Annotated in this window: 99 protein-coding genes and 1 pseudogene; 20 read left to right on the top strand and 80 right to left on the bottom strand. The window is 31.2% G+C overall.

Annotated features, from left to right (window positions below):
- Nucleotides 1–444: 444 nt before the first annotated feature.
- The 12 genes from CCE28_RS06310 to CCE28_RS06255 all read right to left on the bottom strand — a co-directional run bounded on the left by CCE28_RS06310 (nt 445) and on the right by CCE28_RS06255 (nt 12,593).
- Entirely contained in the window at nt 445–999 is a 555-nt protein-coding gene (locus tag CCE28_RS06310) for a rubrerythrin family protein (RefSeq protein ID WP_095132080.1), read from the bottom strand.
- Nucleotides 1,000–1,131: 132 nt separating this feature from the next.
- On the bottom strand, nt 1,132–2,490 hold the full coding sequence (locus CCE28_RS06305) for an aldehyde dehydrogenase family protein (protein ID WP_095132074.1): 1,359 nt from the start codon (nt 2,488–2,490) through the stop codon (nt 1,132–1,134).
- A 62-nt stretch (nt 2,491–2,552) separates the two neighbouring features.
- A complete protein-coding gene (locus CCE28_RS06300) occupies nt 2,553–3,668 on the bottom strand; it encodes a 4-hydroxybutyrate dehydrogenase (RefSeq protein ID WP_095132072.1) in 1,116 nt (371 codons plus the stop codon).
- Nucleotides 3,669–4,177: 509 nt separating this feature from the next.
- Complete coding sequence (gene rbsB, locus CCE28_RS06295) at nt 4,178–5,086, bottom strand: ribose ABC transporter substrate-binding protein RbsB (RefSeq protein ID WP_095132070.1); 909 nt, start codon at nt 5,084–5,086, stop codon at nt 4,178–4,180.
- A 42-nt stretch (nt 5,087–5,128) separates the two neighbouring features.
- Entirely contained in the window at nt 5,129–6,067 is a 939-nt protein-coding gene (rbsC, locus tag CCE28_RS06290) for a ribose ABC transporter permease (RefSeq protein WP_095132068.1), read from the bottom strand.
- Nucleotides 6,067–7,563 carry a ribose ABC transporter ATP-binding protein RbsA gene (rbsA, locus tag CCE28_RS06285; protein ID WP_095132066.1) on the bottom strand — a complete coding sequence of 499 codons (1,497 nt, stop codon included), beginning with the start codon at nt 7,561–7,563 and terminating at the stop codon, nt 6,067–6,069. Before rbsA ends, rbsC begins: the two co-directional genes overlap by 1 nt.
- The gene (gene rbsD / locus CCE28_RS06280; protein ID WP_095132064.1) at nt 7,564–7,974 is read right to left on the bottom strand and encodes a D-ribose pyranase; all 411 of its coding nucleotides are present in this window, start codon (nt 7,972–7,974) and stop codon (nt 7,564–7,566) included. It lies immediately after the preceding gene.
- Nucleotides 7,975–7,979: 5 nt separating this feature from the next.
- Entirely contained in the window at nt 7,980–8,891 is a 912-nt protein-coding gene (gene rbsK / locus CCE28_RS06275) for a ribokinase (protein ID WP_095132061.1), read from the bottom strand.
- Between the two features lie 55 nt (nt 8,892–8,946).
- Nucleotides 8,947–9,945, bottom strand: coding sequence for a LacI family DNA-binding transcriptional regulator (locus CCE28_RS06270; protein WP_095132059.1), 999 nt, complete (start codon nt 9,943–9,945; stop codon nt 8,947–8,949).
- A 397-nt stretch (nt 9,946–10,342) separates the two neighbouring features.
- The gene (locus tag CCE28_RS06265) at nt 10,343–11,080 is read right to left on the bottom strand and encodes an amino acid ABC transporter ATP-binding protein (protein ID WP_095132057.1); all 738 of its coding nucleotides are present in this window, start codon (nt 11,078–11,080) and stop codon (nt 10,343–10,345) included.
- 11 nt (nt 11,081–11,091) lie between these two features.
- On the bottom strand, nt 11,092–11,763 hold the full coding sequence (locus tag CCE28_RS06260) for an amino acid ABC transporter permease (RefSeq protein WP_095132055.1): 672 nt from the start codon (nt 11,761–11,763) through the stop codon (nt 11,092–11,094).
- A 14-nt stretch (nt 11,764–11,777) separates the two neighbouring features.
- On the bottom strand, nt 11,778–12,593 hold the full coding sequence (locus CCE28_RS06255; RefSeq protein WP_095132054.1) for an amino acid ABC transporter substrate-binding protein: 816 nt from the start codon (nt 12,591–12,593) through the stop codon (nt 11,778–11,780).
- Between the two features lie 186 nt (nt 12,594–12,779).
- Between CCE28_RS06255 and CCE28_RS06250 the strand changes: the two genes are divergently transcribed.
- Together CCE28_RS06250 and CCE28_RS06245 are read left to right on the top strand one after the other, a co-directional pair.
- Nucleotides 12,780–13,094 (top strand): LysO family transporter, encoded by a 315-nt coding sequence (locus CCE28_RS06250; RefSeq protein WP_095132052.1) that lies wholly within the window; start codon nt 12,780–12,782, stop codon nt 13,092–13,094.
- 3 nt (nt 13,095–13,097) lie between these two features.
- Nucleotides 13,098–13,691: a lysine exporter LysO family protein gene (locus tag CCE28_RS06245; RefSeq protein WP_095132050.1), complete on the top strand. Its 594-nt coding sequence runs from the start codon at nt 13,098–13,100 to the stop codon at nt 13,689–13,691.
- 831 nt (nt 13,692–14,522) lie between these two features.
- On the opposite strand, the gene CCE28_RS06240 is transcribed toward CCE28_RS06245, so the two are convergent.
- On the bottom strand, nt 14,523–15,365 hold the full coding sequence (locus tag CCE28_RS06240) for a formate/nitrite transporter family protein (protein WP_095132105.1): 843 nt from the start codon (nt 15,363–15,365) through the stop codon (nt 14,523–14,525).
- A 277-nt stretch (nt 15,366–15,642) separates the two neighbouring features.
- On the opposite strand from CCE28_RS06240, the gene CCE28_RS06235 reads away from it, so the two are divergent.
- Complete coding sequence (locus CCE28_RS06235) at nt 15,643–17,220, top strand: glycoside hydrolase family 10 protein (protein WP_095132049.1); 1,578 nt, start codon at nt 15,643–15,645, stop codon at nt 17,218–17,220.
- A 31-nt stretch (nt 17,221–17,251) separates the two neighbouring features.
- On the opposite strand, the gene CCE28_RS22175 is transcribed toward CCE28_RS06235, so the two are convergent.
- Complete coding sequence (locus CCE28_RS22175; protein ID WP_176461694.1) at nt 17,252–17,428, bottom strand: hypothetical protein; 177 nt, start codon at nt 17,426–17,428, stop codon at nt 17,252–17,254.
- A 58-nt stretch (nt 17,429–17,486) separates the two neighbouring features.
- A complete protein-coding gene (locus CCE28_RS06230; protein ID WP_095132048.1) occupies nt 17,487–18,302 on the bottom strand; it encodes a hypothetical protein in 816 nt (271 codons plus the stop codon).
- 207 nt (nt 18,303–18,509) lie between these two features.
- On the opposite strand from CCE28_RS06230, the gene CCE28_RS06225 reads away from it, so the two are divergent.
- Entirely contained in the window at nt 18,510–18,866 is a 357-nt protein-coding gene (locus CCE28_RS06225; protein ID WP_095132047.1) for a carboxymuconolactone decarboxylase family protein, read from the top strand.
- A 41-nt stretch (nt 18,867–18,907) separates the two neighbouring features.
- Here CCE28_RS06225 and CCE28_RS06220 read toward each other — a convergent pair whose 3' ends face one another.
- The 3 genes from CCE28_RS06220 to CCE28_RS06210 form a co-directional block, all read right to left on the bottom strand.
- Nucleotides 18,908–21,964, bottom strand: coding sequence for an efflux RND transporter permease subunit (locus tag CCE28_RS06220; RefSeq protein ID WP_095132046.1), 3,057 nt, complete (start codon nt 21,962–21,964; stop codon nt 18,908–18,910).
- 12 nt (nt 21,965–21,976) lie between these two features.
- The gene (locus CCE28_RS06215; protein WP_176461693.1) at nt 21,977–23,062 is read right to left on the bottom strand and encodes an efflux RND transporter periplasmic adaptor subunit; all 1,086 of its coding nucleotides are present in this window, start codon (nt 23,060–23,062) and stop codon (nt 21,977–21,979) included.
- Nucleotides 23,063–23,161: 99 nt separating this feature from the next.
- The gene (locus CCE28_RS06210) at nt 23,162–23,620 is read right to left on the bottom strand and encodes a MarR family winged helix-turn-helix transcriptional regulator (protein WP_176461692.1); all 459 of its coding nucleotides are present in this window, start codon (nt 23,618–23,620) and stop codon (nt 23,162–23,164) included.
- Nucleotides 23,621–23,920: 300 nt separating this feature from the next.
- On the opposite strand from CCE28_RS06210, the gene CCE28_RS06205 reads away from it, so the two are divergent.
- The gene (locus CCE28_RS06205; RefSeq protein WP_207652859.1) at nt 23,921–24,604 is read left to right on the top strand and encodes a DUF1287 domain-containing protein; all 684 of its coding nucleotides are present in this window, start codon (nt 23,921–23,923) and stop codon (nt 24,602–24,604) included.
- 163 nt (nt 24,605–24,767) lie between these two features.
- Here CCE28_RS06205 and CCE28_RS06200 read toward each other — a convergent pair whose 3' ends face one another.
- The 5 genes from CCE28_RS06200 to CCE28_RS06180 form a co-directional block, all read right to left on the bottom strand.
- Complete coding sequence (locus CCE28_RS06200) at nt 24,768–25,556, bottom strand: aspartate/glutamate racemase family protein (protein ID WP_095132041.1); 789 nt, start codon at nt 25,554–25,556, stop codon at nt 24,768–24,770.
- A 17-nt stretch (nt 25,557–25,573) separates the two neighbouring features.
- A complete protein-coding gene (locus CCE28_RS06195; protein WP_095132039.1) occupies nt 25,574–26,962 on the bottom strand; it encodes a trimethylamine methyltransferase family protein in 1,389 nt (462 codons plus the stop codon).
- Between the two features lie 125 nt (nt 26,963–27,087).
- Nucleotides 27,088–28,680 carry a BCCT family transporter gene (locus CCE28_RS06190; protein ID WP_095132037.1) on the bottom strand — a complete coding sequence of 531 codons (1,593 nt, stop codon included), beginning with the start codon at nt 28,678–28,680 and terminating at the stop codon, nt 27,088–27,090.
- 256 nt (nt 28,681–28,936) lie between these two features.
- On the bottom strand, nt 28,937–29,572 hold the full coding sequence (locus CCE28_RS06185; protein ID WP_095132035.1) for a cobalamin B12-binding domain-containing protein: 636 nt from the start codon (nt 29,570–29,572) through the stop codon (nt 28,937–28,939).
- A 614-nt stretch (nt 29,573–30,186) separates the two neighbouring features.
- Nucleotides 30,187–30,753, bottom strand: a complete 567-nt coding sequence (locus tag CCE28_RS06180; RefSeq protein WP_176461691.1) for a helix-turn-helix domain-containing protein — start codon at nt 30,751–30,753, stop codon at nt 30,187–30,189.
- A gap of 484 nt (nt 30,754–31,237) precedes the next feature.
- Between CCE28_RS06180 and CCE28_RS06175 the strand changes: the two genes are divergently transcribed.
- The 3 genes from CCE28_RS06175 (at nt 31,238) to CCE28_RS06165 (ending at nt 34,770) form a co-directional block, all read left to right on the top strand.
- The gene (locus tag CCE28_RS06175) at nt 31,238–32,860 is read left to right on the top strand and encodes an L-serine ammonia-lyase, iron-sulfur-dependent, subunit alpha (protein WP_095132031.1); all 1,623 of its coding nucleotides are present in this window, start codon (nt 31,238–31,240) and stop codon (nt 32,858–32,860) included.
- A gap of 62 nt (nt 32,861–32,922) precedes the next feature.
- Nucleotides 32,923–33,300 (top strand): Rid family detoxifying hydrolase, encoded by a 378-nt coding sequence (locus tag CCE28_RS06170; RefSeq protein ID WP_095132029.1) that lies wholly within the window; start codon nt 32,923–32,925, stop codon nt 33,298–33,300.
- 432 nt (nt 33,301–33,732) lie between these two features.
- Entirely contained in the window at nt 33,733–34,770 is a 1,038-nt protein-coding gene (locus CCE28_RS06165) for a uroporphyrinogen decarboxylase family protein (RefSeq protein ID WP_095132027.1), read from the top strand.
- A 37-nt stretch (nt 34,771–34,807) separates the two neighbouring features.
- On the opposite strand, the gene CCE28_RS06160 is transcribed toward CCE28_RS06165, so the two are convergent.
- From CCE28_RS06160 to CCE28_RS06135, 6 genes are all read right to left on the bottom strand, one after another.
- The gene (locus CCE28_RS06160) at nt 34,808–36,577 is read right to left on the bottom strand and encodes an ASKHA domain-containing protein (RefSeq protein WP_095132025.1); all 1,770 of its coding nucleotides are present in this window, start codon (nt 36,575–36,577) and stop codon (nt 34,808–34,810) included.
- The gene (locus CCE28_RS06155; protein WP_095132023.1) at nt 36,574–37,194 is read right to left on the bottom strand and encodes a hypothetical protein; all 621 of its coding nucleotides are present in this window, start codon (nt 37,192–37,194) and stop codon (nt 36,574–36,576) included. Before CCE28_RS06155 ends, CCE28_RS06160 begins: the two co-directional genes overlap by 4 nt.
- Before the next feature lie 82 nt (nt 37,195–37,276).
- Nucleotides 37,277–37,600 (bottom strand): carboxymuconolactone decarboxylase family protein, encoded by a 324-nt coding sequence (locus tag CCE28_RS06150; RefSeq protein WP_095132021.1) that lies wholly within the window; start codon nt 37,598–37,600, stop codon nt 37,277–37,279.
- 56 nt (nt 37,601–37,656) lie between these two features.
- Nucleotides 37,657–37,818 (bottom strand): Spo0E family sporulation regulatory protein-aspartic acid phosphatase, encoded by a 162-nt coding sequence (locus CCE28_RS06145; RefSeq protein ID WP_095132019.1) that lies wholly within the window; start codon nt 37,816–37,818, stop codon nt 37,657–37,659.
- Nucleotides 37,819–37,920: 102 nt separating this feature from the next.
- Entirely contained in the window at nt 37,921–38,838 is a 918-nt protein-coding gene (locus tag CCE28_RS06140; RefSeq protein ID WP_095132017.1) for a CobW family GTP-binding protein, read from the bottom strand.
- Between the two features lie 76 nt (nt 38,839–38,914).
- Nucleotides 38,915–40,282: a uroporphyrinogen decarboxylase family protein gene (locus CCE28_RS06135; protein ID WP_095132015.1), complete on the bottom strand. Its 1,368-nt coding sequence runs from the start codon at nt 40,280–40,282 to the stop codon at nt 38,915–38,917.
- A 387-nt stretch (nt 40,283–40,669) separates the two neighbouring features.
- Here CCE28_RS06135 and CCE28_RS06130 point away from each other — a divergent pair, with 387 nt between their 5' ends.
- The gene (locus CCE28_RS06130) at nt 40,670–41,929 is read left to right on the top strand and encodes a PocR ligand-binding domain-containing protein (RefSeq protein ID WP_176461690.1); all 1,260 of its coding nucleotides are present in this window, start codon (nt 40,670–40,672) and stop codon (nt 41,927–41,929) included.
- 145 nt (nt 41,930–42,074) lie between these two features.
- On the opposite strand, the gene CCE28_RS06125 is transcribed toward CCE28_RS06130, so the two are convergent.
- The 3 genes and pseudogenes from CCE28_RS06125 to msrB form a co-directional block, all read right to left on the bottom strand.
- Complete coding sequence (locus CCE28_RS06125; RefSeq protein ID WP_176461689.1) at nt 42,075–43,520, bottom strand: sensor domain-containing diguanylate cyclase; 1,446 nt, start codon at nt 43,518–43,520, stop codon at nt 42,075–42,077.
- Nucleotides 43,521–43,665: 145 nt separating this feature from the next.
- Nucleotides 43,666–44,478: a sugar-phosphatase gene (yidA, locus tag CCE28_RS06120; protein ID WP_095132009.1), complete on the bottom strand. Its 813-nt coding sequence runs from the start codon at nt 44,476–44,478 to the stop codon at nt 43,666–43,668.
- Nucleotides 44,479–44,614: 136 nt separating this feature from the next.
- Nucleotides 44,615–45,046, bottom strand: a pseudogene (msrB, locus tag CCE28_RS06115) (peptide-methionine (R)-S-oxide reductase MsrB); the annotation flags it as partial.
- A gap of 189 nt (nt 45,047–45,235) precedes the next feature.
- On the opposite strand from msrB, the gene CCE28_RS06110 reads away from it, so the two are divergent.
- Nucleotides 45,236–46,474, top strand: a complete 1,239-nt coding sequence (locus CCE28_RS06110) for a M16 family metallopeptidase (protein WP_095132005.1) — start codon at nt 45,236–45,238, stop codon at nt 46,472–46,474.
- A gap of 89 nt (nt 46,475–46,563) precedes the next feature.
- Here the strand turns inward: CCE28_RS06110 and proC are convergent, their stop codons facing one another.
- From proC to CCE28_RS06090, 4 genes are read right to left on the bottom strand one after another with little or no spacing between them, the layout of a single operon-like run.
- On the bottom strand, nt 46,564–47,370 hold the full coding sequence (proC, locus tag CCE28_RS06105; RefSeq protein WP_095132003.1) for a pyrroline-5-carboxylate reductase: 807 nt from the start codon (nt 47,368–47,370) through the stop codon (nt 46,564–46,566).
- A gap of 53 nt (nt 47,371–47,423) precedes the next feature.
- Nucleotides 47,424–48,080 (bottom strand): GntR family transcriptional regulator, encoded by a 657-nt coding sequence (locus CCE28_RS06100; protein ID WP_095132001.1) that lies wholly within the window; start codon nt 48,078–48,080, stop codon nt 47,424–47,426.
- 54 nt (nt 48,081–48,134) lie between these two features.
- Entirely contained in the window at nt 48,135–49,106 is a 972-nt protein-coding gene (locus CCE28_RS06095; protein WP_176461688.1) for a glycyl-radical enzyme activating protein, read from the bottom strand.
- A 4-nt stretch (nt 49,107–49,110) separates the two neighbouring features.
- Nucleotides 49,111–51,501, bottom strand: coding sequence for a glycyl radical protein (locus CCE28_RS06090; RefSeq protein WP_095131997.1), 2,391 nt, complete (start codon nt 51,499–51,501; stop codon nt 49,111–49,113).
- A 241-nt stretch (nt 51,502–51,742) separates the two neighbouring features.
- Between CCE28_RS06090 and CCE28_RS06085 the strand changes: the two genes are divergently transcribed.
- From CCE28_RS06085 to CCE28_RS06075, 3 genes are all read left to right on the top strand, one after another.
- A complete protein-coding gene (locus CCE28_RS06085; protein ID WP_095131995.1) occupies nt 51,743–52,627 on the top strand; it encodes a DMT family transporter in 885 nt (294 codons plus the stop codon).
- Nucleotides 52,628–52,831: 204 nt separating this feature from the next.
- Nucleotides 52,832–53,110: an autorepressor SdpR family transcription factor gene (locus tag CCE28_RS06080; RefSeq protein ID WP_095131993.1), complete on the top strand. Its 279-nt coding sequence runs from the start codon at nt 52,832–52,834 to the stop codon at nt 53,108–53,110.
- On the top strand, nt 53,097–53,726 hold the full coding sequence (locus CCE28_RS06075) for an SdpI family protein (protein ID WP_176461687.1): 630 nt from the start codon (nt 53,097–53,099) through the stop codon (nt 53,724–53,726). The genes CCE28_RS06080 and CCE28_RS06075 overlap by 14 nt, the downstream gene beginning before the upstream one ends.
- A gap of 16 nt (nt 53,727–53,742) precedes the next feature.
- Here CCE28_RS06075 and CCE28_RS06070 read toward each other — a convergent pair whose 3' ends face one another.
- The 5 genes from CCE28_RS06070 to CCE28_RS06050 all read right to left on the bottom strand — a co-directional run bounded on the left by CCE28_RS06070 (nt 53,743) and on the right by CCE28_RS06050 (nt 56,958).
- Complete coding sequence (locus CCE28_RS06070) at nt 53,743–54,216, bottom strand: GNAT family N-acetyltransferase (RefSeq protein WP_095131989.1); 474 nt, start codon at nt 54,214–54,216, stop codon at nt 53,743–53,745.
- 15 nt (nt 54,217–54,231) lie between these two features.
- Nucleotides 54,232–55,116: a CPBP family intramembrane glutamic endopeptidase gene (locus CCE28_RS06065; RefSeq protein ID WP_095131987.1), complete on the bottom strand. Its 885-nt coding sequence runs from the start codon at nt 55,114–55,116 to the stop codon at nt 54,232–54,234.
- Between the two features lie 100 nt (nt 55,117–55,216).
- A complete protein-coding gene (locus CCE28_RS06060; protein WP_095131985.1) occupies nt 55,217–55,747 on the bottom strand; it encodes a flavin reductase family protein in 531 nt (176 codons plus the stop codon).
- A gap of 311 nt (nt 55,748–56,058) precedes the next feature.
- The gene (locus CCE28_RS06055; protein WP_095131983.1) at nt 56,059–56,586 is read right to left on the bottom strand and encodes a stalk domain-containing protein; all 528 of its coding nucleotides are present in this window, start codon (nt 56,584–56,586) and stop codon (nt 56,059–56,061) included.
- A 180-nt stretch (nt 56,587–56,766) separates the two neighbouring features.
- Nucleotides 56,767–56,958, bottom strand: coding sequence for a small, acid-soluble spore protein, H family (locus CCE28_RS06050; protein ID WP_095131981.1), 192 nt, complete (start codon nt 56,956–56,958; stop codon nt 56,767–56,769).
- A 266-nt stretch (nt 56,959–57,224) separates the two neighbouring features.
- On the opposite strand from CCE28_RS06050, the gene CCE28_RS06045 reads away from it, so the two are divergent.
- Nucleotides 57,225–58,028 (top strand): undecaprenyl-diphosphate phosphatase, encoded by an 804-nt coding sequence (locus tag CCE28_RS06045; RefSeq protein ID WP_095131979.1) that lies wholly within the window; start codon nt 57,225–57,227, stop codon nt 58,026–58,028.
- Between the two features lie 41 nt (nt 58,029–58,069).
- Here CCE28_RS06045 and CCE28_RS06040 read toward each other — a convergent pair whose 3' ends face one another.
- The 4 genes from CCE28_RS06040 to CCE28_RS06025 all read right to left on the bottom strand — a co-directional run bounded on the left by CCE28_RS06040 (nt 58,070) and on the right by CCE28_RS06025 (nt 63,427).
- Complete coding sequence (locus CCE28_RS06040; protein ID WP_095131977.1) at nt 58,070–59,515, bottom strand: YjiH family protein; 1,446 nt, start codon at nt 59,513–59,515, stop codon at nt 58,070–58,072.
- Nucleotides 59,516–59,536: 21 nt separating this feature from the next.
- Nucleotides 59,537–60,502, bottom strand: coding sequence for an agmatinase (speB, locus tag CCE28_RS06035; RefSeq protein WP_095131975.1), 966 nt, complete (start codon nt 60,500–60,502; stop codon nt 59,537–59,539).
- Nucleotides 60,503–60,705: 203 nt separating this feature from the next.
- Nucleotides 60,706–62,205 (bottom strand): sigma-54 interaction domain-containing protein, encoded by a 1,500-nt coding sequence (locus CCE28_RS06030; protein ID WP_176461686.1) that lies wholly within the window; start codon nt 62,203–62,205, stop codon nt 60,706–60,708.
- A gap of 142 nt (nt 62,206–62,347) precedes the next feature.
- Nucleotides 62,348–63,427, bottom strand: a complete 1,080-nt coding sequence (locus tag CCE28_RS06025; protein ID WP_095131971.1) for a YibE/F family protein — start codon at nt 63,425–63,427, stop codon at nt 62,348–62,350.
- 118 nt (nt 63,428–63,545) lie between these two features.
- Between CCE28_RS06025 and CCE28_RS06020 the strand changes: the two genes are divergently transcribed.
- Nucleotides 63,546–64,742, top strand: a complete 1,197-nt coding sequence (locus CCE28_RS06020) for a M20 metallopeptidase family protein (RefSeq protein ID WP_095131969.1) — start codon at nt 63,546–63,548, stop codon at nt 64,740–64,742.
- Between the two features lie 112 nt (nt 64,743–64,854).
- Here CCE28_RS06020 and CCE28_RS06015 read toward each other — a convergent pair whose 3' ends face one another.
- The 11 genes from CCE28_RS06015 to CCE28_RS22165 form a co-directional block, all read right to left on the bottom strand.
- Entirely contained in the window at nt 64,855–65,409 is a 555-nt protein-coding gene (locus CCE28_RS06015; protein WP_095131967.1) for a DUF4269 domain-containing protein, read from the bottom strand.
- A gap of 108 nt (nt 65,410–65,517) precedes the next feature.
- Nucleotides 65,518–65,682, bottom strand: a complete 165-nt coding sequence (locus CCE28_RS22170; protein WP_176461685.1) for a hypothetical protein — start codon at nt 65,680–65,682, stop codon at nt 65,518–65,520.
- 78 nt (nt 65,683–65,760) lie between these two features.
- A complete protein-coding gene (gene arsB / locus CCE28_RS06010) occupies nt 65,761–66,837 on the bottom strand; it encodes an ACR3 family arsenite efflux transporter (protein WP_242972918.1) in 1,077 nt (358 codons plus the stop codon).
- An 83-nt stretch (nt 66,838–66,920) separates the two neighbouring features.
- Complete coding sequence (locus CCE28_RS06005) at nt 66,921–67,157, bottom strand: thioredoxin family protein (RefSeq protein ID WP_095131965.1); 237 nt, start codon at nt 67,155–67,157, stop codon at nt 66,921–66,923.
- Between the two features lie 28 nt (nt 67,158–67,185).
- Nucleotides 67,186–68,181: a permease gene (locus CCE28_RS06000; RefSeq protein ID WP_095131964.1), complete on the bottom strand. Its 996-nt coding sequence runs from the start codon at nt 68,179–68,181 to the stop codon at nt 67,186–67,188.
- 397 nt (nt 68,182–68,578) lie between these two features.
- Entirely contained in the window at nt 68,579–69,334 is a 756-nt protein-coding gene (locus CCE28_RS05995; protein ID WP_095131963.1) for a GNAT family N-acetyltransferase, read from the bottom strand.
- On the bottom strand, nt 69,307–69,591 hold the full coding sequence (locus CCE28_RS05990) for a hypothetical protein (protein WP_095131961.1): 285 nt from the start codon (nt 69,589–69,591) through the stop codon (nt 69,307–69,309). The genes CCE28_RS05995 and CCE28_RS05990 overlap by 28 nt, the downstream gene beginning before the upstream one ends.
- A gap of 32 nt (nt 69,592–69,623) precedes the next feature.
- Nucleotides 69,624–70,238, bottom strand: a complete 615-nt coding sequence (locus tag CCE28_RS05985) for a class I SAM-dependent methyltransferase (RefSeq protein ID WP_095131960.1) — start codon at nt 70,236–70,238, stop codon at nt 69,624–69,626.
- Between the two features lie 177 nt (nt 70,239–70,415).
- On the bottom strand, nt 70,416–71,039 hold the full coding sequence (gene safA, locus CCE28_RS05980; protein WP_095131958.1) for a SafA/ExsA family spore coat assembly protein: 624 nt from the start codon (nt 71,037–71,039) through the stop codon (nt 70,416–70,418).
- A gap of 184 nt (nt 71,040–71,223) precedes the next feature.
- Nucleotides 71,224–71,907: a DUF421 domain-containing protein gene (locus CCE28_RS05975; protein ID WP_330396822.1), complete on the bottom strand. Its 684-nt coding sequence runs from the start codon at nt 71,905–71,907 to the stop codon at nt 71,224–71,226.
- 327 nt (nt 71,908–72,234) lie between these two features.
- On the bottom strand, nt 72,235–72,390 hold the full coding sequence (locus tag CCE28_RS22165) for a hypothetical protein (protein WP_176461684.1): 156 nt from the start codon (nt 72,388–72,390) through the stop codon (nt 72,235–72,237).
- 327 nt (nt 72,391–72,717) lie between these two features.
- On the opposite strand from CCE28_RS22165, the gene CCE28_RS05970 reads away from it, so the two are divergent.
- A complete protein-coding gene (locus CCE28_RS05970) occupies nt 72,718–73,839 on the top strand; it encodes a threonine synthase (protein ID WP_095131956.1) in 1,122 nt (373 codons plus the stop codon).
- A gap of 88 nt (nt 73,840–73,927) precedes the next feature.
- Here CCE28_RS05970 and CCE28_RS05965 read toward each other — a convergent pair whose 3' ends face one another.
- Complete coding sequence (locus tag CCE28_RS05965) at nt 73,928–74,494, bottom strand: GNAT family N-acetyltransferase (protein ID WP_095131954.1); 567 nt, start codon at nt 74,492–74,494, stop codon at nt 73,928–73,930.
- A 155-nt stretch (nt 74,495–74,649) separates the two neighbouring features.
- Between CCE28_RS05965 and CCE28_RS05960 the strand changes: the two genes are divergently transcribed.
- The 3 genes from CCE28_RS05960 (at nt 74,650) to CCE28_RS05950 (ending at nt 77,414) form a co-directional block, all read left to right on the top strand.
- Nucleotides 74,650–75,027, top strand: a complete 378-nt coding sequence (locus tag CCE28_RS05960) for a DUF7793 family protein (RefSeq protein WP_095131951.1) — start codon at nt 74,650–74,652, stop codon at nt 75,025–75,027.
- Nucleotides 75,028–75,351: 324 nt separating this feature from the next.
- Nucleotides 75,352–75,894 carry a hypothetical protein gene (locus tag CCE28_RS05955; RefSeq protein WP_095131949.1) on the top strand — a complete coding sequence of 181 codons (543 nt, stop codon included), beginning with the start codon at nt 75,352–75,354 and terminating at the stop codon, nt 75,892–75,894.
- Between the two features lie 11 nt (nt 75,895–75,905).
- Nucleotides 75,906–77,414: a flotillin family protein gene (locus CCE28_RS05950; RefSeq protein WP_095131947.1), complete on the top strand. Its 1,509-nt coding sequence runs from the start codon at nt 75,906–75,908 to the stop codon at nt 77,412–77,414.
- Nucleotides 77,415–77,519: 105 nt separating this feature from the next.
- Here CCE28_RS05950 and CCE28_RS05945 read toward each other — a convergent pair whose 3' ends face one another.
- The 21 genes from CCE28_RS05945 to CCE28_RS05845 form a co-directional block, all read right to left on the bottom strand.
- On the bottom strand, nt 77,520–78,614 hold the full coding sequence (locus CCE28_RS05945; protein WP_095131945.1) for a GerAB/ArcD/ProY family transporter: 1,095 nt from the start codon (nt 78,612–78,614) through the stop codon (nt 77,520–77,522).
- 174 nt (nt 78,615–78,788) lie between these two features.
- Nucleotides 78,789–79,652 carry an acetate and sugar kinases/Hsc70/actin family protein gene (locus CCE28_RS05940; RefSeq protein WP_095131943.1) on the bottom strand — a complete coding sequence of 288 codons (864 nt, stop codon included), beginning with the start codon at nt 79,650–79,652 and terminating at the stop codon, nt 78,789–78,791.
- Nucleotides 79,653–79,797: 145 nt separating this feature from the next.
- On the bottom strand, nt 79,798–80,961 hold the full coding sequence (locus CCE28_RS05935; RefSeq protein WP_095131941.1) for a DUF819 family protein: 1,164 nt from the start codon (nt 80,959–80,961) through the stop codon (nt 79,798–79,800).
- A 232-nt stretch (nt 80,962–81,193) separates the two neighbouring features.
- Nucleotides 81,194–81,619 (bottom strand): GNAT family N-acetyltransferase, encoded by a 426-nt coding sequence (locus CCE28_RS05930; RefSeq protein WP_095131939.1) that lies wholly within the window; start codon nt 81,617–81,619, stop codon nt 81,194–81,196.
- A 56-nt stretch (nt 81,620–81,675) separates the two neighbouring features.
- Nucleotides 81,676–82,218, bottom strand: coding sequence for a GNAT family N-acetyltransferase (locus CCE28_RS05925; protein WP_095131937.1), 543 nt, complete (start codon nt 82,216–82,218; stop codon nt 81,676–81,678).
- 191 nt (nt 82,219–82,409) lie between these two features.
- Nucleotides 82,410–82,673: a hypothetical protein gene (locus tag CCE28_RS05920; RefSeq protein WP_095131935.1), complete on the bottom strand. Its 264-nt coding sequence runs from the start codon at nt 82,671–82,673 to the stop codon at nt 82,410–82,412.
- A 24-nt stretch (nt 82,674–82,697) separates the two neighbouring features.
- Entirely contained in the window at nt 82,698–83,243 is a 546-nt protein-coding gene (locus tag CCE28_RS05915) for a GNAT family N-acetyltransferase (RefSeq protein WP_095131933.1), read from the bottom strand.
- A 121-nt stretch (nt 83,244–83,364) separates the two neighbouring features.
- Complete coding sequence (locus tag CCE28_RS05910; protein WP_095131927.1) at nt 83,365–83,709, bottom strand: DsrE family protein; 345 nt, start codon at nt 83,707–83,709, stop codon at nt 83,365–83,367.
- A 22-nt stretch (nt 83,710–83,731) separates the two neighbouring features.
- Nucleotides 83,732–84,232 carry a GNAT family N-acetyltransferase gene (locus CCE28_RS05905; RefSeq protein WP_095131925.1) on the bottom strand — a complete coding sequence of 167 codons (501 nt, stop codon included), beginning with the start codon at nt 84,230–84,232 and terminating at the stop codon, nt 83,732–83,734.
- A 68-nt stretch (nt 84,233–84,300) separates the two neighbouring features.
- Nucleotides 84,301–84,705 carry a hypothetical protein gene (locus tag CCE28_RS05900; RefSeq protein WP_141228322.1) on the bottom strand — a complete coding sequence of 135 codons (405 nt, stop codon included), beginning with the start codon at nt 84,703–84,705 and terminating at the stop codon, nt 84,301–84,303.
- Nucleotides 84,706–84,794: 89 nt separating this feature from the next.
- On the bottom strand, nt 84,795–85,220 hold the full coding sequence (locus CCE28_RS05895) for a hypothetical protein (protein ID WP_095131921.1): 426 nt from the start codon (nt 85,218–85,220) through the stop codon (nt 84,795–84,797).
- 141 nt (nt 85,221–85,361) lie between these two features.
- Nucleotides 85,362–86,066 carry a DUF1361 domain-containing protein gene (locus tag CCE28_RS05890; RefSeq protein ID WP_095131919.1) on the bottom strand — a complete coding sequence of 235 codons (705 nt, stop codon included), beginning with the start codon at nt 86,064–86,066 and terminating at the stop codon, nt 85,362–85,364.
- A 210-nt stretch (nt 86,067–86,276) separates the two neighbouring features.
- Nucleotides 86,277–86,699, bottom strand: a complete 423-nt coding sequence (fosB, locus tag CCE28_RS05885; RefSeq protein WP_095131917.1) for a metallothiol transferase FosB — start codon at nt 86,697–86,699, stop codon at nt 86,277–86,279.
- Nucleotides 86,700–86,867: 168 nt separating this feature from the next.
- Nucleotides 86,868–88,079: a stalk domain-containing protein gene (locus tag CCE28_RS05880; protein ID WP_176461683.1), complete on the bottom strand. Its 1,212-nt coding sequence runs from the start codon at nt 88,077–88,079 to the stop codon at nt 86,868–86,870.
- 149 nt (nt 88,080–88,228) lie between these two features.
- Nucleotides 88,229–88,696, bottom strand: coding sequence for a DUF134 domain-containing protein (locus CCE28_RS05875; RefSeq protein ID WP_095131913.1), 468 nt, complete (start codon nt 88,694–88,696; stop codon nt 88,229–88,231).
- Nucleotides 88,696–89,139, bottom strand: coding sequence for a Fur family transcriptional regulator (locus CCE28_RS05870; protein ID WP_095131911.1), 444 nt, complete (start codon nt 89,137–89,139; stop codon nt 88,696–88,698). Before CCE28_RS05870 ends, CCE28_RS05875 begins: the two co-directional genes overlap by 1 nt.
- A gap of 45 nt (nt 89,140–89,184) precedes the next feature.
- Nucleotides 89,185–89,541: a NifB/NifX family molybdenum-iron cluster-binding protein gene (locus CCE28_RS05865; RefSeq protein WP_095131909.1), complete on the bottom strand. Its 357-nt coding sequence runs from the start codon at nt 89,539–89,541 to the stop codon at nt 89,185–89,187.
- Entirely contained in the window at nt 89,538–90,398 is an 861-nt protein-coding gene (locus CCE28_RS05860) for an ATP-binding protein (protein WP_095131907.1), read from the bottom strand. The genes CCE28_RS05865 and CCE28_RS05860 overlap by 4 nt, the downstream gene beginning before the upstream one ends.
- Nucleotides 90,383–91,219, bottom strand: coding sequence for an ATP-binding protein (locus CCE28_RS05855; protein ID WP_095131905.1), 837 nt, complete (start codon nt 91,217–91,219; stop codon nt 90,383–90,385). The genes CCE28_RS05860 and CCE28_RS05855 overlap by 16 nt, the downstream gene beginning before the upstream one ends.
- A 3-nt stretch (nt 91,220–91,222) precedes the next feature.
- Nucleotides 91,223–91,603, bottom strand: coding sequence for a NifB/NifX family molybdenum-iron cluster-binding protein (locus CCE28_RS05850; protein WP_095131903.1), 381 nt, complete (start codon nt 91,601–91,603; stop codon nt 91,223–91,225).
- A complete protein-coding gene (locus tag CCE28_RS05845; RefSeq protein ID WP_095131901.1) occupies nt 91,603–92,394 on the bottom strand; it encodes an Mrp/NBP35 family ATP-binding protein in 792 nt (263 codons plus the stop codon). Before CCE28_RS05845 ends, CCE28_RS05850 begins: the two co-directional genes overlap by 1 nt.
- Nucleotides 92,395–92,834: 440 nt before the next feature.
- Here CCE28_RS05845 and CCE28_RS05840 point away from each other — a divergent pair, with 440 nt between their 5' ends.
- Nucleotides 92,835–94,928: a beta-propeller fold lactonase family protein gene (locus CCE28_RS05840; protein ID WP_095131899.1), complete on the top strand. Its 2,094-nt coding sequence runs from the start codon at nt 92,835–92,837 to the stop codon at nt 94,926–94,928.
- Between the two features lie 422 nt (nt 94,929–95,350).
- Here CCE28_RS05840 and CCE28_RS22725 read toward each other — a convergent pair whose 3' ends face one another.
- On the bottom strand, nt 95,351–95,476 hold the full coding sequence (locus CCE28_RS22725; RefSeq protein WP_278277527.1) for a hypothetical protein: 126 nt from the start codon (nt 95,474–95,476) through the stop codon (nt 95,351–95,353).
- A complete protein-coding gene (locus CCE28_RS05835; protein ID WP_176461682.1) occupies nt 95,460–95,810 on the bottom strand; it encodes a winged helix-turn-helix transcriptional regulator in 351 nt (116 codons plus the stop codon). Before CCE28_RS05835 ends, CCE28_RS22725 begins: the two co-directional genes overlap by 17 nt.
- Nucleotides 95,811–96,132 lie beyond the last annotated feature (322 nt).

Raw genomic sequence — 96,132 nt, 5'->3', positions numbered from 1 at the left:
TAACGTTATACCTTTAATAAAGGTTGTTATAAAATTCGTATACCACTATCGTGGTTACTCATATCGTAATTAAATCAATTCCCATTCGGTCATTTATTTAATTACTCAAGCTGGCTTAAATTCTTATACTGTTTAGTTTTCAAAGTTCAATTTGCTTTGTCGCCTCGTTTTGGCGACTCAACCATCTTACCATTTTTATCGGAGACTGTCAAATACTTTTTCGAGAAAATTTATTGACCGTCTTGACGACAAGATATAGAATACCATATTCACTTCTTCATGTCAACACTTTTTTAATATATTTTCTTAATACCATTAGTACTCTACCTATTTCACACCTCTTAACGTCTTTTTCTCTTTATTTTACTTTCCTATATATATAACTCACAATCAACAATTATAAATAACTAATTAGGGTATCACCAAGATTGATACCCTAATTAGTTAAAAACTTTTATATACTTCTTTTTTAGCTCCACAAATAGGACATTTTTCAGGAGCTTCATCTAAAACTGTATGACCACAGATTGGACATACGTGTACAGAATCCATTTTTAAATCTTCACCTTCTTTAGCTGCATCTTGAGCATCTTTAAATAAGGCTGCATGAATTTTTTCAGCTTCAAGGGCAAAGTGAAAGGATCTTTTAGCTTCCTTTTCATCTTGAAACTCTGCCACTTGTAAGTAAGCAGGATACATTTGCTCTACTTCGTGAAGTTCACCATTTATAGCTCCCTGTAGATTCTCTACAGTAGTTCCCCTTCCAAATACAGCTCCTGCTGTTACAGTATAATCATTTTTTTTATCTTCTAGTACTTTAAAATGATTATTTGCATGAACTAATTCTGCATAAGCAATGGCTCTAAATAATCTTCCTATATTAGGCACCTTCTCATCATCAGCCATATCTGCCCATGTAAGATATCTCATATGAGCCATACTTTCTCCACCATAGGATGATCTTAAATAATCTTCAGTCATAACATTTTTAACTGCCATTTTAATTTCACCTTTCCTATTCATAAACTATTTTTTTACCTATTAAATAAGATAACCAAATGGAAATAGTTATAAACTCTTTTTTTACAAAATAAAAAACGGGTCAATATTGACCCGTTTTTACTATATTAATTATGCCCAAATTTGCTCGTCAGTTGGAACTTCTGCATCTTCTTGTAATAAAGCAATTCTTGAAACGTTGATTAAGTGCTTGTAAGTGAAGTTTTCAGAAATTGAGTTGTTACCCCAAGATCCGCATCCTAATGTAGTTGTTGGAGCAAATCCATTAGTGAAACTTCCACCAGCAGTTGTAGCAGATGGAGCGTTAACTACTAATCTAGATACTGATAATCCAGCTCCAGCTTTTTCTATGTTCTCTAAAGTGTTAGAGTGAATAGCAGCACTGTGTCCGCTTCCTTCCATATCTAAGTTAGTCTTAGCAATCATAACAGCTTCGTCAATGTTTTCATACTTAAATGTAGACATTACTGGACACATTTTTTCTTTACATAATAAGTCTTCTTCACCAATTCCATCAGCTTCTAATAAGATAATCTTAGTATCAGCTGGAATTTCTACTCCTGCCATTTCAGCGATTTTAGCAGTTGTTTGACCTACCACGTCTTTGTTCATATGTCCATCATGGAAGATAGTATCTCTGAATTTCTTCTTATCTTCTTCACCTTTTACTAAGTAACATCCTTGATCTTCGAATGCTTTCATAACATTATCATAGTCATCTTTATGAGCGATGATTGTTTGCTCTCCAGAACAGATGATTCCGTTATCGAAAGTTCTTCCTGTAATGATTCTAGAAGCAGCTTCATTAAAGTCTACATCTCTATCTACAATAACTTGAACGTTTCCAGCTCCAACTCCGTATGCTGGCTTTCCACTTGAGTAAGCAGCTTTAACCATTCCCATACCACCAGTTGCAACTACAACGTCAGCTACGTTCATTAATTGGTTAGTCTTTTCAATTGAAGGTTCTTCAATGATTTGAATTAAATTCTCAGGTGCTCCAATGTTTAAGTCTCTAATAGCTTGGTTCATTAACTCAACAGTCTTTGTACTACACTTTTTAGCTCTTGGATGAGGTGCTACAACAATAGCATTTCTTCCTTTTAATGCGAACATTGCATTACACATTGGAGTAACAATTGGGTTAGTAGTTGGAGTAACAGCTCCTACAACTCCCATTGGCTTTGCAACTTCAATAATCTTAGTATTTTCATCTCTGCTGATGATTCCAACAGATCTCTTATCTCTTAAGTCATTCCAGATTACTTTAGACTTACCTTTGTTCTTAGCAACCTTGTGCTCATAAACTCCCATTCCAGTTTCATCTACAGCTAATCTAGCTAAGCTCTCAGCATTGTCATATACAACCTTTGCTATAACCTTTACCATCATATCTACTTGTTCTTGTGAAAAACTCTCGAATTCTTTTTGTGCTTCTCTAGCTTTTTTAATCATAACATCCATACTCATTGGATTTGCCCCCTTAGCATTGTTAGTTTTTTAATTAACACATTTCTACAAACTTATACAAATTAGTATAAGTTTCTGTATACAGACACAATTTCTTCTCTTGAAAGTGGTACATAGTTATTAGCTAATAATCTTTGTTGCTTTTCAAGAACACTATCAGCAAATAATTCTATTTCTTCCTCTTTCATTCCATAAGTCTTAAGTTCATTCTTAGCTAATAATTTTCCTAAAACTTCTTCTACCTTTTCATAAACGTCAGCTTCATCTACTCCTAGTATTCCAGCTAACATAGAGTTTACTTCTTTGATAGATCCTTCTGGATTTTTCTTGTTGTATAACTTAAATACTTCTGTGAAGAATTGGTAGTTTGCTTCTCCATGAGGAACATGGTAAGTACCACCTAATGGATATGATAATGCGTGAACTGCCCCAACACCAGTGTTACCGAAAGCAATACCAGCATAGTTACTTGCAATTAAAATATCCTCTAATCTTTCAAATCTATATTCTTCTCCCTTTTCAATAATATTTAAATAAACATCAAATATCATTTCTATGGCCTTCATACTGTATATCTTAGTATAAGGATTTGATTTAGGAGAAACTTGTGATTCTATAGCATGTATAAGTGCATCTATAGAACTATATACATAGAACTTATATGGAAGTCCCTTTAAAAACTCTGGAACTAATACGGCATGATCTGGTAATATTTCATCTACAGCTAATCCCATCTTAGTCTTTTTAGATTTAATCTCAGCTATACTGATGTTTGTAACCTCAGTACCAGTACCACATGTAGTAGGTATAGCGATTAATTCCTTTTCTTTAACTAAATCAATTTTTCTGTCAAAAGCATCTACTACATCATCTAAGTCCTTTAATACTAAAAGCTTAGCAATATCGATTGCAGTACCTCCACCTACAGCTATAATTCTGTCGAATTCATTTTTCTTAGCATCCTTTAATATGGCATTCATCATTTCGTCAGAAGGCTCACCAACACCATATTCTTCTTGCATTATAAAGTTAGCTTCTAAGTTTAATTCTTTCATGAAAGGCTCATATAAGAATCTATGAGTTAATACTAAGTCTCCCTTGCCTAAATTAAACTCTTTTGCAAATTCAGCAAAAGTATCAAATTTATGCATTTTTGATTTTAATTTAAAAAGCTCCATAATTTGATTCTCCCTTTCTTTATGTATTATCTAGTAAGTATTTGTACTTCGTATATGTATCATCAATTATTGTGTTATTTTTTTGACTAAGTTTCATTAAAAATAAAATGCAATTATCATACCAAATTTTACAAACTAATATTTAAATTTAGCATAAATCCTTGCACATCCTTATTTTAACCTATTCTCCTCATAAATGAAAGAGATTATTTGAATATTTTTATAAGTATACAATTATACTTCGTTGCATTTCAACAACAAGCATATTGATTTTTTTTTAACACTCTTTGTTATTTTTCTTTCTCATCAAGCTATTTCCAACTAATGGAGAAACGTTGCCGTTTCGCATCACTATTTGCATTTTTACAACACCCTTTTAATTATAAAAAAAGAGTAATTAATCCCTTATAATTTTTCAATTAAAGGACTAATTGCTCCTAGAAAATTTTATTTTCAAAACAAAACAAAGCCGGCACATATGTGCCGGCTTCTAATTATTAGATTAAGAATTATTCTGTTATTAATTTTAAGTCTACTGGAACAAATTCTTCTACACTTTCACCTTTTACAACCTTATTAGCCATAACTACACCTAATTCTCCAATTAAGCTTGGTTGTTGTGCAACTGTAGCTAACATTTTACCTTCTTTTACAGATTTAACTGCATCGTCAGTAGCATCAAATCCAACTACTTTAATATCTCTACCAGAAGCTTCAACTGCCTTAAGAGCTCCTAAAGCCATTTCATCATTGTGAGCAAACACTGCATCTATTTCTGGTTGAGCTTGTAATATGTTTTCCATTACATTTAATCCCTTAGTTCTATCAAAATCTGCAACCTGCTTAGCAACTACTTCCACATTAGAACCCTTTAATGCTTCGTTAAATCCAGCTCCTCTATCTCTAGCTGCTGAAGTTCCTGCAATACCTTCTAATTCTACTACTTTAGCTTCTTTACCTAATTTTTCTAATATATAGTTTCCAGCCATCTTTCCACCAGCCACATTATCTGAAGCAATATGAGTTACAACTTCTCCACCATTAGCTCCTCTATCTAGAGTTATTACTGGTACATTCCCATTGTTAGCTGCCTTTACTGCATTTCTAACTGCATCAGAATCTGTTGGGTTAATCATTATAGCAGAAACACCTTGAGTTAGTAAATCTTCTACGTTTCCTAATTCCTTTGCTGGATCATTTTGTGAGTCTAAAACAATTAATTCATATCCTAGTTCATCTGCCTTTGCAACTGCTCCATCTTTTAATGTAACAAAGAATGGATTGTCTAATGTTGATAATACTAATCCGATTTTAACCTTTCCTTCTTCTTTAGGTTGTTCTTCAGGCTTAGCTCCACAACCTACCATAGCTCCCACTACTAAAAGGGCTACTAATAAAATAGAAATAATTTTTTTCATTTTCCTCACTTCTCCCTTTGTTTTTTTTAGTAAAACTTACTTTTACTTTTGTTTTCTATCTAAAAGTACAGCTATTAAAATAACTATACCCTTAGCCATTAATTGATAATAGGAAGTTACATTCATTAAGTTTAGAGCATTGCTTAAAACTCCTATTATTAATGCCCCTATAACAGTTCCAAATACACTTCCCACTCCACCAGCTAGGCTTGTACCACCTAAAACAACAGCAGCTATGGCATCTAATTCATATCCACTTCCAGCAGTAGGTTGAGCTGATGATAGTCTAGAAGTTAGTATTACCCCTGCTAGGGCTGCTAATGCACCACTTATCATGTATATATAGCATTTCATTTTTTCTGTATTTATACCAGATAATTTTGCTGCTTGTTCATTACCACCTAGGGCATATGTGTATCTTCCTAATCTCGTATTAGTAAGAACATAATAAGCTAATATAAATACTGCAATTAATATATATATGGGTACAGGAATTTTAAATAAATATCCTCCACCTATGGCACTAAATAAATCTGCATTTTTTTCATATCCTAAGCTTATAGGTTTTCCATTTGTAAATACAAGAGTTCCTCCCCTTAGCAAAGTCATAGTTGCAAGGGTAACTATAAAGGGTTGTACTTTTCCTTTTGTTATTATTATACCATTGATAAGTCCTATAATAGTACCTATAACAAGAGCTCCTATTACAGCTACCACCACATTGGATCCACTTGCAATAAGGTATGCTCCTACAGCACCGGAAAACGCAACTACAGAACCAACTGAAAGATCTATACCCCCTGTTAATATTACAAAGGTCATCCCTGCTGCTATTACTCCGTTTATTGTAGTTTGTCTTAAAATATTTAATATGTTAGAAGTGGTTAAAAATCTTGCATTTAACATAGATATTATTGCTGAAAATATTACAAGTGCAATTACTGATTTGTATTTTACTAAGAAATCTTTATTTATTTTCATCACCTATCCTCCTCAATTCCCACAGCATAAGTCATAATTCTCTCCTGTGTTGCTTCTTCTCTTTTTAACTCTTTAGTGATTCTGCCTTCATGCATTACTAATATTCGGTCACTTAAACCTAATATTTCAGGGATCTCTGAAGATATCATGATAATGCTTAATCCCTCTTTTTTTAGTTTATTTATTAAGTCATATATTTCTTTTTTAGCCCCCACATCAATTCCACGGGTAGGTTCATCTAGTATAAGAATCTTAGGAGAACACATTAAGTTTTTAGATATACATACCTTTTGCTGATTTCCACCACTTAGATTCTTAATTATTGTATCCGCGTTAGGGGTTTTAATATTCATACTCTTAACATAGTAATTAACTTCTTCACTTTCTTTATTCTTATTTATCTTAGATAACATAGAATAATGATTTTTCAAAGAAGATATACTCATATTTTCTTTAACACTTAAATCAAGTATTAGTCCATCTTTTTTTCTGTCTTCTGATACATAGGCAATTCCATAATTTATGGCTTCTTCAGGAGATTTTATATTTAATTCTTTACCTTCTAAAAGAATTTTACCTGATGAAATCTCATATGCTCCATATATAGTTTTGGCAAGTTCTGTTCTACCAGCTCCCATAAGACCTGATATACCTACAATTTCTCCCTTGTGTAGTTTAAAGTTTATGCCTTTTATATATTTATTGGACACATTTTCTAATTCTAAAGATAATGGTCCCCTATCTACTTTAACTGAAGGGAATTGTTCACTTATTTTTCTCCCCACCATCTTTTCAATCATTTCATTTTGATCTATATGTTCAATCTCTTTTTCATCTATGAACTTTCCGTCACGAAGTATAGTTACCCTATCACAAATTTCAAATATTTCCTCTAGTCTATGGGATATATACACAATACTCTTCCCTTGAGCTTTTAAACTTCTTATTACCTTAAATAATGTTTCTGTTTCCTTATCTGTAAGGGCATCTGTAGGCTCGTCCATTATTATGATCTTAGCGTCTAAAGATAACGCCTTACCTATCTCAATCATCTGTTGTTTACCTATACTCAAGGTAGAAACCAAGTCATCAGGTTTTATATTCACATTCAATGTATCTAATAATTTCTGACTTTCTTCCTTAAGGGTCTTCCAGTCGATTCTCTTAAATTTATTTACGGGCTCTCTTCCTAAAAACATATTCTCAGCAACGCTTAATTCTGGTATAAGATTCAGTTCCTGATGTATTATTCCTATATTAGCTTCTTGAGAGTCCCTAGTGTTACTAAAGTTAACTTCCTTACCTTCTAAAAATATTTGTCCACTAGTTTTTTCATAAACTCCCGTTAATATTTTCATCAAAGTAGATTTTCCTGCTCCATTTTCTCCAAGTAAGGCCATTACCTCTCCTTCATATATGTTGAAGTCCACACCTGATAAGGCCCTAACTCCAGGAAATTCTTTAATTATATTTTTCATAGTAAGTATTTTTTTCATTTAAAATACCACTCCTGATTTTAATATTACATTAGCATATGGTGTGAATTCTCCTGTTCTTACAATAGCTTTAGATTCCCTAGTTTCTTCCTTAAATTCTTCATGGCTAACATAAGTCAGTAAAACCTTTTCCCCAGCCTTACTCTTTATCATATCTATCATTTTATCATGTAAATCTTTACTAATATTGATCATTTCTCCCGCAATTACTACTTCTTCTACCTTTAATTCTTCTAAAACCGTCTCTAATGTATCTAAAAAGCTTGGTATTCCCTCTTTAAGTGCCAAATCAATTCTTTGTACATTATTAGGAACAGGTAAACCACTATCACAAATTGTAATATGATCTGTATGTCCCATCTTAGATATTACATAAGATATTTCAGAGTTGATTAAAAGAGCCTTTTTCATATTAATTACCTCCTAAAATTATTTACTTCCTCCATTGTTGGTAGCGAACTCTGTGCTCCCTTTTTAGTTACTGTAAGAGCTCCTACTTTAGTTGCAAATTCCACTGCTTCGTCTATGCTCAAACCCTTTATTTTTCCCACTGCAATGGCTGCTGTAAAGCTATCCCCTGCTGCAGTAGTATCAACCACATCTACTTTAAATGCATCATAGTATTTCTTTGTATCTTTGCTTATATAAACACATCCCTTAGATCCTAGAGTAACTATAATTTCTTTTACTCCCATATCTAATAAATGCTGTGCTGCCTTATCCACATCTTCTAAAGAATCAATCTTTATTCCAGTTATGGTTTCTAGCTCTGTTTCATTTGGTGTTAATAAATCTATATTTTTAATAATATTTTCTGATAAAACGTTTGCCGGTGCTGGATTTAAAATGGTATATTTATTGCATTTTTTTGCTTCTACCAAAAACTCTTCCACCACATTTAATGGAACTTCCAGTTGAGTAACTGCCACAGAAGATTCTTTTATTATATCCATAGAGTTCTCTATTATGTCCTCATCTATTCCATAATTTGCTCCTGGTACAACTACTATGGAGTTTTCTCCTGAATCATCTACAGTTATCATGGCAACTCCTGTTGATACTCCATCTATTTCAATAACCTTATCCACATTAGCCCCATCTTTTTTTAGGGAATCTTTCAGTATAGTTCCAAATTCGTCTTTACCTACAGCCCCTATCATACTTACTTGTCCTCCAAGTCTAGCCATGGCACATACTTGATTGGCACCTTTTCCTCCAGGAATCTTACTAAAATCCCTTCCCAATAAAGTTTCACCTGGTTTTGGCATATTCTTTACAGTACACACTAAGTCCATATTTAAACTACCTAAAACTACAAGCTTCGACATGTTTTCACCTCTTCATTTATGTTTGGTTAACCGTTTAACCTACTATCAAAAAAAATTATACACTTTCTCTTATTACAATTTCCGTATCAAGGATTATTTCCTTGTATTTTTCATTACGCTCTATACTATCTATGAGTATTTCTGCTGCCTTATACCCCATCATATAATTAGGTTGTTTTATTGTAGTAAGCTTTGGTGAAGTTATTTCTCCTAAATATATGTCGTCAAAACCTAAAATTCCAACATCCTTAGGTATGCCCATTTTATTGTCCTTTAATACATCCATTGCACCTATGGCTATTAAGTCATTTCCACAAAAGACTCCATCAAATTCTATGTTAGAATCAATAATTTTCTTTATGGCTTCTTTCCCCCATTCAAGGGAATATACACCTTCTAACACCACTTTAAAATCAATCTTATGATCTTCTAGTGCTTTCTCATATCCAGCAATTCTTCGACTAGAAGTATTATCTTTCGTAGATGAGCTAATCATTACGATTTTCTTATAGCCCCTATTAATCATATGAGATACACCTTTATAGGCTCCCATAAAATTATCTACTAGTATTCTACCCCTTACATTGTCAATATTCAAGTCCCTATCAACTAAAACTATAGGGAGAGATATTTTTTTGTAAAAATCAGTATTATCCTCTTTATTCTCTGATGCAGTCATGATAATGCCTTCTATCATTTTTTCCTTTAGCATAGATAAATACTCTTCTTCTTTTTTTACAGAATTATCCGTATTGCAAACGATAACATTATATCCAGCTTTATTGGCTTTATCTTCAGCACCCCTAGCAATTTCAGGAAAGAATGGGTTAGATATATCTGGTATAATCAAACCTAAAGTTTTAGTTTTCTTAGTTACCAAACTACTAGCAATCCTATTGGGAATATAATTATGTTTCTCTATGACCTTTAATACTTTGATTCGGGTTTCTTCACTTATTTTGCCAGTCTTTCCATTTACTACATTGGAAACGGTGGCAGTAGAAACTTTAGCGTACTTTGCTATATCTTTAATGGTAACTTTCCTATTATTCATTATTGTACACTCTTTTCTAAAATCTTTTAATTACTAAAATAGTATCACCATTTTTCAAACTTTTCAATAGGATGTTTATTTGGTAATTTATTGAATACTACCTTATTATGGCTTATATACTTCATTAGAACTATAAATAAAATATATTTTTTTCAGAATTTTTCTTCTTTCTTGTAGAAAAATGTCTAATTTCTAAACATATAAAAAAGTCATACTTCGTATGATTCGTTATGGAACCATATGGTTCCCGCAGGCGTATGCTATCACAATCTGAACACCTTCCTTTAAAGAGGCTGGGGATGTTCCCCCACACCCCTTCTTTTTTTTACTTATCCACGGTTTTTAAAATTTATAGTTTCCTAGTAAGTAAAAAAAGAGGGATCCCCCTCTTTTAGAATTATTTTCCTATAACTTTTCTTAAAAATTCCTTTGTTCTTTCATTTGATGGATTAGAAAAGATTTCATTAGGGCTTCCCATTTCTACAATCTTACCATTATCCATAAATATTACTCTATCGGCCACATCCTTAGCAAATTCCATTTCATGGGTTACTATTATGGACGTTATATCTAACTTAGTTAAATCTCTCATTACTTCTAATACTTCTCCTACCAATTCTGGATCTAGAGCAGATGTGGGCTCATCAAATAGTATAACTGACGGCTTTAGTGCCATGGCCCTTGCTATGGCCACCCTTTGCTTTTGTCCCCCTGATAATGAATTAGGATAGGAATCTCTTTTTTCTATTAAGCCAACCTTTTTAAGGAGTTCTTCCCCTATTTTAATAGCCTTTGACTTCTCCATCTTTCGAACTACTACAAGGGCCTCTGTTATATTTTCCATAACAGTTTTATTATTAAATAAGTTATAATTTTGGAAAACCATGGCACTCTCTTTCCTTAAAGAGTATATTTCTTCATTTTTTACATTCTTACTGTCTATTTTAGTGTTGTTCACTCTTATAATGCCTGAATTGGGCTTCTCTAGATAATTTAAACACCTTAAAAGGGTGGATTTCCCAGATCCAGAGGGCCCTATAATTACTAAAATTTCTCCTTTTTTTACTTGCAGATCAATATCCTTTAATACTTCTAAGTCTCCGAAACTTTTATATAAACCTTTTATCTCTATCATGATTATCTCACCTAACTATATGCAGTATTTAATCTTTTCTCTATTTTACTTTGTATATAAGTGAAAGTTAAAGTAATAATCCAGTAAATAATAGCTACAGCTAAATAAGTCTCAAAGAACTTATATGTGGCTGCTGAAATCATTTTTCCCTTTGCCAACACTTCTGAAACTCCCAACACAAAAGCTAGGGAAGTTTCCTTTAATAAACTTACAAAGGTATTTCCAAGGCCTGGTACTGCAATTCTAAATGCCTGTGGAAATATTATTCGTCTCATGGCCTGCCACTTAGTCATGCCAACAGATAGAGCTGCTTCCATTTGGCCCTTATCTATGGCATTTATAGAACTTCTTATTATTTCTGCCATATATGCACCACTATTCAGACTAAGACCTATAAAAGCTGCCATATATGCACTTACTTCAGCAAATTTTGGTATTATTTGAGGCATACCATAGTAAAGTATAAACAATTGAACTATTAATGGAGTCCCTCTAAAAAAGGATATATATATACTAGCTAATTTATCTAAAGCCTTAATTTTATATACTCGTATTATTCCCAGCATAGTTCCCACAAAAATACCAATAAACATGGAAATTAAAGTTAAAGATAGAGTTATATGGACAGAACTTAATAACTTTGGAAAAATCTCAATTATAAATTGAAAATCTAAATTAATCATTTTTCATCTCCAGTCTACTTGCTTGTTACATCTACCCCAAACCATTTTTGAGATATCTCATTTAAAGTATTGTCCTTTGCCATTTCTTCTAAAGCCTTATTTATTTTCTCTATAATAGCCTTATTTTTAGCATTGTTAACAAATGGGAATGAATTTTCTAGCGTTGACACAGAGTCTCCTCCCAATTGTAATTTTAGTCCTGATTTTTTAATATTTATGGCTGCAGCTAATTTATCGTTCATAACTGCATCAATTCTTCCAATTGCCACATCCTGTAATGAACCTATAAAGTCTTCATATGTTATTATATTAATTTCATTGCTTTTATCATATTCTCTAATTAAAGATTCATAGTTTGAACCTAAACTTACACCAACTTTTTTACCCATTAAGTCTTCTAGAGATTTTATTTCTTCATTACCTTCTTTTACTATTAATTGGGCACCTGAATAAACATATGGTGATGCGAATTCATATTTATTTTTTCTTTCTTCTGTTATAGTTATCTGATTTGCTATAGTATCTATTTTTCCTGAATCTAACATTCCAAATAATCCACTGAATTCGGCTGTTTTAAATTCTACCTCTATATCCATTTTTTTTCCAATTTCTTTCCATACATCTATTTCAAATCCATCTAATTCACCTTCATTGTTTAAATAAGTAAATGGATGATAACCACCTGATGTCCCTACTACTATGCTAGGTTTTCCTTCTTTTTTACTAGCACTAGTCTTTACTTCTGGTTCCTTTAATCCACATGCAGCTAGTAATCCTATCATTAAAATTAAGCTTAAAAGTCCTATTATTTTTTTGTTTTTAAAAAGCATTTATTTTCCTCCTTTTTAATCCTTAGTATTCCAATCGGAATACCATAGATAAATTTTAACATCATATCATTACTACGTCAATGATTTCACGAAATAACTTATATTTTAATTTCCTTGTAAATTCTGTAAATATGTGATAATTTTAATCTGGAGATAAGGTCAAATGCTTTCATAGGAGGTAAATTTATGAGTAGATTATTATTGTATTTGGCTATTTTAATTATTGGGGCATTCTTTGGTTCTAAGGGATTGACTAAAGAAAAAGTTTTAAGTAAGTTGGAATTATTTCAAAATGTTTGTCTTTTATTCCTACTTTTTATTATGGGAATACGAATAGGAATTGATAAAAATGTATTAGGTTCCTTTTTCAAATTAGGTTATCAAGCTGTGGTTCTCTCTTTCTTTTCTATTTTGTTTAGTGTACTTGCAGTAAAATCCATTAAGAAATTTATAGAGAAGGACAATAAAAAGGAGAACATGAGCATAAAAAAGGGGGCATAAGCAATGACTTTTAAAATAATCCTTTCCGTAGTAGTAGGAATTGGTAGTGGCTATTTCTTTTTTAACGAATCCATACTACCTTATACTTCTACCATAGTAGATATCGGTTTATGTCTATTATTACTCTTTGTAGGAATAGATATAGGTCGAAATAAAAGTGCCTTTAATAAAATTAAAAATATGGGATTTAAAATATTGTTAGTACCTATTATGGTAATGTTAGGCACTTTAGTAGGAAGTTGTATTGGTGGTTTTTTCTTAGGACTTCCTGTAAACGAATCTAGTGCCATAGGTGCGGGATTTGGATGGTACACCCTATCATCCATATTATTGGTAGATTATTCATCAGAATTAAGTGCATTGGCATTTATATCTAATGTGGTAAGGGAAATATTCGCCCTTATTTTAATCCCTATAGTAGCAAAATATATGGGAGATTTAGAATCTATAGCTCCAGCTGGAGCCACGGCTATGGACACATCCTTACCTATAATATCTAGTTCTACTAACTCAAAAACTTCCATAATAGCCTTTATAACAGGAGTAATAGTATCATCTAGCGTTCCTGTATTGGTTCCTATGCTTATCAATATGTAGAGTGAAATTATCACTCTATTTTTTTTTTAATAATTTGTCCTTATTTACTCACACTCTTGTACACTTTTTCATAAAATATAGTGAGATATATGTTAATGGTCCTTAGTTAGGATCCTTTCATAATAATCTCACAGCCCCGTGTTCATGAAGAGATAAAATATATGATTATGATGATTTTACTCGTATTTAATAGGCCATTACTGCACCTACTATAAAAAAACTTCCTATAATTAAACAATGGGATATATAGTCAATTGATGGAAGGCAATAGCTATATATCTCATATTTACAAAGGATAGGCATGGTAATATTAGAATTATTCACACAGTCTTCGGAAACGACCCAGATGTGATCTTTCACCAAACTTATAACTTTCTAAATACTCACCTACAGAAAATTGTAAGTATTAATATTCAAAATCTTAAAAAACCTAATTGTTCGGATAAATAAAAAATAGGAAAGATAATAACTGATAGAATAGCCCTCACTTGCTCCTAGAGCTAATTTAAATTCTTATACCCCCATAGATAATTATGTTAGTTCGGGTAAAAATGCTATTTAAATTTTTAATCATAGTGAAGTTATTAAAAACGAACCTCTACTTTTATTTAGATGGGAAAGGGTAATTAAAAAACCTTTTTGTAATACTCACATTATTAATTACTTGTTCTCTTTAATAAATATGCCGTGTCTAGCTTACTATGGAGAAAACTTACGCCTATGTTTTTTCAATTAATTTTAAATAGGGTTCATTAAATGACTTTACTTTTAAACCATCGTTCGGATATAGATAATTAGAAAAGTGACTAAGAAAACTCTTAGTCACTTTTTTTATTTATCTTTTTTTAAATATAAGAACCAGTAAATTCCACCTACGAATACTACTCCTCCAACTATATTCCCTAATGTTACAGGAATTAAGTTATTAGTTATAAAGCTTCCCCAATTTAAGTTAGCTAATTTTTCAGCTGACAAATGGGAAGCCTCAACATATTCTGCATTAGCCTTTGCTAAAATACCAACAGGTACATAGTACATATTTGCTACACTATGTTCAAATCCAGAAGTTACAAATAGCCATATTGGGAAGAACATAGCCAGTATCTTACCTGCTACATCTTTAGCTCCATAAGCCATCCAAACAGCTAGACAAACTATCCAGTTACACATAACGCCTAAGTAAAATGCCTGCATAAAAGATAATGACACTTTATAAGATGCAATCTTCATAGTAACTGCAGCTAATCCATTAGCCCCACTATGTAATTGACCTGATTCTACAATCATATATGCTATCAACACAGACCCTATAAAGTTTCCTATGTAAACAAAGAACCAGTTTCTCAACATTTGACTTATAGTAGTTTTCTTCTCAAGTACGCTTAATATTATTAAATTATTCCCTGTAAATAAATCACCACCTGCTATTACTACCATCATAAGACCTGTGGCAAATATAGCTCCAGCTAAAGCCTTTCCTAGTCCATAAGCATCAGGGTTTCCAAATAAATTAAATGCTGCCATGTTAGATCCTTCTGCTGCAAATGCTATAAATGCTCCTGCTACTAAACCTACAAATAACTGTTTGATCCATGACTTGTTAACCTTCTTTACTCCTACTCCTACTGTATGTTCAGCAATTTCCATAGGAGTATTGAAATTTTTACCGTTCACACTTTCACTTCCTTTCTTTTTTACATCCATTGATTATATAAAGTATCTCCTATAAAATTAATAGGGTTGTGACTTTTTTGCAATATTTTTTTTACAAAAAATCATTCCCCTTTTCAAGGATTAAACACACCCCAAGCGAACACCTCTCTTTTTCTATATAAAATCAGTTATTAATTGTTCATTAAACTTCTTTGTAAAAGGTATCAAATGCACTATATACTTATCATTAAACCTAATTTATAATAATAGTATAACTGTCGAAAAAGAGGGGAATCTGATGAAAAAAAATATTATAAAAAAACTACTTCTATCTGCTATATTATCTTTTTCTTTAGGGATGAGTTCAACAGTATCCTATGGATTAGAAAATATACCAGATGTATATCCAAAGCGTGAACTTCGTTCTGCTTGGATAGCTACTGTATATAATATAGACTGGCCGTCTCAAAAACGTCTTAGTGTTGATGTACAAAAAAAAGAATTTATTCATATGATCAAAAATTTAAAGGATATGGGTATTAATGCTATAGTAGTACAAATTAGGCCTACTTCTGATTCCTTTTATCCATCTGAGTATGTTCCTTGGTCTGAATTTTTAACGGGAACTCAAGGAGTTGATCCTGGATATGACCCACTTGAGTTTATGGTTGAAGAAGCTCATAAAAATAATATGGAGTTTCATGCTTGGTTTAACCCTTATAGAATAAGTACAAAAAACAATTTAGATTTACTTTCACTAGATCATCCAGCAAGGAAAAATCCCGATTGGGTAATTTCTTATGGAAATAAGCTATATTACGATCCTGGTAATGTTCAGGCCCGTGAGTTTATAGTAAATGGTGTTTTAGAAGTAGTTAAGAATTATGATATTGATGCAGTTCAATTTGATGACTATTTTTACCCCTACAAGGTGGCTGGTCAAGATTTTCCAGATGACAAATCTTATAATTTATATGGGAAAGGTATGTATTTAAGCAAGGATACATGGAGACGCAACAATGTTAATACCTTTGTAAAGGAAATTTATGATGGAATAAAATCAGAAAAGAACTGGGTTAAATTTGGAGTTAGTCCCTTTGGTATTTGGAGGAATGCATCTATAGACCCAACAGGTTCAAATACTAATGGTGGACACGCTAGTTACGATAGTTTATATGCTGATACTAGATATTGGATAAATACCCATACTATAGACTATATAGCACCTCAAATATATTGGAATTTTGGTTTCACTCCTGCTCCTTATGAAACCTTAGTAAATTGGTGGTCTAATGAAGTTAATACCAAAGATGTGCACTTATACATAGGTCAAGCCGCTTATAAAGTAAATAAATGGAAAAACTCAGAAGAAATGGCAAATCAATCACTATATAACTTGAAATTTCCACAAGTAAAGGGAAGTATGTTCTTTAGTGCAAAACAACTTATAAACAATCCAAAGGGTATTAGTGATACATATAAAAATCATGTATATAAATATCCTGCATTAATTCCTACTATGCCTTGGTTAGATAATGTGGCACCACTAGTTCCTAATTCCTTGTATATTTCTAGGGAAAATCTAGGGGTATGCATGTATTGGGAATCTCAAGATTATGATGATGTTTCCTATTACGCCATATATAGAGTTGAAGGAGATTCCTTAACTAATTTAGATATCCAAAATCCAAAAAATTTAATAGGAACTGTAAGAAAAGATCCTAATTCTAATTTTCAGTTTTTCATTGATAAAACAGCACAAAATAAAGATTACACTTATGTAATTACTGCATTAGACAGACTTCACAATGAAAGTAATATCAGTAATGTACTTACTGTAGATAAGGTTGAGGGTGGAATTTTAACATTAGAATAAACTAAAAGAGTGACCATGTCACTCTTTCCATTTAAATTTTGTCTAAAAATTTTTCTTTCATTTTTTTTAGTTTGGCTTCATACTCTTCACTGCCACTCACTTCAAAAGTGTACTCCTCATAGGTCTGAGAACGGGGAGTTTTATTTTTAGACTTATTTTCCATTATCTTTTTCATTTTTTTTAAAATTTTCGCTTTACTTGAAGCCATAAATAATCACCCCTTCTTAATAATATATTATGCTTTTTTGTATATTAAAGTTAAATTTTTATTCCATTCTTTCAACTTCAATGTGTAAATGTAAGTCTAATATGCCTATTATATTTCTAACTATTAGGTGTTCTCCATTTATAGTATTACTTCCCTCTATAACTACAATCATATCATCTGGTGTAAATTTAGTATCAATAAGACCATATATTTTTTTCCCACATTTTGTTTTACATATACATACACCATGTTCTTTAAGTGTACACATTATATGGGTTAATTTTTCTATTTCTAGCTTGTTTGTTTGAGCCATCTTTCTTAAGCCTTCTGTATTATCATCAAAACATCTTATCTTCACATCTTTTCTCAGGTTCTGATATTTTGCTACTAAATTCTCATATAAGATAGGAGGATAGAATTCTTGACTTTCAATATATTTTTCCATTTCACATATTATACGATTTTGTGCCTTTACCACATTAGCTGAAATTTTATGATTATCCTTTCCCAGCCTACTTATATGCTTAAATTCTTTCATATCATCTACAGTCATTTCCATTCCTTTAAATGAAAACTTTTTAATATTTATCGTGGAAAAGAATGTTATCTCCATAAATTTAATAGCCAGGATTAAAAGAATAGCCACTGCACCTACATTAAATATTTCCCTATCCCAAGTATTATACTTTATTAGTAAATCAGCACTACAGATAGGTTCATGAAAGTTCATTAAAAATATGGTAATCCATATTAGATTTAAAAAATAATATATTCTGCTAATAGTTCTCTTCCACATATCTGTAAAGTACATAAGATACATAGATAGTAAGATTGTTATGAATGGGAAAAAAATTAATATATACCTTGCGATCATACTACCTCCACCTTAAGTGTTCTTTTACTATAAATTATGCAGGCAGTCAATATTTTGTCCCAAAATCCGCTGCATAACAGCCCTTGTTTAATAAAATATGAAATTTAAATTATAGTTTTACAAATCGTAACAAATATTACATACTTTTCCCATGTAAATAGGTATCCTATATATATATATTAGGAAAAGTTCACAGGAGGGATTATTATGGATAGAAAAAAATTAGAGCAAGAATTTAAAGAGGAAATTGGTTTCATACCACCAGGAGTAATGGTATCTAATGCCTTTGGAGAAGATTTTCAAAGGATTATTGCATCATACCATCATGAAATTTGGGAAGGTGGAGTAATTCCCCTAAAATATAGATATTTAATAGCTTTAGCAACAGCCATATTTGATGACAATGAGACTCGTTCAAAACTTGAAATGAATAAGGCTATTAAATATGGTGCTACTAAGGAAGAAATCCTTGAAGTATTAAAACAACAAGTATGGATGAAAGGTGCTCCAACGTTAGTTCAAATAGCACCCCTTGTAAAACATTTAGAAAATAAATTCAAATAAAATAAAATTAATCCCCACCAAATTGAGTGGGGATTTTTATATTAAGCTACCTTTTCTTTTTTCTTTCTTTTCATCATTTTATTTTCAACCATGGAATAAATTGTAGGTACTACAACTAAGGTTAATATGGTAGAAATACTTAGTCCTCCCATTAAGGCAATAGCCATTGGTCTAAACATTTCTCCTCCAGCTAACACTAATGGTACTAGACCTATAACGGTAGTAGTTGTACTTAACATGATTGGTCTAAATCGTCTATCTACTGCACTGCTACAAGCTTCATCGATAGATTTTCCAGACTCCCTTTCACTGTTAATGTAATCTATTAATACAATGGCATTATTTACAACTATCCCTAGTAAACTTACTAGTCCTAGCATTGCTGTAAAGGATAATGGTTGCCTTGTTAAGAATAAACTCCATACAGCTCCAATAGTAGCAAGGGGTATTGTGGATAGTATTACTATTGGTTGCATATATGAATTAAATTGGAACACTAATACACATATTATTAATAGTAGAGATAGTATTGACAGTATTCCTAGATCTGAGAAACTGTCAGTAATACTACTTGCCTCTCCATCGAAATCTAGCCTTACATTACTTGGTATGTCTAAATCTTTAACAATTTTTTTTATCTCCTTCTCCACATTACCTGCTGTATATCCATTTTTTAAATCTGAAGTAATTGTGGAAGTTCTTTCCCTGTCGTATCTTCTTATAAGAGGATATTGAGCTTCTAAGCTTACTTCTGCTACTTCCTTTAATAGTACCTTTTTTCCCGTTATAGAAGATTTTATTGCTAAATTCTCTAAGTCTTCCTTTGTAGTTATATCACTTTTTACAATTATATCGTATTCATTTCCATTCTTTCTAAAGGTAGATGAATTTTTACCTCTTAATGCTCTACTCACTTCTCCCTGAACATCATACTTTGATATTCCGTAAATACTTGCTTTATCCATATCCACATTAACTTTAAATTGATACTCTTTTGATGCAAAGTCATCATCTATATTCATAGTACCTTCCACTCCTGCTATTGCCTCTGTTAGCATATCTGTAGCAATTTGTAAATCTTCAATGCTATCGGAGTAAAGTCTTATATTTATAGGACTGTCTCCACCACTACCTGCATCAAGTAAATTAGCCTTTGTCTTTCCTCCTACTATGTTTTTATCTAATTTATCCTGTAAGTATACAAGTAACTCACTTCTATTTTTAAATCGTGTACTTTCCTTTAAATCTATTTTTAAGAGTACCTGGGCTAAGTCATTTGATTTAGAAGAACTCCTAACTGTCATATAAAATTTAGGCAATGAGTCTCCTATGCCCGATGCTGTCTCTATAACTTCTGGTTCTTCTGCCATTAAGGCTACCACATTATCTGCTATATCTTCAGTTAGGCTTAAATCTGATGAATTCTCTGATGTTATGTTTATATATATTAGGTCTTTATCTGCCTTAGGGAACATGCTTACTTCTAATCCTTTAAGTGCAACGCCCATGCTTACAAAACCTATTACTGCACATATTATCATGGCCACTTTTCTCTTCATTGCTGTCTTTAAAAGTTTGTCAAAGAAGTTACGAAGCTTTGATTCCTTTTGGGCTTTCTTCTTACTCTTTTTAAAGAATATATAGGCCAGGGTTGGTGTAGTAATCATAGCACAAACATAAGAGTTCATAAGGGCTATTATAACTACTGACGGAACCCCAAATATATATTCACCTACAGCTGATCCTATAAATAACAATGGCGCAAAGGCTAATACAGTTGTAAGGGTAGACGTAAGCATGGACATGGCCACATCCTTAGTTCCCTTTACACAAGCTTCAAATTTAGCTAATCCATCATCTATATATCCTTGTATAGAATCACTTACTACTATGGCATTATCCACAAGCATACCTAAGGCTATTATTAAAGCCGATATGGACATTTGCTCTAGCTTTATTCCAGTAAAATACATAATTACAAAGGACATACATATGGACAATGGAATGGCAGTAGATACTATTATGGCATTTCTACCTCCCATGCCAAAGAAAACTACTAATATAACAAATACTATAGATTCAATTAAGTTTATAATAAAGTCATTTATGGACTTCTCCACATCCTTTGGTTGGAATATTACTTCATTAAATTCTATATCACCTGGTAAAGACCCCTTTAATTCTTCTATCTTATCTTCGACTTCATTTCCTACTAATACCACATTTAAAGTTTCTTCAAAATATCCAGTTAAAAGTACGGCATCTTTTCCATCTTGCTTAAACCTTGGTGATGAATCATCTATCTCATATTCAACAGAAGCTATATCCTTTAGTCTCAATATATTCCCATCACCTGAGCTCATTAATATGGTATTTCTAATTTCATCGATAGATTCATAAGTACCATTTGATTGTACACTTATTTTACTTTTGCCATTATCCACATCACCTGATGGTATACTAATATTTTGAGATTGAATAATATTTCCTATATCATCTAGTGATAAGCCATAGTGGTTTAACTTATCTATATCTACTTCCACACTTATTTCTTTGTCTAACTCTCCATTTATTTCAAATCTTTTTACACCATCTATTTTACTTAATTCTTTTTTAAAGTTATCCGCATAGCTTGCCAGTTCTTGATAAGAATATCCTTCTCCAGTCATACTAATGATTATTCCTGCCGTATCCACCAGATTAGTATTAATATCTATAGGTCTACATTCACTAGGAAGTTTCCCTTGGACAGGTTGTATCTTTTCTCTTAAATCATCCCAAGATTCATCTGGGTCTGCTCCATCTTTCAAATAAACTATTACAGTAGATAGGCCACTTTTAGATGTGGATCTAACATAATCCACCCCTTCCACATTGGCCACCTCATCCTCAATAACTTTACTTACAAGTTCCTCAACATCCTCTGGTGCCGCCCCTGGATATACAGTAGTAATACGAGCCACTGGTGCACTTATATCTGGTGACTCTTGTCTTGGTAATACATAATAACTATATAAACCTACTATTAATGTTAAAACTATCATTAATATGGTCATCTTCTTATTCTTAATAGCTGCATGTGTTATTCCTTTACTCATAGGATACCTCCATTATTGCTCTTTGATTTTTACTAAATCTCCATCACGTACACTTTTCATTCCTCTTATTATTAATTTGTCATTAGCCTTTAAGCCCTTTACCTTTACTAGAGTTCCTCTAACTTCTTCTATTTCCACTGTTTTTCTAATTACTTTATCTTCTTCTACTACATAAACATAATCAATATTTGAAGATAGTATGGCTTCTATTGGTATCCACATTCCATTTTCTTCGCCTATATCAAAAGTAATATTTACTATAGATTCTAATGGATAGTCTTTATGTATTGCTATATCCACATCATAAGTTCTAGTTGCAGGGTCTGGAACTTGACCTATGTTTTTAACAACACCCTCTGTAGTTTCATCTTTTAATTTAATAGTAACCGTATCTCCAACTTTCACATTTCCTAAATCCTCTTGGGTTATACCAGTTCTAACTATGTTTTTATCATTTCTTATGGTTACAACAGGCGTTCCTGCTCCTACCATTTCACCCTTTTCATAGGGAACATCTAACACATATCCTTCCACATCAGATTTGATAGTGGCATCACTTAATAGCTCTAATTTATTTTCATAATCTTGTTTCATTGCATTATACTGATTAACAGCTTGGTTATAACTAGCTTCTGCACTATCTCTACTTAATCTGGCCTTATTATAATCATCCATAGATATGGCCTTTTGCTCATATAGCTTTTCTACTTTGGTAAAATAATCGTTTTGATATTCATAAGAATCCTTTGTTTTTTTCACATCATTTGCTGCTGCATCTAGTTTGGATTTTGATCCATTAGCTTGTAGTGACAAATCTGTTTTGTCTAAACTAACTAATGTCTGGCCTGGCTTAATATGATCACCTTTACTTACGTGTACATTAGATATCTTTCCACCTGATTTAAATGCTATTGACTTTTGCACATCTGCCTTAACCGTTCCTGTATACTTTATTTGCACGGGCATTACCTCTTGCTTTAACTCCTGTACTTCAACAGTCTTAAAGGATTGGACCTCCTCCTCTGCCGTAGCCTTATCACAACCAGTAAAAGTTAACATGATCATTCCCGCCATTAAAAGGGTTAATATTCTCTTCATAAAACTTTTCCTCCCTATTTTCCTTTTCTTTATTAATTTGCGTGCGCATGCACGTTTATTTATTTGCGTGTGCATGCACGCTTTTTTAAAAATTTCATATTATTCATTTTCTCTTTCTAATTTACATTTTAAATACTGTTGCTCGTCTAATCCATTATCTGCTTTTTCTAATATCTTCGCCAATAACATAAATTCTTCTTCACTTATGCTATTTTTCACTATTTGGGTTATATTCTCTCTTATATATAAAACTTTCCTAGCAACATATTTCCCTTCTTCTGTTAAATATAATTCATAAGTTCTATTATCTTTAGAATTCTTTTCCTTTTTCACATACCCCAATAGTTCAAGTTTTTTAATACGTCTACTTATAGTAGTCCTATCTGCAAATAATCTAGATGTAAAAGCATCTTGTGATAATGTTCCTTCCTTATACAAAATATCTAATATTCTAACTTCTGATGCTTGAATTCCGTATTGGTGTGCTTCCCTATTCATAATGTTCTTTGCTTTTCTAAAAAAGCTTATAAGATGATTTTCTATTTTTCCGCCAAACATTATTTCCTCACTCCTGACTAGAATCATTATAGCACAAGTATGATGGGTTATTTAAATAAATGTCTAATTCATATTTATGTGATACAATTTATCATAGTTTAACTTTCTTGTAAATAAGTCCTAAGTAAAAATAATAATTTGTTAATCTTTTCTTAATAAATTAAGTTTTTCATATAGTTTACTCTAAATGCGACCATATATACATGTTTAATCACCCTAAGAGAATACTTTAATAAGTAATTAGATACAATAAATGAAGAAATTCTATAGAAATAGATCATAAGCAAGGAGATATGTACAGTGAAAAAAAATTTAAAAGTTTTACTTTTATTCTATCTATCCCTATTATTAATATTTACAGCATGTGCTAAGAAAATAGATAACACACAAAAAATAAGTGTAACAAAGAAAGAAGTGGTGCAAAGTTCAACACCTTCTACTACTACTCCCATTAACTCTAGTTCTACTATTGCACAAAAGATTCTAGTAGGAGCTAGAAAGGATGCTTCTACTAAACCATCTTACAAAAGCGCCTATTACAGTGGAGGCTATCCTCCCGATAATGAAGGAGTCTGTACAGATGTAATATGGAGAGCTTTAAAGGAAGCTAATATTAATCTAAAGGATTTAGTTGATGAGGATATAAGAAAAAATACCTCAGCTTATCCAAGAGTTGCTGGTAAGCCAGACCCTAATATAGATTTTAGGAGAGTACCTAATTTAATATCATTTTTTAAAAGACACGGTAAAGTTTTAACTACTGATCTAAGTTCTGAAAATTTAAATGAATGGAAAGGTGGAGACATAGTAGTATTCGGCAAGCCTATAGATCATATTGCCATCATATCAGACATTAAAAATGAAGAAGATATCCCTTTAATGATCCATAATGGTGGCCCCTATACAAAGGAAGAAGATGCCTTATTGTATTGGCATGAGAATATTTCACCCATAATATATCATTTTAGATATCCTAAAGAATAAATTCTAAAAGCTAATACATCTACCTATTTTAGACCACTTAACTTCTTATTAATATAGGACTGAAAAGAATCCTTACCTTATTTATTAATTCCTTGTGGTCATATTTATGTAATTACAAAATGGCCTAGAATAAAATTCTAGGCCATTTAATATAATTTAAATTTTATACATGTCCGTAATAATCCCTATGAGCTACAACAGAATATGCATAATCTAGCATAGTTCCCCAACTATATACAGGTAAATCTAATTCTCTTTGAATTGCTCTTGCAAAAGGTTGCATTCCCGTACATTCTAACATAATAGCTCCAATATCAGGATGCTTTTCTTTAAGATCTTTACACATTCTAACCATATCTGCTTCAGCTTTATCAAAATATGCCTCTGGTACTTCTGGTCTCTTAGTATGATCCCATAGAGTATCAAATTGTGTACATCCATATTCGTCTTGTGCACCAGCAATAATATAGTTACTATCTGGATCTATTCCAACTCTCTCTAAATGAGTCTTAGTTAAAAACTTTCCTTGTGCAGCAATAATGGCTACCTTTTTCTTAGGTCCTATAACTTGTTGAATCATTGGAACTTGTAATAAACTTGACATAAATACTGGGATATCCACATATCCAGCTACTTCTTGTTGGAAGTATGCAAAGTATCCACATTCAGCAGCTATTGCTCTACATCCCATTTTTTCAAGTCTTTTAGCAGCATCTAATATAGGTTGTAAACATTGACTTTTGTCTTCTTCCCAAACTAATTTGAAAATATCAATATTATTTACTATATCGTATTGTACAGGATAAGGGAATCCACTAGCATTTCTTACATCTCCTGGAAATCCTGGGTATACTTCATCTAATATCATTATTCCAAGTCCCATACCATAGCAACTGTGATTTTTTCTAGCTCTAATATAATTTATTCCCATATCTCTACCTACATTATACATTTCTTATTCCCCCTACTTTATAAATATTTTGCTAATAAAGCTTCTTGTTCTACTGTCATCTCTGGCATTTTGTATTTAGAAAGTCTCTTATCCATCTCTTTTAATGCATTGTCTAAAACTGTTTTGCACCCTTTTTTCTCCCATACTTCATGGGATGCTCTTTCAAATAACTTAGGAGAGAAATGCTCTTTTCTAAAATGCATAGCTGTATGCATATCTTCTAAATATTGTCCGCCATGGCCCACATTTTTAATAACCTCTATACCAAGAGTATCATCGTTAACTTCAAATCCATCTGTAAAGCGTTTTGTCATCTCTATTGTTTGTTCATCTATAATAAACTTTTCATAACTTATAATATTAAATGAATCTAAAATACCACAAGAATGAATTACATAATCTACTCCTGACATAATAGTTGGTATCATAACAAAAGATATTTCAATTCCCGCTTGCATATCTGGAAGCTTAGAATCACTTAATGCTCCACCACCTCTACACGGGATTCCATAGTGTCTAGTGATTGCTCTTGAGAATAATGCAATAAGACCAGCTTCTGCTGTACCAATTGCAGGTGTAACAAAACGTAAATCCGTTGATGCTGCCACGTTTCCATAAACCACTGGAAGTCCTGGTTTAATTAATTGAGCTAACACTATACCCGCTAAAAGTTCTGAGTTGGCCACCGCCATAGTTCCTGCTAAAGTAACAGGGGAAGTTGCTCCTGGTAGTGCCCCACAACCAAATATAATCGCTTGATTTTCTTCTGCAAAAGCGAATATTCCTCCAACCATAGCCTCATCGTAAGATAAAGGTGATAGTGCACTAATTAAACCTATAGTTACATAACTCTCATGATCATTATAAAAATCTTTAATTAACTCGATACATTTCTTAGACATATCATAACCTGATGTAATGGCCATAGTAGGTTTTGTTCCATACTTTAAGCAAGTAGCCTGTTGATACATTTGCAATCTTTCTACATCTATATCTTGCGGTGTAACCACGTAAGGATTTAACATATTTATTGTTTTACTAGATTGAATTAACTTAGTAAAATTAATTAAATCTTCACATTGAGCTAAATGATTATCTTCACCCTTCTTAACAAATACAGGCCCATAAGCCGGACAGAATACCGATTCTCCTCCACCAATTTCCACATTATGCTTTTCATCTCTACCTCTTACTACAAAGGATTTTGGTATGGTACTTAAAGCCTTGTCTAACATTTCTTCATCTATGTATACGACTTCACCTTCTACTCTAGCACCATTGTCTCTAAAAACCTTTAATGCCCTTTCATCATGAAATTTAACACCCATTTCTGAAAGTATTTTTAAAGTGGCTTTGTGTAGCTTTTGTATATCTTCTTCTGTCACAAAATTTCCTTTTACTTTCATTATATAAGCCCCCTTTTAGTTAGAGATGATTGTATAATAAATATTATGCATCATACAATCATCTATTGTTTAAATATTGCATATTGTCTTATCTTTAATATCATCTAACACGTATTAATAAATTCTTAAATTATATCCTCTTCTATCAGAGGATCTTCTCTCTTTGTAAATGTTCCAACCTTATCGAGATCTTTTGCATTAATCATAGCTTTAACGTGTGCAACCGACATAACAATCTGCAACACTATAATAGGTAAACCACATACAATAACCGACGTCTGAAGTGCCTTAGATCCTCCAGTAAGAAGAAGAATTAATGCAATAGCACCCATTAATAATCCCCAAAACATGGTCATAATCTTAGGTGGATTTTTTTCTTCTCCAGCTGCGTCAAATCCTACAGTAGTCATTGTTGATAAAGTTAAACTTACAGCCTCTGCTTGAGTAATAAACGACGCTGCAACTACTAATAATCCTACGATACAAGTAACTGTAGCAAAAGGCATCTTCTGGAATAATGCAAATAGTGCCACTTCCACTCCGTACTCATTAATAATAGCTCCAATTCCTGCATTACCAAAATGATCCATAAAGATACTTGCACTCCCAAATACACCAAACCATATAATAACGAAAGTAGCTGGAGCAACTAAGTTCATAGTTACAAACTCTCTTATAGTTCTACCTTTAGCTAGTTTTACCATAAATAAACCTGTAAGTGGTGCAAATGCTAACCACCATGCCCAATAAAACATGGTCCAATCCTTTGTCCAACCCGTTTGTTTTATAGGATCTAAGTTAAATGCCATAGGAATTATATTATCAATATAATCTCCAACAGCAGTAAGTGTGTTCTCAAGTATTGCTATTTTAGGTCCAAATATAAATGCAGCTCCTAAAAGGAAAAAATACATATACATATTTGCCGTACTTATGTATTTTATTCCCTTGTGAAGACCAGTACAAGCAGACGCTGTATAGATTACAACCATAACGGCAATAATTACCGTCCATGACATGGGACCTGCTTCAAATCCCCATAAATAGTCCATTCCAGCTCCAATTTGTAGAGTACCTAATCCAAAGGATGTACCAATTCCACCAACCATAGCAAACATAGCTAGTGCATCAACAGCGTTACCCCACTTGCCATCTGCCTTATCTCCTATTAAAGGATATAGGGATGAACTAACTTTAAATGGTCTTAATGCGTTATGGAACATAAATGCACATGCAACTCCTGCACTAACATAAATGGCAAAAGGTACAAAAGCCCAATGTAAATAAGTGTATCTTAGTGCAATTTGTGCCGATTCAATAGACTTTCCCTCTATACCTAAGAATGTAGGAGGATTCATGTAATGCATCATAGGCTCTGCAACACAATAAAAACTAATCCCTATTGCTAAAGAAGATGTAAATGTTACAGCAAACCATGTAAATCTATCCATAGTTGGCTTTGCATCCGGTCCACCTAGTTTAATTTTTCCGTACTTACTAAATCCAGCCCAAAAACAAAATAAAGTTAATAATATTGCTCCTATACAATAGGCCCAACTAAAATACTTTAGGGTAAATCCAAGAGCAACTGACGAACCCTTGCCAAATCCGTCAGGATTAAAAACACCTAAAGCAACACCGATGGTCAATAGAATAGCTGGTGGAAAAAATATTTGCTTGTTAACTAAAGACCAAAAACCTTTTTTTTCGCTTTCCATGTATACAGCCCCCTTAATATGGTTTTATATAATGAATGGAGGTCATTGAATATTATTGTTTATAATATGTACTAGGTTGTTCTTAAAACATTTTATTTTTTAATATTCAATGGTATAATAATTATTGGGTCATCCTTTTAAACTAATTGATTGTTACAGCCATGGAACATCAAGTTTAAAAGTGATGGCTTTTCTCATTTTGTAAGGATATCCGTAAATATTCAACAACCTTCCATCATTTCGCAGTTAACTTTACTTATACAGCCATAAGCTCATTTGCAAGTTCAACCGCCGATGTGGCATCAGCTGAATAATTTGCTCCTATACTCACTGCATATTGTTCGGATACGGGTGCTCCGCCTACCATAATTCTTACTTTATCGTATAAGGCATTTTCTTTTATTGCTTCTACACTTTCCTTCATGGCAGCCATTGTAGTCGTAAGCATAGCTGACATAGCTACAATATCTGCATTATGTTCTTTAATTCCTTCTACGATTTTCTCTGGTGGCACATCCATTCCAATATCCACAACTTCATAACCAGCACCTTCTAACATCATGATACAAAGTTTCTTACCAATATCATGAAGGTCTCCCTTTACAGTAGCAAATACAATCTTTCCTTTCTTTACTACGTCCCCTTCTTGAAGTAATGGTTTTAATAATTGTACACCTGCATCCATAGCCCTAGCTGCCATTAGCACTTCTGGTACAAATAATTCACCGTCTTTAAATAATACTCCAACTTCATTCATTCCTTCTAATAGGGCATCATTTAACAGTTCTTTTGCACTTAATCCTTCATCTATCCCTTCTTGTACCAATTCTGTTACTTGCCTTACGTCACCATCTAATATACTTTCTGATATTTGCTCATATAATTCACTCATTTTTTAACCTCCTCAAACGTTTTCCTCTCATCAATAAATTGTAATAAACTTGTGAAACATAATATAGTTCTGTTCACTTGAAATCAAATCATCTGCCCATTACACAAAATAAAATTCATTTTGTTAACCTATTTTTTTATGTGATGAAAAATATCGCCTCCTTGTGAACTCTTCCCCTAAATATATAAATTTCACAATTATAAAATTTCATATCTATGAATTCATCATATATTACCATTTTTTATTTGTCAATAACATTTTTTCATCCCCCTTTCTCTTTTTATCACTCAATCCTTTTATCCATCAACTATACAATTATGATTCCAATAATATTTTTTCTTTTTTATTCAAATAAAATTGGATTAAAAACACTTTTTTCTTTCACATTTATGAAATATACTTTCATTTCGTGTTTTTTTTAGATATTATAATCATATTTTTCATTTGAAAAACAACTGAAAATTTCACGTTCTTGAATTTTTCAATTATTTTTTGTTCCTCCATAGAAATTTTTCCTGTGAAATGATAAAAAAATAAGTGATTGATAAATGTACTTTTATCAATCACTTATTACAAAACAAACTATGTAATTTTAATAACCTGCATTAAATTTACTACTCATCCATTCTAGAGTAATCAGAAGATATCCAATAACTCACACATTCGCCTTCACCTATATTTCGAAAAGTATGTCTAGTCTTTGCATTAAGATAAAATGTATCTCCCTCTTCTAAAATATATTTACAATCCATTGTCCGTATTTCCATAGTTCCTTTTATGATAATTCCCAATTCATCACAAGTATGCCCCCAGGATACGTTTTCATAATCTACTCCAGCTTTCATCTTAATACAAATTCCCTCTATATCTCTTTCACCCTCTGTTATTAACTCATATTTAATGCTTCCCTTTTTTTCATATATTACTCTACGCTCATGCTCTTTAAGATGCATTTTACCTTCTGAAGATTTCTCTAAAAGTTCTATAATATTTATATCTAACACTTCACAAATTCTTTGCAAGTGATCTAATGTTGGACTATTTATATCTCTTTCTAAATTACTAAGGTATCCAATAGATAACCCTGAACTCTCTGAAAGTTGCTGTAATGTTAAACCTCGTTCTTTTCGAATATATTTAATTCTACCTCCTACTTGCTTAGTTCCATTGCGATGTTCCATTATATACCTCCCGGCCATATTACATATTCCTATCACATACTACCCACATTTTATATTGTTTGTAAACAGATGTAAATTCATCATGTATATATTAAGACAAAATTTCATTCTATTATACTATAAATTTATATTCCTTCACAAGTTTTACCCAATATATCCCATAAACTTTACACTATACTAGTATATACATTAATGAAATTTTTATTTGGTATTTTTTTCATGAATTTGAAATTTTATATTGAAATCCATTATATACGTATTGTATACTTAGTGATAAATCATTCTTTTTTACACATTTTAAAATTCATATCGTGAAAATACACGCTTTATTTTTTTATATTTTTGAAAATCACTTATTTATTATCACAAATAATATCTTTATTTTTTCATTCTTGTGAATTCCATTCCCCATAATAGATATTTAAATATTACTGCTCTATAGCTGAATTTCATATATAAACTTAACTCTTAAGGAGGTTTTTTTATGACAAGACAGAATCCAAGTATCTTTAATGATATTATAGGTCCAATTATGGTAGGGCCTTCTAGTTCTCATACCTGTGGACCTGCTAGAATAGGCTATTTAAGTAGTCAGCTATTAGATGGGAATTTAAAAAAGGCTGTTGTTGAATTTGCGAGAGAAGGTGCTTATACAAATATGTATAAAGGACAAAAGTCTGATTTAGGATTTATCTCTGGCCTTTTAGGTAGACGCCCTGAAGACCCTAAACTTCGTAGATCAAATATTGATGCTAGAGAAATGGATGTAGATATTGAATTTAGAATAAGTGACTTTGAAGCCATAGTCCCTAACATATCTAGAATAACCATGACTAGTGAAGAAGGGGAAGAGGTTCTTGTACGAGCAGATTCTACAGGTGGTGGAACTGTAAAACTATTATCTATTGATGACCTTTCTGTATCTATTGTAGGAGATGCTCACGAGTTATTAGTATTTACTGAAAATGCATCAAAAGATGATTTAATAAATTTATGTGATGAAATAAAAAAACTTGTAGGTCATGTGGAAGAAATTAGTTTCTCCACATTAGATAATCGTGGATTAATTAATGGAAAAACAAAAAATAAACCAACTGATGATTCTGTAGATAAAATAAAGACTTTAAAAAATGTAACAAGGATAAAACAAATTAACCCAGTACTTACTGTATTATCAAACAGACACGAACCAGTTCCTTTTAAATCTGCTGCTGAGATGCTTGAAATTGGTAAGAGAGAAAATAAGGAATTATGGGAACTAGCCATCATGTATGAATCAGCAAGAAGCGGTTGGTCTAAAGAGGAAATTATGAATTACATGAAAGAAATCATAGATATTATGGAAGATGGTATTGAGGAAGCCTTAAAAGGTGACATTAACATGGATGGTATCATACAACCAACTGGTGGAAAGATTGCTAAAAAAGCTGAAAATAAGAAACAATGGTTAGATACGGGTATACTAGATTTAGTAACACCTTGGTCTATTGCCACTATGGAATATAGTAGTGCCATGGGTGTTGTTTTATGTGCTCCTACTGGTGGTTCTGCAGGGGTTATACCTGGTGTTATTCTTGGAACTGCTAAGAAACTAGGTGTAAGTGAAGAAGATAAAATAAAGGCCATGCTGGCAACTGCTGTAATAGGTATTTGTATGTCTAAAGACCATAACTATTCTGCTGAACTTTATGGATGTCAAGTAGAACCTGGAGCTGCATCTGCTATGGCCGCTGGAGGATTAATGCACTACCTTGGAGGTACAACTGAACAAGCCCTTAATGCAGCGTCTATAGCTATCCAAAACATACTTGGTACTATTTGTGATCCTGTTGCTGGTCTTGTACAGGTTCCTTGTATTAGTAGAAATGCCATGTCAGCAGCTAATGCAGTAGTATCAGCTAACATTGTTATGGGTGGATTTGATGGTTGTATTCCACTAGATGAATCAGCAGAAACCATGTTTAGAGTTGGAGCTCAGCTGCCTAGTGAATTAAGATGTACATGTAATGGTGGCCTATGTATAACACCAACTGGACAGAAGCTTGCTAAAGAACAAGATGAAAGAGATGCTCTTAGAGATGTAGGAGCAATAGAGGCCTTAGCCTAGTTAAAACCCTCAGGATGTATTAATAATATATCTAACAAAATACATATCAGGAGGTTATTCCAATGAAAAAAATCATTTCGATAGATAAAGCACCACTAGCTGTAGGACCCTACTCTCAAGCTGTTGTTCATAATAACATGATTTTTTTATCAGGTCAAATATGCATCAATCCTGAAACAAGTGAAATGGAGAGAGATAGTATAGCACGACAGACAAGAAGAGTTTTGCATAATATTAAAAATATATTAGAAGAAGCAGGTTCAAGTTTGGATAAAGTATTAAAGTGCAATGTATATATTTCTTCTATGGAAAAGTTTGAAGATATGAACGAAGTTTATAAAGAATTTTTTTCAGTAAATCCACCAGCTCGTGTTACTGTTGCAGTGAAAGAATTATATGATGATTTAGACATTGAAATGGATGTAATAGCATATATATAATAAATATAAAAAATAAGAATTAGAGAAAATCTAATTCTTATTTTTTATTTTATAAAGTTTATGAAAGTTCTCTTATTATCATAATATATATTTTTTGCTACAAAATCTCTATTTCTATAAATTTATAAGGAAAATCTACAATAACTCACCTATTTATAAGGAAAATTTACATATGAAAGGTCTCTAATATATATTTAGCTTCATAACTATACATATATGTGTAATTATGAAGCTAAATATATATACACACTAGCTTCTATCCCTCTATTATCACGGTCCCTAGATTTTCTCCGATTAAAAAATCATTTCCATTACATATTCCAACAATTTGTACTTTTAAACGAGAAATCCAGTTACACAAAATGTATAATTAACATAGCAATTACAATAATTTCCCATTCAATGATGAACAGCGATTAGGAGGAAATAAATATGAATTCTTTAGAAAGAGTAAGATTAACATTACAACACAAGGAAGCAGATAGAGTTCCCGTATATCCTCTTTTAAATAGTGTATCTAGAAAGAAATTAGGTATTAATTATAAAGAGTGGACACAAGATGTCGACCTTTGTGCTCAGTCCATTATAAAGACCACAGATGAATTAGATCTAGATGCTATTTGTACTTTAGTAGATTTATCTGTAGAAGCTGCAGACTGGGGACAGGAAATATTATATTTTGAGGATAAGGCAGCTTGCCCTTCCCATGATAATAGATTAATAAAATCTGTAGAAGATTATACTAAAATAAAAAAAATAAATCCAAGAGAAACACCTAGAATGAGCGAACATATAGAATTATGTGAAAAATTAGTTAAGGCTAGAGGTAAAGAAAAACCTATAATCGGCTTTGTATTTGGACCTTTAGGTATTGCAGGAATGCTTAGAGGACATGATAAACTATTTATGGATCTTATAGATTGTTCAAAAGAAGTACATAAATGTTTAAGAGAAATTACAGAAACTTTAAAAGAATTTTGTACAGCCATGATAGAAGAAGGAGTCCATGCCATTATGTTTGATACACTATTTGCATCAAAAACTATCATGAGTAAAAGAATGTGGGATAAATTTGAAGGGGTGTATATGGAAGAGTTAGCAAACCATATTCGTGAATTAGGATCTATGGTTATGATTCACAATTGTGGTGCTGGTCCATACTTTGATGTGCAATTAAAGAGAATGAATCCCATTGCTTTTTCATTCCTACATTACCCTGCTGAGTGTTCATCCTTTGAAGATATGAAAGAAAAATATGGAGATAAGCTCACTTTAATCGGTCATGTTGACCCAGGTTGGCTTATGACTGCCACTTTAGAAGAAGTGGAAGAAGAATGTAAAAAAGAAATTGATACGTTTAAGAAAGGCGGAGGATTTATATTAGCAACAGGTTGCGAGTATCCAGCTCCTTTAGATTTTGAAAAAGCTAAAGTAATGATAAAAACTGCCAAAGAGTATGGAAGATATTAAAGAAAATGAGAATTAGACTTTATCTAATTCTCATTTTTTAAAAGGCCATATAATCAACAAACAATGATTGGAATTGGCGGTCTGTAGAAAGTTCTACATATTTTGTTGTGTCAATAATGTATCTTAAATCTTCCTGAGAAGACTTGTCTAAAATCATATCTATACTACCACTTAGGGACGTATTACCTATAAACACTACCTTTTCCTTTAATTCATCAGGTATAAGGCCTATCTGTGCGGCAGATTTAATAGATATTTTATTACCAAATCCTCCTGCCATATATACATTTTTTATTTCATTATAATAACATCCGTACTCTCTTATTAGTATTTCTATTCCAGAACGTATAGCAGACTTTGCTAATTGTATTTCTCTAATGTCTTTTTGGGTAAAAACTATTTTCTCTCCCGTGTCTAAGCAGGCAATAGGAAAATTCCCATCTGTATCTGTATATTCTTTATTATATCTTCCCGATTTTTTTATTATATTGTTTTTAATTAATTCAGCAGTTATATCAATTATTCCAGAACCACAAATACCTACAGGACTTTTATCTCCTATAGTTTCATAAGTTACTTCCCTATCTTTTATAGTCACATGACTAATGGCCCCCTCAATGCTACCAATACCATACTTAATGGTAGCACCTTCAAAGGCTGGACCTGCTGCTGTAGCTACACAAAAGATTTTATCTCTATTTCCTAAAACCATCTCTCCGTTAGTACCTATGTCTATTAAGAGACTTATGTTCTCATCCTTATGTATGTTAGTACTAATTATGCCCGATGTAATATCTCCCCCCACATAAGCAGATATTGACGGAGTTAAAGTCACCTTACAATGGCCCTTAGTGTAATTAAATACTTCACTAAAGCTATATTCAATAGGAGAATCTGTAATCATTGTAAATGGTGCAACAGCCAAGGAATGGGAATGTAATCCTAATAATAATTGAATCATAGTAGTATTCGCTGATATATAAACCTGGTGTATATCATCAAATAATATGTGATTCTTCTTAGCTAGATGAAGTATAGATTTAAAAATCTCATCTCTTATTAATGAAGAAATTTCATCTAAATTTTCTGTGGATTTAGATGCATAATTTATTCTTGATATTACGTCATGTCCATATTTCTTTTGAGGATTCAGTATGGCATATTTATCTATAATTTCACTTGATTCAAGGTCAATAAGGACCATAGCTATAGTAGTCGTACCTATGTCAATGGCAACTCCATATAACTTACAATTCCTTGTGAATATATTACATATTAAATTATCCCTCTCTACCATATAAATATCTTTTTTATGTAGCCCTACATCTAAATATCTTGATAATTTCTTTAAAGCTTCATAACTGTAGGAAAAATCCTTTTTCATTAGGTCATTGATAGACTTAGTAATTGATATTGATTTTTTTAATATTTCATCTTCAAGGGATACTTTATGTTTTTTTAATAGAGGGTTTATAACCCCTCTATTATTCTCATACCCAGATTCAATACTATAAGTATTATCCTTATCTTTGGGTATCTCTATAGTTATAGGTTCACATGTATAAGATTCACAAGCAAGTCTAAAGCCTTTTTTTATTTCATCTTCTGAAAAAAATCTGTTGTTACTGTCCTTATAATGAACATGGCCCTTTACAACTCTTACCCTACACTTACCGCATGTGCCATTTCCTGCACAAGGACTTGTAACATATACCTTATTCTTTACTAATGTATCTAATAGACTGTCCTTAGGATCATGGTCTAATGATAAAATCCTATTATCCGTCACTATCTTTATGGAAATCATATTTTCACACTCCTCATCTTGCAATTTTCATTGCTACACTTAGAGCAATCATGATCTCTTTTACTAGACGTATAACTAGTATCACATTTATAGGAGTATATCATCGATTTATTAGGCCTTACCATAAATCCAGAAGTTAAACTTATATTGTATTCCTGTGGCATAGCTAATTTGTTTAAAATTTCCTCAGCATATTCCATAGGTATTCCCCTCTCCCCTGGCGAATTTCTAGATGACAATCCTAAATTCATCTTACTCGCTTCTTTCTTTAAGTGTTTATAAAATTGGTTGCTATATTCAAATAACACCATATCTGCCATAGCATCTAATAAAAGAGTTTCTATATATTCACCATCATCATATTTTTCACCAATTGCTTCACTTATTTTTTCTCCTAAAGTTATGACACAGTATAGTGTATGAGAAGGTACTTTAGAATCATCATTATTAACAAAATTATAAAAACCTTTAGGTGTTATCAAAGAAGGTAATTTTTCGTAAAAATCTTCATACATCTTGGATATAGTCTTGTATATTCTCCGACCTTCATAACAATCTATATAATTGAATACTCTTTTTTTATCAATAGTAAAATTAAAATCAGAAAAAACCTTCAATAGAAATTCCCCTTCCCATATAAAACTCTAATCTCTTATCTCATTATAATAGCTTTAAAAGGAAATATCAGTTGTGTCTAACTTATTTTGCGCAATCGCAACATACTTCTCCTTTTACAATACTCTTCCAATCACTAATTACATCATGAGTCCAACAGTCATCTGCCCCTGCAGCTTCTCGCATAACTAATGCCAAAATGTATGACAATTCCTTTTCAGTTGCTCCTGCATCTATAGCTTCCTTAAAGTGTTTTAAAACACAAGGCTTTGATCTTCCTTTTATTGATAGGGCGAAACAAATAAATTGATATGTTTTTTCATCAATCATTCTTTTTTCCGTATATAATTGATCAATTTCATCTAATTTTTCTGTGAATTCTGGAAAAAATTCTTTTAAAAATCTCATTTATAACTCTCCTTTAGAATCAGTGTTCACAATACCCGTCATTCTTGTTTATATTTTTAACTTTGTGTCAATCTACTATATGTATTTAATACTGCATCTAGTTTTTGACTTGTTTCTATAACTTGTGATTCAATAAGTTTTGTTTTTTCGCTAATCAAACTATTCAATTCTCTTCTGAGTTCTTCTAATTCATATATGATTTCTTCCACTTGCTTCATATTTTCTGCGCTCCTTTGTTGTCAGATAATTTTTTCATATTTAAGTTATAGCAAAATCAATATATCTATTTAAAAAATTACACAACTCAAGTTATTAAAATATTATAGGATCTCTATATTAGTTTCAAATTTTTCAAACCAACTTGCTTTTATTTTTTCCTTTATTACATCTCGACTCGGACCTAATACTACTAGAAAATCTTCTTCTTTATCATAATTTAATTTTTCTATATGAATTTGACTTTGAACGGCCTCTACTAAATAACTCTCTCCATTTATCTTACAAAATCCTTTTACGCGGTATACTTCTTCTGCCCATTCTTCTAGCCATTCTTTTAACAGATTCAAGTTATTACAATGAAACTTTAAGATATATTTACTAATTCCTAGTGTTTTCTTTATTAAGATACCTTTCATATCAGGCTTGTGCCACTGAAGTTTAATAATTTCATCAAAATCGTCTATTTTTGAAAAATTCGTTTTTATTATACGGGCATGATTATTTAATTCTCTAATGGTTTTCTCAACTGACTGAATTTCTTCATCTGTAGCAATATCTGTTTTATTCATAAATATAAGGTCTGCTCCCTGTACTTGATGTTCTATAGCTACAGCTGTTTCATATACTTTATAGAAATTTTTACTATCAACTACACAAATAGAGCCACTATAATGAAATTCATTAGGAGCTAACTTTTCAAGGATAGTCATGATTTTTGGCATTCCAAAAGGATCAGCAAGTCCAGAACTTTCTACTATGAGATTTTCCACACCTAAATCTGCTGATTTAAGTATGGCATCTATAAACAGGTCTGAGCGGCACACACAAAATATAGAACCATTATTAATTTCTTCTATAAGCATGCCTTCTTTTTCTAATAGATTTCCATCTACCCCTTCTTTTCCAAACTCATTTACAATAATAGCGGTCTTATTACCTTCGAATCCGTTTAAAAGATTTCTCATTAATGTAGTTTTACCTGCTCCTAAGAAACCTGTAATTAAGTAAATATCAATCATATTGCCCTTCCTTTCACTCTGAAAATATTAGGTTAGATAAAAAGGATTCTTCCGAATCCTTTTATCTAGTAATAACTTAATTATTTAAAGCAACAGTGCATTCATTAATTTTATCAATAAATTCTTGTCTACTTGGAATTATTGAGCTATATACTAATTCACCATTTATATAGATACTTGGTAAGTTAGTAACTCCCATAGCTTTACAACGAGCTATACTTTCCTTTTCCGTATACTTATACTCTACTACATCTATCTTATCTCCAAAATGTTCTTTTGCATCGTTTGCAGCTCCCATCATGTAAGTACAAGCAGCACAAGCAATTGAGTCTAATGTAAATACTTCTACAAATGGCTTTTCAAGAGCATCGTAATCTGGTAATTCTATATGAATATCTTCCTCTACAGCAGTGTAGTTTTTAAGCATTTCTCTAACTTCTTCTGTGTGACGAATAGCCTGTTGTACAGCTATTGAATTTTCAATAGGTAAATCATATGGCATATCACACCCTGGTGCTACAATTAATCTATCATGAGATACTGAATCTAGTATATCTACTACACATTTCATGTTATCTTGTTGAGTTCCGTGAAGCATAACTGTTGTTAATGGAATATTTCCTCCAATTACAATGTCATACTTATCAGTAATTTCCTTAGCCTTAGCCATATCAATATTTTCGTCTATAGATACAGAATCTGGGTTTGTTTTACACATAGGTTCTATGTTCTTTGTAGCATCTCCACATACGAAGAATGAAGATAAAGCTCCCTTTTCACGGATGAAATCGAAAACTTCTGCAAATGGTTCATGTAACATTTTCTTAAAGTGTCTTGGAGAAATTTGAGATACTAGTGGATCAACTACTGCTATAACGTCCATACCTGCTTCTATGAAATATTCACTCATTGCATTTGCAACCTTAGTTGTAAATTTCATTAGGTTTTTAACGTACTCTGGATCTTCTACCATATCCATAAACATGTTAACTCCTCTTAAGTGAGATGCTAATGTAAATGGCCCTGTGATTAATCCATATAAAGCTGTATCATCTCCAACTTTTTCTTTCATCTCTCTCATAGCTTCTAAAATCATAGGAATTCTTCCATCTTCTTTGGAAGGTATAGTACAATCACAAGGGATTTCTTTTGTTTCTGCTAATGGATGAGTTCTTACAGAAGGTGGGTTATCTTCTGCCCATAATAATTCACAACCTAATATTTCTGCTTCTATTTGTAAGTCAAAAACTACTGGCATACCATCTGGTTGGTATAATTTCTTTACTTCTAATAAAGATTCTACTAATTTATCTTTATCTTGTAGTACGTCTCTAGCCGTATATCCCTTAAGCTTTCCTGCATGTACTCCTGAAAATGGTACCCATGGTACTTGATCTACTTTTTCCTTTTTTAATAGTTTTATAATTCGTTCTTTTCCTGTCATATTATCCTCCTTATAATTATCAGTATGTTTAATATTCATTGATTTCCCATTTAACTCTTATCTTAATTATAAATTTTACTTAATAATTTTTCTCGTTTAAAAGTACACATTGTTGTAATATGTCGTGAAAACGTTTCTATGTTTTTTCTAATACCATTATCATTGGTATTAGAGGCATATACCCTATAACAAATATTAATATATGGATAAATTTATTTTCTTTCTTTTAATTTTACATGTCACAATCATACATATGGATCGAATATTTTATATTTGTAATTTTTCTTGTTCAAAAGTATGATTTTTTGTAATTTTTCCTTATATTTATTCTTACATGGAATTATTCATGATAAAATACATGTATCTTATCATTTATGGAGGTATTATATGATTTTTGATGTTCATGGGAATTTAGATGAAAATATTTTGGCAAGTATTCTTGATACGTTTTATGAATCTACATATATTTCCATAAAATATATTAATAGTAGTGGAAAAACAATATTAACTCGTGGAAATGAGAAATCCTTCTGTAGTCTTTTTCATGAAATCATTACTGATTCAGGAGTATGTGAACAAACCCATTTATATACTAGTCGACAGGCTTTTAACTTAGGTGAATCTTTCATCTTCTTTTGTCCTGCTGGATTAACTGAATTTTCTTATCCTATTATTCATGAGGGGGTATTTAGTGGTGCTCTTATTGGTGGCCCTGTTCTCATGAATTACCCAGACGAAATAATGGTTGATGATATTTTATGTAAAAATCATATCCATTTAAAACATAAAGGTAAAATTCACTCTCATCTACGTAGCATCCCTGTAGTAGACCCAAAGCGTGTGAGATTTCTTAGTAAACTTATTGAAATAATAGGGAAGCAAATTACTCAAGAAAATAAGCAACAATTAAAAGAACAACATTCTAAAATGCTGCAACAATCTCGTATTGGAGAAATGATTCATTCTATAAAGTCACAGGATACATTAAATTCTATTTATCCCTATGAAAAGGAAAAGGAGCTATTAATGAGAGTAAAACAAGGAGATATTAATGGTGCAAAAGTTGTACTTAACGAATTACTTGGATACGTTTTTTATACTACAGGAGTTTCCATTGAAGTTACCAAAGCTAGATCTTTAGAAATATGCTCCTTAATCTCTAGAGCTGCCGTAGAAGGTGGTGCAGAACTTTCAAAAATATTTAGTATGAATTATCAATTTATTCATGAACTAAATAGTATTAATAATATGGATGATTTATCCTATTGTATCCTAAAGGTTCTTAATCATTTTACTGAAAGTGTTATTCACCTTCATGAATCTAAAAATCCTGTAAAATTTAAAGAAGCACTTACATTTATTAACTCTCACTATATGGAATCCATATCCTTAGAACATGTCTCTAATAAAATCGGCTTAAGCCCAAAGTATTTTTCTTCTCTTTTTAAAAAGGAACAGGGCATATCCTTTACTAAATATGTAAATAAACTACGAATTGATGAGGCAAAACGATTATTAGTTTTAACTAACCGTACTATACTTGATATTGGTTTAACTGTAGGCTTTGAAGATGTAAGCTACTTTTCAAAGGTTTTTAAAAAAATAACAAATCTGTCCCCTAATCAATACAGAAAGCTAAATGCATAATATCATATTCATTCTATAAAAATTATGCATTAATTAGTAATTCAAATATAAATGAGCCATAATTAATCAAAATTGATTAGTTATGGCTCATTTATATTTTCCTCCTACACATGGTAAGATAATCATTTTTAGTAGACTTAAATACCTACATGCATATTATTTGATTTCTTCCTTTTAATTTTGCATCATAAAGTGCCTTATCTGCCCTATTTATTAAAGATTCTAAAGTATCTCCATGAATGTCATATTGTACAATGCCCATGGAAAAGGTTAGAGAAATTTCTTTTCCTAAATATATAAATGGTGAGCCTTTAAGATTATCTTCTAATCCCTTAGCTATCATATTAGCTTCACGTATATGGCTGTCTCTAAATATACAAATGAATTCATCCCCTCCCGTTCTACCAATGGTGTGACAAGAGTCTAGATTATTTTTGAAAATATTAATAATATGCTTCAAAGCATTATCTCCACCGTCATGGCCTAGGGAATCATTTATATCCTTAAAAAAATCAATGTCTATCATACCAATACTAAGAGGTCTATTATATAATTGAGCTTCTTCTATTAATAATTCTAATTCTATTAAAACGCCCCTTCTATTTTTTATATTAGTCAACTCATCCGTATAAGATAGTTCTGTTAATTTTTCATTTAACCAATCTACCTCAATAGACTTTTTAATCATTCTAAAATGTTGAGTACAATACAAAGTTGCTAGAATTATACCTCCTAAAATAATATATAGGTGCAATAAATCATGCTCCTTTGAGCGTTTATCAATATATGTCATTTCAATAGTCCACTGTCCATTTGGTACCACAATTGGATAGGAAGCCTCCCACTTTTCTATCTTTGTAGAAGATGATATTATTACAGGTTTCTCTTGTCTATCTGGATCATTTCCTAAAATTCTATAGGCTAATCCCTTTTCTTCTACATACTTAAGTTCTGGAATTAAAATATTTTCAATGTTTATTAACACAATAGTAAATCCCCAAAATTCGTCTACACCATTATCTAACTTAAAAATTGGTTTCCTAGCTATTACAGCCATTTTACCATTTTGTATAAGCTTAACAGGGCCTATAAATGTTATGGCCTTATCTTTAATTGCTTTAATAGCCCCATCATCTCTATTTACATCTTTTAGCAAATTATGTCCTATTGCCTTTTCGTTCCCTTCTAGAGGATATATATATTGAACAATTCCATTAGGTGCTAATTGAATTGATGTTATATTAGGGTTTGATTCTAGTATAGGTGGCCCCCATTTATAAAAGGATTCCACATCATAATCTGTTAATTTCAACATTACCTCAAGAGTGTTTACCACATATATTTCATTAATCAAGTTCTCTTGAATTCTCTGAGAATATTGATTTGCCAAACTAAATAGATTTTCACGAATTGCCTTTTCCTGATTATTCATATAAAAATTATAGGTAAGCTCCGCAAACCCAATGAATGCTATAAAAGTCAATAAGGAATATATGATAAACATTTTTATTATTCCTTTATCATTACATGAAATATCTTTATAGTTGAAGAAACTTTTTTTATATTTATTTAAAAATAATTTATTTAACATGTTCATTTACCACCTAGTTTAAATCTATGAATAGTATATTTATGAAAATCCTACTTTTAATGGGAATCGATTTATATTATATCATGTCCATTCTAAAGAATAAATTAATAATAGCCTAAAGATATATACCTTTAGGCTATTATTTTTACGCACCCATATTTAATATGAATTTCTCTATAACATGGGCAACTCCATGATTATCATTAGATAAGGTTACATAATTTGCAATTTCTTTCACTTCATCAAAGGCATTGTCCATGGCAACCCCTAGCCCTGCATATTTAACCATCCCTAAATCATTTCCTGCATCTCCCACACATATGATCTCTTCTTGTTTTATATTTAAGTTTTCAGCAATAGTCTTAACTCCAAAGGCCTTATCAACCCTCTTATCTAAGAATTCCAAGAATATAGGGTATGTTCTAACCACCGTATATTTTTCTTTTATATGTTCAGGAATTTTATCTGTTATGTCATCTAATTTTTTAGGATCATCTATGAACATGACCTTTATTATGGTCTCATTCTCATCTATGTCACTGACTTCCTCTACCATTAGGGGTATTTCATTTATAGTAGCTTCCACTTCCGTATACTCATTATACTTAGGTGTTGTAACCCCCTTCTCTGTAAGGGCATGTATATTTACTTCTAACTCCTTACTAAGTTCATATAATTCTTTATAACAGTCTAAGTTTAAAGGTATCTTACTTATTATATCTCCACTCTTACCATTTTGTATTACTGCTCCATTATAGGCAGCCACATATTCTTCATCACTTACCATATCTAGTTCTTCTAGATATTTTTTCACTCCATCTACAGGCCTTCCTGTGGCTAATACCACCTTTACCCCATTTTCTCTAGCCTTTTTAATAGCTTCATAATTTTCTTTAGAAATTTCCTTATTAGAATTTAATAACGTTCCATCCATATCTAATGCTATAAGTTTGTACATAATACTTCCTCCAAATTTTATTCTATATAGATTGTATTTTAATATATTATCATTTCTTTTACAAACTACAATTTTTACAATATATTTAACAGATTCGGAAGATGTGAAGCATTAGTATGGATTCTTATTAAAAATTTTATTTAAACTCTTTTTCAAATAAAATCAAATATTCTTCATATCCTTCTTCTTTCATTTTATCCTTTGGAACAAATCTAAGAGATGCACTATTTATACAATATCTCATGCCACCTCTGTCTAAGGGGCCATCGTTAAACACATGGCCTAGATGTGAGTCTCCGTTTTTGCTTCTAACTTCTATTCTGTTCATATTGTGACTAAAGTCTGCCTTTTCCTTTATATATGACCTATCTACTGGCTTAGTAAAACTAGGCCAACCGCAACCTGAATCAAACTTATCATTTGAAGAAAATAAGGGTTCCCCAGATACTATGTCTACGTATATTCCTTCTTTTTTGTGATCCCAAAATTCATTTTGAAAGGGCCTTTCCGTATTATCTTCTTGAGTCACTGCATATTGTATAGGATTTAATTTTCTTCCTATTTCTTCATCACTAGGCTTTTTATATTTCTTATCCATAAAACTCTTCCTCCATCATAATAATTTTATAATTATATATACCCTAATATGATTATTGTCTTCATAAAATATATTTTTAATAATCATTTCTACATATATGTATTTATGCTACAATACAATAGTATAAAGATAGAATCCTATAAGGACAGGAGTTAATGTATGAAATCATATTTTGATTATAAGGAACACGTTTTACCTAATGGACTTAATTTAATAACAGTAAAGAAGAACACTAATTTTACATCTGTACAAATAGGCTTAAAAGTAGGCGCTCTATACGAAACATTAAATGAGAAGGGTCTTAGTCATCTTATAGAGCACATGTTATTTAAAGGAACTAACAAAAGAACTAATCATAATATTAATGATGATTTAGAAGAAAGAGCTGGTTCTTATGATGCTTATACTAATTATTCATCTACTGTTTTAGCAATAACGGCCCTTAAAGATGAATTTGAAAATTCTATGGAATTATTATCTGATATGATTATGAATTCTACCTTTCCTAAGGACGAATTAGAAAAGGAAAAAAAGGTAGTAATATCAGAAATCAAATCTTCTTTGGATGATGTGGAGGAGTATAGTTTTAGGAAAATTAATTCCATAGCATTTAAAGACCATCCCCTTCGCTATGATATCTTAGGAACCAAGAAAAATATCAATAAATTTTCAAGAAAAGATATTATAAAATTTTATAATAAATACTATGTACCAAACAACTGTGTAGTAAGTGTAGCATCGCCTTACAGTCATGAGGAAGCAAAAGCTATGGTAGAAAAGTATTTTGGTATATGGAAAGAAGGGAATTCCATAAAATCTCCCCTCTTTGCAGAAAAAAATAAACCTACAAAAAAAATATCCTATAAAGATAATATATCTCAAAATACACTTATATTCCTATACACCTTCCACAATCTTACCCGCAGGGAGGAACTAGTTTTAGAGACTCTAAATTATAAGTTTGGAGAAAGTGCAAACTCCATACTATTTAAATGTCTTAGGGAAGATAATGGTTTTTCCTATGACGTGTATTCTGAAGTGGATACTACCAAATCCATAAAGACTTTATGTATCTACACTACAGCTTCTGATTCAGACATAGTAGATGCACAAAAGGTAATAGAAAAATCTATTACTGATATAAAAAATGGCACTATAGTATTTGATGAAAAAACCATAAACCATATGAAAAAGTTAGTTAAAACATCCCTATTGTCTTTAGTTGAAGACTGTGGTGGATTAGCTCACTTCTTGTTGACCCAAAGAATAATGGAGCACTCAATAGAGTCCTTTGAGGAAGAATTAAAGATATTAGATGAAATAACAAAAGAAGAATTTTTACATGTGGCAAATAAAGTATTTAACAATCCTACAATACATACCTTAATGAGCAAATAAGAAAAGGGCGGCTATTTTTAATAGCAGCCCTTTTATAATATATTTTAATTTATATTAGAAACACATGTGAGAAGTTGAAAATTCATTCTTCATTTACTCGTAAGTTTACTTGATTTTTTTATACAGGACTTCATAGCAGAAATTACAGAAGATCTAAAGCCCATTTCTTCAAGAACTGCCGCTGCTTCAATGGTCGTTCCTCCTGGCGAGCAAACCATATCCTTAAGTGCTGCAGGATGAATTCCCGTATCAAGAACCATCTTAGCTGATCCCATTATGGATTGGGCGGCAAATTTATATGCCTTATCTCTAGGCATACCTGCCAGAACCGCTACATCAGCCATAGCTTCAATGAACATATATACATATGCAGGAGAGGATCCACTAACTCCAACAACACAATCCATTAGTTTCTCACTTACAATCTCAGCAATCCCAAAGCTAGAATAGATTTTAAGTACTTCTTCTTTTTCAACTTCAGAAACCTTATTGCTAATACATATGGCAGACATACCTTCATTGACTAGAGCAGGAGTATTAGGCATTGTTCTAATAACTTTTTTATCAGAACCTATAACATCCTCAATAGACTTGATTGATATACCTGGAGCTATACTAATAACAATAGTATCATGAGAAATTTTATCCTTTATTTCATTTAGAATAATATTATAAATATTAGGTTTAACAGATAGAATAATAATTCTAGAATTCTCAGCTAAGTAAAGAGTATCTCTAGTAGTATTTATTCCAAACACACCTTTCACTTCAGATAAAAGGCATTCATTTAAATCTAAAGCTATTATCTCGTCAGCCTTATATATTCTTGAATTAATTATTCCACCAATCATTGCCTTTCCCATATTTCCGCAACCAATAAATCCTATTTTGTACATGGTAACCCTCCTAATTCTTTTCCATTAAAGAAATAAGAGCAAAATTAGTTTAGCTATTCGAGAGTAATTTTATCAAGGGCCATTTCAAGGCCCGCATCTAAATGATCTTCCTTAAGTATACTCATAGCCAATTCAAATTTTTTATTACGAATAGATTCAATGAACTCAACTAAGCGAGCATTAACTTCTTTAATATGAGCGCTACTTTTACCAGATATTAGACCAATACGAATCAATTCATTTTGATTATTTTCATAGATTCTATTAATTCTATCATTTTGAAAAATACTCACAAGCTCTTTATGCATTTCTGTATCAGCAACTTCCCAATCATATAGATCGTTCTGAGCAGCTCTCATATTCACAACTTTCCCTTCAAGACGATGTGAATATTCCCAAGTCTTATCAGAATCAAATATCATCTTAAGAGCATTTTTTTCAAGAAGACTTCTAAGTTGATATATCTCTAAAACATCTTTACGAGTAACTTCCTTAACTCTTATCTTCTTTCTATAACCTGCAATTAATAGTCCTTCGTTTTCAAGTCTTCGAATGGCCATTCTAATTGGCATTCTGCTACTTTTCAGTTCTTTAGCTAAGCCTGATTCTGTTAAAGCTGTACCTGGTGGATAAGTTAAGTTAAGAATTTTATTCTTGATATCTATATAAGCTAAATCCATTAGGGATTGATTCGATTGTTCATCTTTCATTTAATCACCTCAAAATTTGATACTAAATAATATTTAGATAATATCATTTGGAAATTAAATAGTCAAATTAGTTGAACTACCTGAAACCCCTACATTTGCTCGTATTTCCAAGTTGGATTTTCTTTCTTTTAAAAGGGAATCCATTCTTATAATGTGATCATTTGATGGAGTACTTAATTTCTTAAGTTCATATTCAATATCAAGTGAATTATAAGTATCAATGCCATATCTGTGATAGGGTAAGAGTTCTATGGAGCTAATCTTATTTCTATTACTACAAAACTCCAGAGTGGCTAATAAATTAGCCTCAGAATCATTCAAACCAGGAATAATAGGAATCCTTACTCGAATATCAAAATTAAACTTTGACTCATCAAGTTTAACAATATTATCTAAAATCATGTGATTTTTCACACCCGTTAATACTTTGTGACAATGAGAGTCCATATGTTTTATATCAACAAAAAACGTATCAATAAATGGAAGTACCATTTCTATATCTTCATATTTAGCAAGGAGACTTGTTTCAATAGCCGTATTAATTCCATTCATTTTACATCCTTGAAGAATATCCCTTAAAAATTCCATCTGCATTAGACACTCACCGCCACTAATAGTAACTCCACCCTTTGAATGAAAGTAAAAAAGTTCGTCCTTACTTATTTCATTTACTACCTCATCTACAGACATACTAATACCATACTTTCTTAGTGCGCCAAAGGGACATGTATCAATACATTTAAAACACCTAGTACACTTTGATCTATCAATATGAATTTTTCCATCTTCACTAGATAAGGACAATGCATTTTCAGGACAATGGCTCACACATCTTTCACATCTAGTACATTTTTTCTCCATATAGGCCAGTTCTTCATAAGTTTTTTGAGATTCTGGGGTAGAACACCATTTACATTTCAAAGGACACCCCTTGAAATATACCACAGTTCTAATACCATCTCCATCATGGATAGAAGCCCTTTCAATTCTAAGAATAGATCCCTTTCTATTTGGTTTTTCTATCAAAGTATCACCCCACAGAAATGCCAGTTTGAACAGTTCTACCTATTATTTCATCTTGAATATCTTTGCCTAATTCCGTGAAATATGCAGTATAACCAGCAACTCTAACTAAAAGTCCTTTGTATTTTTCAGGATCCTTTTGAGCCTTAATAAGCTTTTCTTGGTCGATTACATTGAACTGAACATGATACACACCAAGTGTGCACATACTCTTAAGTAGGGACATCATTTGAATTTTGCCCCCTTCATTAGATATCATGGAAGGTTCAACCTTCATGTTAAGTAAAGTTCCTTGAGTAAATCTATCATGAGGAATATTGGCAACAGACTTAAGAACGGCAGTAGGCCCATTCATATCAGAACCCCCAGAAGGACTAACACCATCTGCTAAAGGAGTCCAGGCCTTTCTGCCAGAAGGTAATGCCCCAACCTCTAAACCAAAAGGTGTATTACCTGAAACCGGTAAAATACCTGGAGACATTTTACCAAACTTACTATTGTAACTCTCTATTTCATCAGCAATAAAAGTATATATTTCTCCTGCAATATCATCTACTAGAGGATCATCATTTCCATACTTAGGAGCATCCATACACATTTTATGAAGAATATCATAGCCTTCAAAATTATTTTCTAAAGCTTTAAGCAGTTCACTCATGGAAGTACTTTTTTCATTATATATAATGTGGCGAACAGTAGCCAAACTATTAATCAAATCAGCAACACCAATAAGAATAATACCATTGCCCACATTGTATTTAGCACCACCCCAAGCATAATCTTTAGCACTTTCAATACACTCTTTAAAAGTAAGAGATAAAGCAGGACAAGTTCTATCCATACAAATCTCATCTATTACGTGGCTTCCCATTACGCAAGCTCTAACAGAATATCTAATTTGGTCCTTAACTGCTTCTAAAAACTTTCCATAAGTATGAAATTCAAGAGGGTCACCCGACCTAACAGAAATAACTTTATTATTTTTTCTCATCTTTCCATTTAGAAGAGCAAATTCCACCATGCTTCCTAAATTAATATCTGCAAGGGCCGTATATTGTTTAGTTCTGCCTTCAAGATTTGTTTCAACGCATCCACAAGGATTCCAGTTAAAAGCTTCCTTTAAAGGAATTCCCTTGTTCATAAGCATTCTTATACCAATATCATCATTATGAAAAGCTGGGAATCCAGTACCCAAACTCATAAGATCCACTACCTTTTTTAAAAATGAATTAGGGTTCTTAGCTACGCTATATCTAACGGATAAGGAAGGTTGATATAACTTTACATCCATAGTAGCTTGTAAAATCATATAAGATAAATCATTTACAGCGTCTCTTCCACAATCATCTACTCCACCAACACAAACATTTTGAAACATTGGATATCCAGCTGCAAATTCAGCAGTAACTTCATCTTGGAATAAACATGGTTCACTAAACTTAATCCAAAGGCAATCCAAAAGTTCCTGAGCTTCATCGACAGTTATAATTCCCTTTTCTAAATCATTTTCATAATATTTCCATAAATATTGATCCATTCTGCCTGGGTTATAGCTGGCAGCATTTTGCTCCATGAAAATGCATGTTTGATAGAAATAAAAAAGTTGAAGGGCTTCTCTAAAACTTCTTACAGGATTCCATGAAATAGAATCACAAATGGAAGCAATCTGATTAAGTTCTTCTTTTCTAATTAAATCATCCGTCTCATTGGCATATTTACGAGCTAATTCAGCATGCCTCTCAATCAAAATCTTAATACCATCAGCAGCAATTAATTGGGATTTTAAATAATAATCCTTTTGGTAATCACCTGGAACAGTAATATCAAGTTTTGCTCTACTTTTTTCGATTTCTTTTACAATACCAGAAATTCCAACATTAAGAAGCCATTCATATCCTGCAGTAGTTTCACCAAAACCTCTAACAGCCTTTCTGTTAATATAAAGAATTCCGTTATCTGTAAGCTCTTTAGTTTCTTCAGGAACCTGAGCTAGCCACTTTTCATAGTTTGATCTGCCTTTCCAGTAAGGTTTAATTACCTCTTGAAAAATAGCTCTATCTTCATCACGAAGATAAAAAGGATCATATTTTCTGTTACTTATAGTATCCAGTTCAGCATCAAGTACAGACCAGCAAGTATCTGCACATAGAATACCTCCACGTTTTTTACTACCAGAACAACCTACGATTAGTTCATCTTCCCAAATATTAATGGTCTTTTCACTACACTGTTTATGAAAGGCCTTAGCTTTCCTAAGAACATGTGGAAGTCCTTCTGTCTCCATAAAACTCTCAGTTAAAATTCTGGCATTTTCCAAATCCATCTCTGGTCTAACCTCTAGAAGCTTTGATTTAAGTCTTTCAATTCGTTCTAAGCACCCTTTGTTTTTCTTACTCATATTATAATCCCTCCTTGTAATTTTGTATCCTATATTCGTTTTAGGATCCTAAAACGAATATATCATATTAAAATTATCTTTGTCAAACGGGTTATTAATTGTCTAAAACCTATAAACCTTTATAATCACTATATCCATTCTTTTCCTTAAAATTTATAATATAAAATTTTTAGCATCTACTATAGGATGTTTCCAAATAATGTTATAATCTTTATATGAATTTAATTAGGAGGAACGTAATATGGACAAAAAAATCGACCCTAAACTTATCATTTTGATTGGTGTTATATTTGTATCCTTTAGTTCTGTACTTACTAAAATGTGTTCAGCACCTGCTTTGATAATTGGCACCTATAGATTAGGGTTTACTTCTTTTATATTACTACCCTATGTACTTGCTAAGAATACTCATGAACTGAAGAATGTATCTAGAAAAACCCTTGTTCAGTGTATATGTAGTGGAGTCTTTTTAGCACTTCACTTTGCAACTTGGTTAGAATCCATAAAGTATACATCCATAGCCAGTTCAACCGTATTAGTAAATACCCATCCCATATTTATAGTTTTAGGTAGTATATTTATATTAAAAGAAAAAGTCTCTAGAAAATCCCTTGCCAGTATATTTATTGCTTTAATTGGAAGTGCCATTATTTCAATGGGTGATTCCTCTTTAGGAAAAAATATATTATACGGAGATATGTTGGCAATATTAGGAGGATTGACTGTAGCTTGTTACATGCTCATAGGTAGGATTGCCAGACAAAAACTTTCTGTAAATGCATACACATTCATCGTTTACACAAGTTGTACTATTACTCTGTTGTTATTTGATTTTATAACTGGTACTCCCCTTTATCCATATCCTAAGCTAGATTGGATAATCTTCATAAGCTTAGCTGTATGTTGTACTATATTAGGTCATAGTATATTTAATTGGGCTCTAGAGTATTTATCACCATCATTTGTGTCTACAGCAATTTTAGGTGAACCTATTTTTGCCACTATCTGGGCCATATTTTTATTTAATCAAATACCAACTTTATGGCAAATAAGCGGAGGACTAATAGTAATCTTTGGAATTTACAGGTTCATACAAGTAACAGAAAATAGTAGTACTGAGAATTAAAAAAACTTCATTAAAACTACTAATAAAAGGGCTTGTACTTTGTTTATATGTGAACAGAGCACAAGCTCTTTAACTTTAAAACATCTAAGATTCTAACAAATATTACATACTTTACCTGTAAAAATGACAGAATATAAATGCTATAATCTAATTAGATATTTAGATAATTATCTAAATATCTAATTATCTAAAGGAAGTGTGCCTATGAATAAAACATTTAAAGCTCTTTCAGATCCTACAAGAAGAAAAATTCTAGAACTTCTAAGGGATAAAGATATGACGGCAGGAGAAATTGCAGATTATTTTCATATTAGTAAACCATCCATAAGTCACCATTTAAGTACATTAAAAAATGCTGACTTAATACTTGGTGATAAGCAAGGGCAAAATATCTACTATTCCCTTAATTCTACCGTATTACAAGAAATCACTAAATGGTTCTTTGATTTTAGAGAAAGGAATGATGAAAATGAAACTAAATAAAATAATTCTATTTCTAATTTTCATATCAATTCTTGGTACTCTTTTAGTTTATAATCAATTACCTGATACTATACCTAAACATTGGAATATGCATGGTGAAATAGATGCTTATGGAAGTAAGTCTTTCATTTTTGTACTTGCCCTACTTCCCCTTGGAATGTATCTATTAAAAGAATTTTTACCTAAAATAGATCCTAAAAGACAATCCTACACTAAACATGCTAAGGCATTTAATATTACTATGGCAGCAACTATAATATTCTTTTTACTCCTTACTTGGAGTACAATTTTAATTTCCCTAGGATTTAATATTAATATGGGAGTTACTATAAAAATTTTCGTCGGTATATTGTTTATGATAATAGGAAATTATATGAGCCAAATTAGGCCCAATTATTTCTTTGGTGTAAAAACACCTTGGACTTTAGCTAATGAAACCGTATGGAAAAAAACTCATAGATTAAGTGGTTTTACTTTTGCCATTGGAGGATTAATACTTGTATTCACAAGTTTTCTATCTGGTGTAGCCAGTCTTTATATACTCATAGGAGTTATAGCTATAACAGTTCTAATTCCAACTATCTATTCTTATATGGAATACAAAAAAATAAGCTAATCTCCTGGAGATTAGCTTATTTTTTATACTTAACCATTTCATAAGATCCTTGAGTTGATCCATTTTTAAACCTTTGCCTTTCAAATTGTCTTTTAATCTTAAAACCTAGTTTTTTATAACAATTTATAGCATTAGAATTATGGGCTCTCACATATAGATAGACTTTCTTAAGACTCAACTCTTCAAAGGCTATATTTACTAGGGTATCTACCACAATAGTGCCTATGCCCTTCTTTCTGTATTCTTTCTCACCTATGTATATGGTAAGTTTAGCATCCATATTAGTTATACTTTCAAGCCAGGTAGCACCTATTATTACCTCTTCATATTCAATAATATAAAATCTAGTAGCTTCCTTTATCTCTTTAAAATTTTTTCTTAAGTATTTTGGTCTTAAATTAGTAAGGTATTCATATATTTCCTTTTGTTCTTCCCATTTCTTTATATATCCTAAATACTCTTTATCATATTCTATAAGTTTTATATTCATACTCTTCTCCCTTAATTATATAAAAACTATACTAATCATTATAATATTAAATAAAAGGTGACTCAATATACAACTTTCTAATCCAAATTTTTCATACATCCATCCTAAGCCTATACCCATAGGGAATATTTGAAAAAACTTAATTCCCCTTGGAACAATATCATTTCCTAAATGGGCTAATGCCCAAATAAATGACATGGCTATTATAACTTTATAGTAATTTTTTCTCTCTATATTAAAAGATTTCATTAAAAAGTTTTGACCAACTAATCTAAACACTATTTCTTCTTGTATGGCAGCTCCTGATATTAGTCCATATATGGCTAATTCAGAGGATTCTAATTCTACCTTATCTAATATATATGCAAAATCTATATGTGCAATTTTAAATAAAATAGTAGAATATATAATTGATCCTATAACAAATATAATCACCCACTTTAATGCCTCTTTCAAATTTACAGATTCCTCAATTATATTACTCTCATCATATTTTTCTTCAGTAATTTCTGTCATTATGTCTTCATCTTCTATTTCTTCTTTAATATCTTCAGTTACTTCTTCTTTAATTAAAATCCTTTCTTCATAGACCCTCTGTGAATCAAACTTTTTACATATGAAGGGCATACTTCTTATTTTAATAAGCTCAGAATAATGCATCCCCATAGCCACAAATACTATTATCTCTAAGAATTGTATTATGATTCTAAGGCCTATCATCTTTCCCCTCATGTCTAATACATTCATCGAAACCATATTAAGGACTAATAATATTAAAGCAAAAGCCACTCCATATTTAATATTCTTCTTTACAATTTTCTTCTTTTGAAAAAATTGTACAATAATGCTTATTACTACACCTATAATAATAAAAGCTATCATTATTAAAATGGCGCCCATATTATTCCCTCCTTCTCCTTTTAAAAGGTCATTTATATTTTAACATATTTTTCCATGTCCCTTTTTTAAAAAAAGCCAACTTATACAAGTTGGCTTTTGTCTATTCCATTTGACCATACATTCCCATTATTTCTCCAAAATAAAAAGTATGTTCCACATTTTGGTCATTTTTATCTGTATCGTATTTTAATTTTATAATAGATTCTTCTAATGCATTTAAATCCATCTCATCCTTATATACGGTGCGACATTCCATATTAATAAAGGCCTCATCTATAACGGTCCCATTCACGAATTTCCCATCTATAGGAGTTAATCCAGTCTCTTTCCACTTGTCAAAGTCTCTACCCGATTTACTTCCACAAAAGCCTAGGGCTTCCTTGTAGTCTTTAGATAAAAAATTTACTGTAAAATCATTATTTTCTTCCATATGTTTATATGTATATCTACTACTTCTAACCATAGCTACAAATAGTGGTCTATTCCAAGCATACATAATACTTCCCCAAGCAATGGTCATAGGATTGGATTTGCCATCCTTATCCTTTCCAACTAATAAAACTCTTCCTTCTTTTAATATTTGTAACATTTCTGTACTATAATTTGGAAATTCAAATTCTTTTTTAATCATATTTAATTTCTCCTTTTTTATAGATCATAGTTTAATATTAATAGTTTTCTTTCATAATGTAATTTTACTATATTTTAACATATTTTATTACAATTTTAGTAAAAGGAAATAAGGCATACTACGTATGCTTCGCTATGGAACCCTATGGTTCCCTTCGACGCAACTAAAGTTGCTGAGCACCCTTCTTTAACGAGGCAGGGGAATCCTTCCCCCACACCCCCTTATTTTTTACTTATCTACAGTTTTGAAAATCTATAATTTCCTAGTAAGTAAATAAGGGATGATTATATAGGTTTAATCATCCCTTATAATTATTTATCTATTATAATTCTATTTTTTTCACCATACCAGAAAACCCTTTTTCCAGCCTTCTCTGATATATATCTTATTGGAATATATATTTTTCCATTGTACACTATAGGTCCATAATATTTTTCACTCTCACATAAGTTTACCTGTTTTTCATCCAAATATACTTTCATATTTAAATCCATATAAGGATCTTTATCTTTTTCAATTTCTATTGGCTCTACAATACAGCTTTTAGTAGAATATAATATTTCTTTACACTCATAATCATAATCTAGCCCCAATCTAATCATGTGGCTTATATTTTCTATAGATAAATAGACCCTATCCTCATATATAAAGGGATGAATTATAGTAGTATATCCATTATTATATTCTGTTGGTATATAAAGCCTTTTTCCAACAAATATATCTACTTGTGGAGTAATTATTATATCTACATTCCTAGTATTTGCTTGTCCAAGACTTATTCCAATAAAGGAAATAATTATTATTGTAAATAGAACTCCTATTAAAAATATTTTTCTCATATTCCCACCTCCTAAGGCCATGATCAATAATAATAATTAGCAGGCTTTATTACATTCATTTTCAATACATAATATGGAAGGTTTATGTGTTTGGTTAACAAGTACTTAAATAATTAAAATCTTTTCCATATAATAAGGGATAGTTATTTTTCATAACTATCCCAATAATTCTATGCTTATCTATTTTAATTCTCTTCCCGTTTCCCTTAATTCTGATGTGGGTACTTGAATTAATTCATCCGTTTCTAAGACTTTTACAGTAGCTTCCTCTTGTGATGAACTCACATCTTCTACCCATACACTAGTACCCCTATAAAGTACTTCTAAATTTTCATCAGCATCCATAATATCCTTTACTCTATTTTTATCCATGTAAAAAATCCTCCTTAGTATAAATGTGTAGTAAATTAAATTTGTCTATTTATTATTTTTCCTAATCTACTATTTTTTATTTCATTATTTTCTACTCCAATTTTTGAATATTATTTTAATGACTAAAGGCAAATATTAATATAATTACAAATCTTAAGTTTTTCATATAGTCATCTCAAAGGCTTTGTCATATTATGGATTATCCTTTATAATATACCTAGACTAATTATCATGTATCCTAGAAAAAAAGAAAGGATTTGTATTTTATGAGCGAAGTTCTAATTTCAGTAATATTAGGTATAGTGGAAGGACTTACTGAGTTCTTGCCCGTATCTTCTACAGGTCACTTAATCATAGTGAACCAATTTATAAGTTTCTCTGAGGAATTTACGAAGATGTTTGACGTAGTAATTCAGCTTGGAGCAATCTTATCTGTAATTGTATACTTTTGGGATAAGTTATCTCCCTTTGGAAGAAAAAGTGTATTAGCCAAGAGAAGAATTATTAACTTATGGCAAAAGACTATAATAGGTGTAATTCCAGCTTTAGTTATAGGTGCATTAGCTGCAGATTACATAGAAGAATTATTATTTAATCCAACAACAGTTGCCATAGCCCTTATTGTTGGAGGAATAGTACTAATATTAGTTGATAAAGATAACAAAAGAGGTTCAATAAATTCTATAGATATGCTTGATTGTAAGACTGCATTCATAATAGGTATAATTCAATGTTTAGCCATGATACCTGGAACTTCTAGATCTGCTTCTACTATTATAGGAGCCATGTTCTTAGGTGCTTCTAGAGTAGTTGCTGCTGAATTTTCATTTTTCTTAGCCATACCTACTATGGTAGCTGCTTCTGGTTATTCTTTATTAAAGGTAGGATTTAATTTAACTCCAAATGAACTAAAGATATTAGGAATTGGTTTTGGAGTATCATTTATAGTAGCTTTAATAGTTATATCCGTATTTATGAATTACATAAAGAGAAAGAGCTTTAAGGTCTTTGGCTATTATAGAATAGTATTAGGATCACTAGTACTAGGATATTTTGCTTATTTTAAGTAAAGAAAACACCCTTAACCGAAATGGTTAGGGGTGTTTCATTTTTAGAATAATATATGCATTGCCAGCGCTACTAGTGGAATTGCTATTAGAGTTCTTTGTAAGAAACATACTACTAATTCCCATAGTTTTACTGGTAAACGTGTGGCTATCATTACAACAATAGTTTCTGAGAAAAATATTATTTGGACCATTGACACGGCTGTTACGAAATATCTAGCTCCTATGTCTAGTACATCTACTTTATCTGCTATTAATAATACAGGCAAAAACATTTCTGCTATTCCCACAGGAACGGATGGAGCTATTTCAGCTGCATTTGGAACCTTTAACAATACTAATAGGGGTACAAAAACCTTTCCTATTATCCTGAAAAAAGGAGTATATTCTGCTACTATTAACCCAGTTATTCCAACGGCAGATAATAGGGATAATACCTTTGGCATTACTGAATATCCATCAATTAAGCTAGACTTTATCTCTGAGAATATACTATTTGCCGTATAAGCTCTTTTTGCAGCTCGATCTATACCTCTTTTAAATATACCCTTTTCAAATTTAGCTTCACCAACTCTATCTTCTTCCGTTTGAATTCTACCATTATGATATATATCTTCTTTCTTAGAAAGAGGTGGTATTCTAACCATAAAGAAAGTTATTACAAAGGCTATAAAGAATGAAGAAAAATATACCTTTATAAAATGTTCTCCCAATCCTGCAGTCTTTACTACTAACATGGCAAAACCAACACTCACAGCACTAAAGCATGTAGCTATAATAGTGGCTTCTCTCTTAGTATATGTATTAGTTCTATAGAGCTTACTAGTAATAATAACTGCCATTGAAGATGAACTTACAAAGGATGCAATAGCATCTACTGCACTTTTTCCAGGAACTCTAAATACAGGTCTCATAAATGGTTCTAGTATTGACCCTATAAAATCTATACCACCATAGCTAAGTAGAAAAGGCATAAAGAAGGCCCCTACCTGTATAATCCAAGCAACCCCCACTACTATGGCTGGTATTACCGTTCCTCCTGTGGAACCTCCTACTATAATATCCGGTCCTGTGAATTGTTCAAAGCTTACATGGAGAGTATATATAACTGCATACACTGCACCTAATAAATAGAAAAAAGGATGAAGTATGGAATCATGCCCATAGTATTCATAAAGGAAACTATCCTTTTTAGCCATGAACTTGCCATAAAAACTTACTACCGAATTGGCCACTATAACTCCTGTTATTAACCATAGTCCAAAATTCCCTAATAAGTTTTTAAAAAAGTTATAGATGAATCCAAATAGTACATCCGATTTTCCACCTATTGTTACAGGCATAAAAAACACTGCTACGGCAATAGATGTAAAAATTATAGATTTTGTTAAGCCTTTACTATAACTGCTTTTATCCAATTGAATTTTATCTAGATTGTTCGGATCGCTCAGGTCTAAATTTTCAATATTTACTTTTGTTGTAATAGCCATTATTTTATCCCTCCAGATTTTTTATTCGTCTCTTATTTTCTTCTTTGTAGCTAACATTGAAATAAATTCAAAAGCTACATTAGCGGCCATAAATGCCGTCATCTCCGTTGGGTCATATTGTGGTGCAACTTCCACTATGTCACATCCTACAAAGTTTAAGTCCTTTAATGCTCTTACTATTGTTAAAGTCTCATGGGATGTAAATCCTCCCACCTCTGGTGTTCCCGTTCCCGGTGCATAAGCTGGATCTACAAAATCTATATCAAAAGTTAAGAATACCTTTTTATCTCCTACCCTATCCTTAATTTCTTCTATTAAATTATCTATTCCCATTTCCCTAATTTTGTGAGCTGCTATTAATCTAAATCCTAATTCTTCCTCTGCTATTTTGTGCTCATCTGGGTCATATAACGATCCTCTCATTCCCACTTGTATTACATGGTCAGGATCAATTAATTTTTCCTCAAAGGCTCTTCTAAATGGAGTTCCATGATTGTGTTTTTCACCAAATACAGTATCATTTATATCCGCATGGGAATCAAAGTGAACTAATGCCACAGGTCCATGTTTTTTAGCTATGGCTCTTAAATGGGGTAATGATATGGAGTGGTCTCCTCCTAATATGATGGGAATAACATTGGCATCAAGTAAAGGTTGTAATCCCTCTTCTATATTTTCAAAAGATTTTTCTATGTATCCTGGAACTATGTTTAAATCTCCATAATCTGCACCCTTTAAGCTATCTAATACATTAACTTCAAGATGTACATTGTTAGGTTTTATAAGGGCTGATATATTTCTAATAGCTCCAGGGCCAAATCTAGATCCAGTTCTAAATGAACTTGCTGTATCAAAAGGTACTCCCACTACTGCAAAATCTAATTCCTCTAAGTTAGTTGCAGCTGGCAGTCTCATAAAGTTTCCTCTATTACAAAATCTTGGTGAGCTCAATGCACTTGCTGGTTGATTAATTTTTTCTTGTTTCATAATAATCCCTCCTCGTTTTGTTATTTCCTTAACATTGCAAATTCCGTTCCAAGTTTTCTTAAGCAATTTTCAACATTCTTCATAAAGTTTCAAAATGTAAGAAGGCAAAATTGCCTTGGTACATTCACTAGAATTTACGCATATACCCTAAATTCCGAGGAAAAATGTCAAAAGGCAAATTTGCCTTTCGATGCAAATTTGCCTTATTCAAAATCTATTTTAATATGATGTTTTTTTAATTTTCTTCTAACAGTGCTAGGATCTATCTTTAAAATTTCAGCCATTTCAATGGTACTATTAGATTTTTTCTTTATTTCCATTAAAAGGCTCCTTTCAAATTTATCCATAGAATCCTTATATGATTTAATATTATCCATATTAAAACACCTTTTGTTTTGAACACTTTCCCCTATAGTACTAGGCAAATCCTCTGGCATGATTTCTTCAAAGGAAGTAGTAACTATTAGTCTCTCTGTAATATTCTCTAACTCCCTTACATTTCCTGGCCAAGTATATTTTACTAACATTTCTAGGGTATCTACATTAAATCGCTTTGTAAAATTATATTTTTTATTTAACTTATTTAAAGCTGAGTTTATAAGGGGCCTTATATCTTCCTTTCGCTCCCTTAAAGGTGGAATAGATATGGGAATTACATTTAATCTATAGTATAGATCTTGTCTAAAATTTTTTTCATCTATCATCTTCCTAAGACTTCTATTAGTTGCAGCTATCACCCTTATGTCAACAGATATGGGATTCTTTCCACCAACTCTTATAAACTCCCTATCCTGTATAAACCTAAGTAATTTAGCCTGTAAACCTAAAGGCATTTCACCTATTTCGTCTAAAAATAAAGTACCCTTATTGGCCAGTTCTATTAATCCAATTTTCCCCCTATTATTAGCTCCTGTGAAGGCCCCCTTCTCATACCCAAATAGTTCTGATTCTAGTAAATTTTCAGGTATGGCAGAGCAATCAATCTTTATAAAAGGGCCCTTTCTTCTATTGCTATTTTTATGTATAAAACTACTTATAACGCCCTTTCCCACTCCCGATTCTCCTTGAATTAACACGGTAGAATCTACTTTAGCCACACTTTCTGCCAACTTTATAATTCTCTTCATGGAAATACTTTCTGCCACCACATTCCTTTCACTTGTTTCCCTTTGTCTCAAGAACTCTAGCTCCCGTTCAGCCTTTTCCTTCATAGTATAGGCATCATTTAATTCTCTTTTTAATTTATTTAACTCCGTTATATCTCTAGAATTTATTACTACCCTATTTATTCTTCCATCCTTAAATACGGGAGTTCCCGTGGCCATTACTTCCTTTCCATTAACATGTTGAAGTAATGTTACTGACCTTTTACTTTCTAACACTTCTACAGTGACAGATTTAGAATAGATACCTGCTTTAACCATATCCCTCATGTTCTTTCCAATCATTTCTTTTCTACTAATATCTTCAATTCTTTCGCAAGCCCTATTAAATCTTAGGGTAGTTCCCTCTCCATCTGTTACATGGATTCCATCAGAAGATGACTCAATTATAGTATTAAACTCACTTTCAAGTTCCTTATAATATTCAATCTCTCTTTTATTTTCTTCATAAATTTTTTTGAAAACACATATGACATCTTCCACATTGTTTTTATCCATATTTATGAAAAATTCACTTTCTACCTTCGATCCCTTATTCACCCTAATCAGCCCCATATTATTTTATAGAATATTCTATCCTTTTCTACATTATTGTACAAATTCCTTTTTTGCAATAAATAAAACTCCAACTATTTAATTTGGAGTTTCATAAAAGGTAGTTATTCATCTATTTATTATTGGACTATTTTTCCTTACATATTAAGAAACTTGCCGCAAAGGCTGTAATAGGAATAGTCATAATCAATCCTATACTTCCTGATAGTGCTCTAATTATCTCTACTACTATCAATTCTAAATCTAATATATTTGGGACAGTATTGCCATGAGCCATTAGTAATAATAATAGGGGTATATTACTTCCTACATAAGCTAATATTAAAGTATTACTCATGGTACCCATAACATCTTTTCCTACGTTCATACCTGATAAAAATAGTTTTCTATGGCTAGTTTCTTTGTTTGCTTTATATACTTCTTCTACAGATGAGGCAATGGACATTCCCACATCCATTATAGCCCCTAGTGCTCCCATTATTATTCCAGAAAATAAAATATATTTAAAATTAAATTCTACTTCTTGAGGTATGAACATGAGCATAGATGCGGACTCACTACTCATTCCTGTCACATGGCCTTTATTACCTACTATTATAGCTATTGATCCACCTATTATTATTCCTACTATGGTTCCAATAATTGCTGATATACTCTTATAATTTATTCCCCCCACCATAAACATGGTTATTATAGTTATAAAACTACACATGGCAACAGTAATAAATATGGGATTATAACCCTTTAATATGGCTGGTAGCAATATTTTAAATATGGCCAATATAGTAAGACCAAGACTTATTGTAGACTTTATTCCCTTTTTCTTGCCTATGACAAGTAATAAGAGTATGAAAATTATACTTATGTAATATACATATTCTCTTCTCCCATAATTAGATATGTATATATTGACTATCTTATCTCTTTTATCTATTGATAAAATAACCCTATCACCTTTTTTAACTTCTCTTACCAAAGTTGTCTCTTCCCCAATAATATGTTTTACTTTCACAATTTTATTTTCATATTTTCCCTCAAGTATTTTTAATTTCACCAGCTGAATCCTTTCTCCATTTTTCTCGGTAGGATCATTAGCCTTTATTACTAAGGCCCTTGCTTCCGAATATTCATCTTTATTCACCACTTGTCCATAAGATATGTTAGATAAAAAAGTAATAAAAATCATTACTATTAGGATTTTTTTCATATAATTCTCACCCTTTCATTAATAATAATTATTATCTTTACTGTAATCTTATTCCAAAAAAATTGAATACTTGTCTCAAAAATATAATACAATTATGTATAGAAGGGGGAATTGTTTTATGAATAAAGATTTAATTTTAAATTTGTCTAATAACATAAAGGAAGAACTAATTAAAATTAGAAGAGAAATCCATGCCTATCCAGAGCCGGCCCTTGAAGAAGTAAAAACTGCCAAATTAGTAGGAGACAAATTAGAAAAGTTAGGACTAGAAGTAAAGAGAAATATTGGTATTACAGGAGTTACAGGATTATTAAAGGGACACAAGCCAGGTAAAACCATATTACTTAGAGCTGATATGGATTGTCTTAAAATGAAAGAATTAAATGATGTGGAGTATAAGTCTACTAGGGAGGGTCTTATGCATGCCTGTGGCCATGATGCCCATACTACCTGGTTGCTTGGTGCTGCCATGATACTTTCTCAGATGAAAGAAAAAATCAGTGGTAATATTCTATTTTTATTCCAACCGGCAGAAGAAGGTCCTGGTGGAGCAGATAGAATGATAAAAGAAGGTGTACTAGATAATCCTAAGGTAGACGCAGCCATAGGAGCCCATGTATGGCCGAATTTAGAATCTGGAAAAATAGGCCTAACATATGATTCTATGATGGCAGCTCCAGATAAGTTTAGTATAAAAATTTATGGTAAGGGTGGTCATGGTGCACAACCTCATAGCACAGTGGACCCCATATCTATAGGTTGCCAAATATACATGAGTTTACAAACTATAATAAGTCGTCAAATAAATCCAGTAGAACCTGCCGTTTTATCTGTTACTCAATTTAATGGTGGATCTGCTCACAATATAATTCCTGATCATGTGGAAATGGTGGGAACCGTTAGAAGTCTTACTAATGAAATGAGAGAGTTTATTCCAGCTTCTATGGAAAAGCTTATTAAGGGTATTACTGAGGCTAATGGTGGGACTTATGAGTTTCAATATGATCCTTACTACCCTCCAGTTATCAACGATACCTATATGGTAGATATAGTTAAGGAAGCTGGGGAAATTATGTTGGGAGAAGATAATATTCATATAGAGAATGTTCCTAGTATGGGTGGTGAAGATTTTTCTTATTTCCAACAAAAGGTTCCTGGAGGATTTTTCGTAGTTGGTACTGGTAACGAAGAAAAGGGTACTACAAACGGCCTACATAATCCATACTTCAATATAGATGAGGATATACTACCTCAAGCATCAGCAGTACTGAGTGAAGCTGCTTTATTATATTTAGATAAAAATAAACCAGAATAAATTGTTTAATAACATAGTAAAGGCCCTAAATGTAAATTTTAGGGCTTTTTTCATTCTATCTTATATATTTCTAATTTAACTTTTACAGTATTTCCCGGTAAATACTATTGAATTATTGTAAATTTATCATTCCTAATATTTCTTCATCACTAAAACTATATAATTTTAATAATTCAATATATGGATTTCCTTCAAGGTTTACACACTTAGCAAAGGCAGGTTCAGTCTTCACTCCGTCTTCTTTTAGTTTTAATATTTCATTTTTAAAATCCACTCCAGCAATCTTTAATATTCGATCCTCAATTATCATATGTACATATGCATTTTGCTTGTGAGTTTCTAAGGATTGGGCAAATATTTCAATTTCAAATCCATCATATTTAAAATTCACTACTAAATTCATATCTTCTTTATGAATCTTAAATCCTTCCATATACTTAAATTTAGCTATAACAAGCTCTTCAAATTCATGAAAATCATATACTTCACAAATAATATCTAAATCACTATTTTCAGTGTCAATTTCTATGGGAATAGTTCCTACTAATATGGGATGATATTTTTCTAATATATTAAATATTTTTATATTATTCAGTACCTCGTAAGCCTTCTGTTGTTTATTATTTCCATTCAATAAATAGGATATATCCTTCCATCTATTTAGCATTTAGCTTCTCCTTTAAAATTTTTTATTTAAATTAATATACTTTAAGACAAAAAATGAGCTGGCCAATAGGCTAACTCATTTTAGCATAACATAATTATTCCAACAATATTAATTGTTCATTTTATTTTCTATTTTTTCTAATCTTTTTTCAATAGTCATTAGGGTATTCATTATCATGTCTAAAGACGTATCTCTCTTGTCCTTCTTTTCTTTTTCCCATTTTTCCCTTTCTTTAAATTCCCCTATTCCATAAGGATCATGGTTATAATTCATATTATATTCCCCCTCATTTACTATTTTATATATATTAATTACTATTGTTACTCATCTTCCATTTTTATTTTTAAGTCATTATATAGATTTTCTTAATTTACTTTCCTGTGGAAACCAATGGGCCGTACTATTTACTATTTTTACAAGAGTTAACATTAATGGAACTTCCACTAGGACACCTACTACAGTTGCTAAAGTAGCACCTGACTTTAATCCAAACAAGGATATGGCTACGGCAACTGACAATTCAAAGAAGTTGCTTGCTCCAATCATGGAACCTGGGGCTGCTATATTGTGAGGAAGTTTCCAAACCTTAGCCCATCCATATGCCACAGTAAATATGAAAAATGTTTGTATTATTAATGGAATGGCAATTAAGCCAATATGCACTGGATTATCCATTATTACATCTCCTTGGAAAGAAAATATTATAATAAGTGTAAGTAAAAGGCCCAATTCAGTAATGCCATTAAATTTCTTTAAAAAAGTATTTTCAAAATAATCTTTGCCCTTATTTTTGATTACATATTTTCTTGATAAATAACCTCCTGATAATGGAATTACTACAAATAGTATTACTGATAAAAACAATGTATCATACGGAACTACCACATTACTCACATCTAATAATATGGCTACTATGGGAGTAAATCCTATTAATAAAATCAAGTCATTTACAGCTACCTGGACTAGTGTATACGCAGGATCTCCATTTGTTAGATGACTCCAAACAAATACCATGGCCGTACATGGTGCAGCACCTAATAAAACGGCCCCTGCTAAATATTCTGTTCCTAACTGTGCTGGTATAAAGGCTTTAAAGATTACTTTTAAAAAAAGCCATGCAAAGAAATACATTGTAAATGGCTTTATTAGCCAGTTTGTAGCACATGTGATAGTTAAACCTTTTGGTTTTTTAGTAGCTTCAACAATACTTGAAAAATCTATTTTTAACATCATAGGATAAATCATAAGCCATATGAGTATGGCCACGGGTATAGAAACTTGTGCATATTCAAATTTGCTTAATATCTTTGGAAACTGTGGAAATAATTGACCAATCATAATTCCAGCTATAATGCATAGCGTAACCCAAATAGTTAGATAATTCCCAAAGAATCCTAAGGCTTCTTTTGCTCTTCTTTTGTTCTTCACAATAACACTCCTTCATATTTTTCTTATTATATTTCCGTATCTATTTTTACATTTTATTTCTGTAACTTTTGGTTAAAATACATCTATATTTTCATTAGATTTTTTATTTCTTCAGTTTTAGCTACCTTTCCCACTATCTTTACTTTTTCATTAATGACTAATGCAGGTGTTTTCATTACACCGTATTTCATGATTTGGCGTATATCTTCTACTTTCTCAATAGTTATATTTGCTAAACCTAATTCCTCAACAGCTTTTTTTGCATTAGCCTCTAATTTCTTACAATTAGTACATCCTGTTCCTAAAATTTTAATATTCATATAAAACACTCCCTTTATAATAAAAAATTTATATTAGTAAATGGGCTATAGCATTAAATAGATATCCCACAAGAATTATTCCTATCCCTGTAATAATTACAAATGCTTTTATTAGTTTAGGTTTAATAACCTTTCTTAAAAGAATCATCTCTGGTAATGATAATGCTGTAACTGCCATCATAAATGATAGAGCTGTTCCTATGCCTACCCCTTTATTGATTAGTGCCTCAGCAATAGGAATAGTTCCTAAAGCATTTGAATATAGGGGAATTCCAAGTACTACTGCCACAAATACTGCAAATGGATTATCTGGACCTGCATATTTAGCAAGAAGTGGCGCTGGTGCCCATCCGTGAATGGCCGCTCCTATACCAATACCAATTACCAAATATATCCATATCCTCTTAATAATTTCCTTCACATTATCTACTGCGAAACTAATCCTATCTTTCTTACTTAATTTTTCTATTTCTACCTCACCCATCTGTATTTCATAGACATATTCTTCAACTTCCTTTTCTAAATGAAGTGCCCCTATTAATAAGCCCCCTACAACTCCCACAATTACACCTGTTATAACATAAACTACTGCTATCTTTACCCCGAATGAAGCTAGCAATATGGCAAATGCAGCTTCATTTACTATTGGTGACGTTATTAGAAATGAAAAAGTTAATCCTAGTGGAACTCCAGCTTCAACAAAACCTATGAAGATTGGTACAGATGAACAGGAACAAAATGGAGTCACTATCCCTAAAAGTGATGCCATTATATTTCCTTTAACTCCTTTGAATCTACTTAATATTTTCTTTGTCTTCTCAGGTGGAAAGTAACTTCTAACATATGAAATTACAAAAATCATAATTCCAAGTAAAATAATAATTTTAATTGTGTCGTAAATAAAAAAATGTATACTAGAACCTAACTGAGTGGTCACAGAAATACCAAAAACATTTTCAATTAACTTCTCAACTAACTTACTAAGCCATGAAAATTTGAATATTTCATTGATCCATTTTAACAATTTAATCCCTCCCTTATTCGCTTTGCAATATTACTGATTTTTTTGAACTCATATTTACCATATGATTATATGAGTATATGCGAATATTCTAATTTACTATCATGATATTCTTATTTTTTCTATTTGTCAACATGATAACGAAAATATTTTTTATAGTTTATATTTCATACATCTCACTTCTTTTTTGTATAACAAAACACCAATAAAGCTGTTATTTTCAAGTATTAACAAGATTTCATACTACTTCATTCCCATTGATTTTTAGACAAAAAAAATAGATCATAATAGAAAACTTTGATCCATTTATCTAAACCTATAAGGATTTATTATACAAAATTAATCCCTACAGTACTCATATTATATTTTCAAGTGTGACCCAATTTAAATATTTTAACTATTATAATTCAATATTACCTACCTTTTCATGTTTTTTAAATCCTAACCTCTTATATAACTCAATGGCCCTTTTGTTCTCAATATTAACAAATAGTACAAATTCATTTTTACTATAGTCCTTTAATATTGATTTTAGTAATTTTGTACCTATTCCAATATTTCTCATATGAGGTGCAGTATAAAAATTAGATAACACCCATATTTTACTGTCTACCTTTTCTAAACAGATATTACAAATAGGGTCTTCTTTATCATATACAACTAGCCATTTCATATTTTGTGGCTGAAAATCTGTAAATTCAATATTGTATTTTTCATAATATAATTGAGATATTTTATTCCATTCCTCTTTATAAACTGATTTGTAGTCAATAGTTTCTCCATTTGAGATTGATCTATTAGAATTACATGTCATAATCAGATAATATAAAATCTTTTTTTCAAATAAATTACAACTATCTTTTCCCATGAGATCATAAATTAAGCTTTCTTCTAAATCATAGAAATCATATTTATCACAAAGTTTATTAAACCATTTTCTGCAAAATCCCCTTTTTCCTCTTAGAGTTACAGCTTTATCCTCTTCCCAAATGGATGCAATTCCCTTTATATTATTATTCTTATCTAATTGAACTTCATAATGAAAGTTTGATATATGATTGAAGATAGCACTTATTATATAGGCATTTACATATTTATCATAATTTAAATAATCTAATAGGCTACTTCTCATTTCACTATTGATTCTTTTAACCATCTTTTCTCCATTGACCTCCACTTAACTGCTCCATACAAGGTCCCAATTAAAATACCATATATAATGCCTATCATTATGCAGCTAGCTATACTTATCCAGTCATTTAATACCTGGAAACCTTTGTCTCTAATAGTGTTTAACAATACTATGATTGGCCCAAGAGGCATTCCCCAATATAAAATACCGTATAACAAAATGTATTTCATCTGCCCCTTTTTCCTAATATCTGACCATCTTTTAAAATCTTCTCTTCTCATATTATTCCTCATTCCATTTCCCTAATGTTATTTTAATCCATTTTCTTAACTATGTAATCTATAAATCCTTGTCTAATTCTTTCACCTTCATATATTCTCTCTAAGACCCTATCTTCCTTATATAAAATTTTCATGTCCTGAAAAAATCTATCTGCTTCCTGTTCTTCAAAATATGAATGTATCACAGGTATATCATCGTCCATTTGTTCATATTCATTTTCCCCAACACAAGGACCTTCACCACATCGGAAATCTTTTGTGGTGAGGAAATTTACAAATAGTAATCCATTTGGCTTTAAAACACGCTTCATTTCATTTATAGATTTTAAAACATCTGCCTTTGTCATATGGAATACAGAATTATAAGAATAGACATAACTCATAGAGTCATCTTCAAAATCTAATTTTCTCATATCTCCCTTTATTATATTTAATTTTTGATTTTTAATTTTTCCGTACACATTGGCTTTCTTCATTTGTTCATCACTAAATTCAATTCCATAGGTTGAATATCCATATTCTGAAAATAGACTTAAAGGTGGGCAATCGCCCCCAGCTCCACAGTCTAATACTACTTTGTCCATATTTTCTTCATTACAGAACTTTAGAAATCTGTATAAGGGTATTTGCTTAAATATTTCTTTCATTTACAACACTCCTTTATATTTTTATTACCGCCTAGTTAGTGTGATTAAATATAATTTTACCATATGTTTCCTGAAATATTTTTCTCATTATAATAAAATAAAGCCTAAATCTTTTTCCTTTAAAGATTTAGGCTTCATATATTATTTCAACGCTCTATAATTTTTACAATCAACATTCTATTTTGTAGGTTTCATAAACATTTGTGTCCAATAACATACTCCATTTTTGTCTTTAGCCAAACCAACACCTATTTCAGTATAGGTCTTGCTTAAAATATTATTTCTGTGCCCAGGGGAGTTCATCCAAGCATTCATAACTGCTTGTGGCGTTCTTTGTCCTTTTGCAATATTCTCTCCAGCAGAAGAGAATCTAAGTCCAAAGGATTCCATCATTTTAAATGGAGAACCATAAGTTGGAGATTGATGACTAAAATAGTTTTTATTAATCATATCCTGTGATTTATATCTAGCACATCTAGATAATTGCCAATTGGCTTTAAGGGCAGGTAATCCATTTTTAGACCTTTCCACATTAACAAGCCTTATTACTTCATTTTCTAAGTTCTTTACATCTGCAATATTAGGAATGTTTAGTTTTTGCCCTGGATAAATTAATGCTGGATTTTTAATCTGAGGATTACTAGAGATAATTTCACTTAAACCAATTTGGTACTTTACAGCAATTTTCCACATACTATCTCCAAGCTGAACAGTATAAGTACTGGTTTCAGCTTGACCATATACTATATTTGCACTAATCATTAGAAAAAAGACGGTACATATAAGAATTATTTTTTTCATTTAATAATCTCCTATCTTTCCATTTTTGTAATTATATTTTGTAAACTTAGTACATCTATAGAAATAGTTTTAATAATAATGAACATATATATGCTGTAAATTAGTGCTATTTAAAAAATACTTAATCCTTTGTTGGTAACTTTACGAAAAATCATAACTTAATTGGATATAAGTAAGGAATAAATCAATCTTTATAAAGGTCTATATATAAACTTCCATTTGTAGCTACTGCTGCAAATGCCACTTCCTTTATATGCTTAATTCCTCTTTTATGTAGTTCTTTGTTGAGGCTCTCTTTGGTTAAATTATTTAACTTAAGATTATTTTCTATTAACTTTCCATCTAGGATTATTTCCGTAGCAAGACCTTCATAGTTAGTCTTTATATTAAGATCCTTTGGAGTTAAAGGGCGATTTTCAGATTTTAACTGAACACTTAACTCTCCATTAGGTTCTAATATGGCAAATTCAACATGGCTAATATCAAAAACATCTTCTTGGCGAAGTTGTTGAATCAGATAGTCATAAGAATATTGTAATTTATACATATTATTTTCTAATATCTTTCCATTCCTAATTAAAATAGTAGGTTCTCCAGCCAAATGTTTACGTAATGACCTGGATTTTAAAGAAATATAGCTTGCTAAAAAAACAACTACTGTAGTTACAGTCATAGCAATAATAAAATATATAATCTTTATCTTCACATTAAATGCTAGATTGCCACCTAAAGTTCCTAAAGTAAACATGGCAATATGGTCAAAATAAGTTAACTTAGATAAGCTTCTTTTAGTCAATATTTTTGTAGATATAAAAAGAAGAATAAGTGCCAAAATTGTTCTAATTACAATCATTAAAGGTTCAGCCAAAATATTCACCCAACTTTCCGTTTATATAAAAATAAATTATATTATTATTGTTATTTTTAAAATAATATATATTCAAAAATAAAAATTATTTCCTCTTTTATAAGTAGTTTTATGAGTTCATATGTTTTTTCTCAAAGGATTAATGAAATTTTAACATCTATTTAATTTACATATATACACTTAATTTTAGTATGAAAAAAACTCCTTTCTGGTTTTAATATTCTTTTTAATTATCACCAGAAAGAAGTTATTATTTTCATTTGAGCATAGATTTTTTTACATTTCCCACATAATAAGCCTTAGTTTATAAGTAATTATATCCTCTTCTTATTTCGTTTCTGATATGACAATAAAAAAAGTGGCTATAGGTCCCAATATTAAAGAAAGGAGAAACCAATTAAGACCTGATCTATTTTTTCCTTGGGCTAATCCAGCATTAATTAAAGCCAATGTTCCAAATCCAACAAAAAATTGTTTATCCATATTCTTGCCCTCCATCTTCTGTGAAATTTTTCTTTTTTATCTCGACTTAATCCGCTACAACTGTAATTTTCTCATATAAGTGACAATAGCTGCTATTATAATTAGCCTATATACTATACTAAAAATAGAATATTTAAGTTTCACATTTTCCTCTTTATACTCTATACTGAAGTATTTCATAGGATTTGCCCATGGGTTAAACCCAAATTGATTTCTTTTATCTTTTCAATAATTTGTTTGAGCTTATTTCATATATTCTTTTATATTTTGTGAAGTTTTTAATATAATATTTTATAAGAATTACAAAATAGTTTAGGAGAGGATATTATGTCAATTAAGTATATATGCTGTGAATGTGATAAAAAGTATGACCCTAAAACACTAGTTTTTAGATGTGAATGTGGAGGGTTATTAGACCTTGAAAAATTTGATTTTATATTTTCAAAGGAAGATATTTTAAGTAATGAATGGAACTTATTTAGATATTTGAAAACGCTTCCTTTTGATGATAGTTTTAATTTATGGAAAGACCTTACTATGGGTGAAGGTTTAACGCCTATTATACCTCTTGAAAAAGACAATCCTAATTTACTAGTAAAGGTTGATTATTTAATGCCCACCTTATCTTTTAAAGATAGAGGTGCTGTAGTATTAATTTCTAAAGCTAAGGAACTTGGTATAAAAAAAGTTATTCAAGATAGCAGTGGAAATGCTGGAAATTCAATAGCAGCTTATGCAAGTAGAGTAGGAATAGAATGTGATATTTATGTTCCTGAGGGCACTTCTTCTAAAAAGATTAAGCAAATTTCTTCCCATGGTGCAAAAGTTCATATAGTTAAGGGAACTAGAGAAGATACTGCAAAGGCCGCCTTAAATGCAGTAGAAAATGGAGAAGGCTTTTATGCCAGTCATGTTTATAATCCATTTTTCTACCAGGGTACAAAGACCTATGCCTATGAAATCTATGAACAGCTAAATGGAGATTTGCCTGGTTCATTAGTAATTCCAGTAGGAAACGGTACTCTTTTATTAGGTTGTTATTATGGATTTAAAGAATTATTGGATTTAGGTTTAATAGAAAAAATACCAAAAATTATTGCAGTTCAAGCTAAGGGCTGTGCTCCTATATATAGAGCTTTTAAAGAAGGAAAAGATTCTGTTGATGAGGTTACAAATACAGGAACTTTAGCTGAGGGAATCGCCATTGCTAAACCAATGAGAGGAAAACAAATATTAGAAGCTATTAGAGCTACAGAAGGTGAAATCATTACAGCTCCAGAAAATAAAATTGTTGAAGCAAGAAAATACCTAGCTGAAAAAGGATTCTATGTAGAACCTACTACTGCAGCAACCTTTGCCGGATTCATAAATTATTACAATGCAAATAATAGCGAATTAGATGGTAAAGTGATACTTCCTTTATGTGGAGCTGGATTGAAAAAAGATTAGTATAGATTGAATAAAACAATCAAACCAAACTCTAATAGGTAGTTTCCTATTAGAGTTTTTTCATATCATTATTTATATATTAAAATGACTATTCCATTTCTTCATTACGTAAAACCATATGTATGTGATCTTCCCATTTCCCATTGATTTTTAAATATTTCTTTGCTAACCCCTCACTGTAAAAACCAAGTTTTTCAACAACTCTTAAAGACGCCTTGTTACGTGGCATTATATTAGCCTCTATCCTATGTAACTCTAATTCACTAAAAGCATGATCAATTACTGCCTTTATGGCCTCTGTCATGTACCCCTTATTCTTTTTATGTTCATCTATCTTATAACCTAAAAAGCACGAATGAAAACAACCTCTCACAATATTATTTAGTGCTATTGATCCAATAACATTCTCAAATTCTTTATCTTCCTTTTCAAAAATCCATACCTTAAATAATCTACCTTCAATAATTTCTTTTATTTCACTCTCAAGTTGTCTTTTTTGAAATTCTAAGCGAAAAAATTCTTCGTCTCTTCTAGGTTCCCATACCTGAAAAAATTCTTTATTTCTTAAGTAGAAATCTAATACCTTAACTCCATATGATTCATCTAAAATCCTTAAAGCTAATCTATTTGTTTCAATTAATTTATGAAATAGCATAAATAATTCATTCCTTTCTCCTACATTCTCTAATCAGTTTTATTTATATAATAAATTCATACAATATTAACTTATTTCGTACAAAGGAAAAACATAATATTTGTCGAATCATAATAGAAACATAATATTTTTCGACCTGCAGAAAGGGGTAAGCCATGTTACAGTATGAGACTGAATATGCTAAAATTGAACCACTTAATAATAAAATACTAAAAATTACTCTAATTAACAATCCTATAATTGATATTGATGAGGCCAAGCATCTTTGCGACTATGTTAGAAAAAATGTTATTAAAAGTTGTCTTTTTGTAGATCTTAGAGAAATAAAATTCTGCACTAAAGAAGCAATGGAATATCTACTCACTGCAGATGTTCATAGTCGGTTTAAAGCCACTGCTGTTCTAGCAAAGGGCACTATTGGCTTAGACACCTTTTATACAAACTTGTATTTTAGACTTAAATCTCATTCTTCTAATATTAGACTCTTCACCTCTGAATTCAAAGGAACTAATTGGTTAAAAGAATACTTTTAGATCATTATATTTTCAAGCTACTCTAAATACTACATTTCTATAAAATCTTCTTAAATATAAAGTCATAATCAATATTTTACCATATGATTCATATTTTTATTAAAATAAAGCCTCAATCTATTTTTTTATAGATTGAGGCTTTAAAAATTAATTTTTAGAAGTTTTTAATCTTCTTTATTATTTTTACTAAAACTAATTTCTTTTATATAAAATTTACAAAAATAAAAAATAACAGCTTCTCTCCAAATTTTTACATTTTTTTCATGTTAAATAGTGTAAAATGTTACCCTAAGCCAATATTTCCCAGAAAGGTAGTGTTTAAGTATGCTTGTACTATATAAAGTTGCATTCTTCACAGGTGTATTATATACCATTGTTTCATTAATATTGGGTCAATTGTTTAATTCTACTAATCTAGAGGGAGGGATTGAAGGAGATATAGATTTATTTAACCTGATTATTTTTCCACTAAAACCTATTACAGTGATAATATTCATTACTGTATTTGGTGGTGTAGGTATTATGAACACCTACAAAAATTTGTCTACCATGTACACATTGGCACTATCATTTTTATTTGCTTATATAATATCAGCACTTGTCTACAGGCTTATTATTGTACCACTGCATAAGTCACAAAATACTAGTGCACCTTCAAAGGATGAAATCATGCAATTAACTGGAAAAGTTAAATCATCCATTGTTGAAAATGGTTTTGGAGAGATTACATATACGATAAACGGTAATAATTATAACGCTCCTGCTAAACATGTGAATGGTAAATATATTAAATCAGGTACAGAGGTATACATAATAGATATTAAGGAAAATATCTTTTATGTGGAGTTTAAAAACTTTTATTATTAGGAGGATTTAAAATGAATTTAGTTACTTATGGAGTTCCAGCTGCAATAGTGGCTGTAATCATTCTTTTAGTTGCTGGTATTGTGACTATGTGGAAGAAGGTTCCACAGGATAAGGCCTATATTGTTACAGGTCTAAAAAAGAGAGTTATTTCTGGTGGTGGTGGTCTTGTTATTCCATTACTAGAAAGATACGATATGATTTCTTTAGAAAACATGAAAATTGATGTAAGAACAGAAAGAGCATTAACAGAACAAGGTGTAGATATTATTGTAGATGGTGTTACTGTTATTAAGGTTAAATCTGATCAAGCTTCTATTTATTCTGCAGTAGAGCAGTTCAATACAGGTAACGAAAGTAACACTGTAGATTTTATAAAATCAACTGCAAAGGATGTTTTAGAGGGAAAACTACGTGAAATCATCTCAAAAATGACTGTGGAAGAAATTCATAAAGATCGAGAAAAATTTGCATCCCAAGTTCAAGAGGTAGCTGCTGTTGATCTTGCTGGTATGGGTCTTGAAATAAAGGCATTCACAATTAAAGATATTTCTGACTCTAATGGTTATTTACAAGCATTAGGTAAAAAGAGAATTGCAGAAGTAAAAAGAGATGCAGAAATATCAGAAGCCAAGGCTACTTCAGAAACAAAAATCCAAACGGCTGAAGCACAGAAAAATTCAAAGATTGAAACATCTAAGGCCTTCAAATTTGGAGAGCAAGCAAGACTTGAAGCAGAAACTGAGATTTCAGAATTTGCTAAAGAAAAAGAACTTAAGGTTCAAGCATACAGAAAAGAGCAAGAGACAGAAAAAGCCAAGGCTGACCTTGCTTACGAAATAGAACAAAACAAAGTTAAAAAAGAAGTAACAGAGACAGAGATGGCTGTAGAACTTCTTAAGAAAGAGAGAGAAATTCAACTTGCCGAAAGAGAAGCTGCTAAGAAGGAAAGAGAACTAGAAGCTAGCGTTAAGAAACAAGCAGAGGCAAAAAAGTATAAGGATATTCAAGAGGCAGAAGCTAGGGCTCAAGCTATGAAACTAGAATCTGAGGCTAAGAGATATAAGGATATTCAAGAGGCAGAGGCTAGAGCTCAAGCCATAAGGCTTGAAGGTGAGGCAAAAGCGGAAGCCATTAGATTAGAAGGTCAGGCAGAAGCTAGTATCATAGAAGAAAAGGGTAAAGCAGAAGCAGAAGCAATGTTCCAAAAGGCAGAGGCCTTCAAACAATACAATGAAGCCGCAGTTATCCAAATGCTTGTTGAGAAACTACCTGAAATTGCCAACAGTATTTCTGCACCACTTGCAAAAACAGAGAAAATTGTTATTGTAGATAATGGTGGAGATGGAAATAACACAGGTGCAGCTAAGGTTTCTAATTATGTGACTACCATGATGAGTCAGCTACCGGAAACTATAGAGGCTACTACTGGAATCAATTTATTAAACTTACTTAAAAATAAAGTAAGTACGGATGATGCCATAGAAGAAGCTATTACAGAGGATTCTTTTAATGAGGAGTAATTCTACTGTCATATATTTATAATAAGAATTTCTAATTAAATAAAAAGCATTTTTGGTCATAATCAATAATTAGAGTTGAACCAGAAATGCTTTTTTTATTTTAAATTATTCTACTTTAATTTTTTCTCTTTTCTTCTTTATTTCAGCTACAATAAGTATAGAAATAGGTATGATAACTTGAAATGGAAAAGCATAATATCTCCAGGTTGCAATAGTCCATCTAATTACTTCTAAAAAACTTTTATGCATTATTATGGATAAATTCAACATGAACAAAGTAGTAATAATTGCAATATACCTATAATTATCACACTCAAATACTTTTTCAATTCCTTTGCAGGCAACTAACAAACAGACGCTTATTTTAATAAATCCTCCAAAGAAAAAGCCTATTGCTACAATTATCTCAATCCTTTGTATGAAATCTAGCACATCTATTCTAGTAGCAGCAGCATATGTGGGAAATAACTCTGCCTTATATCCATCAAATCCTAAAATCACAAAGGTAGCCTGTGAAATAATAAATATCAAAATTCCTCCAATTATTAATCCTAGTAAATAAATTTTATATGGTGATTTATTATTTTTTAACCTTGAAAAAACTCCACAAAATAAAATTGTTTCACCAAAGGGGAATGAAAACACTGCAAAAGCTCCATTCACAATAGGATTAATACCTTTATTAAATATAGGTTCAATATGTTTAAACTCCATATTTGGAATTGATAGGCTTACACCTACCACAGTTAAAGATACTACTATTGGAAGCATAAATTCTCCACTTCTACCTAATACCTCTATACCTTCTTTTATTGCCCAACAACATAAAAAAGAAATACATACCATAGGTACTATACGAGGAGTTTTTGGTATTGAAACAATAGTAGGAAATTCTCCAAAATCTCTTAAAACCAATCCCCCTAAGTGAAGGGCAAACCACACATATAACATACTAATTATCTTTCCTAAAATTTTACCAAATACTAATTCTAAAATATCAAATATATCTTTTTCCTGAAAAAGTGAAAGAATTCTAGCATAAATCATTAATATTGGAAGTGAAAATAGGATCGAAATGATTATAGCTATCCATGCGTCATTTTCTGCATCTGCTCCTATACCAAATAATACAGAACTCCCTGTTATGAATAAGATCACAATGCATATGCCTTGTTTATCTGAAATAACTTCTTTACCCATGAATCACTCCTCCAACATAGTATAAAATTAGTATTTCATTTACATTGTAAAATATTCCAGTTGAATTATTTCCATAAAAATAAAACCCCAATCTCTACTCATTAAGATTAAGGCTTTATATACTAATTATTATTTGCTATCTTCTTTACTTCTAATGATTTCTTATTTTAATCCTTATTTTCTGACTGGACGTGCTCTTTTCATATTGTCTAGTTCACTTAGCAAAGTTCTAAGGCCATTTATAATGCATCCTTCATAATCGTCAGCATAAACAAATTGGTAGTCTTCCATTGAAGAGCCGAACTCATATCTCTTTTTTCGTGGAACTGCTAAATGGATTTTTCTACCCATTTGAAGTTTCCAGCCTAAACGTAGTTTTTCTAATTCATTTTCATCAACATGAACATTTTTGAAATGCTCTGGTAATCTATGGGATAATTCACCCTTAATCTCTTCAATTTTACTTTTAATTTCATCTATGGTAATTTCATTATAATTCTTATTAATTATCTTCATATGAAATAAACTACCGGCAAAAACTATACCCGCATAAGTACACCAGCTGGTTGCATAAATAAAAATATTTTTTCTAGTTAAACCATCTTCACCTACATCATTGGCAGGTATGCCTACTCCAAGGGCTGCACAGAAATAGTTATCCGCTATATATACTTCCCTCCACTTTTGTTCCATAGCTACATCTATAATCATTCGCATCCAAACTTCTCCCAATTTATCTTCCTTAAGATCATAGGGTAAAGATACAATCATAGATGAACCTAGTATATTGGTTCCTAAATTTTTATATGCATATTTAAATATTTGCCTGAGGATTTCAAAATCCCCCCAGTATTTCAAGCTTGAGAATATATCCTTCTGTTTCTGTGATTTAAATTCTGGTGGCATCTTATTATAAAAGTTCTCCATAGTTTCATTAATATATATTCCCTTTTTTAATTCCACAGCTTTCAAAGGTTGGTCAAATAGATCAATCCCTACTTTCTTTCTACGAATACTTTCAATTATAGATTCATACATTAAAGTTCCTCCTTGGTTCTATCATGTAGATATATTTTGCCCAAGGTTATAAAAAATTACGATAAGTTCATTATATACAAACAAAATGCACCTTAATCAAGGTGCATTTTTTATTAGTTCATATGTAAATACAATATTTTTTTAATTATAACATCTGAAGCATTGTTGCAACACCGATTCCACTAAACGTCCCAACAATTACCCCTATCAGCGCCATAAGTATTGCTACAGGAACTAATGACTGGCTATAGGCTGCTGCTAATACTGGAGAAGAAGCAACTCCACCAATGTTAGCAAGTGATGCAATACCACAAGTAAATAAATCTAACTTAAAGATTTTTGCAAGTACTGTCATTATTACTCCATGTACAACAAGTATTACAAATCCAGCAAGAATATATGCAGGAGCTTGAGTAAGCTCACCAAAGTTTGCATTTGCTGCTATTAATGCAACTAACGTATACAATAAAACATTTGATAGTTGAGGAGAACCAGGTATCTTTCCTAAAGGCGTCATTGCAGCAATCACACCAGCCAATGTAACAATGATAATAGACCATGTAGAAGTTGTTAAAATTGCATTAGTTGGAAGGAATTTTGCTACAAACATAGAACATGAAGCCATACCAAAGGCTACCCCTAGTAATAACATCATATCAGGGAACGTAATTTCTTTTCTAATATTCCCAAATTTAACATTTAATTTTTTATTCAGTTCATCTATTTGAGATGTATCAGTTTTTGTCCATGCATTAAACTTAGAAGCAAAAGGGACTAATCCTAAAAGAAACATAATCCACATAGAATAGTCAATTGAATCTATAAGTAATGTATATCCCATACCTGCATCATTTAATCCTAGAGCCTGTTGAACAGCAACCATATTTTGTGTACCACCAATCCAACTTCCAGCAAGTGCCCCAAAAGTTAATGCTGCATTTTCAGCAAGATAACCTTTAAATAAAATAAATGAAATTACAAATCCCAATACAATACTTGTAGTAGCTGCAAAAAAAGTTCCTATTAACTTAGGTCCAAGTTTAAAAATATCTCTTAAGTCTGCTCTTAAAAGCATTAGAAATATCATAGTAGGTAAAATTGCACTTTTAATTGAACCTCTAGCCGCTTTAACAGAATCTGTCATTTCCCATACATGGAATGTTGACATTAGCATTACTGAAAAATAGATAATTATTATAGCAGGTACATATTTAAAGAAATTATTATCTTTATACTTATTTTCATACCATATAACTACACCTGCAAATAATAAAAGAAATGAAATAAACGAAAAACCATTTTGTATCATTTTTATCCCTCCTAGTATAATTTGGTATTTCCAAAGATTAAAAAACAATCTTAGGAAATCGTTTTCAACGCATGTTAATTATATGTCATCGTTTTATTTTTGTCAATTTTTACTAGTCATGGAATTGTATTCCTTACTTAGACATCAGGTAAACCTCTTTATTTTGAACAAAAAAACTAGAGATATTTAATCCCTAGTTCTAAATTATAGACTATATTTTCCAATTTACTTATTAAAATATTTTAATAAAGTTCTTTTGATCCTTTCTATTAATAAATCCACATTTTTCATAAAAATCATGGGCACCTTTCCTATCCCAACCAGAAACTAACCTAATTCCTTTAAAGTTATTTTCTCTTGCCCATAATTCAATTTCATTAATTAATTTTTTTCCAACACCTAATCTGCGACAATTTTTATCTACTACCAATCCCACTATGTTAATAACACTATCATAATACAATAATTCATAGGGAGACCCGTGGATATATCCAATAACTTTGTTATTGATTTCTGCAACTATTATTCTATCCTTTGTATTTTCTAGTATATATTTTATACGTTCCTTCACCATACTCTCAGATAAATCATAACCTAATTGTTCATTAAGTGATGATATATATTTAAAATCCTTCTCACAAATATCTCTAAACTTCATTTATATCCTCCAGGCAATTATAGTTTTACATAATATTGTGACATTTTAATTCAATATTATTTAACCTCAGGATATAATCTGTAATAGTAGAACGGTTTTTCTTCTATTTCCCCCTCGTTTAATATCATCCTTGTTTCAACCTTAGTAAAGCCACATTTCTCAACTACCCTTTGTGAAGAGTAATTATCTAACTCCATAATAGCCATTAAATAATCTAGATTTAAATTATTAAATGCCCATTTTGCCATAGCCCTTGCTGCCTCACTTATATATCCTTTATTACTATATTCCCGGGAAATAAAATAAGCTATTTCCATCTCATTATTAACTTCCTCTTTATTGCCTATGCTAACCATACCAATTAACTGTCCACTATCTTTAAGATTTACGGCAAGCATTACTCTAGCTTTTTCCTTTGTTGCTAAAGGATACTGTTCATTAACCCAATTTATCCACCATATTCTTTTATCCATGCCACCTTCCCAATCAGGCATCCATTTTAATATGTATGGTTCATTACAGATCTTATTTAGTGCTACTGCATCATCTAAATTAAATTGTCTAATTTCTAATCTCTCAGTTTGAAAATTAATACTCATTATTCTATCCCCCATTTTATATGTTCTGATTCTCAATAGTTTCTTTTAAAAAACTATCTGTCTTATCTTTATCCTCTGCATTTATACTCATACTAATTGATTTTTTCCCTTCCCAAGAATACTATCCATTACTAAACACATCCTTATCCTAATACTAGAAATTTAACGTAAAATTCTTTATTAATATTTTTCTACATAATTATATTCCAGATAATCTTTATTCCTAAATACTCTAACCCTACTATGGCAACACAACAAAACATGAACATTCCAAATCTCATTTGTGAAGCAATATCATCCCAATATTCGCCTCCAATAAAGGATATCCAATTAGGAATAAAACAATATCTAATACATTCTAGAAAATCTTCTATGCCAAAAAAGAATTTGTCATACAAATATTTATAAATAGGTATATTAATTATTATTAAAGCAAAAATTATTGTTAATTGCATGGAATCCCCCTTAATGTCCCATATCTATTCATTAATACGAGCCATAGTATATGAATCCACATATTCATTCCCTATACGATGGTCTTCCTTTAATGTTCCTTCTATTTCAAATCCAAACTTCTTATATAACCCTATGGCCTTATGATTTTTAGATACAACTTGGAGATCTATCCTTCTTATACTATTCTCTTTAGTCCAATCTATCATAGTTCCAATTAAACTACTGCCTATCCCCTTCCCCCAATGTTCCTTTAATACTCCCATGCCAAATCCACATACATGCTTATTTCTATATAGGTTACTTCCACTAAGACCTAATGTTCCTACTATTTTTTCATTAATTGTAGCTACTAAAAACAAATCATTTTTACTCTCTAATTTTCTTTTTATAATACTTTCTTCTTCTTCTAATGTACATTTAAATTCACCCTCTATTCTAATCATATAATCAGTCTCCCTATCAATTATGGGAACTATATTGATTAAGTCATTAGCATCATTTATTTCTGCACTTCTAACTATAATTTTAATATTATTCTTTAAAAATTCTCTAGGTTCAATTCTAGCCATTTGAAACACTCCAATCCTACTATCAATCTATATTTCACATTCCATTATACATATTTTACCATTGACTTTTTAAAAAATATACTCCAATTGAATTCAAATGGAGTATTTTCTAATAAATCTACTATATAGTTAATAACCTTTCATTGTCTTTTAGTATACCAGTTAATCCTTCTCCCCAATATTTTATCTCTACCCCTAAATCTTCTAACTCTTGTGATACACCTAACTGATCTGCACAAGCTTTACATGCTGAGACTTTAACTCCAATATTGATTGCCTGTTTAATTTTTTCCTGTATGCCTTCATTTTCTGCTGCTAGTTTTGCCGTTGCTCCCCATATTATTATTGTCACATGATCCCACCAATTTTGTAGCTTACTGTTTATACCGTACATCATAACCATTTTTTCAGATGTAATTACATCAGCATTAGTCCAAAGGATATATAATTTCTTTTCTTCACTCATTTTATTCCCTCCCAATTATTATCTAATCTATTCCAACTACTTTACTACGTCTCTCTAGAAACACTACATTTCTCCAAAGGCCATTTTGTGATTTACCTATCTTTTCTCTAAGTCCAAGCATCCTAAACCCACATTTTTCATGTAACATGATGCTTGCATAATTTTCTTCAAGAATTCCAGCTTGAATAGTCCATATGTCTTCCTTTTCCGATTCTTCTATTACAGTGTTTAATAACCTATAGCCAATTCCATGCCCCCTATGTTCTAAGTCTATATATACACTCACTTCTACTACCCCACGATAGACCCATCTACTACTAGTGGGGCTGAGTGCTATCCATCCTAATATTTTATTATCTAATTTAGCAATAAATCTACAACTGTCCAGATGACTTTTATCCCATTCTTCCCAGGTTGGCACCTCACTTTGAAAGGTTGCATTTCCCGTTTTAATTCCTTCATAATAAATACGACTCACTTGTTCCCAATCATCTTTTGTCATCCTCTTAATTTCATAGTTCATCCCACTATTCACCTCAACAAATAAAGTATTATTATTTAATTAGTTCACTCTCAATCTTAAATTACATTTTAGTAAAACCCTATTTCTAGACCCACTGCCTTTGTTCCCTTATATCTAGGTTCAATAATCTGACTTCTAAAATAAACTACAAAATATGTATTAACATACTTATCATCTTCATATGAAAATGTCATACTAAATTCATACTTATTTTCATTAATAATACATCCAAAGTTAGTTTCAAATAAATACCATTTACCACTTATGTTCAAAAAAGTTTCCATAAAATCTATTGCCATATTCTTATACATGTCTATATCTGAAATAATTACTCTAGCTAATTCTAAATATTTTATATTTGGTAATACACTATCACCTCTTACTAAAATGTCACAATCACCATCAGTGAATTGCCACCGCTTTTTCATATTATTATACAATATTTCATCTAAATCTTGTAAACTTAAATCCACAATAATTTCCCCTTTACTTATGTACATTTTATAGAAAGTTCTCCCTAGTTTCTTCTTATGATTAATTCAAAATATGTTTCTCCTAGCATTTACGAAATGTTAAATCTTCTTCTATTACGCCATAGGTAATTAATTGACCATATTGAAAAGAAGGCAAATGGAAGAAATATAATATCACCAGGAGTTAGTACACCCGTATATATATCACGAGCCCATAATGAAGTTAAGGAATATATCCATAATATATTTGCCATCTGACCAAAGGTCCATCCCCAGGACCTTAATTTTAAAAGACCTGGTATACTAATTATTAATATGGGTACCGCCAATACTAAATCTGAAATTAAAAATCCCAAAGTAGATGCCTTAGATGCCATATCCATTGCAATATCATTGTTTTGTTGTATAAAAATTTTAAACATTACTAGTATCCAAAAAATAGAAGTAATAACTGCAGCAATACTATTAACCCAAACTATTGTTTTAATACCTCTTGATAATCTTTCTTTACTCATACTACCTCCTTAATAATTAAATTTTGTAATGAATCATTTTCATAGAAACAACAATATAATTAACTGGTACTTTTTCTTTGAAAAATATACTCTCCTATGGGTATATCCACTGAGAGCATGTAATTAAATCCAATTATATTGTCATCTATTGTCAACACTAATATATGTTAAGTAATAAAGTACTATGTAAGTCAAAATTAAAAATATACTAAACATACTAGTAAACATAACAGTTTCCATATTTAAAGTTTGTATTATAGACCTTACAACGGATAATGGATCTGTTACAATATGCCAGCTATTTAATCTTGGAAATCTACCAAGATAAATACCATAGCTAGATATGAACTGAACTCCTAATACATATATCCATCCTGTAAACTTACCGAGTCTCCTCTCTACTAATCTATGAACTATATATAATGAAATGAATCCTACTAAAAATCCAACTGAAATAAATATCAAATTTAATAGAAAGTCAAACCATATATTTAAATTTGTATTGACGCCACCGCTTTTATAAAAATTAATTTTACTTATATGAACAAGATCTGTAATCATATAGGGTGCATTTGGATAAAATACCAGCCATACTCCCCCTAAAAGAAAACCTAATATATTCCCATCACCTTTTCTGCGTTTTTCATATATGAAAGCTAATAACAGTGACACTATTAATGATATCCATGCTAATAATAAATTCCAAATCAAATATACATAAGTAATGCTAGAGCTATATACTACACGTGAAATTACAAGAGCACTTCCTAATACAGATAATAGAAAAATAATTCCTATTAATATTTTAGTATGCTTATGTATAATAGTTCTATCTAATAAGGCCATTGCCTTACCTCCTCCTAAGTTATTGTATTGACGTTGTTCACTTCTATATGTATATTTACCTTAATGTGTAATATCCATACTAAATATATTAATCATCACGACTATATACATATTTTACCATTTAAGTTATAAAAAAAATACTCACCTATAGTCTCAACTATTGGGAGTATAATATTAGTTAAATATATTTATTAGACTTTTATAAAGAATCTAATCGAAGAATTTTAATTCTTTTCTATTATTCTTATAAAAATTTATTCGGTCCTGTCTTCCCTTTGTATGGAACTCAAATAAATGTCCATCTATATCTCTAAAGTATATTGATTTTCCTTCTTCTTCATGTCTTGGTCTACCTTCTTTAATATCCACATTTAAAGCCCTAAGCCTTCCTAACATTTCATCATATTCCTCTTCCTCAATGGAAAAACTTATATGGGTGTAGGAATCATAAATCTCATTCCTTTTAATATCCTTCTCTACATTTAATGCAATCCATAGACTACCAAAATCAAAGTATGCAAGATTCTCTCCCTCAACTAATAATTCTGCTCCAAAGACTTTTTTATAAAATTCAACGGATTTCTCTAAATCTGATACTGAAAAAGTAATATGATTTATTCTCTTTAGCTTCATATTCAAACCTCCATTATACAATAACTATACTACTCTCTTAATGGCAAGTAGTATAGTTATTAATGAAAAATACTTATTATATTTTTTTATTACAACATATAAGTTACTTCCTCTTCATTTAACAAATCTCCTTTATAATATATTCTATCCTTTGAATAGATAGTAGCTTTATTTTAAATTCATTCTAAGTACATCATAGTTTTCAAATCCATAATCCAACATATGCCTAGTTTCTTCAAAACGAATTTTAGACTTGGAAGTTCCCAATGTGACTGCAATTAATTGAAATCCTTCTCTCTCTGCAGTTCCAACCATACAGTAGTCTGCACCTGCACTATATCCTGTTATTAGTCCTGTAGCACCCTCATATGAATTTAATAATCTATTCAAATTCTGTAAATAAAAAGTAAGTTCTCCTAATTCTTTTGACTTGCGTGTAATTTTTTCTTTCTTCATAGATGTGAATTCAAATATTTTAGGATATTTCACGATTAACTCTCTTGCCATAATGCCTATATCATAGGCTGATGTAAATTGATCTTCAAAATCAAATCCTACCACATTGGCAAAATGAGTATCTTTCATTCCTAGATCTTTAGCTTTTTTATTCATCAATACAAGAAACTCTTCTTTACTTCCTGCTATATGTTCTGCCATGGCTATAGCCGAATCATTGGCCCCCATCATAGTAATAGACTTTACTAAAGTTTCTACTGTTTCCTTATCACCAGTTTCCATGAAAAGTTGGGCCCCTTGACCTTTAGAAGCTTCTTCACTAATTGTTACCACATCATCTAGTGCAATTTCTTTATTCTCTATTGCTTCAAAAATCAAAAGTAAGTTCATAATCTTAGCTACATTTCCCACTTTTAATTTTTCATGGGCATTGTGTTCTAACAAAATTAATCCCGATTTTGGTTCTACTAAAATATTAGCTTTTCCAGTGAGGGGAAAGCCACAGATAGAATCGTATATAATAATCGTATTATTCTCTTTATCTACTTCATACTTTAGAGAAAACACTTCACTTATAAAAGTTAGGGGCAGAACTGCATTTCCATTTACTATTTTTACAGGAACATCAAGGAGTATTTCTCTTTCACCTATTTTTGCCTTTTGACTATTAACTTGTAACCATATATTTTCCTCACTTTTTGTGACTAAAATAGACTGATCAGAAGAATTCCATTTTACCTGAGCTCCAGCAGCTTCAAAAACATTCCTAATTGGAATTAAGGTTGCATTTTCCTCTACTAAAATAGGCGTAGAAAGATTTACTTCCTGTCCATTAAATCTAACCATCATTGACTCCTGACAATAAGCTATATTCCATATTCCAAGAGTTAATAAGAGTAGAAGTATCACAAAATATTTCTTCATAGAAATCATCTCCTCATTTAATAACTTGTACTCTATAATAGATTATTTACTATTTAGTGAAAATATATCATTTAACCAAAAATAAAAGACATGGCAAGCCATGTCTTAATTAAAAATATATAAGTATTGTAAAAATATGCCCCTTCCATTTAAGAACCATCGTCATCAAACTTCTTACACCAAGGCTTTCTATTCCCTTTCATACAACATCTCTTAGTAATAACGCATAAAACGTCATTTGAACCACATTTAGGACATACATGCTCTTCCTTTTCATAAGCTTCATCAAAGTTATTTCCACAATTTTCACATTCATATTTGCAAATATTCATTGTATAATTTCCACCTTGAATATGGATAGCCATTCCATTAGTTATAGCCTGAGCTACCTTTCTTCTAGCTTCATCTAAAATAAGCTGGAATGTCTGTCTTGAGACCTGCATCTCTTTTGCACATTCCTCTTGAGACAATTTTTCTATATCCTTTAGGCGCATAGCTTCTACTTCTTCAAGCTTTAATTGTATTTCTTCTATGGAACATTTTGATTTTCCTACAGGAACAAAATATCTATTTTCAGGCATAAAAGCAATTTTTCTTAGCTTTGTGGGTCTAGGCATTATGTTCCCTCCCTACAATTTTCACAAGTACCATTTAATATCATCTTAAGATTATTTACTTCCACTTTATATTCATCTTCCACTAGATTTCTTAAATTAATCAAATCTAAAATCACATTAGTTTTATCATAATCATAGATTTTACAGCATTTATCACATTGAAAATGAATATGCAAACGCTTTTCACTAAACAATTTCAATTCGTAATATCTGTTTTTTCCAACATAGATTTCTTCTATTATGTCATTGTTTTTTAAAATTTCTATGGTTCTATATACGGTGGCTAAACCAATTTTTTTATTTTTTACCAATTGGTGGATCTCTTCTGCTCTAAAATGTCCTGTATGATTTAAAAAGATTTCAATTATTTCTCTTCTTTGATTGGTCATATGAATTTGTTTTTCATTTAGTAAATCTTGAATAATTTCAAACTTATTTTTCATTATAACGCCTCCATACACAAATAGGGACTATATAGTCCCTATCTCTTAATGACCGCATTCTCCTTCATGTGCATGTTCTGTACATACACTTCCTGTTGATTTAACTTCACCATCTAAGTATCTTTTAATTACATCTTCTAAATTTCCAGATGCTCCAACTACCACATTAACTCCATTTTCTGCAAATAGTTCTTGAGCAGTAGCACCCATGCCACCAGCAATAATAACATCCATTCCCTTTTCACCTAAATATCTTGGTAAAAATCCAGGTTTATGTCCTGGGTTTTGTAAAAACTCTCTACCTTTAATTTCTTTTCCATCCACATTAAATACTTCAAACCCTTCACAGTGGCCAAAGTGACCTGATACCATATTTCCATCCTTTGCAATTGCTATCTTCATAATATACCCTCCTTATATTTTTTATAAATGTTTTCCCATATATTTTTAATTTCTTTTCCTGCAATACTATCTTCATAACAGATAACAGGCTTTAATTCATTAACCGCCTTTTGAACAATAGGGTCAAATGGAATTTTCCCTAAAACTTCAACTGATTCATTCTCACAATATTTTTGTATTTCTAAAGTCATATCTTCATTAATATCATATTTATTTATGCAAGCAAGAGGTTTTACTCCAAAATGATCAATTAAAGAAAGAATTCTCTTAAAATCATTCAGTCCAGATTGAGTTGGCTCTATTACTATTAAAGCAACGTCACATCCTGTGATAGAAGCCATCACTGCACATCCAATCCCTGGGGTACCGTCAAGGATCATTAATTCATTGTTTTTTCGGTACTCCATAGCATTTTTTCTAACCTCAGTAACTAATTTTCCAGAGCCTTCAGCTCCAACAACCATTTCTGCCCTAGATAATATGCCTGCATCCGTTTTAGTAATGATAGTTTCTCCTGTAACTTCATCTTCTAAAGTAATTGCATCCACAGGACAAACTGCCTTACATGCGGCACATCCTTCACATTTAAGTTCTATAATTTTGTTATTCTTTATTGCACCAAATCTACATACCTCACTGCATTTTCCACATTCTATACATTTGTTTTTATCTATCTTAGCAATTTTAGCCCCAATAAATTGAGAAGAAGCTATATTCTCTCCTTGTAGAACAATATTAAGATTAGAGGCATCCACATCACAATCAACTTTAATACTTTCTTTATTCAAATATGCAAAGGAAGCTGCAACAGTAGTTTTACCCGTACCGCCTTTTCCACTTATTACAACAAGCTGCATGCTATTTCCCCCTCTACTTTTTTTCCTATGTGTAAAAATAGTTCCTTATATTTCTCATGTTCTACAAGTAATTTACCTTTTGAATACAGTACAGCAACATCTTTATCAAACATTACTTTTCCTATTATATTTATTTTTTCTTTTTCACAATGTTCTTCTATTAGATCTTTTTCATGGCTTCCTCTGTTTATGATAATTCCAAATGGAATATTCATAGTTCTTACGAGTTCTATAGCAATTTTTAAATCATGAAGGCCAAATGCTGTAGGTTCCGTTACTAAAACAGCATAATCTACCCCTTCAATGGCAGCTACTACAGAACATGTACTTCCTGGAGAACAATCTATAATGGTTTTTTCATTTCCAATCATTTTCTTTAAATCACGAATGATTGGAACGGCCATAGGTTCTCCAATATTTAAAGTTCCTCTCATACATGTTATTTGTTCATCATTTCCTACATCAATATGACCAATTTCTCTATCTACTTCAGAAATGGCACCATATCCACAAACTAAGCTGCATGCTCCACATCCATGACATAATTTGTCAAATAATAAAACATCCTTATTTGCCCATGCCAAAGCATTAAACTGACATATGTTTACACATTTTTGGCATCCTATGCACTTAGATGGGTCGATTTCAGGGACAGGTATACTGACTTGTTCAGTTTTTATAACCTTGGGATTTAAAAATATAAATCCATTTGGTTCTTCCACATCACAGTCCACATAATTCCATCCCATTGCTTTAGCTAAGTTGGTAGAAATGGTAGTTTTTCCTGTTCCGCCCTTTCCACTTAACACTGCAATTTTCATTTTCTATGCCCTTCCATGTCTGTTTCTCATTCCAGAATGAGGAGGAACTGCATTATTTATATTTTCTAACTTATTGTCTAATAATAAATCTATTTCTTCTTTAATGTTTTTTCCGCTACATTTATAAATAGATACATTACCACTTTGTAATATTTTCATTGCATTTGGTCCCACATGACCTGTTATAAGAGCCTCTACTCCATGATCAAGTAGTTGTTGTCCTGCAGCAATCCCAGCTCCTTGTGCAGAAGTTACACCTTTATTTTCAACATGTTCAAAGGATTTGCTTTCTGTATCATAGATTGTGAAATAATTACACCTTCCAAATCTTTCATCTATCATTGAATCTTTATCTTTTTTAACACATGTAATAGCTATTTTCATTATTCAATTCCCCCTATTCTTTCTTCTAATTTTTCCGCTAAGTTTTCACATAGTCCAAAATATGTTTTACCAAATACTTCTACTCTTCCCTCATCACATAAGGTTACAAAGTCTTGATTAATAGGAAGCTTTTCTAATACGTGTATATCCATATCCTTTGCAACTTCTTCAATTTTGCTTTCTCCAAATAAGTAATGTTTCTTATTACAGTCTGGACACTCAAAATAGCTCATATTTTCTACAAGTCCATAAATAGGAGTAGCCATCATCTTAGCCATATTTACAGATTTTTTTACGATTAATTGTACTAAATCCTGAGGAGAAGAAACTACCACTATACCATCAACTGGTAATGACTGCATGATTGTTAGGGGAACATCTCCTGTCCCTGGAGGTAAATCAATTAAAAGATAATCTAACTCTTCCCAGGCTACATCTGTATAAAATTGTTTTACCATAGACCCAATTAAAGGTCCTCGCCATACTACTGGTGCATCTTCTTGGTCAATCATTAAATTAACAGAAATCACTTTTATACCTGTTGTTGTTTCTACTGGTTGAATTACTTGATTAATTGCAATGGCTCTTTTTTCACCTATTCCAAATACTTTAGGAATACTTGGTCCTGTAATATCAGCATCCAATATTCCCACTTTATACCCTTTATTTTGTAAAGATACTGCCATTAAAGAAGTAACTGAAGACTTTCCCACGCCTCCTTTTCCACTCATAATAGCAACAACCTTTTTAATATTTGTTCCTTCTTGTGGTTTTTCTTTTTCTATATGCATTTGTATCCCTCCGATTTTATTATTGGCATTTGCTAATTACATTATACTCCAATTTTGGTTTTTGTCAAATGCCAATAATCATTTAGATAAATATATTCTATGGTCATTTCTTTGCATATTTTCTCATTTTTTATTTTAAATGCATATTTTAAGCAAGTAATCTTATTAATGCTCCAACATTTCACATATAGCTATAAAAAATAAAGGATAGTAATCTATCTATAGATTACTATCCTTTATTTTAAAAGAATCTCCCTCAAGTCCTTATGGATTAGAATACTCAGTAATTATTCTCGAAGATTCCACTACATACATGTCCCATATCTAAGTTTAACATTTTGAATCATTTTAATGTATTAATAAATATACTATAGTATTAAAAATAAAAATCAATATTTTATGATTATATAATCTTGTTTGTTCTGGAAAGGAGAATTATAATGGCAGTTCAACAATTTGCTTATGTTGCCAATCAGTTTGATAACACTGTGTCGGTAGTACGAACATTAGACAACACAGTGGTTGATATTATAGCAGTGGAAGATGGTCCCTCTGAAATAGCAATAACTCCAAATGGAGAGTTTGTATATGTTACCAATGAGTTTAATGCCAGTGTATCAGTAATACGAATATCAGACAATGCAGTGGTTGATACTATCACTGTTGGAAATGATCCATTTGGAATAGCAATAACTCCAAATGGCGAGTTTGCATATGTTGCGAATCAGTGTGATGACACTGTATCAGTAATACGAATATCAGACAATACAGTGGTTGATACTATCTCTGTTAAAAATTTTCCCGTAGGAGTAGCAATAACTCCTAATGGCGAGTTTGCATATGTTACCAATGAGTTTGATGCCAGTGTATCAGTAATACGAATATTAGACAATAGAGTGGTTGATACTATCGCTGTTGGAAATGATCCTGTAGGAGTAGCAATAACTCCAAATGGAGAGTTAGCTTATGTTACAAATTTTTGCGATGACAGTGTATCAGTAATACGAATATCAGACAATAGAGTAATTGATATTATAACTTCTGTAGATAGACCATTTGGAATAGCAATAACTCCAAATGGAGAGTTGGCTTATATTACGAATTTTCTAGATGCCAGTGTATCAGTAATACGAATATTAGACAATAGAGTGGTTGATACTATCGCTGTTGGAAATGATCCTGTAGGAGTAGCAATAACTCCAAATGGAGAGTTAGCTTATGTTACAAATTTTTGCGATGACAGTGTATCAGTAATACGAATATCAGACAATAGAGTAATTGATATTATAACTTCTGTAGATAGACCATTTGGAATAGCAATAACTCCAAATGGAGAGTTGGCTTATATTACGAATTTTCTAGATGCCAGTGTATCAGTAATACGAATATCAGACAATAGAATGATTGATACTATCACTGTTAGATCTAGACCTGTAGGAGTAGCAATAACTCCAAATGGAGAGTTTGCTTATGTTACGAATTTTCGCGATGCCAGTGTATCAGTAATAAGAATATCAGATAATACAGTAATTGATACTATCACTGTTGGAAATGGTCCTACAGGAATAGCCATAACTCCAGCAAAACCTATACTTCCTCAGATTATAATAACTAATTTTGATTCAAATGATGTATCAAAGATTAAAATGTCAGATGATTCAGTTACTAATATAACTGTTGAATGTAATCCTCGTGCAATAGGAATAACTCCAGATGGAAAATTTGCTTATGCTGCTAATTATGNAGCAATAACTCCAAATGGAGAGTTTGCTTATGTTACGAATTTTCGCGATGCCAGTGTATCAGTAATAAGAATATCAGATAATACAGTAATTGATACTATCACTGTTGGAAATGGTCCTACAGGAATAGCCATAACTCCAGCAAAACCTATACTTCCTCAGATTATAATAACTAATTTTGATTCAAATGATGTATCAAAGATTAAAATGTCAGATGATTCAGTTACTAATATAACTGTTGAATGTAATCCTCGTGCAATAGGAATAACTCCAGATGGAAAATTTGCTTATGCTGCTAATTATGGTTCAAATAATGTATCAAAGATAAATATATCAGCTAACTCTGTAGTTGCTACTATATGTGTTGGATGTAATCCTCGTGCAATAGGAATAACTCCAGATGGAAAATTTGTATATGTTGTTAATTGTGGTTCTAATAATGTATCAAAGATAAATGTATCAGATAATTCTGTAGTTGCTACTATATGTGTTGGAAGCAACCCTTGTGCAATAGAAATAAGTCCAGATGGAAAATTTGCTTATATTGCTAATTGTGGTTCTAATAATGTATCAAAGATAAAAGTATTAGATAACTCTNCTGTAGTTGCTACTATATGTGTTGGAAGCAACCCTTGTGCAATAGAAATAAGTCCAGATGGAAAATTTGCTTATATTGCTAATTGTGGTTCTAATAATGTATCAAAGATAAAAGTATTAGATAACTCTGTTACTAATATAACTGTTGGAACTGCTCCTATTGCAATAGTAATAACTCCAATTACTAAATCTTAACTTCCTCAGGTAAGAATAACTAATTAAACTATTACTCCTATAGTTTTTGATAAAGGTTTAAATTAAAGAAAAAGTAAATCTCTTTCTATCTTCCAGCTAACAGTAAGAAATTTGTTTTAGTAATATTGTGAAAACTAACAAACATAAAAGTAACATTTTTGATAATAAATTGCACTAATAAAAGACTAATAAAAAAGATGATTGCTTGAATCATCTTTTTTATTTGCTATATCAATGTATTTATCTATTTATATAACTTAATGGCAAGCTACACCGCAGTTACTTATAATACGCTTCACCGTACCTATCTTAACTGCTGTTTTGTTAAGCATAGAAATAAAAACCACAGTACCCTATCACTGGAAACAAATAGAATATGTTCGGATTAAGTTTACTAAAGAATCTACTCTTCTTAGCAATGATTATGAGCCATCAACTTTGTCATAAGATGCTTGATGATCTTCATTTATAAGATTCTTTCCAGCATCAATACCATACCTAACAGACAATTCTCCATTATAACAAGAATCATTACTCATCTTTTCCATCAAACGTCTTTTCTAGCAATTTAATATACTTTTTACCCCATTCGTCCATAGCTTTTGTCACTGACAAAAACTCACGTCCTATTTCAGTTAGTGAGTATTCAACTTTAGGAGGAACTTGTTTATACACTTCTCGATGTACAAGTCCGTCTTTCTCAAGCTCTCTTAATTGTTGTGTTAAATATCCTTGTCGGATATTAGGTAGAGCTCTGCAAAGTTCTCCAAATCTCATTGTATCTTCTGAAAGAAAATGAATTATAGCGAATTTCCATTTGCCTTGCATAACCACATTGGCAATTCCCACACTACAACCCATTTTAAGTAAATCTTTATTCATAATTATAAACTCCTTTATTTTCAGTATTTCTACGAGAAAGCGTAGTATATCATAAATATTATAGTACTATTAACATACATTCCTAATAACTATAATATATTTGAAAACATATTCTATGTCAATAAGATGTCCATAACTTAAGTAAAATTTTCATTTTGTAGTCAAATCACATAAAGTATTTTTCAATAACAACTTATTTTAATAAGGGAGATGTAATATGAGAAAACACAAAATAAGAATTAAATAGGAAAAAGTGGTCAGCTGAATTTTATAGCTAACCACTTTTATTACTTTCTTTTCAATTTCATTCTTTAATGTATTG

Origin of the sequence: Anaeromicrobium sediminis, assembly GCF_002270055.1 — a bacterium.
GTDB classification, from domain to species: domain Bacteria; phylum Bacillota; class Clostridia; order Peptostreptococcales; family Thermotaleaceae; genus Anaeromicrobium; species Anaeromicrobium sediminis.
Note: the sequence above shows the minus strand (reverse complement) of the source record. Positions and strands in the feature narration are given on the sequence as shown.

Bases quoted from the DNA above. Each gene is read 5' to 3' on its own strand.
- CCE28_RS05895 (WP_095131921.1), bottom strand. From the start codon at position 85,220: ATGAGTAAAGAAAGATTATCAAGAGGTATTAAAACAATAGTTTGGGTT.
- CCE28_RS05970 (WP_095131956.1), top strand. From the start codon at position 72,718: ATGTCAATTAAGTATATATGCTGTGAATGTGATAAAAAGTATGACCCT.
- CCE28_RS05850 (WP_095131903.1), bottom strand. From the start codon at position 91,603: ATGAAAATAGCTATTACATGTGTTAAAAAAGATAAAGATTCAATGATA.
- CCE28_RS22165 (WP_176461684.1), bottom strand. From the start codon at position 72,390: ATGGATAAACAATTTTTTGTTGGATTTGGAACATTGGCTTTAATTAAT.
- CCE28_RS06110 (WP_095132005.1), top strand. From the start codon at position 45,236: ATGAAATCATATTTTGATTATAAGGAACACGTTTTACCTAATGGACTT.
- CCE28_RS06055 (WP_095131983.1), bottom strand. From the start codon at position 56,586: ATGAGAAAAATATTTTTAATAGGAGTTCTATTTACAATAATAATTATT.
- CCE28_RS06170 (WP_095132029.1), top strand. From the start codon at position 32,923: ATGAAAAAAATCATTTCGATAGATAAAGCACCACTAGCTGTAGGACCC.
- CCE28_RS06200 (WP_095132041.1), bottom strand. From the start codon at position 25,556: ATGTATAATGTAGGTAGAGATATGGGAATAAATTATATTAGAGCTAGA.
- CCE28_RS05960 (WP_095131951.1), top strand. From the start codon at position 74,650: ATGTTACAGTATGAGACTGAATATGCTAAAATTGAACCACTTAATAAT.
- CCE28_RS06075 (WP_176461687.1), top strand. From the start codon at position 53,097: ATGAAACTAAATAAAATAATTCTATTTCTAATTTTCATATCAATTCTT.
- fosB (WP_095131917.1), bottom strand. From the start codon at position 86,699: ATGAAGCTAAAGAGAATAAATCATATTACTTTTTCAGTATCAGATTTA.
- CCE28_RS06045 (WP_095131979.1), top strand. From the start codon at position 57,225: ATGAGCGAAGTTCTAATTTCAGTAATATTAGGTATAGTGGAAGGACTT.
- CCE28_RS06225 (WP_095132047.1), top strand. From the start codon at position 18,510: ATGGATAGAAAAAAATTAGAGCAAGAATTTAAAGAGGAAATTGGTTTC.
- CCE28_RS05995 (WP_095131963.1), bottom strand. From the start codon at position 69,334: ATGGTTAAAAGAATCAATAGTGAAATGAGAAGTAGCCTATTAGATTAT.
- CCE28_RS05990 (WP_095131961.1), bottom strand. From the start codon at position 69,591: ATGAGAAGAGAAGATTTTAAAAGATGGTCAGATATTAGGAAAAAGGGG.
- CCE28_RS05965 (WP_095131954.1), bottom strand. From the start codon at position 74,494: ATGCTATTTCATAAATTAATTGAAACAAATAGATTAGCTTTAAGGATT.
- CCE28_RS06300 (WP_095132072.1), bottom strand. From the start codon at position 3,668: ATGGAGCTTTTTAAATTAAAATCAAAAATGCATAAATTTGATACTTTT.
- CCE28_RS05855 (WP_095131905.1), bottom strand. From the start codon at position 91,219: ATGAAAATTGCAGTGTTAAGTGGAAAGGGCGGAACAGGAAAAACTACC.
- CCE28_RS06080 (WP_095131993.1), top strand. From the start codon at position 52,832: ATGAATAAAACATTTAAAGCTCTTTCAGATCCTACAAGAAGAAAAATT.
- CCE28_RS06230 (WP_095132048.1), bottom strand. From the start codon at position 18,302: ATGATCGCAAGGTATATATTAATTTTTTTCCCATTCATAACAATCTTA.
- CCE28_RS06145 (WP_095132019.1), bottom strand. From the start codon at position 37,818: ATGAAGCAAGTGGAAGAAATCATATATGAATTAGAAGAACTCAGAAGA.
- CCE28_RS05945 (WP_095131945.1), bottom strand. From the start codon at position 78,614: ATGGGTAAAGAAGTTATTTCAGATAAACAAGGCATATGCATTGTGATC.
- CCE28_RS05910 (WP_095131927.1), bottom strand. From the start codon at position 83,709: ATGAGTGAAGAAAAGAAATTATATATCCTTTGGACTAATGCTGATGTA.
- CCE28_RS06215 (WP_176461693.1), bottom strand. From the start codon at position 23,062: ATGAAGAGAATATTAACCCTTTTAATGGCGGGAATGATCATGTTAACT.
- CCE28_RS05870 (WP_095131911.1), bottom strand. From the start codon at position 89,139: ATGAAAAATAAGTTTGAAATTATTCAAGATTTACTAAATGAAAAACAA.
- CCE28_RS06195 (WP_095132039.1), bottom strand. From the start codon at position 26,962: ATGAAAGTAAAAGGAAATTTTGTGACAGAAGAAGATATACAAAAGCTA.
- speB (WP_095131975.1), bottom strand. From the start codon at position 60,502: ATGAAACAAGAAAAAATTAATCAACCAGCAAGTGCATTGAGCTCACCA.
- CCE28_RS06020 (WP_095131969.1), top strand. From the start codon at position 63,546: ATGAATAAAGATTTAATTTTAAATTTGTCTAATAACATAAAGGAAGAA.
- CCE28_RS06210 (WP_176461692.1), bottom strand. From the start codon at position 23,620: ATGTTTGGCGGAAAAATAGAAAATCATCTTATAAGCTTTTTTAGAAAA.
- CCE28_RS06250 (WP_095132052.1), top strand. From the start codon at position 12,780: ATGAGTAGATTATTATTGTATTTGGCTATTTTAATTATTGGGGCATTC.
- CCE28_RS05925 (WP_095131937.1), bottom strand. From the start codon at position 82,218: ATGAGTATTAATTTTCAAACTGAGAGATTAGAAATTAGACAATTTAAT.
- CCE28_RS05950 (WP_095131947.1), top strand. From the start codon at position 75,906: ATGAATTTAGTTACTTATGGAGTTCCAGCTGCAATAGTGGCTGTAATC.
- CCE28_RS22170 (WP_176461685.1), bottom strand. From the start codon at position 65,682: ATGAATTATAACCATGATCCTTATGGAATAGGGGAATTTAAAGAAAGG.
- CCE28_RS06050 (WP_095131981.1), bottom strand. From the start codon at position 56,958: ATGGATAAAAATAGAGTAAAGGATATTATGGATGCTGATGAAAATTTA.
- CCE28_RS06015 (WP_095131967.1), bottom strand. From the start codon at position 65,409: ATGCTAAATAGATGGAAGGATATATCCTATTTATTGAATGGAAATAAT.
- CCE28_RS06065 (WP_095131987.1), bottom strand. From the start codon at position 55,116: ATGGGCGCCATTTTAATAATGATAGCTTTTATTATTATAGGTGTAGTA.
- CCE28_RS05955 (WP_095131949.1), top strand. From the start codon at position 75,352: ATGCTTGTACTATATAAAGTTGCATTCTTCACAGGTGTATTATATACC.
- CCE28_RS06100 (WP_095132001.1), bottom strand. From the start codon at position 48,080: ATGAAAGATGAACAATCGAATCAATCCCTAATGGATTTAGCTTATATA.
- CCE28_RS22175 (WP_176461694.1), bottom strand. From the start codon at position 17,428: ATGGCTTCAAGTAAAGCGAAAATTTTAAAAAAAATGAAAAAGATAATG.
- CCE28_RS06060 (WP_095131985.1), bottom strand. From the start codon at position 55,747: ATGATTAAAAAAGAATTTGAATTTCCAAATTATAGTACAGAAATGTTA.
- CCE28_RS06265 (WP_095132057.1), bottom strand. From the start codon at position 11,080: ATGATAGAGATAAAAGGTTTATATAAAAGTTTCGGAGACTTAGAAGTA.
- CCE28_RS06175 (WP_095132031.1), top strand. From the start codon at position 31,238: ATGACAAGACAGAATCCAAGTATCTTTAATGATATTATAGGTCCAATT.
- CCE28_RS06025 (WP_095131971.1), bottom strand. From the start codon at position 63,427: ATGAAAAAAATCCTAATAGTAATGATTTTTATTACTTTTTTATCTAAC.
- CCE28_RS06085 (WP_095131995.1), top strand. From the start codon at position 51,743: ATGGACAAAAAAATCGACCCTAAACTTATCATTTTGATTGGTGTTATA.
- CCE28_RS05920 (WP_095131935.1), bottom strand. From the start codon at position 82,673: ATGCAATTAACAATAATTTTTGCTTTAATAATAATTAATATACCTATT.
- CCE28_RS06220 (WP_095132046.1), bottom strand. From the start codon at position 21,964: ATGAGTAAAGGAATAACACATGCAGCTATTAAGAATAAGAAGATGACC.
- proC (WP_095132003.1), bottom strand. From the start codon at position 47,370: ATGTACAAAATAGGATTTATTGGTTGCGGAAATATGGGAAAGGCAATG.
- CCE28_RS05845 (WP_095131901.1), bottom strand. From the start codon at position 92,394: ATGCATATAGAAAAAGAAAAACCACAAGAAGGAACAAATATTAAAAAG.
- CCE28_RS06310 (WP_095132080.1), bottom strand. From the start codon at position 999: ATGGCAGTTAAAAATGTTATGACTGAAGATTATTTAAGATCATCCTAT.
- CCE28_RS06070 (WP_095131989.1), bottom strand. From the start codon at position 54,216: ATGAATATAAAACTTATAGAATATGATAAAGAGTATTTAGGATATATA.
- CCE28_RS05835 (WP_176461682.1), bottom strand. From the start codon at position 95,810: ATGAATAAAGATTTACTTAAAATGGGTTGTAGTGTGGGAATTGCCAAT.
- CCE28_RS06005 (WP_095131965.1), bottom strand. From the start codon at position 67,157: ATGAATATTAAAATTTTAGGAACAGGATGTACTAATTGTAAGAAATTA.
- CCE28_RS05915 (WP_095131933.1), bottom strand. From the start codon at position 83,243: ATGGCTAGAATTGAACCTAGAGAATTTTTAAAGAATAATATTAAAATT.
- CCE28_RS05930 (WP_095131939.1), bottom strand. From the start codon at position 81,619: ATGAAGTTTAGAGATATTTGTGAGAAGGATTTTAAATATATATCATCA.
- CCE28_RS06160 (WP_095132025.1), bottom strand. From the start codon at position 36,577: ATGATTTCCATAAAGATAGTGACGGATAATAGGATTTTATCATTAGAC.
- CCE28_RS05940 (WP_095131943.1), bottom strand. From the start codon at position 79,652: ATGTATGAATCTATAATTGAAAGTATTCGTAGAAAGAAAGTAGGGATT.
- CCE28_RS05890 (WP_095131919.1), bottom strand. From the start codon at position 86,066: ATGGCCTTATTAGATAGAACTATTATACATAAGCATACTAAAATATTA.
- rbsC (WP_095132068.1), bottom strand. From the start codon at position 6,067: ATGAAAATAAATAAAGATTTCTTAGTAAAATACAAATCAGTAATTGCA.
- CCE28_RS05875 (WP_095131913.1), bottom strand. From the start codon at position 88,696: ATGCCTAGACCCACAAAGCTAAGAAAAATTGCTTTTATGCCTGAAAAT.
- CCE28_RS06255 (WP_095132054.1), bottom strand. From the start codon at position 12,593: ATGCTTTTTAAAAACAAAAAAATAATAGGACTTTTAAGCTTAATTTTA.
- CCE28_RS06165 (WP_095132027.1), top strand. From the start codon at position 33,733: ATGAATTCTTTAGAAAGAGTAAGATTAACATTACAACACAAGGAAGCA.
- CCE28_RS06130 (WP_176461690.1), top strand. From the start codon at position 40,670: ATGATTTTTGATGTTCATGGGAATTTAGATGAAAATATTTTGGCAAGT.
- CCE28_RS06180 (WP_176461691.1), bottom strand. From the start codon at position 30,753: ATGGAACATCGCAATGGAACTAAGCAAGTAGGAGGTAGAATTAAATAT.
- CCE28_RS05860 (WP_095131907.1), bottom strand. From the start codon at position 90,398: ATGCAGCTTGTTGTAATAAGTGGAAAAGGCGGTACGGGTAAAACTACT.
- CCE28_RS06235 (WP_095132049.1), top strand. From the start codon at position 15,643: ATGAAAAAAAATATTATAAAAAAACTACTTCTATCTGCTATATTATCT.
- rbsA (WP_095132066.1), bottom strand. From the start codon at position 7,563: ATGAAAAAAATACTTACTATGAAAAATATAATTAAAGAATTTCCTGGA.
- rbsD (WP_095132064.1), bottom strand. From the start codon at position 7,974: ATGAAAAAGGCTCTTTTAATCAACTCTGAAATATCTTATGTAATATCT.
- rbsB (WP_095132070.1), bottom strand. From the start codon at position 5,086: ATGAAAAAAATTATTTCTATTTTATTAGTAGCCCTTTTAGTAGTGGGA.
- CCE28_RS06040 (WP_095131977.1), bottom strand. From the start codon at position 59,515: ATGGCTATTACAACAAAAGTAAATATTGAAAATTTAGACCTGAGCGAT.
- CCE28_RS05935 (WP_095131941.1), bottom strand. From the start codon at position 80,961: ATGATACAAAATGGTTTTTCGTTTATTTCATTTCTTTTATTATTTGCA.
- CCE28_RS22725 (WP_278277527.1), bottom strand. From the start codon at position 95,476: ATGGAAAAGATGAGTAATGATTCTTGTTATAATGGAGAATTGTCTGTT.
- CCE28_RS06270 (WP_095132059.1), bottom strand. From the start codon at position 9,945: ATGAATAATAGGAAAGTTACCATTAAAGATATAGCAAAGTACGCTAAA.
- CCE28_RS05865 (WP_095131909.1), bottom strand. From the start codon at position 89,541: ATGAAGATAGCAATTGCAAAGGATGGAAATATGGTATCAGGTCACTTT.
- CCE28_RS05985 (WP_095131960.1), bottom strand. From the start codon at position 70,238: ATGAAAGAAATATTTAAGCAAATACCCTTATACAGATTTCTAAAGTTC.
- CCE28_RS06260 (WP_095132055.1), bottom strand. From the start codon at position 11,763: ATGATTAATTTAGATTTTCAATTTATAATTGAGATTTTTCCAAAGTTA.
- CCE28_RS06125 (WP_176461689.1), bottom strand. From the start codon at position 43,520: ATGTTAAATAAATTATTTTTAAATAAATATAAAAAAAGTTTCTTCAAC.
- rbsK (WP_095132061.1), bottom strand. From the start codon at position 8,891: ATGTCGAAGCTTGTAGTTTTAGGTAGTTTAAATATGGACTTAGTGTGT.
- safA (WP_095131958.1), bottom strand. From the start codon at position 71,039: ATGAAAAAAATAATTCTTATATGTACCGTCTTTTTTCTAATGATTAGT.
- CCE28_RS05905 (WP_095131925.1), bottom strand. From the start codon at position 84,232: ATGAACTATGAAATTAAGAGGATGACAAAAGATGATTGGGAACAAGTG.
- CCE28_RS06245 (WP_095132050.1), top strand. From the start codon at position 13,098: ATGACTTTTAAAATAATCCTTTCCGTAGTAGTAGGAATTGGTAGTGGC.
- CCE28_RS05880 (WP_176461683.1), bottom strand. From the start codon at position 88,079: ATGAAGAAATATTTTGTGATACTTCTACTCTTATTAACTCTTGGAATA.
- CCE28_RS06150 (WP_095132021.1), bottom strand. From the start codon at position 37,600: ATGAGATTTTTAAAAGAATTTTTTCCAGAATTCACAGAAAAATTAGAT.
- CCE28_RS06305 (WP_095132074.1), bottom strand. From the start codon at position 2,490: ATGAGTATGGATGTTATGATTAAAAAAGCTAGAGAAGCACAAAAAGAA.
- CCE28_RS06090 (WP_095131997.1), bottom strand. From the start codon at position 51,501: ATGAGTAAGAAAAACAAAGGGTGCTTAGAACGAATTGAAAGACTTAAA.
- yidA (WP_095132009.1), bottom strand. From the start codon at position 44,478: ATGTACAAACTTATAGCATTAGATATGGATGGAACGTTATTAAATTCT.
- CCE28_RS06135 (WP_095132015.1), bottom strand. From the start codon at position 40,282: ATGACAGGAAAAGAACGAATTATAAAACTATTAAAAAAGGAAAAAGTA.
- CCE28_RS06190 (WP_095132037.1), bottom strand. From the start codon at position 28,680: ATGGAAAGCGAAAAAAAAGGTTTTTGGTCTTTAGTTAACAAGCAAATA.
- CCE28_RS06185 (WP_095132035.1), bottom strand. From the start codon at position 29,572: ATGAGTGAATTATATGAGCAAATATCAGAAAGTATATTAGATGGTGAC.
- CCE28_RS06140 (WP_095132017.1), bottom strand. From the start codon at position 38,838: ATGATTGATATTTACTTAATTACAGGTTTCTTAGGAGCAGGTAAAACT.